Raw genomic sequence first — 112,395 nt, 5'->3', positions numbered from 1 at the left:
AACACGTGCCGCGCGTCCAGGCCGAACACGAACTGCGCGAGCAGCCAGGCCAGCAGCGGATGCACCACCAGCTTCACCGCCGAGGCGATCAGCACGTCCGCGCGTCGCCCGCCGGCCCGCTCGAGCGGCCGCGAGCCGACCAGCGACATGCCGAACGCCAGGAGCATCGCCGGGATGGACAGCCCGCCGATGAGCTCCACAGACTCCATGAGGGGGCCCGGCAACGACCAGCCGGTGAGGGAGAAGACCAGGCCGGCCACCGAGCCCAGGATCAGGGGGTTGGTGACCGTGTGGCGGACCTGGTCGGCCACGGCGCGCCCGGGGGAGCGGCGCACCGCACGGCGCCGGCCCGCCGTCGTGCGTCGTCGGGCCTCGCGGGCCGTGGCGGCGTCCATCGCGGCCACGTAGAGCGGCGTGTAGATCGCCAGCTGGAAGATGAGCGCCGGGGCGGCCAGGGCGGCGTCGCCGAGGACGTAGGCCGCGATGGGGATGCCGAGGTTCGCCGAGTTCACGAGCGAGGCGCTGAGCGCGGACATGATCCGCTCCGAGGCCGACCTGCCCTTCAGCAGCGGGACCGTCACCGCGAGGTACAGTGCGGCCGCGGTGAACGCGGACAGCGTGGCCACCCACAGCTGGGGGCCCAGCACGGCGCCCACGTCCGCGCGGGAGAGTGTGACGAACAGCAGCGCCGGGTTGCCGATGAAGAACGCCGCGCGGGAGAGCACGGTGCGGCCGTGCTCGCCGAGCACCCCCGTGCGCCCCACCAGGACGCCCACGAGGATGATCACCCACACGACCGCGAAGCCGGAGAGCACCTGGGTCACGGACGGGCCTCCACGGGTCGGGGTGGGGCGGTCCGCGGAGGGGTCAGGGGCATGGCGCGATCCTACGCCGCGGGCGTGGGCTAGCCTGGATCACGACGGCGGCGCCCACCGCCGAGCGCGCCACGCGGCCCGGCCCCGCGCGGCAGGGCCCTGCGGCCCGGCGCGAAGGGGAGCGGATCCTCGGGCCCACCCGCACGCGACGGACGTCGTCCCCGACCCGCGGCGCGGCATGGCCGGGAGCGCGCCGGCGAGGATGCACCATGACCCGTCAGTCCGACCTCAAGACCCTGATCCGCGCCCGCATGGCCGTCACCGGTGAGCGGTACACCGCCGCGGCGGCGGCCCTCGCCGACGAGTGGCAGTCCGCCGAGCGCTACCACGCGACCGTGCTCGCCCGCTTCTTCGACGGGGACCGGCTGCGCTCGATCCCTGCGCGTCGCAAGCCGCGGGTGGCCGTCCTTCTCGAGCTGCTGCGTCGCTTCGGAGCGGGCCGCGCCTACGCGGAGGCCGAGGTCAACGACCTGCTGCGCCCCGCCCACGAGGACGTGGCCACGCTGCGTCGCGAACTCGTGGACTACGGGTTCCTCGCCCGCGCCGACGGCGTCTACCGGCTGGCGGACGCCGGGCCCGACCTCGATCCGCGCTTCGCCGCAGACCTGCCGGTCGACCTGGAACGCCGGCTGCGCGAGATCCGCGCGGGCCGTTGAGGGGAGCGGGACCCCACGCGGCGACCTGGAACGCCAGCGGTCGGTATGACGCCGGAATGTGGCCGCATTCCGACGTCTTGCGTTCCCGGTGCGGCCGTGGCGGGACGGCGTGGAGCGACACGGCCGCGGGTCCCTCGCGTGAGGGGCCCGGGGCCGTCGTCGTGGCGTGGAGCGGGCGACGGGAATCGAACCCGCGTATCTTGCTTGGGAAGCAAGCGCTCTACCATTGAGCTACGCCCGCGCAACCGCTCGGCTTCCGCCTGCGGCGCGGGCACCACCATACACCAGCCCGGCCGTGCGACCGGCCCCGCGTCGTCATCGAGCCCCGCGGTCCCGTACGTCAGTGCACCGGGTCCGCTGCGGCGACCTCGCGCGCCCGCACCCGCCGCGTCGCCGCCCGGGCGCGCGAGCGACCGAACGCGTCCGCGTACCGCGTGAGCACCGGCCCGGCGATCACGAGGGAGAACTCCCCTCGGATGGTCAGGGCCGCACCCGCGCGCCAGCGGCCGGCCACGCCGTTTCCCGAACGAAAGCGCACCAGGGGCCGCCGTTTCCCGAACGAAAGCGCGCCGGGGGCCGCTGGTAGAGTCCGAACCGCGCCCGGCCGCGGCCGGACGCGTCCGGCAGCCCCTGTCCCGGAAGGACGTCCCATGCGCGACACCACGGCCGACGCGGCCCAGGTCCCCGCCCGCCCCGACGACGCGGCGGTGTACCGCTACCTCGCGTTCGGCGAGGCGGACCGCCCCTTCCTCGTCGGCGGTCCCCGGCCCGCGCCGCTGGCCCCCGCCGCGACGCCGTCCCCGGTCGCCGACCTCGAGTCGGTCCGCGCCGCGATCCGCGCCCACGGCGGCCCCCTGGCCTCGACCGCGCACGTGTGCGGCCGCCCCGTCCCGACGCCTCCGGCCGCCGACGCGTCCCGCGGCCTGCGCGGTGCCGCGCGCACCCTGACCGCGACCCGCCGCGACGTCGCCGCCCGCCTGGCCGACTCCCGCGAGCGCGCCGACGTGCCCGTCGAGGCGCTGCTGAACTCGGCCTTCGTCGACGCCCACGCGGACGAGCGCCCCGCCGATCGCGGCGTGCCGCGCGGGCGGCTCGCCGGCCTGGTGGACGCCGTCCTCCCGCCGGCCCGCCACGCGGACGACGACGCCGCGGCCGGCCTGCTGCTCGCCCTGCGCGAGCCGGCCCGCGAGGTGTTCGCCTCCGACTCGTTCGCCGCCCGCCCGTACGCCGACGCGCCCACCGTCCGCGCGCTCTTCGAGGACTTCCTCGCCCACCCGCGCCGGCACGATCCCGAGCGCTTCTGGCGCCTGCTCAACCTCGAGCTCTGGCTGCGCGACGCGGTGGACGCGGACGCCGGCCCCGCCACCGCGGTCGACGAGGCCCCCACCGCCCCGGCACCGGCCAAACCGGACCACGAGCCGAACCCGGGCAAGGAGCTCGACCTGGTCTCCGCCGAGGACGGCCGCCGCTACCGCCGCTTCCCGGTGCAGACTGGCCTGGTGGACCGGGACACGGACCTGCAGGCCTACCTGCGCGGCGAGATCGAGGACTTCTTCCGCGACCTGCCCGCGGACGCGATGCCGCAGGACGCCCCGTGGCACTTCTCCGTGTCCGAGAAGATCGTGGCCATCACCCAGGGTCGCTCCTACTACACGTGGGAGGTCCGCCCCTCCGTGGCCGCCCGCGCCCTCTCCCGCCTGGTCACCCGCACGCCCGCGGGCATCGGCCTGGGCGATCCCACCACCATGCAGCTGGCCATCCAGGAGGCCGGACTGCCGCGCATCGTGCTCTCCGCGGCCGCCGGCGCCGCCGGCAAGGTCGCCGGCAAGCGCGGTGTGTTCTACAACGTGGTGGGCGGCAACGTCCGCGCGATCGACGGGCCCACCACCTACTCCACGTTCCCGGCCAACGTCTCGGCCAAGCTGCCGCCGGCCGAGCCGGACCGGGTGGCCGCCGAGGTCTCGGCGATGATCCGGGCGGCGGACATCCCGGCCTGGGCGAAGGCCTCCTTCGCCGGCACCGTCGTGATGGACGCCAACGACATCGGCCGCAACGCCCTCGGCAAGGACACGGCCGCGTCGGCCGCCGTCCTCGAGGCCGCCTTCGCGGACAACCCGCTGGGCCAGGGCCGCGAGCGCACCCCGCTGGCCGTCGTCGTGCGGTTGGACTGAGCCGTGCTGCTCTCTGACCGCGACATCCGCGCCGAGCTCGACTCCGGCCGCGTGGGCCTGGACCCCCTCGACCCGGCGATGGTCCAGCCCGCGTCCGTGGACGTGCGCCTGGACCGGTTCTTCCGGCTCTTCGACAACCACCGGTACGCGCACATCGACCCGCGCCAGGAGCAGGACGAGCTGACCCGGCTGGTGGAGGTGGACCCGGACGAGGCGTTCATCCTGCACCCGGGGGAGTTCGTGCTCGGCTCCACCTATGAGCAGGTCACGCTGCCGGACGACCTCGCCGCCCGCCTCGAGGGCAAGTCCTCGCTGGGGCGGCTGGGCCTGCTGACGCACTCGACCGCCGGGTTCATCGACCCCGGGTTCTCCGGGCACGTCACGCTCGAGCTGTCCAACGTGGCCACGCTGCCCATCACGCTGTGGCCGGGGATGAAGATCGGTCAGCTGTGCTTCTTCCGGCTCTCCTCGGCGGCCCAGTCGCCGTACGGCACCGGGGCCAACCAGAACCGGTACCAGGGTCAGCGCGGGCCCACGGCCTCGCGGGCGCACCGCGACTTCCACCTCACCCGCATCGAGTGATGACCGACGTCGCGCTCCCGCCGGTCGCCTCCGCCGCCCCGCGCCGCCAGGTGGCCGCGTGGGCGCTGTGGGACTGGGGCTCGGCCGCGTTCAACGCGGTCATGGTCACCTTCGTGTTCGGCACCTACCTGGCCTCGGACGCGTTCGGGCCGGACGAGCGGGGCACGGCCTGGCTCTCGACGGCGATGGCGGTGGCCGGCGTCGTCATCGCAGTCACCGCGCCCGTGCTGGGGCGTCGGGCGGACGGCGCGGGACGGCGCCGACGGGGGCTGGGGCTGACCACCGGCGCCGTGATCGCGTGCACCGCGGCCTGCTTCTGGGTCACACCGGAGGAGTCCTCCCTGCTGCTGGGCGTCACCCTGATCGCCCTGGGCACGGTGTTCTTCGAGTTCGCGGAGGTGCAGGTCAACGCGATCCTCGTGCACATCTCGACGCCGGCCACGATCGGCCGGATCTCGGGCATCGGCTGGGGCGCGGGCTACCTCGGCGGCATCCTGCTGCTGCTGATCGTGTTCGTGGGCTTCGTCTCGGGGGACGCGCACTGGTTCGGCGTCACGGAGGACGCGGCGCTGAACATCCGGGTGGTCGCGCTCGTGGCCGCCGCGTGGTTCCTCGTGTTCGCGATCCCCGTGCTCGTGGCCGTGCCGGACCCGGCCCCCGCCCCGGCGGCGGACGGCGGGCCGCGCCGTGAGTCGCTGCTGGGCTCCTACCGCGAGCTGGGGGCCACGCTGGCCCGGATGTGGCGCGAGCACCGGAACACGCTCTGGTTCCTCGTGGCCTCGGCGGTGTTCCGGGACGGCGTGGGCGCGGTGTTCGTCTACGGCGCCATCCTGGGCACCACGGTCTACGGGCTGGCGGCCTCGGACGTGATCCTGTTCGCGATCGCGGCCAACGTGGTGGCCGCCCTGGGCGCCTTCGTGGGCGGGCGGCTCGACGACGCGGTCGGTCCGCGCCGGGTGATCCTCGGCTCGCTGGCCGCCATGGTCCTCGTGGCCGGGGCGCTGTTCTTCGCCTCGGGCACCCTCGCGTTCTGGGTCGGCGGGCTGGCGCTGTGCTTGTTCGTCGGCCCGGTGCAGTCGGCCTCGCGTGCGTTCCTGGGCCGACTCACCACGCCGCGGACGGCCGGCGAGGTGTTCGGGCTGTACGCCACCACGGGCCGCGTGGTCGGGTTCATCACGCCCACGCTCGTGACGCTCGCGCTCGCCCTGCACCCGGACAACCGGGTGGTCATCCCCGTGATCGTCGTCGTGCTCGTGGCCGGTGGGCTGCTGTTCGCCCGGGTCACGGAGCCGATCACGCGGAGCGCGGAATCGATTCGCTGACCCCGGGCGGGGCGCATCCCTCCGCTAGTCTGGACAGGACCCTCGCCCGTGCCTGACGAAGGGACCGCATGCTCGTCACCCTGACCGCGCTCTTCGTCGTCGCGCTCGCCGCCCCGGTGCTCTTCCGGTGGACGGGACGTCAGGGCTTCTACCTCCTCGCCGCGGTCCCCGCCGCCGGCTTCGTGTGGCTCCTGACCCAGCTGCCGCACGTGTTCGCCCTGCAGGAGGCGCTCGACGCGGGCCGGCCGATCCCGGCCTCCGCGGCCCACCTGGACCGCAGCGTGCCGTGGGTGCCGTACCTGGACATCGAGCTCGCCTTCCGCATGGACGTGCTGGCCGCGTTCATGTCCCTGATCGTGCTGGGCGTCGGCGCGCTGGTGCTGGCGTACTGCGCCCGCTACTTCCGCGAGCACGAGCCGCGCAACGCGGTGTTCGGCGGCCAGCTGCTGGCCTTCGCCGGCGCGATGTTCGGCCTGGTGACCACGGACGACCTCATGGTGCTCTACACCTTCTGGGAGATCACCTCGGTCCTGTCCTTCCTGCTGATCGGCTACTCGGGCCACCGCATCTTCGCCCGCCGCTCCGCCATCACCGCCCTGATCGTCACCACGTTCGGCGGCCTGGCCATGCTGGCGGGCCTGATCATGCTGGCCCACGCGGCCGGCTCCTGGCGGATCTCCGGCGTGCTGGCCGCGGCCCCCCGCCTCCTCGCGGACGACGGCGGGCGCGTCCTGCTCGAGGTCGCCGTCGGGCTCGTGCTGATCGGTGCGCTGACCAAGTCCGCCCAGGCGCCGTTCCACTTCTGGCTGCCGGGCGCGATGGCCGCCCCGACCCCGGTCTCGGCCTACCTGCACGCGGCCGCGATGGTGAAGGCCGGCGTGTTCCTCGTGGCCCGCCTGGCCCCCGCCTTCCACGAGCTGGCCACGTGGCAGGTGCTCGTGCTCGGCCTGGGCCTGTGGACCCTCATGCTGGGCGGCTGGCGGGCCCTGCGGCAGACCGACGTCAAGCTCGTGCTCGCCTACGGCACGGTCTCCCAGCTCGGCTTCCTCATGGTGGCCAACGGGCTGGGCGTCCGCGACGCAGCGCTGGCCGGCCTCGCGATGCTCCTGGCGCACGCCCTGTTCAAGGCCCCGCTGTTCATGGTGGTCGGCATCATCGACCACGAGGCCGGCACCCGCGACCTGCGCGAGCTCTCCGGCATCGGCCGCCGCCACCCCGTCCTCGCCGCCGTCGCCGTCCTGGCCGCCGCCTCCATGGCCGGCCTGCCCCCGTTCTTCGGGTTCGTGGCCAAGGAGGCGGTCCTGCAGAGCCTGACGGACCACGGCGCGGCCCACGGCGGCCCGCTCGCGTGGGCGCCACTCGTGCTGATGGCCGCGGGGTCCGTGCTCACCGTGGCCTACACGTGGCGCTTCCTCTGGGGCGCCTTCGCCACCAAGCGCACCCCCGAGGGCGCCCCCGTGCCCGCCACCCGATTCCACACGCGCGTGACCTTCCTCGAGCTCGCCCCCGCCGGGCTGCTGGCGCTCACCGGTCTGGTGCTCGCGGTCCTGCCCGGGCCCCTCGAGCGCCTGCTGGCCGCCCACACGGCCACGATCCCGGCCCTGGACCCGGCCGCCTCTCCGGCCCACCTGGCCCTCTGGCACGGCTGGACGCCCGCCCTCGCCGTCTCCGCCGCGGTGTGGCTGCTCGGTGCCCTGCTCGCCCTCGGCCGGCCGGGAGTCGAGGCGTTCCAGCGCCGCGTCGAGTTCCCGGTCGACGCCCTGCGCACGTACCGGAAGATCACCGGCGCCCTCGACGAGGTCGCCGTCTGGGTCACGGGCCGCACCCAGACCGGCTCCCTGCGCCGCTACCTGGCGATCATCCTCACGACGGCGGCCGGCCTGCCCGTCGCCTTCCTCCTGTTCCCCGCCGGGCGGGAGGACCGCCTCCTGGCCACCGCGTTCCTCGACGGGGACATCATCTGGGCAGAGAGCCCGGCGCAGCTGGTCATCGTCCTCATGATCGCCGTCGCCACCGTGTTCGCCGTCCGCGCCCGCCGCCGCTTCAAGGCGATCATGCTGGTGTCCGTGACCGGCTACGGCGCCGCCGCCCTGTTCGCCCTGCGCGGCGCCCCGGACCTCGCCATCACCCAGGTGCTCGTGGAGACCATCATCCTGGTCACCCTCATCCTGGGCCTGCGCGTGCTGCCGCCGGACTGGTACGACCGCCGCACCGGCTCACGGCGGCTGGGCCGCCTGGCCGTGGCCGTCGGGTTCGCGCTGACCATGATGTGGATCGCCGCCACCGCGCTGGCCGCCCGCACCGCCGAGCGCATCTCGCTGCCCATGCCGGAGCTCGCCTACACGGACGGCTACGGCGCCAACGCCGTGAACGTCACCCTCGTGGACATCCGCGCGTGGGACACGTGGGGCGAGATCACCGTGCTGGCCGCCGCCGCCACCGGCGTGGCCTCCCTGATCTTCCTGCAGCACCGCGACGGGCGCACCCGCAGCATCGACGACGTCGCCCCCGGCTCCGTCGGCGACTTCGGCGCCGACTCCTCGCTCGGGGCCCGCGAGCTGTCCGTCGTGCGCAGCTTCGCTGTGGACGATCGCAAGGGCCAGTGGCTCGTGGCCGGCCACACGATGGCCCCCGAGCGGCGCTCGATCATCCTCGAGGTCGTCACCCGCTTCATGTTCCCGATCATGATGCTGCTCTCCGTCTACCTGCTGCTGGCCGGGCACAACACCCCCGGCGGCGGCTTCGCCGGCGGCCTGCTCGCAGGCCTGGCCCTCACGCTGCGCTTCCTCGCCGGCGGCCGGTACGAGCTGCAGGAGGCCTCCGTGATCCCGGCCGGCGCCATGCTCGGCCTGGGCCTGGCGATCGCCACGCTCACCGGGATCGCCCCGCTCTTCTTCGGCGGGCAGATCCTGCAGTCCTATGTGGTGGAGTTCACCGACCTGCCGCTGTTCGGCGACGCCCTCAAGCTGGTCTCGGCCACGGCGTTCGACATCGGCGTGTACCTCGTGGTGGTCGGGCTCGTGATCGACGTGCTGCGCTCGCTCGGCGGTGAGGTGGACCGCCGGGGCGAGGAGGCCCGCCGCGCCCGCCTGCGCGCCGCGGCCCGCCGTCGTCATCCGCGCATGCCCACCCCGTCCACCCCCGACGCCCCGGAGGCCGCCCGATGATGACCGTCGACCTGGCCCTGCTCCTGGCGATGGGCGTGATGTTCGCCGGGGGGATCTACCTGGTGCTCGAGCGCAGCCTGACCCGCATCCTGCTGGGGATCATGCTGATCAACAACGGCGCCATCATGCTGCTGTTCCTCGCCTCCGGCGGCGTCGGCCTGGCCCCGCTGTTTGTGCGCGGCCGGGACCCGCACGAGTACGCGGACACCCTGCCGCAGGCGCTGATCCTCACCGCGATCGTGATCGGCTTCGCCGTGGTCGCTTTCCTGACCGCCATGATCTACCGCTCGTGGCTGCTCATCCGCGAGGACGAGGTCGAGGTGGACGCGGAGGACGTCAAGATCGCCCGGATGCCCGCCTGGGACGCGGAGGACGACGCGGAGCTCGTGGAGGAGTCCTCCGAGTTCCTGGACGACGCCGCGGACCCCAACGCCCACTACGAGCACGCCACGGAGTCCCGACCCCACGTGCGCCACGCCTCGCCTACGCCGCCCGCCCGTCCCGGCCCGGCGTCCGCCGTCCGTGCCCACCGCGCCGACGGGGGGCCGCGCCCGTGAGCATCGGCACCCTCCCCCTGACCGACCTGGCCCCGTTGGCCGTCATGCTGCCCGTGCTGGGCGCGGCCGTGACCTTCATGCTCGTGCGTCGCCCCCGCGCGCAGATCACCGTCACGGTCTCCGCGCTCGTGCTCACCCTCGTGCTGGACGCGCTGCTGCTGGCCGCGGTCTGGGACACCGGGATCGCGGCCGTCCACCTCGGCGGCTGGCCGGCCCCGCTGGGCATCACCCTCGTGGTGGACCGGCTCTCGGCCCTCATGCTCGTGGTGTCCGCGCTGGTCACCCTGGCGGTGCTGCTGTACGCCTCGGCGCAGGGGCTGATCAACCGGGACGAGGGTGGGCCGGTCTCGATCTTCCACCCCACGTTCCTGATCCTCGTGGCGGGCGTGTCCAACGCGTTCCTCGCCGGCGACCTGTTCAACCTCTACGTGGGCTTCGAGATCCTCCTGACGTCCTCCTACGTGCTGCTGACCATGGGGGGCACCGCCCAGCGCATCCGCGCGGGCATCACCTACGTGGTGGTCTCCGTGCTCTCCTCGGTGGTGTTCCTGATCGCGATCGCGATGATCTACGCGGCCACCGGCACCGTGAACATGGCGGACCTGGCCGTGAAGCTGGGCGAGCTGCCCACCGACGTGCAGATGGTCCTGCACGTGCTGCTCCTGGTGGGCTTCGGCATCAAGGCGGCCGTGTTCCCGCTGTCCTTCTGGCTGCCGGACTCGTACCCCACCGCGCCCGCCCCGGTGACCGCGGTGTTCGCGGGCCTGCTCACCAAGGTGGGCGTGTACGCGATGATCCGCACCGAGACGCTGCTCTTCCCGGGGGAGCACGTCAACGCGCTCCTGCTCGTGGTGGCCGCGCTGACCATGGTGGTGGGCATCCTCGGCGCGCTGGCCCAGACGGACATCAAGCGCATCCTGTCCTTCATCCTCGTCTCCCACATCGGCTACATGATCTTCGGCCTGGGCCTGGCCACGGAGGCAGGGCTGACGGCCACCGTGTACTACGTGGCCCATCACATCACCGTGCAGACCGCGCTCTTCCTCGTCACGGGCCTGATCGAGAACCGCGCCGGCACAGCGAACATCGACCGCCTCGGGTCCCTGGCGAAGGTCTCCCCGTTCGTGAGCGTCCTGTTCCTCGTGCCCGCGCTCAACCTCGGCGGCATCCCGCCGTTCTCCGGGTTCCTCGGCAAGGTCGGCCTGCTGCGCGGCGGTGTCGAGCAGGCCACGCCCCTGGCCTACACGCTGGTGGGCGTGTCCCTGCTCGTGTCCCTGCTGACCCTGCTCGTGGTGGTGCGCGTGTGGACCCGCGCGTTCTGGCGCCGCGTCGAGGACGTGGAGCACCCGCCCGCCCAGCTCGTGGCCGCCTACGAGCGGGCCGTCGCCCGTGGCGAGCGCCCCCGCCCGCTCGAGCCGGGCCTCGTGCTGCCCACCACGGCGCTCGTGGGCCTGACGCTGGTGTTCACGGTGGCCGCCGGTCCGCTGTTCGCCCTGGCCGACGAGGCCGCCACGGACATGCTCGACCGCTCGCCCTACATCGCGGCGGTGCTCGACGACGCCGCGGCCGAGCGGGCCGCGGCCACCCTCAGCGTCGACCCGACGGAGGTGCACGATGCCCGGAAGTGACTCCGCCCGCCGCGGCGTGGTGCGCCCCGACCGGATCCGGGGCATCGTGGCCCAGTGGCCGCTGATCCTCGTGATGGTGGCCGTGTGGTGCGCCCTGTGGCAGGACTTCGCTCCGCACGTGGCCCTGACCGGCCTCGCCTTCGCGCTGCTGATCATCGGGCTCTTCCCGATGCCGGACATCCCGTTCAGCGGCCGTCTGAACCCCTGGTGGTCCCTCGTGTTCACGGTGCGGTTCCTCGTCGACGTCGTGCGCGCCTCAGTCAACGTGACCGGGACGGTGCTGCTGCGTGGCCGCCGCGCCCGCGGCTCGATCGTGGGCGTCCCGCTGCGCAGCCACGACGACCTCATCATCACGCTCGTCAGCCACTCCCTGGCCCTGGTGCCGGGCTCGATCGTGCTGGACGTGGACCGGGTCCGCTCCGTCCTGTACCTGCACGTGCTCGACGCGACCACGGACGAGGACGTGGAGGGCTTCCGCGCCAAGGCCCTCGACGTGGAGGCGGGCATCATCCGCGCCGTCGGCACGCGTGAGGACCTCGAGCTGGTCCGCCGCTTCCCGAGTTCGGCGCCCCCCGCCGCCCGCCCCCCGAAGGAGGAGGCCTGATGGACCCCATGGACCTGGCCACGTGGGCCGGCGGGGCGCTGCTCGTGGTCGGCGCCGTCGGTGCGCTCTACCGGATCGTGCGCGGCCCCTCGCTGCTGGACCGGGCGGTCGCCACGGACGTGCTGCTCGTGGTGTTCGCCGGGATGCTCGTCCTGGAGATGGCCGTGCACCGCCACACCCACCACGTGGTCCTCGTGGTGCTGGCCGCCACCGTCGGCTTCGTCGGCTCGGTGACGGTGGCGCGCTTCGCGGAGGACCGGCGCCCGGACCACTCGCTCGAGGACCAGGCGCGCGTGCCCGGCACCACGGACGTGCCGGGCGGGGAGGAGGGCCGATGACCGACACCGCCACGCTCCTGGACTGGCTGGCCGCGTTCCTGCTCGTCAGCGGCGCCTTCTTCTCCCTGGTGGCCGGCGTGGGCCTGTTCGTGCTCCCGGACCTGCTGGCCCGCATGCACGCCGCCGCCAAGCCGCAGGTCCTCGGCCTGCTGCTCATGCTCGCCGGGCTGGGGATCGTGTGGCGGTCGTGGGTGTGGCTGCCCGTGCTGTTCCTGGCGTGGATCACCCAGATGGTCACGGCCCCGGTGGCCTCCCACCTGGTGGGCCGCACGGGCTACCGCACCAAGCACGCCCGCCGTGAGCTGCTGCACCGGGACGAGCTGGCCGCCGTCGGCCGTCGGGCCGAGCCCCCGGCGGACCCCGGGCCCCGCCGCGCCGGCGCCCGGCCGCGTGGGCGCCGCTGACGCCACCGCGCACAGCACGACGGCCGCCGTCCGGATCCCTCCGGACGGCGGCCGTCGTCGTGGTGGCGGGGCGGCTCAGACCTCGTGGTCCACGCGGTGCGCGGTGGACTCGGACACCTTGCGGATCGCGGCGCCGGCGCCGCGCTGGCCGGCGACCTTCAGCAGCGCCGCGACGCCCGCGGAGATGAACGCGAAGGACAGGGCCTCGACGAGGGGCAGCGTCTCGTCGGCCGCGTCGTCCGGGGCGCTGTGGCCGGTGACGAGCCGCCAGCCGCCCGCGACCACGCGGGAGCCGACGATGCCGCCGACCAGCGTGATGCCGGCGGACAGGGCCTTCTGGACGAGCGTGTTCATGGTGCGCCTTCCGTGGTCGGGGATATCACGTGCGGTTGCGGCCGCGGCCGACGACGCCGGACGGGCCGGTCTCCAGCCTAGCCCGCGGTGGGCACCGGGTCGCCGCTGACGTGCCGGCCGGGATCGCCGTCGGCGTCCAGATGGGTCTGCAGCATGCCGGTGAGCTCGTGGTCCACGGGGATCTCGACGCCGTCGACGGCGCGCACCGGCAGGACGCCGCGCACCGAGGAGACGAGCCAGACGCCCTCCGCGCCCTGGAGGTCCGCCGGGACGAGCGGGCCGTAGCCGAGCTCCCAGCCGTCCGCGTGGGCGGCCGCGAAGATCACGGCCTGCGACGTGCCGGCGAGGATGCCCTTCTGGCGCAGCGGGGTGAGGAGGCGGCGGACGCCGTCCTCCCCGGTGCGCACGATCAGCACCGTGGAGGTGGGGCCCTCGAGCAGGTAGCCGTCCGCGCTGGTGAAGACGACGTCGTCGGCGCCGTGGTCGCGGGCGTAGCGCAGGGCAGCCATGTTCACGGCGTAGGAGAGGGTCTTCGCGCCGGTGAGCAGCCACGGGGAGCGCTCGGGGGCCTGCGAGTCGATGCCGCGGTCCAGCAGCAGCACCCGCAGCCCCCGCCGCCGCTCCTCGTCCTGGATCGCCGGGGCCGGGCTCAGCAGCGCCCACGCGGTGGGCGCGGGCACGCCGCCCGCGGCCGCGTCCGGGCCGCGGGTGACGGTCAGGCGCACGGCGAGGCGGTCCCCGGGGGCGACGTCGTTGGCCTCGGAGAACGCCCGCAGGCCCAGCGCGACGGCGGCCTCCCACGCCGCCGCCTCGGGGGCGGCCAGCTGCAGGGCGGCGGCAGACGCGGCCAGCCGGCCGAGGTGGGCTCCGAGCTTGCGCATGCGCAGGGTCCCGAGCCCGTCGGCGACGGCGAGCGCCGTCTCGAAGATGCCGTCGCCGCGCGTGACCCCCTGGTCCGTGACGCTCAGGTGCGGGACGGCCGGGTCCGCGAGCCGCGGGGCGGGGGCGCCGTCCGCGTCCGTCTCGAGCAGGACGAGGACGGGCGAGCCGGCGGCGGGGGAGAAGGCGGTGGGACGCATCCGCCCAGGATAGACGCCCGCCCCCGGCCGATCGGGGCCGGGGGCGGGCGTCAGGGAGGCGGTCAGGCCCGGTGGGCGCCACCGTCCAGGGCGGGGCCGGAGGGGTGTGCCGGGGCGTGGGCGCGCTCGAGCTGGGCGCCCTCCACGTCCACGTCCGGCATGATGCGGTCCAGCCACCGGGGCAGCCACCACGCCGCGTCCCCGAGCAGGTGCATCAGGGCCGGCATCAGCAGCAGCCGGACGACGAACGCGTCCAGCAGCACGCCGAAGGCCAGACCGAAGCCGATCGGGCGGATCATCGCGTCCTCGGCGAAGACGAAGCCGCCGAACACGGAGATCATGATGATCGCCGCGGCCATCACCACCGCGCGGCCCGAGCGCAGGCCGGACAGCACCGCCTGGCGGGCCGGCAGGCCGTGCGCGTAGGCCTCGCGCATGCCGGAGGCGATGAACAGCTGGTAGTCCATGGCCAGGCCGAACAGCACGCCGACCATGATGGTCGGCAGGAAGCTGAGCACCGGCCCTGGGTTGTGGACGCCGAACAGGGCGTCCAGCCAGCCCCACTGGTAGATGGCCACCACCCCGCCCATCGCCGCGAACACCGAGAGCATGAAGCCGCCGGTGGCGATCAGGGGCACCATGATCGAACGGAACACCAGGATCATGATCAGCAGGGACAGGCCCACCACCACGCCGAGGTAGAGCGGCAGGGCATCCGCCAGGGTGTCCGAGACGTCGATGAAGCCGCTGGTCGCCCCCGCCACACCCAGGTTCGAGGCGTCGCCGGCCGGGTCCAGGGCCCGCAGCTCGCGCACGAGATCCTCCGTGGAGACCGCGTTCGGCCCCTCCTCGGGCAGCACCTGGTACATCGCGACCGTGCGGTCCTCGTTGAAGCCCGCCGGCACCACGGCGTGCGCGTGGTCGAGGGCGGCCAGCTGCTCGCCGACGTCGAGCTGGGCGTCCGTGGCGCGCCCCTCGTCCAGGCCGGCGGGCAGGTCCACGGTGACCACGAGCGGGCCGTTGTAGCCTTCGCCGAACTTCTCGGCCGTGAGCGCGTAGGCGAGCTGGGAGTCCGAGCCCTCGGGCTCGGAGCCGCCGTCCGGCAGGCCCAGGCGCATGGACCAGGACGGCACCGCCACGAGGACGAGCAGGGCCACGGAGGCGAGCGCCGTGGCGAGGGCGGTCGGCGTGGACAGCGTGGCGCGGCGGTGGGCGCGGCGCACGGCGTGGGCGCCCTCGCCGACGGCCGGGGAGGTGTCGGTGAGCCGGGCACGCTCCCGGCGGGAGAGCACGCGCGGGCCGGCCAGGGCCAGCAGGGCCGGGGTCAGGGTGACCGCCACGAGCACGGCGACGGCCACGCAGACCGCGCCCACCGTGCCCATCAGGCCCAGGAAGCCGATGCCGGTGACGTTCAGGGCCGCGAGGGCGATCACCACGGTCACGCCGGCGAACACCACGGCGTTGCCGGAGGTGCCCGTGGCCAGCGCGATCGACTCGTGCAGGTCCGTGCCGCGCCGCAGCTCCTGGCGGTGCCGGTTGACGATGAACAGCGCGTAGTCGATGCCCACGGCCAGGCCCAGCATCACCCCGAGCACCGGGGTCACGGAGATCATCTCCACGGCGGAGGAGAACGCGAGCGCCCCGGCGGCGCCCACGCCCACGCCCACCAGCGCGTTGACCAGCGGCAGACCCGCACCCACGAGGGTGCCGAGCATGACCACCAGCACGATCGCGGCGACCACGAGGCCCACGACCTCGCCCGGGCCGAGCAGGGAGGGCACGGTGGCGTTGAGCTCCTGGGACGGATGCACGGCGACGCCGTCGATGTCCGCGCCGGTGAGGGCGCCGGTGACCGCCTCCTTGTCCTCGGCGGTCACGTCCAGGGTCGGCGTCGTGAAGGTGACGATCCCGACGGCGGTGCTGCCGTCCTCGGACACGGTGCGGAAGTCCTCCGTGAGGGCCAGGGTGCGCTCGCCACGCTCGGCCTCCACGCGGCCGTCGTCCAGCTCGGCGCGGCCGTCGGCGAGGTCAGCCTCGGCCTGGTCCAGGCGCTCCGCGCCGGCGGCCAGCTGGGCCCGGCCGTCCTCGAGCTCGGCGACGCCGCGCTCGTACTCGGCCCGGCCCTCGTCGATCTTCTGCTGCTGCGCGTCGAGCTCGGCCTCGGCCGCGTCCAGGGCCTGCTGCCGTCCCGCGGCCACCTGCTCGCGGCCGGCCTGGAGCTCGGCCTCGGACTCCTGCAGCTGCTGCCGGCCGGCGGCGAGTCGGGCGGCGCCGTCGTCGGCCTCGGCCTGGGCCGCCGCGAGCTGTTCGGCGCCCGCGTCGGCCTCGGCCTGGGCGGCCTCCAGCTGGGCGCGGGCGGCGTCGGCCTGGTCCTGACCGGCCGCCAGCTGTGCCTCGCCGGCGGCGAGCTGCGCCTCCTGGTCGGCGAACTGCGCGGCGACCTGCTCCGCCGGGATGCCGGCGGCCTCGGCCTCGGCCAGCGCGGCGTCCCGGGCCTGCTCGAGCTCGGCGCGGCCCGCGGCCAGCTGCTCGGCCTGGGCGTCGAGCTCGGCCTGCCCGGCCTCGAGCTCGGTCCACCGGGCGTCGAGCTCGGCCTGCCCGGCCTCGAGCTCCTGACGCCGCGCGTCGATCTCGGCCTGGCCGGCCTCGAGACGCTCCGCCTGCTCCTCGAGCTCGGCACGGCCGGCGTCGAGCTGCTCCTGGCCGTCGGCCACCTGCTGCTCGGCCTCCCGGAGCGGGGCCAGGGCGTCGGCCGGCAGGGCCTCCAGGCCGCGCTCCTCGAGGTCGGCGCGCGCGGCGTCGAGCTGAGCCTGCCCCTCGTCCAGCTGGGCGGCGGCCTCGGCGAGGCGCTGCTCGCCCGCGTCGGCCTCGGCCGTGCGCCGCTCGAGCTCGGCCCGGCCGTCCTCGATCTCCTGGCGTCCGTCCGCGAGGCGCTGCTCGCCGTCGGCCAGCTCGGCGCGGCCCTCGTCGAGCCGGGTGCGGGCGTCGTCCTGCTGGGCCTGGGCCTCGAACGGGTCCACGACGCCCTCCACGGCCGGCTGCTCGGCGACGTCGTCCAGCAGGGCGGTGATCTGCTCGCGCTGGGCGTCGGTCAGGGGGGAGCCGTCCTGGGTGGTGAACACGACCTGGCCCCTGCCGCGGGAGGCCTCGGGGAACTCCTCCTTGAGGCGGTCCGTGACCTGGGCGGTGGGCGTGCCGGGGATGGTGACGGTGGAGGAGAGCGTGCCGCCGAAGACGAGGAACCCGCCGACGGCGAGAGCCAGGGCGAGCACCCAGGCGAGGATCACGAGAAGGGGGCGGCGGGCGGCGCCGAGGCCGAGACGGTAGAGCAGTGTCGCCATGGGAAGGGGAGGTCTCCGTGCGCTGGGGTGGGACGCGGCCGGACGCGGCGCGCCGCCTCCGATGCTACACCTAAGCGGAGCGCACCGCCCCGGTCCCGGTGCCCGGCCGGCCCGCACGCAGACCCCGACGCCCCGACCCCTGGCGGCGCCGCCGTCAGGCGGAGGGCAGGCGCAGGATCAGGTCCGCCGCGGCACGCGGGGCGTGCCGGGCCAGGTAGTCCTCTTCCTGTGCGGCCCAGCGGTCCCAGTGCGGGGCGAAGGTCTCACCGTCCCGGGCCAGCGCCCGCGTGCGTCGCGCGGGGGTCTCGAGCTCGAGCCACACCGCCAGGTCGAGCAGCGGTCGGGCGGCGGTGCTGAGCGCGCCCACGCCTTCGCACACCACGACGTCGGCCGGTGCGGTCCCCCGCGGCGGGCCGGGTGCGGCGCGCTGCCAGTCCCACGTGGTCCAGGTCGCCGTGCCGCCCTCCCGCAGTGCGCGCACGACGGCCGGGTAGGGGCCGTCGTCGCCCACCGCGGCGGCCAGCCCGTCCCAGCCCTGGTACATGGACTCGATCTCGATCACCTCGACGCGCGCGAACGGCGCGATCCGGGCCGCGAGCGCGGCGGCGAGGACGGTCTTGCCCGACCCCGAGCGGCCGTCCAGGCCGATGAGCGCCGGTCGGGTCACGGGTCCTCCGGGGTGGGGTCCGTCAGTGCGGCGGTGGCCGCCTCGAGCACCCGCACCGCAGCCCGCAGTTCCGCGGCGGAGAATCCCTCGAGGGCGGCGCTCAGCCGCTGGGACATCGGCTGAAACGCGCGCTGTCCGTCGCGGCGGGCCGTGTCCGTGTGCTCCACCAGCACGCGCCGCCGGTCGTCCTCGTCCCGGCGGCGGCGGACGTGGCCCGCGGCGGCCAGGCGGTCCACGAGGGCGGTGGCCGAGGCCCGGGTGAGGTGCAGGTGGGCGCCGAGGTCCGAGGCCGTGACGGGTTCACCGGCCGCCGCGCGGGCCATCAGGTACGCGAGGGCTCTGAGGTCCGTGCGGTGCAGGCCGACGCCGCGGCCGGCCTGGTCGACGGCGTGCTCCGCGCTCTCGCTGAAGACGCGCATCGCGTGGACCATGGCGAGGTGCTCCGCGGGGGCGGAGGGGGGCTGCGTGGTCATGGCCGGGAGTCTAGCCAGCCCCATGGTTGTTTGATCATCGAACCATCCCCTACGCTCGGGGGCATGCCCACCGCGCCCGACCTGTCCGCCTTCCGCACCCCCGCCGCCACGGGGCGTCCCTCTCGGGGGCTGCGGCTGGGCCTGGCCGCGGCGCTCGCCGTGGTCTGGCTCGCCGTGCTCGGCCTGGGCGGCCCCGTGTTCGGCGCGATCGGCGACGTCTCCTCGAACGACCAGGCCACCTTCCTGCTGGCGTCGGCCGAGTCCACCCGCGCGGGGGAGGAGGCGGCGGCGTTCCAGGACGGTGAGGCCGTGCCCGCCGTCGTCGTGGGCCCGGCGAGCACCGCGGACCCCGCGGCCGCCTTCCCCGCGCTCGCGGACCTCGCGGGCCTGTTGGGCGAGGTGCCGGGCGTGGTCGACGTCGCCGGTCCGATCCCCTCCGAAGACGGTGCGGCGGTGCAGTTCCTGGCCTTCGTCGACTCCTCGGCCGGGGCTGAGCGACCCGTGGCCGACGTGGTGGCCGACCTGCGGGAGGTCGTGGCGGACCCGGCGGCCGCCGACCCCGCACTCGCCGGCACCGTGGCCGCGGACAGCGAGTGGCACGTGGGCGGTCCGGCGGGCCTGGTCGCGGAGCTGGGCGGCGCGTTCGCGGGGATCGACGGGCTGCTGCTGCTCGTGGCGCTCGTCGTGGTGTTCGTGATCCTCGTGGCGGTGTACCGCTCCGTCCTGCTGCCGGTCCTCGTGCTGCTGACGGCCGTGGCCGCGCTCTGCGGCGCGATCGTGGCCGTCTACGGGATGGCCCTGGCGGGCTGGATCCAGCTCAACGGCCAGGCCCAGGGCATCCTCTCGATCCTCGTGATCGGCGCGGCCACGGACTACTGCCTCCTGCTCGTGGCCCGGCACCGCGAGGAGCTGCTGGTCCGGGCGGACGTCGGGGAGGCGCTGCGGGCCGCCGTGCGCGGGTCCTTCGGCGCGATCACCGCGTCCGCCTCGACCGTGGCCCTCGCCCTGCTGAGCCTGATGGCCTCGGACCTCAACTCGACGCGTTCCCTCGGCCCCGTGGCCGCCACGGGTGTGGCGTTCGCGTGGCTCGCCGCCCTGACCCTGCTGCCGGCGCTGCTGCGGCTGACCGGGCGCGCCGCCTTCTGGCCCACGATCCCGTCCCCCGAGCGCGCGCGCCGTCGCGCGGAGCGCCGCGCCGCCCGGGGCCGGGCCTTCACCCCGCCGCGCGACGGCGCGGGCCGACCCGTCGCCGGCCTCGAGGAGGACCACGGGGTGTGGACGCGGGTGGGCGCCGTCGTCGCGCGTCGGCCCCGTCTCGTCTGGGTCGCCACGACGGTCGTGCTCCTCGCCCTCTGCGGCGGTCTGCTGCAGCTGCGCGCGGACGGCGTCGCCCAGGAGGACGTGCTGCTCGGCGACTCCGACGCCCGGCAGGCCCAGGCCCTGCTGAGCGAGCACTTCGACGCCGGCGCGGGCGCCCCCGCCCAGATCCTCGCCCCGGCCGGGGACGCGGAGGCGGTGCTCGCCGCCGTCGCGGAGGACCCCGGCGTGGCCGAGGCCGAGGTCACCGCGGACGCCCCCGAGACCGCCGCGGGCCCGCCCCCGGGCGCGCTCGAGGCACAGGGCGGGACGGGTGCCGCGTCCGCGCCGGAGCCGCAGCCCCGCGTGGTGGACGGCCGCGTGCTGGTCTCGGCCACCCTGGCGGACCCGGGCGAGTCCCTCGCCGCGCAGCAGACCGTGGCCCGCCTGCGCGACCGGCTCGAGGACCTCTCGACCTCGGGCGAGATCCTCGTGGGCGGCCCGGCGGCCCAGGCGCTGGACACGAACGTCACCACGCAGCGCGACCTGCGGGTCGTCATCCCGCTGATCCTCGCGATGCTGCTGGTCATCCTCGCGGTGCTGCTGCGCTCGCTCCTGGCACCCGTGCTGCTCGTGGCGGCCACCGTGGTCAGCTTCGGTGCGGCCCTGGGCGTCTCGGCCCTCGTGTTCCGGCACGTGTTCGGCTTCGAGGACGCCGACCCCACCGTGCCGCTGTACGGCTTCGTCTTCCTCGTGGCGCTCGGGATCGACTACACGATCTTCCTGATGACCCGGGCGCGGGAGGAGACCCCGCGGCACGGCACGCGGGCGGGCGTGCTGCGCGCCCTCACCGTCACGGGCGGGGTCATCACCTCGGCCGGCGTCGTGCTGGCGGCCACCTTCGCCGCGCTCGCGGTGATCCCGCTGATGTTCATGGTGCAGTTGGCATTCATCGTCGCGTTCGGCGTGCTGCTGGACACACTGGTGGTGCGCACGCTGCTGATCCCCGCGCTCGTCCGGGACATCGGCCCGCGCGTCTGGTGGCCGGCGCGGGCCGCCTGAGCCCGGACGGCGACAGAGGGCCCGACCGGCGGTGCGGTCGGGCCCTCCGTGCACGCGGGCGCCTCAGGGGCGCGCGGTCACTTCTTCTTCGACTTCTTCGCGTTCGAGGCCGTGGCCTTCTTGGCAGCCGACTTCTTCGTGCGAGCGCCCTGCGGGGCGGGCGCGGCCTGGTCGTCCTTCACCCGGCCCGCGGCGGCGGCCTCCGTGGCCGCACCCGCGCTGCTCAGGCGGCCGTCGTCCGTGGTCAGGAAGGAGCGCATGAACCACTGGAACAGCTCGAGCTGGGCCACCTGGTCGATGAGGATGTCCTGGGTGACCGGGTCGAGGTCCTCGGTGGCGTCGATCGCGGCGCGGTGATCCGTCACGACGCCGTCGTAGACGAGGTCCAGCGCGGCCAGGTGCTCCAGGGTCGTCGCGCGGCCCAGCGTGTAGTCGTCCCACGTGCGGGCGGCCACGAGGGCGCCCGGGGTGCCGGCGGGGGAGACGCCGAGGGTGGCGATGCGCTCGGCGACGACGTCCACCATCGCGCGGACCAGCTCGATCTGTGGGTCGAGCATCTCGTGTACGCCGATGAAGCCCGGACCCACGACGTTCCAGTGGGCGTGCTTCAGGGTGAGCTGCAGGTCGTTGAGGGCGTGCAGGCGACCCTGGAGGATCTCGGCGGTGCGGCGGCCCGTGCTCAGGGACAGGCCCGGGACGGTGTACTCGGCGGCGTTCTTCTCGGCCATGGTGGTGCTCCTTCTCCGTCGGGACGGGCGCGCCGTCGGCGACGCCCCGTGTTCCGCCATTCAACCGCGCGAGACCCGCGCGCTTCCAGGGCCCGGCGCCTGCACCGGGACGGATCAGGGATGGACCCGGGCCCCGGGAATGGATCGCGGACGGCCCGCGTTGACCCTCGCAGAAGCAGAAGTGAGTGAAGTCGACTCAGGTTCACTTGACAGTCCACCGCCCCGGTGGCAACCTGAGTCATGAAGGCTCAAGTCCCTGCGGCGCCGGTGCCCCGGCCCGCGGGTCCGGCCCCCGCTTCACCGTCAGACAGGAAGGACCCCATCATGTCCCGTGCAGTCGGCATCGACCTCGGCACCACCAACTCCGTCGTCGCCGCCCTCGAGGGTGGCGACCCGGTCGTCATCGCGAACGCCGAGGGCGCCCGCACCACCCCGTCCGTCGTCGCGTTCTCCAAGGGCGGGGACGTCCTGGTCGGCGAGGTCGCCAAGCGCCAGGCCGTCAACAACCCCGAGCGCACCTTCGCGTCCGTCAAGCGCCACATGGGCACCGACTGGACCACCGAGGTGGACGGCAAGAAGTACACCCCGCAGGAGATCTCGGCCCGCACGCTGATGAAGCTCAAGCACGACGCCGAGGAGTACCTGGGTGAGAAGGTCACCGACGCGGTGATCACCGTGCCCGCCTACTTCAACGACGCCGAGCGCCAGGCCACCAAGGAGGCCGGCGAGATCGCGGGCCTGAACGTCACCCGTATCATCAACGAGCCCACCGCGGCCGCCCTGGCCTACGGCCTGGAGAAGGGCAAGGAGGACGAGCTCATCCTGGTCTTCGACCTGGGCGGCGGCACCTTCGACGTGTCCCTGCTCGAGGTCGCCAAGGACGAGGACGACTTCGCCACCATCCAGGTGCGCGCCACCGCCGGCGACAACCGCCTCGGCGGCGACGACTGGGACCAGCGGATCGTGGACTGGCTGCTCCAGCAGGCCAAGTCCAAGGGCGCGGACCTGTCCAAGGACAAGATCGCCCTGCAGCGTCTGAAGGAGGCAGCGGAGCAGGCCAAGAAGGAGCTCTCCTCGGCCACCTCCACCAACATCTCGCTGCAGTACCTGTCCGTGACCCCCGAGGGCCCGGTGCACCTGGACGAGCACCTCTCCCGCGCCAAGTTCCAGGACCTCACCAAGGACCTGCTCGAGCGCACCCGCAAGCCGTTCGAGGACGTCATCAAGGAGGCCGGCGTCAAGGTCTCCGACATCGACCACGTGGTCCTCGTCGGCGGCTCGACCCGCATGCCCGCCGTCTCCGACCTGGTGAAGGAGCTGACCGGCGGCAAGGAGCCCAACAAGAGCGTGAACCCGGACGAGGTCGTCGCCATCGGCGCCGCGGTGCAGGCCGGCGTGCTCGCCGGCGAGCGCAAGGACGTGCTCCTGATCGACGTGACCCCGCTGTCGCTGGGCATCGAGACCAAGGGCGGTGTGATGGCCAAGCTCATCGAGCGCAACACGGCCATCCCGACCAAGCGCTCCGAGACGTTCACCACGGCCGAGGACAACCAGCCCTCCGTGTCCATCCAGGTCTTCCAGGGCGAGCGCGAGTTCACCCGGGACAACAAGGCGCTGGGCACCTTCGAGCTGACCGGCATCGCCCCGGCCCCGCGCGGCATGCCCCAGATCGAGGTCACCTTCGACATCGACGCGAACGGCATCGTGCACGTCTCCGCGAAGGACAAGGGCACCGGCACCGAGCAGTCGATGACCATCACGGGCGGCTCCTCGCTGTCCAAGGAGGACATCGACCGCATGGTCAAGGACGCCGAGGCCCACGCGGACGAGGACAGGAAGCGCCGTGAGGCCGCCGACCGCCGCAACCAGGCGGAGCAGTCCGCGTACTCCGTGGACAAGCTCCTGCAGGACAACGCGGACAAGCTGCCCGAGGACGTCAAGACCGAGGTGCAGGCCGACGTCGACGCCCTGAAGGTCGCCCTGGAGAAGCAGGACAACGACGACGAGGTCGCCGCCGCGTTCGAGAAGCTCCAGGCCTCCCAGGTCAAGATCGGCGAGGCCCTCTACGCCCAGCAGGGCGCGGAGTCGGCCGACGCCGGCGCCGAGTCCGCCGCCCCGCAGGACGACGACGAGGACATCGTCGACGCCGAGGTGGTCGACGAGGACGACGAGAAGAAGGCCTGACACCCCGGTGCCGGGGCGGGCGTCCACGCCCGCCCCGCCCGGAGGCCCACGACGCCGGCGGGCCGGCCCGGCAGCGCCCCTGCCGGGCCGGCCCGCCGGCCTTCCCGCACCACCCCCCCGCGCGGCGGACCCGCCGCGCCCACCCGCTTCGAAAGGACACACCATGAGCGCCGACCAGCAGCGTCCGCACGGCTCCTCCGATGCCGAGCGCGGCTCCGAGGAGGAGCCCATCGTGTTCAACGACCGTCGCCGCATCGACCCCGAGACCGGTGAGCCCCGGGTCTCCGCCGAGAGCGCGGCCGAGCAGGCCGAGGACGGCGACGCCCTCGCCCAGGCCGAGCGCATCCTCGACGAGGCCGGCGCGCAGGCAGGGACCGAGGCGCCGCAGCCCGCGGCCTCGGACCGCGAGGCCGAGCTCGAGACCGACCTGCGCCGGCTGCAGGCCGAGTTCGTGAACTACAAGCGTCGCGTGGACCGCGACCGCGACCTGGCCAGGGACGCCGGTGTGGTCAAGGCCGTCACCGCGCTGCTGCCGGTGCTCGACGACATCGACGCCGCCCGCGCCGCCGGCGACCTGACGGACGGTCCGTTCGCCGCGATCGCGACCAAGCTCGACACCGCCCTGGCCGGCCTCGGCCTCGAGCGCCACGACCAGGAGGCGCTGGCCGGCGTCGAGTTCGACCCGGCCGTGCACGAGGCCGTGATGCGCCAGCCGCACGCAGAGGTGCCCGCGGACCACGTGGTCCAGGTCTTCCGCAACGGCTATCTCCGGGACGGCCGCGTGCTGCGCGCCGCCCAGGTGATGGTCTCCGCCGGAGACGAGTGACCCCGTCGGCCTGCGGCCCACCCCGCCGCCGGCCGACCCCCCCTGACCGATGCACACGAGAGGAGGCACCATGGCCTCGCAGGATTGGATGGACAAGGACTTCTACGCGACCCTGGGGGTGTCCAAGGACGCCTCCGAATCGGACGTGAAGAAGGCCTACCGCAAGCTCGCCCGCACCCACCACCCGGACCAGAACCCCGGGGACGAGGCGGCCGAGAAGAAGTTCAAGGAGATCTCGGAGGCGTACGCCGTCCTGAGTGACCCCCAGGAGCGCCAGGAGTACGACGCGATCCGTGCGATGGGCGGCGGCGCCCGGTTCTCCGCCCCGGGCGGTGCCGGCGGCGGCGGCTTCGAGGACGTCTTCGGCGGCATGTTCGGCGGCGGGGGCGGCCCCCGCACCACGCAGTCCGGGCCCGACCTGTCGGACCTGTTCAGCGGGATGTTCGGCGGCGCCGCCGGCCAGACCGGCGGCTTCGGCGACGCCGGCTACCCGCGGCCGCGCCCCACGAAGGGCGCGGACCGCACCGCCACCACCACGATCTCCTTCCGCGGTTCGATCCAGGGCACCACGGTGTCCCTGCGCGCCCCGGACGGCGAGACGATCGAGGTGAAGATCCCGAAGGGCATCCGCGACGGCCAGAAGGTCCGGGCCCGCGGCAAGGGCTCGCCCGGTGCGGCCGGCCGCGGCGACCTGCTGGTCACCGTGCACGTGCGCGAGCACGAGTTCTTCCACCGGGACGGGGACGACCTGCGCATCACCGTGCCCGTCACCTTCCCCGAGGCCGCCCTCGGCGCCACGATCGAGGTGCCCACGCTGGAGCGCCCCGTGAAGGTGAAGGTGCCGGCGGGCTCCCAGTCCGGCCGCGTGCTGCGCCTGAAGGGCCGCGGTGTCGAGCGCGGGACGACGACGGGTGACCTGCTCGTGGAGCTGCACGTCACCGTGCCCACCGAGCTCGACGACGACGCCCGCGCCGCCATCGAGGCCCTGCAGTCCGCCCTGGCCGGCGACGATCCGCGGCGGGAGCTGGCCCGGAAGGCCGCCTGGTGAGCGCCCGCGACGGCGCCGCCCGCGCGGACCGGGGCCGCGAGCCGGGTCTTGACCGGAACGCCCCCGTCTTCGTGATCTCCGTGGCCGCCGAGATGGCGGACATGCACCCGCAGACCCTGCGCCAGTACGACCGGCTCGGCCTCGTGGTCCCCGCCCGCCAGGGCGGACGGCAACGCCGCTACTCCCTGGCCGATGTCGAGCGGCTGCAGACCGTGCAGGCCCTGAGCCGCGAGGGCATCTCGCTGGAGGGCATCCGCCGCGTGATCGCGCTGCAGCGCGAGGTCGAGCAGCTGCAGGACACCGTGGTCGAGCTGGCGGCCCAGGTGGACCGCCTCCACCACGCCTCCCGCCTGGCCCGCGTCTTCACCGTGGGCTCCGGCGGCGACGTCTCGGCCCGGTACGCCGACCGGATGGCCGCCCGCCGCCAGGCCGCGGCACGGACCGAGGCCGACGCCGCGGGCCAGGCCTCCCCGGGTGTCCTGCGGACGCTGCCCTCCGGCGGTGCCCGCCCCCGACGGGTCCTCACGTGGCAGCCCGAGCAGGACTGAGCCGGGCGTCGTTCGGGGTGGCCGCACGGTCCCGCGTCCGGGAGCGGCTGCGCGCCGACATGGCCCGGCGCGACGGCCTGGGCCGGCGGGCCCGCAGCGCCCTGGACGGGATCGTCCACGCCCTCAAGCCGGAGGGCATGGACCCGCACCTGCCCGCCCGGCATCTGCTGGACTACGTCCTCGACGGCCCGGACGGTCCGCGCGCGGTGGTCGCCGCGGGAGACCCCGCGACCGCCACCCACCTGACCTGGCTCGTCTCCGGCATGGGCATCCGCCCCCAGACGGCCATGTGGGGGACGGCCCGGGAGGCCGCCCACCTCGCCGCCGCCCAGCGCGCCGCCGGCGCACCCCGCCCGGTCGTCATCGCGTGGCTCGGCTACCCCGCGCCCACACCCTGGCGGGTGGTGCTCGACGGCCCCGGCCGGCGCGGCGGCGCGATGCTCGCCGCGGATGTGCGGGCCTGGTGGGAGTTCATGCGCCACGGGCCGGGGGAGGACGACGCCGCCGCCCCGGCCCTGCGCGCCCGCGGGACCGCCGTGCACGGGGCCATGGAGGCCCACTCGTACGGCTCGCTGGTGGCCGCGCACGCCCTGCGCCTGCTCGCGGACCGGGGCCTGCAGCCCGACGACGCCGAGGCCCCGTGGCCGGCCGAGCGTCCCGTCGAGGCCCTCGTGGTCTCGGGCGCGGTCGGCCTGCCCGCCGCCCTGGCAGCCCGGGCCGCGCACCTCGGCCTGCGGTCCGGACGGGTGTTCCGCGCCCTGGCCCCGGGCGACCTCCTCGCCCGGGTCGGCCGTGCGGTGGGCCGTCGTCGGGACTGGACGGACGCCGCCGTGCTGCCGGTGGCCCCGCGGCCCGGCCTGGCGGGGGCCGGCGTCCGCGGCCACCACACGGCCCGCTGGTCGCCGACGGCCCCCGGGGACGCCCCGAGGGGCTACCGGGACGCCGGGTCCGTGACGCTCGCGGCGACCGCGCGGGTGACCGCCGGCCTGCCGCTGCCGCCCGTCCCGGACGGCGCCGACCCGGCCGGGCCGGTCGCCCCGGCCTGAGCGGCCCCGTCGGGCCCCGTGCTCAGCGGCGGCGGTACGCCAGGTCGAACACAAGGCGTCCGGCCCGCTGGGACTTCGCCTCGAAGCTCGTGATCGGCCGCCCCTCGAACCGGGGCGCCCAGCCGCCTTCGTGGTCCACGGGGTCCGCGGCCGCCGCGCCGGCCCGCGCCTCACCCAGGCCGGCCCGCAGCGGGCGCTCCTCCTCGGCCGCGCGCTCCCAGCCCGCGGGCAGCGGCTGGGCGCCCACCTCGGTCTCCCTGCCCTCGCGGCGCACCCGCGTGAGCGGGGAGTCCTCGCCGGCGGCGCGCCCGGGGAAGAGGTTCTCGAACTCCGGGTGCGCCTCGAGCACCTCGCGCATCTGCACGGCGTAGCCCGACCAGTCCGTCGCCAGCCGCAGCACCCCGCCGGGGGCGAGCACCCGCGCCACGCGGTCCGCGAAGGCGGGGGAGACCAGGCGGCGCTTGTGGTGCCGCTTCTTGTGCCACGGGTCCGGGAAGAACACCCACACCTCGGCGACGGAGCCGGGCGTGAGCAGGGCGTCCAGCAGCTCGGGGGCGTTGGCCTCCACGGCGCGGACGTTCTCCAGGCCCTGCTGCTCCATGCGCGTCATGAGCGCGGCCAGGCCGGGCACGTAGACCTCGACGGCGAGCACGTTCCAGTCCGGTCGGTCGGCGGCGGCCTGCGCCGTGGACTCGCCCAGCCCGGAGCCGATGTCCACGAGCAGGGGGGCCTCGCGTCCGAACACCCCCGCCCAGTCCAGTCGGGCCTGGGCGTCCACCGAGGTGGCTCCGCGGCCGCGGGGCACATCCACGAGGACCCGCTCCGCCTGGCGGTCCCACACCGCCTGCCGCCCCGCGTTCAGGCGCGCACCGCGCCGGACGAAGGAGACCGGCTCCCGTCGGACGAGGGCGGGGTCCTTGTCCCGATTGTGGTCGTGCGCGTGGACGCGCTCGGCGGGCGGCGGGACGGCGTCGGGGTCGGGTGCGTCCGGGCGGGGGCGGGGGAGGTGCTCAGTCATCGCCCCGATCCTGCCACGGCCGTGCGTCGACGGCGCCGACCGCGGTCGCCGCCGGCGCCCGGCGCCGGGGTCAGGGGGTGCCGCTGGAGCGGTCTCCCGACGTGGGCGGCGCGGGCGCCGAGGCCGTCGTGGCGGTCGGCTCGGGCGCGGACTCGGTCGGGTCCGGCGCGGGGTCCGTGGCCGGCGCGCTCGTGGACGGACCGGACGGGCTCGGGGACGTGGGGGTCGGCGTCGCGGAGGTCGGCGACGGGTCGGGGGTGCTCGGCGTCGGACTGCCGGATCCCGTGCCCGACGGCGAGGACGAGCTGGCGGGCGACGTCGGGGAGGACGGCGTGGCCGAGCCGGTGGACGTGGGGACCGAGGAGGACGGGGCCGTGCTGCTCGGCACCGTGCTGCTCGGCACCGGGGTGGTCGCGCTGGGCGTCGGGGCCGCCGTGTCGGCGGGTGCGGACGGGGGCGGCACGGGTGCGTCGGTGGCCTCCTGCGTCCGCGAGGACGTCTCGGGCTCCGGCTCGGGGGCGGGCTCCGGCTGCTGCTCCTCGAGGGTCGGGGTGGAGCGGTCCGGCAGACGCAGGTCGGCGGGGGCGGAGGCGGCGTCCGCGGCGACGTGGCCCAGGTCGGACAGCCAGGGGGCTGCCGTGTCCCGGGGGATCCGCACCGTCAGCACACCCGCTGCGGCCGGCGCCATGGACGCCTGGTCCGCCTCGAGCATCAGGCTGCCGTCCGGCAGGAAGACCACCGCGTCCCAGACGCGACGGTTCTCCACCTGCTCCGGCGCGTCGACCGCCGAGTCCAGGCGCGAGCGGATCACGTCCGGGTCGTTGGCCATGCGCTGGCGCACCTCGGCGCGGAACGCGTCCCAGCCGTCGGAGGTGAAGAGATCGGCGGTCTCGAGCACGCGGTCCTCGCGGGCCGAGTACCAGATCACGTGCGAGGTGGACACGGAGTCCGTGCCGCGCCGTTCCGTGGCGAGCAGGCGGGCCGCGGCGATGTCCTCCGCCACGACGGCGAGCTGCGGCTGGATCTCCAGGCGCGGGTCCGCGCTGGGGTCGGTGTCCCGGCGGTACTGGTCGATCTGGGCGCGCACGGCCCCGGCCATGGCCTCCGTCCAGGCCGGCGCCCCGGGCACCTGCAGCCACGCCCCGTGGTGGTCCGGGTCCTCGCCCTCGAGCACGGCAACGCTCGCATCCGGCACCCTCTCGAGGTCGTGCGAGGGGACCTCGACCGTGAACGGGGCCATGTCCATGGACGGCAGGGCGGAGGCCGCCGTCGTGGCGGGCGCAGGCTCGGGCTGCGGCTCGGTGCGAGCACAGGCGCTCAGCGCCACCAGGGCGACGGCGGCCAGGCCGAGGGCCGCGCGGCCACGGCGGGGGGAGGGCAGGACGGGACGCATGCGATTCACTTCCGGTGGTCGGAGGACTCCAGGATGGCCTCGACGCGGGCGGCCATCTCGTCCGCTGTCGGCGGGCGCCAGTCCGGGTCGTTCCGGCGGCGGGCGTCGCGGCGCAGGCGCAGGACCACCCAGATCGCGAGGAAGGCCAGGATCAGGACCAGGACGATGTTGGAGAAGACGTCCGCGTACTCGGAGATGACGTGGAACCGCTCCCCGAGCGCGTAGCCGCCGTAGACGAAGATCGCGTTCCAGATCAAGGAGCCCAGCGCCGTGAACAGGGTGAACTTCGCGAGGTTCATCCGCTCGATGCCCGCGGGGATGGAGATCAGGGAGCGGAACACGGGGACCATGCGGCCCAGGAACACGGTCCAGTAGCCGTAGCGGATGAACCAGCGCTCGGTCTTGGCCACGTCCTCCATGTCCACCAGCGGCATGCGGTCCACGATGCGGTACATGCGGCGGCGGCCGAGCCACGCGCCGATGCCGTAGAGGGCCAGTGCGCCGACGATCGAGCCGACCGTCGCCCAGACCAGCGCGGCATGCGGGCTGAAGGCGCCGCCGGCCGCGGTGAAGCCGGCCAGGGGCAGGATCACCTCGGACGGGATGGGCGGGAAGATGTTCTCCGCGAAGACGGCCAGGCCGACGCCGATCGGGCCGACCGCCTCCATGACGTCCACGACGATGTTGCCGAGCCAGCCGTAGTCGGTGGGCGCGGCGGCGGCCACGCTCAGGGGTGTGACGAGGGGGAGCATGCGCCCCATTGTCCATCATCGACCGCCTCCGCGACGTGGTGGAGGCGCCGACGTCGTCCGCTCTGCGCGCACAGTCGCGCCTCCGGGCGGGCGGGAGCGGGCTGCCGTTGGTAGTGTCAGAGGCGCTGACCGCTCACCGACCGTTCGCGCCACACCCCACTCCACGTGCGTGCCGCGGGCCCTACTGGAAGGAAGACTCCATGAGCATCGTCCAGATTCCGCTGCGCCTGGCCTCCGGCGCGTTCATCCTGAACTCCGGCCTGAACAAGCGCGGCATCTCCGCGGAGCAGGCCCAGGGCCTGCGCGACATGGGCGCCCGCGGCCTGCCCGCGCTGGCCAACCTGTCGCCGGAGCAGTTCAAGAAGTTCCTCGTGACCACGGAGATCGGCGTGGGCTCGGCCCTGCTGGCCCCGTTCGTCCCGGGCTGGCTCGCCGGCTCCGCCCTGACCGCGTTCTCCGGCGGCCTGTTCTCCATGTACCTGAACACCCCGGAGATGACCGAGGCCGACGGTGTGCGTCCGTCCCAGGAGGGCACCGGCGTCGCCAAGGACATCTTCCTGGTCGGCTCCGGCCTGGCCATCACCGCCGACTCCGTGGCCAACCGCCCCGGCAAACGCCGCAAGGCCGCCAAGAAGCGCGCCGCCCGCATCGAGGGCGCCCGCGACGCCAAGGTGCAGGCCATCCGCGACGCCCAGGACGAGAAGGTCGCCGCGATCCACGCCGCCCGTGAGGAGCAGGTCGCCGCGCTGCGCGAGGCCCGTGACGAGCTGAAGAAGCTGCGCAAGAAGGCCTGACGCCTCCGCCGCACGCGTGAGGGGCCCCGCCCGGACCATGGTCCGGGCGGGGCCCCTCACGCATGTGCCCGCCCACCGGGCGGGCAGGCTCAGAGGTCGATCTCGGTGGGGTGCAGCACGCGGCGCAGGAAGTCCTGGGTGCGCGGCTGCTGGGGGTCGGAGATCACCGCGGCGGCCGGGCCGGCCTCCACCACGACGCCGCCGTCCATGAACACGACCCGGTCGGCCACCTCACGGGCGAAGCCCATCTCGTGGGTGACCACGAGCATGGTCATGCCGTCGCGGGCCAGCTGACGCATGATCGCCAGGACGTCGCCGACGGTCTCGGGGTCGAGGGCCGAGGTGGGCTCGTCGAAGAGCATCAGCTGCGGGTCCATGGCCAGCGCACGGGCGATCGCCACGCGCTGCTGCTGGCCGCCGGAGAGCTGGTCCGGGTAGCGGTCCTCGAGCTCGGCCAGGCCCACGCGGGCCAGCTGCCGGCGGGCGATGTCCACCGCCTCGGCCTTGCCCCGCTTGAGCACCTTGAGCTGGGCCACGGTGCAGTTCTCCAGCACGGACAGGTGCGGGAACAGGTTGAACTGCTGGAACACCATGCCCACGTGGCGGCGCAGCACGTCCAGGTCCACGTCCTCGTCCGTGACCGCGAACTCACCGACCGTGACGACGCCCGAGTCGGGCTTCTCCAGCAGGTTCACGCAGCGCAGGAGGGTGGACTTGCCCGAGCCGGACGGGCCGATCAGGCACACGACCTCGCCGGGGGCGACGTCGAGGTCGATGCCGCGCAGCACGTGGTTGGCGCCGAAGGACTTGTGGAGGCCGGCCACGTGCACGCCGGCGGCGTCCGCGGCGGCCACCGCGCCGAAGGATCCGGTGATGGGGTTCTGCTGGGCCATCTCAGTGCCCCTTCTTGGTCGAACGGGCCTCGAACCGGCGGGCCAGCAGGGACAGCGGCACGGTGATCACGAGGTAGAACAGGCCGGCCACGAGGATCGGCGTCATGCCGGCGTCGAGGGCGGAGATGCCGTCGCGGCCGAACTTGGTGAGCTCGTACTCGTGCGCGGCCAGGCCGAGCACGTAGACCAGCGAGGAATCCTTGGTCAGGAGGATGACCTCATTGGTGAGCGGCGGCAGCACGATGCGGAACGCCTGGGGGATCACGATGGTGACCATGGCCCGCCACGTCGGCATGCCGAGGGACCGGGCCGCCTCCATCTGGCCGCGGGGCACGGCCTGCAGGCCGGCACGCAGGGTCTCGGCGATGTAGGCGGCCGAGACCATGCCCAGGGCCACCATCACGACGACGGGGATCGGCCAGGACACCCCGAACGCGAAGGGCACCCCGTAGCCGAAGGCGAGGAACACCAGCAGCGCGGGGACGCCGCGGAAGAACTCGACGTAGGCGGTGGCCAGCCACCGGTACGGGCCGAACGAGCTCAGGCGCATGAGCGCGAGCACGATGCCGCCCAGGAGGCCGACGACGAACGAGGTGACCGTGTAGAACAGCGTGTTGCCCAGGCCCACGAGGATCACGTTGGGGAACATCGGGGCCACGGCGGGGAAGTTCAGGACGTTCTCGGCGAGCGTGCCCCAGTCGATGAGGACGGCCAGGACGACGAGGGCGAGGACGAAGACGGCTGCCTGGATGATCAGGGACAGCCGACGACGGCGGCGCGCGCGGCCGGGCTTCAGGGCCGGGGCGGGCGAGACGGGGGTCTGCGTGCTCATCGGTAGTCCTCCTGTGCCTGACCGAACCAGCGCTCCTGGAGCTCGGCCACGGTGCCGTCGTTGCGCAGCTCCTGCAGCGCGCGGTTCACGGCGGAGCCGAGCTGCGCCTTCTGCGGGCCGACCGCCATGCCGAGCTGCTCGCCCGTGGGCAGCGACTCGACCACCTCGAAGCGATCGTCGTCCTTGAGCGAGTAGAGCAGCACGGACTGGTTGCCCAGGGCGGCGTCCACGGTGCCGGCCTGGAGGGCCTGGATCTGCATGCCGCCGTCCTCGAACTGCACGGGGCTCAGGCCGTTCTGCTGGGCGTACTCGTCGCCGGTGGTCGCGGCCTGCACGCCGATCCGGCGGCCCTTCGCGGACTCGACGTCGGTGATGCCGGAGCCCTTCTTCGCGACCAGGACGAGGTCGTCGTCGAGGTAGGGGAGGGTGAAGGCCATGACGCGCTGGCGGGCCTCGGTGATGGAGATCGACGAGGCGTTCACGTCGCAGCCGGTGAGCGAGGCACCCGACTCGATCGCCTCGAAGGAGGAGTCGATCACGTTCACCCCGAGACCCAGCTTCTCCGCCACCGCCTCGACCAGCTGGATGTCGTAGCCGGTCAGCTCACCCTTCTCCTCGAACTCGAAGGGCGGGTAGGGGATGTCGGAGCAGACCGTCAGGACGCCGGGCTGGACGAGGCCGTACGAGGTGCTCAGGTCGTCATCGGACACGATGCCGGCGGATCCGGCGTCGCCGCCGAGGACGGCGCAGCCGGTGAGCAGCGCCGCCGACGCGGTGAGCCCCACGGCGCCGAGGAGGCGGGAGTGGATGCGGGTCATGGAGTGCCTTCTGTGCCGCCGTCGGGAGGACGGGCGTGCGGGTCGGAGGGAGCCGGCAGAGTGACGTGTTCCGCCGTGATTGGTGGTCATCGTAGTGCGTCGGGCCCGTCGCGGGCGCCGGGAGACGACTCGTCGCCGCGGAGCGAGCCGATCGACCGGTGGCCCTGCCGCGGCCCGCCCCAGCAGACGAAGGCTGGCCTCGCGCTGTGGGGATTGCCAGGCTGGTCACATCGTCGTCACCCGGTCTGAGAGGTCTCTCATCCTCCGCACCGCCGCCCCCGCCCGCCCCGTCGCCACCCTGTCCCTGCTCGCGGTGGGCGCCCTCGCGCTCGTCGGCTGTGCCGGGGGCGGCGGCGAGGCCTCGTCCTCCGCGTCGGCCGACGCGTCCGAGTCCGGCCCGACGGGGGCCGGCTCGGACCTCACGGACGAGCAGGAGGAGCGCGTGGAGGCGCTCGAGGACGTCCTGCTCACGCCCCAGACCGCGCCCGACGGCGTGTTCACGGACATCGAGACCCAGGCCGGCGGCGGTGGCGAGCCGATCAGCACCAGCCTGAGCCTGACGGGCGTCACCCCCACGGGCGCCTGCGCGGACCTCATCGAGCAGATCAACACGCAGCAGGCGCCCGGGCTCGGCGGTGCGCTGGCCCAGTACGAGGTGGACCCGGCCGCGGTCACCGGCCTGGCCGGTTCCCAGGCCGGGGCGTTCGGCATGGTCGCGGTCACCGAGGACGGCACCGATCTGCTGGAGCCCTTCGGCGAGCTGGCCGACACGTGCGGCACGTTCGGCGACCCGGACGGCGTCGAGGCGGCCTTCACGACGGTGCCCGGCGTGCCGGACGCGGTCCACATCTCCCTGGGGAACTCGGGCATGGACACGGCCTTGTTCACCATGACCGTCGGCGGCGTCACGGACGGGGACGAGCTCGTGTACCTCGGCATGGTGGGCCTCGACGAGGAGATCGCGGCCGAGACGCTGCGTGCCCAGGTCGAGGCGTTCGAGAAGCGGGAGCGCTGACCTCTCAGTCGTCGGGCCGCGGCGTCGGCTCGAGGCGGGCGCCGTCGTCGGACACCGGGTCCGCGTGGAACGGGCTGCCCGAGCTGACGTCCTCCGGGCCTCGCCCTCCCGACTCGACCGCGAGGAGGCGCCCCTCCTCGGAGAGCAGGGGTGTGGCCTCGATCGTGAGGCTCTCGCCGGCGCGCACGGCCTCGGCCACGAGCCGGGCCAGGCGGCGGATGCGGGCCTCGTACCGTTCGAAGTCCTCGAGCACCGCGGTGTGCCGCGTCGCCAGCTGGATCTCGACGGAGGCGTCGATGCCGACGGCCAGCTGGCGGGCACGCAGCACCTCCGCGTCGAAGGCAGCCCCGGCCAACAGCACGATGCACGCCACCCACGCGAGGGCGAGCACGCCGATCGCGGAGTTGATCCGCCCGACCACGGCGAACTGGCCGAACCGGTCCGTGATCCAGCCCAGGGCCACGGTGGCGCCGAAGAGCAGGACCACCACGGCCACGGCGCCGAGCGAGAGCGGGCGGTAGCGGGGCTGCCGGACGTTGGGCCCCAGGCGGTAGGCGAGGGTCACGATGAGGGCGATCACCACGAGGATGACCGGCCACTTCACCACGTTCCACGTCTGGACCGTCTCCTCCGGCAGGCCGACGGCCTGGCCGAGGCGCTGGGAGAGGTCCCCGCCGACGACCACCAGGATCGTGATCAGCACGGCGCCGAGCATAAGGGCGAGCGTCTCGACGAAGACCACGAGGCGGAAGTGGAGGAAGGGCCGGCCCTCGCGGGTGTCGTGGATGCGGTGCATGGCCCGGTGGAACGCGCCGACGGCGCCCGAGGCGGACACCACGGTGCCGACGGCCCCGAGGACGACGGCGCCGGTGCCGGGCCCGGCCGAGCCGAGGGTCAGGATCCATTCGCGGACGACGTCGGGCGTCAGCGACGGCCAGATCTCGGCGGCCAGGTGGGCCGCGGCGTCCACGGTCTCCTCCTCGACGCCCAGCAGCGAGACCACGGAGAGCAGGGCGATGACGGTGGGCAGCAGGGACAGCGCCCCGAAGAAGGTCATGGCGGCGGCCACATCCCAGACCTGCAGCTCGAAGAGCCGGTGCAGGGTGCGGCGCAGGACGTACAGCAGGGACACCCGCGGTCGGGTGTACGTGCGGAGGCGCCGGGGCGCCGCTGTGGAGCCGGCCATGGCACCAACGTACCGGCGCGAGGGGGAATAGCCCTGGTGCGTGGAGGGTTGAGCTATATAGACTCAACTTCGTCTGCGGCGGGAACGGCCCGCGGTCGACGGTTGTCCGACACCCCGGGACACGGGAGAGAAGGAGCCAATAGTCCATGGATGCCAAGTTCACCACCAAGAGCCAGGAGGCGCTCTCGGCTGCGGCCATGAACGCCTCCACCGCCGGCAACCCCCAGGTCGAGCCGGCCCACCTGCTGAAGGCCCTGATGGACCAGCGGGAGTCCGTCGCCGTGGCCGTCCTGAAGGCCGCCGGGGCCGACCCCGACGCCGTCTCCACGGCGGCCTCCTCGGCCATCCGACGCCTGCCCTCCACCCAGGGCAGCACGGTGGCCCAGCCCCAGTTCTCGCGCGCCGCCCTGCAGGTCGTGCAGAACGCGCGCACCCAGGCCGAGCAGCGCTCGGACGAGTTCGTCTCCACCGAGCACCTGCTGCTCGGCGTGGCAGCGGACTCCGGCGAGGCCGGTGAGGCACTGCGCTCGAACGGGGCGAGCCTCGAGGCGCTCGCCGCCGCCCTGACCCTGGTGCGCGGCGACTCCCGCGTCACCACCCAGGACCCGGAGACCACCTTCCAGTCCCTGGAGAAGTACGGCACGGACCTCACCGAGATCGCCCGCTCCGGCAAGCTCGACCCGGTGATCGGCCGCGACGCCGAGATCCGCCGTGTGGTGCAGGTGCTCTCGCGCCGCACCAAGAACAACCCCGTGCTCATCGGCGAGCCCGGCGTCGGCAAGACCGCCGTCGTCGAGGGCCTGGCCCAGCGGATGGTGGCCGGGGACGTCCCCGAGTCCCTGCGCGGCAAGACGCTGATCAGCCTGGACCTGGGCGCCATGGTCGCCGGCGCCAAGTACCGCGGCGAGTTCGAGGAGCGCCTGAAGGCCGTCCTCGAGGAGATCAAGGCCGCCGAGGGGCAGGTCGTCACGTTCATCGACGAGATCCACACCGTCGTGGGCGCGGGCGCGTCCGAGGGCGCCATGGACGCCGGCAACATGCTCAAGCCCATGCTGGCCCGCGGCGAGCTGCGCCTGATCGGCGCGACCACCTTGGACGAGTACCGCGAGAACATCGAGAAGGACCCCGCCCTGGAGCGCCGCTTCCAGCAGGTCTTCGTGGGCGAGCCCAGCGTGGACGACACGATCGCCATCCTGCGCGGGCTCAAGGAGCGCTACGAGGCCCACCACAAGGTGGCCATCGCCGACTCCGCGCTCGTGGCCGCGGCCACGCTGTCCCACCGGTACATCACCGGCCGCCAGCTGCCGGACAAGGCCATCGACCTCGTGGACGAGGCCGCCTCACGCCTGCGCATGGAGATCGACTCCGCCCCGGAGGAGATCGACGTCCTGCGCCGCCAGGTGGACCGCCTGACCATGGAGGAGCTCGCCCTCGAAGGCGAGACGGACCCCGCGTCCATCGAGCGGCTCGACGCCCTGCGCGCGGAGAAGGCGGACCGCGAGGAGGAGCTCACCGCCCTCACCGCCCGCTGGGACGCGGAGAAGGCCACCCTCAACCAGGCCGGCGACCTGCGCGCCAAGGTGGACGAGCTGCGTTCGCTCGCCGAGAAGGCCCAACGCGACGGCGACCTCGCCGAGGCCTCCCGCCTGCTGTACGGCGAGATCCCCGCGCTGGAGAAGCAGCTCGAGGAGGCGGACCGCGCCGCCCGCGAGGCCGACCGCTCGGCCACCGAGCCGATGGTCTCCGAGGAGGTCACGGCGGACGACATCGCCGAGGTGGTCTCCGCCTGGACCGGCATCCCCGCCGGGCGCATGCTCACCGCCGAGTCCGAGAAGCTGCTCACCATGGAGGAGCACCTCGGCGAGCGGCTGATCGGGCAGCGGGACGCCGTCGTCGCCGTCGCGGACGCGGTGCGCCGCTCGCGGGCCGGCATCGCGGACCCGAACCGGCCCACGGGCTCGTTCCTGTTCCTGGGCCCCACGGGCGTGGGCAAGACCGAGCTGGCCAAGGCGCTCGCGGAGTTCCTCTTCGACGACGAGCGCGCCATGGTGCGGATCGACATGTCCGAGTACGCGGAGAAGCACTCCGTCTCCCGCCTGGTCGGCGCCCCTCCGGGCTACGTCGGCTACGACGAGGGCGGCCAGCTCACGGAGGCCGTGCGGCGTCGCCCGTACTCGGTGGTGCTGCTGGACGAGGTGGAGAAGGCCCACCCCGAGGTCTTCGACATCCTGCTCCAGGTGCTCGACGACGGCCGCCTCACCGACGGCCAGGGCCGCACCGTGGACTTCCGCAACGTGATCCTGATCCTCACCTCGAACCTGGGCTCGCAGTTCCTCGTGGACCCGACCCTGGACGAGGCCGCCAAGCGCGAGTCCGTGATGTCCGTGGTGCGCGGGGCGTTCAAGCCCGAGTTCCTCAACCGCCTGGACGAGATCGTGCAGTTCGACGCGCTCACCGTGGCCGAGCTGACGCGGATCGTGGACCTGCAGGTCGAGTCCCTGCAGGCGCGCCTGACGGACCGCCGCCTCACCCTCGAGGTGTCCGACGCCGCCAAGGCGTGGCTCGCCGCGACCGGGTTCGACCCGGCCTACGGCGCCCGGCCCCTGCGCCGCCTGGTGCAGCGCGAGATCGGCGACCGCCTGGCCCGCGGCATCCTCGCCGGGGAGATCGCGGACGGGGACACCGTGGTCGTGGACCGTGTCGAGGGCGAGAACGGCCTCACCGTGACCCGGAAGGGCTGACGCCGGGACCGACGGACCGTGTTCCTCCTCCCTCTGGCGCGTCGGGGGCGGTTTCGGGTGGCATCCGGCCTGGATACCACCCGAAACCGCCCCCGACGGCATCTGCGAGACGGGCGGACGCCTCGGGTCAGCGGGTGCCGAGGGCGTCGGCGTCCTGCTGGAGGGTGCCGATCAGGTTCGCCACCGCGCGGGCCGTGTGGGTCAGCGTGGTGATGGAGACGTTGTCGATGTCGTCCTGGGGCGTGTGGTAGTTGTCGTCGCGGATCGAGAGCAGGCCCGTCGAGGCGATGCCCGCGTCCACGAACGGCGCGTAGTCCGAGCGGCCGTTGCTGCCCTCGGGCTGGTGCGTGTGGCCGTCGCGGTCGAGCTGCGCGCCGAGCAGGGACTCAGCACCGATCGACCAGTCGGCCGTGAGCACGCCGAGCGTGTTCTGGTGGTCCAGCGAGGCCACCATGTCCAGGTTGGTGTAGAGGATGATGTCCTCACGCTCCGCGGCGGTCAGGGTGTCCACGTAGTGGTGCGAGCCCAGCAGGCCGATCTCCTCGGCGCCCCACAGGGCGAAGCGGACCTTGCTCTCGGCCTTGTTGGCCTTGGCGGCCTGGCGCGCGACCTCGAGGGTCGCCGCGACGCCCGAGGCGTTGTCGTGGATGCCCGGGCCCTCCGGCACGCCGTCCAGGTGGGCGCCGAGCATCACGACGTCGTCGTCGCTGCCCGTGCGCGTCTCCGCCAGCACGTTCCAGGTGGGCCGCTGCTCCACAAGCTGCTCGAGGTCCAGGGTGACGGTGGCGCCGCCGGCGCGGGTCTGGGCCAGCAGATCGGCGCCCAGCTCGCGGGTCACGCCCACGGTCCCGACGACGTCGCCCGGCGCGGCGCCCAGGGTGCCGTTCAGCGCGCCCTCGGCGTTGTTGTAGATGATGACGGCCTCGGCACCGGAGGCGGCCGCGACCTGGGACTTCTGGGCGAAGGTGCAGTCGCCCCGGGAGACCAGGGCGACGCTGCCGGTCAGGTCCGCGTCGGCCCAGTCCGCGTCGGCGCAGCCGGTGGCGGCGCCGGCGGGGGCGGCGAGCGGGGCGTCGGCGACCTGCGCTGACGGCGAGGACGTGAAGACGGTGTGCTCGAGGTCGCGCTGGACGGGTCCGGTTTGCTGAAGCCGGTCCCGCAGGGTCTCGGTGTAGGTGATCTCGAACTCCTGGAGCTCGACGTCGTAGCCGGCCTCCTCGAGCTCGCCCACGGCGTAGTCGAGCGAGGCCTGGAAGCCCGGCGTGCCCGCGGCGCGGTTGCCGTGCTCGTCCGCGATGGCCGCGAACGCCTCGATGTCCTGGCGGAGGTGGTCCGAGGAGATGGATCGGACCAGCTTCTCCGGTGAGTTCGGGTTGCCGCCGGCACGGTTCTGGCCGGGGCCCAGGCCCCGGTCGGCGGTCTGCGCGGTGGCTGCGGTGGCCTTCGCCGGGGCGGCCGGGGAGGACGGGGCGGCGATCGAGACGGGGGCGGCGGCGAGCGTGGCGGCCAGGGTGGCGGCGGCCAGCAGGGTGGGGGTGCGGCGCATGGGCATCCTCATCGTCGGGGCGGATGTGACGTACGCAACCTAGCCGCTCGTCCAGCGTCCGTACAGGGTGCGTGTCACGCCCGTCCAGCCGGATGCCGCGCGTGTCGCGGCCGCCCGCGCCGCACCCGGCGCCACTGCACGCCCCGCCGGACCGGGCCGGTCGTCGTCGTCCACAGGCCGTCCGGCGGGTCATGTATCCTTGTCCGCACGAACCATATTGACCAGTGAAGACCTCGGCGGGCCCCTGTGCGCCACAGATCCGAGGCGGCGAGAGATGCGAAGGGGGTCACGCTCATGGGGCGCGGCCGTCAGAAGGCGAAGGCCACGAAGCAGGCACGGGAGATGAAGTACTTCTCTCCCGGAACAGACCTCTCGGCACTGGAGCGAGAGCTCACGGGCGGACGCACGCGCGGCCCGGAGCAGGACCAGGAGCCCGAGTACGAGGATCCGTACGCGGACCTCTACGCGGAGGACGAGGACGACGACGCGCGGGCGCGATGACGCCCGCACGGCATCCGGCCCTGGACGGGCATCAGGCCGCCCTGCGGTCGATCGCCAGGGTGGTGGATGAGACAGCACCGCTGCAGGACCCCGAGACGGCGTCTCGGGGTCTGCTGCGTCTGATGGAGGAGTCCCGCCCGCTCGTGATCACCGGGGCCGGCGTGTCCACCGACTCCGGCATCCCGGACTACCGGGGGCCGAACGGGTCCCTGCACCGCCACCGGCCGATGACGTACCAGGAGTTCCGGGACGACCCGGCCGCCCGCCACCGCTACTGGGCACGCTCGTTCGTGGGCTGGCGTCGCATGGACCAGGCCCGGCCGAACGAGGCGCACCGCATCCTCGCGCGCTGGGCGGCCGAAGGGCGGATCGCCGGCGTCCTGACCCAGAACGTGGACGGGCTGCACGCCGAGGCCGGACGCGCGGCGGGGATGCCGGAGGACCGGCTGATCGAGCTCCACGGGGACCTGGCGCGCGTGGCCTGCCTGAACTGCGGGGCCACCGAGTCCCGCCGTGACCTGGACCTGCGGCTCGAGGCCGCCAATCCGGGCTACCTCGAGCGCGTGGCGATCGACCCGGACGCCGTGAACCCCGACGGGGACGTCTCCCTCGACCAGCACTGGGTGGAGGAGTTCACGATGGTCGGCTGCCGGGTGTGCGGCTCCGTGAAGCTCAAGCCGGACGTCGTGTACTTCGGCGAGTCCGTGCCCGCGGCGCGGCGCGCGGCCGCGGAGGCGATGGCCGACGACGGCGGCACGGTGCTCGCCGTCGGCACCTCGCTGGCCGTGATGAGCGGCTACCGGTTCGTGCTGCGGGCCGAGCGGGCCGGGCATGAGACGGGGCTGATCAACCTCGGCCCCACCCGCGCCGACGCCAAGGCCCGCTGGCGCTGGCGCGCCCCGGTCGCCGACGCGCTGGCCTGGCTCGACGCCCGCCTCTGACCCCCACCCACGTTTTCGTGCGGGAAACGGCGGACGCCGGGGCGTTTTCGTGCGGGAAATGGCGGGCGCCGGGGGTGTGGACACCGGGTGGCCCGGGGCCACGCACGACTCCTGCACAGGCGGCGCCGCCGACGTCCTCGTCCACGGTGGGTGCTCCCGCGCGGCCGGGGTCGGCCGGGTTGAGCCATCGTCACGGGCATGGTCACGTCTTCCCTGCCCCTATCGGACATCGCCGAGGCCGGCCGGCCGTTCACCCGTGGCGACCTGCGCGCGGCCGGGGTTTCGGAGCGACTGGTCCGCGGCGGTGACGTGCGGCGCGTGACGCATGGGGTCCATCGGCTCCGGTCTGACCACCTCGGCTCGTGGGCGGATCTCGGCTACGTCGAGGCCCCCGCTCCCTTCGCGCCGGAGGAGACGGCCGCGATCGTGGAGGCGAGCGGGGGAGTGGCCTCCCACCTCACGGCGCTGCTCCTGCACCGCGTGCCGCTGCCGCCGTTCCTGGCGGAGGACGGCACGGTGCACGTGTCCCGGCCGCACCCGCGCGGGGCGAGCGTCCGACCGGAGATCACCTCGCATGCCCGCCTCGTCCCGGCCGCGGACGTCACAGCCCTCCACGGGATCCGCCTGACGAGCCTGGAGCGATCCTGGGCGGATCTGGCCGCGCTGCTTCGTCCAGGCATGCTCGAGCCCGTCGTGGCGGCCGGGGACGCCCTCATCCATCGGCCGTGGTCGCCGGAGGGGCGTCGCTCACCACGGACCACGACGGCGGCCCTGCGGTCCGCGCTCCTGCGTGCCGGACGGTTCAAGGGAGTGCGCACCGCCCGTGCCGCACTCGAGCTGGTGCGGGTGGGCGCGGATTCCCCGCAGGAGACAGCCCTGCGACTGGCCCTGCTCCACGCCGGCCTGCCCGAGCCGGAGCTCCAGCTGGTGCTGCACCCGGGCCGGGCCCGGTCACCGGACGCGGATCTGGGGTGGCGGCAGTGGCGCTTGGTGGTCCACTACGACGGCGGTCACCACCTCGACCCGGCACAGCTCGCGGTGGACTCGTGGCGAGACGAGGGATGGGCGCGCGCGGGCTGGACGCAGATCTGGGCCACGGTGGACGACGCACGGGACGACTTCCGGCGCGTCGTCGCCGAGGTGCAGACGCACCGGGCCCGGCTCGGCGGGCGGGTGTTCGCGTCGTGAACCGCCGTTTCCCGAACGAAAACACCCCGGAGGCCGCCGTTTCCCGAACGAAAACGCTCCGGAGGCCGCCGTTTCCCGAACGAAAACGCTCCGGAGCCCGCCGTTTCCCGAACGAAAACGCCCCGTGGGGTCAGGCGGCGTACTGGCCGCGCATCAGCACGGCGCCGCCGTCGACGCCCTTGGCGCCCTGCACGAAGTCCAGGCCCGCGGCCGCCGCGTCGTCGGTGAGGGCGCCGATGGTGCCCATCTCCCACGCGTCGATGCCGGCGTCCACGAGCACGGAGATCGACTTCGCGGCCACCTCCGGGTCCACCACGGCCGCCATGCCCACGCCGAGGTTGAGGGTGCGCTCGAGGTCGGACTGCGGAACGCGGCCGAGCTCGCCCACCAGGCGGAACACGGGCGGCAGGGACCAGGTGTCGCGCTCGACGGTCGCCATGAGGCCCTGCGGGAGCACGCGCGCCAGGTTCGCGGCCAGGCCGCCGCCGGTCACGTGGCTGAACGCGCGCACCGGCAGGTCCGAGCCGCCGTCGTGGCCGTTGAGGCGCTGCACCAGGTCGAGGCAGGCGCGGGAGTAGATGCGGGTCGGCACGAGCAGCTCCTCGCCGAGGGTGCAGCCGAGCTCGGTGACCTCGCGGTCGAGGGACCAGCCCGCGGCGTTCACCACCCGGCGCACGAGCGAGTAGCCATTCGAGTGGATGCCGGAGGAGGCCATGCCGATCACGACGTCGCCGGACTGCACCCGCTCCGCGCCCAGGACCATGTCCGCCTCGACCACGCCGGTGGCCGCGCCCGCCACGTCGTACTCGTCCACGGCCAGCAGGCCCGGGTGCTCGGCGGTCTCGCCGCCCACGAGCGCGGTGTCGGCCAGGCGGCAGCCCTCGGCCACGCCGCGCACGATGTCCGCGATGCGCTCGGGCACGACCTTGCCGCACGCGATGTAGTCGGTCATGAACAGGGGCTGGGCGCCGACCACCACGATGTCGTCCACGACCATGCCCACGAGGTCCTGGCCGATGGTGTCGTGCTTGTCCATCGCCTGTGCGATCGCCACCTTGGTGCCGACGCCGTCCGTGGACGTGGTCAGCAGCGGCTTGCGGTACTGCAGCAGCGCGGAGGCGTCCCACATGCCGGCGAAGCCGCCGATGCCGCCCATGACCTCGGGGGTGTGGGTGGCCTTCACGGCGTCCTTCATCAGCTCGACGGCGCGGTCGCCGGCCTCCACGTCGACGCCGGCCGAGGCGTAGGTGATCGGGGCGGCGGAGGAGGGGGTCTGGTTCGGGGTCACAGCGGGGTCCTGTCCGTCTCGGTGAGCAGCTTCTCGTCGTCGGCGTCCGGGCCGGGCTCGCAGCCCGTGGCGGTCACGGTGGTGGTCTCGCCGCCCTCGTCCAGCACCACGGTGGACGCGGGCGACACGGCGACCGGCTCCAGCAGGCCCTTGCCGCGCTCGCCCTCGTCGGCCAGCGGGATCGGGTAGTCGCCGGTGAAGCAGGCGGTGCACAGGCGCTCGCGCGGCTGCCCGGTGGCCTCGATCATGCCGTCCTCGCTGATGTAGGCCAGCGAGTCGGCGCCGATGGACGCGGCGATCTGGTCCACCGCGGCGCCGTTGGCGATGAGCTCGGCGCGGGTGGCGAAGTCGATGCCGTAGAAGCAGGGCCACTTCACGGGCGGGGAGGAGATCTTCACGTGCACCTCGGCGGCGCCGGCCTCCTTGAGCATCCGCACGACGGCGCGCTGGGTGTTGCCCCGCACGATCGAGTCGTCCACCACCACGACGCGCTTGCCGGCCACCACGGTGGACTCGACGTTGAGCTTGAGGCGGATGCCGAGCTGGCGCAGCGTCTGGGACGGCTGGATGAAGGTGCGGCCCACGTACGCGTTCTTCACGAAGCCCTGGCGGAACGGCAGGCCCGAGGCGTCCGCGTAGCCCACGGCGGCGGGCGTGCCGGACTCGGGCACGGGGATCACGACGTCGGCGTCGACCGGCTGCTCGAGCGCGAGGCGGCGGCCCATCTCCACGCGGGACTCGTACACGGAGCGCCCGGCGATCGTGGCGTCCGGCCGGGCGAGGTACACGTACTCGAACACGCAGCCGGCCGGCTTGGACTCGGCGAAGCGGGTGGAGCGGATGCCCTCCTCGTCGATCGCGATCATCTCGCCGGGCTCGACCTCCCGGATGAACGAGGCGCCGACGGTGGCGAGGGCCGACTGCTCGGAGGCCACCACCCAGCCCCGCTCGAGGCGGCCGAGCACGAGCGGGCGCACGCCCTGCGGGTCGCGGGCGGCGTAGAGGGTGTGCTCGTCCATGAACACGAAGCAGTAGGCGCCGCGGATCTTCGGCAGCAGCTCGAGGGCGGTCTCCTCGAGGCGGTCCCCGGGGGCGCCGTGCAGCAGGGCCGTGACCAGGGCGGTGTCCGTGGTGTTGCCCTGCTTCATCTCACCGTGGGTGTGGCGGCCGTCCGCGGCGTGCACCATGCGCAGCAGCTCCGCGGAGTTCACGAGGTTGCCGTTGTGCGCCAGGGCGACCGTGCCGTCGTCGGCGGTGGCGCCCAGGGTGGGCTGGGCGTTGGCCCACTTGTTCACGCCGGTGGTGGAGTAGCGGCAGTGGCCAACGGCGATGTGGCCGCTCAGTGCGGTCAGCGTGGCCTCGTCGAACACCTGGGAGACCAGGCCGATGTCCTTGTAGACGGCGATGCGCCCGCCGTCCGAGACGGCGATGCCCGCGGACTCCTGGCCGCGGTGCTGGAGGGCGTACAGGCCGTAGTAGGCCAGTTTCGCGACCTCCTCGCCCGGCGCCCACACGCCGAACACGCCGCATTCGTCCTGCGGCCCCTGGTCCTGGGGGTCGAGGGCGGCGGTCAGGCGGCCGTCGCCTCGTCGGGTGCGCGGTGCGATCACTGCTCGGGGGTCCTTTCGGTGGGGGTGGTGCGGGCGGGCGGGGCACCCGCGTCCACACGGTCCAGGCGGACGTCCGCCACGGCCGGGTCGTCGGTGCGCTCGAGGACCACGGTGCGCGCGGTCGACCGGGAGCGGCGGTCCAGCAGCAGCCACACGAGCAGCCCGAGCACGCTCGTGCCGAGCATGCTCAGCAGCGATGCGAAGCCGAACGTCTCCGAGAAGGAGAGCGGGATGCCGGAGTACGGGTCCGCGGGCGGGGTGGGGGAGGCATGGACCGCGGTGGTAATCACGAGTGCGATCAGCAGGCCGAGCGCGAGCGCCACCGCGAGCACCGCGGTCAGCCGCGGGGCGCGACGGACGGTGTAGGCGCGCTGATCGGGGGTCGGCTCGGGGGCGGAGGTCATGCGCGCCAGTCTATCGAGTCGGCCGCTGGGGCCAGTCGCGCGTGCCCGCGGCGGTGGCGGCACTCCCGGAGCACGCTCTGGCCGGCGCGTTGCGTGACGTTGAGCTCGTCGACCGCGGCCTGATACTCCTCCAGCGGGAGCACGACCTGCCCGCAGGCACGGGCGAGCTGTGCCTTCGCCGCGGTGTCCGGGGCGGGATCGGCAGAGCTGCATCCCGCGACGAGGAACGGTGCCGACGTTCGAACGGTCGGTGTCGCCGAGAGGACTGCCGGACACCCCTCGCTCACGGCCGCACGAGCGGCAGGTGCGCGCCGAGGTCGGCCCGCACGCCCGAGGCGCGCACGCCGCCGGCCGCCGTCGCGTCCTCCCAGGTCGTCAGCCCCGTGGCCAGGGACAGCCATGTCACGGCGTCCATCTCCACGACGTTGGGCGGGGTGCCGCGTGTGTGCCGGGGCCCGGGGAGGCACTGGGCGACGCCGAAGGGCGGCACGCGCACCTCCACCGAGTTCCCGGGCACGCGGGTCGCCAGCTCCTCGAGCGCGAAGCGCACCGCCGTCGCCCGCGTGGGGCGCGGCAGCGCGGCGGCCGCCGCGGGGTCCTCCTCGTGGGCGCGTGCCCACGCCAGCAGCGCCGCGTGGCCCTCGACGACAGGCACCCGGCGGCGCGGGACGGAGCCGGTGGTCACGCCCGCGCCTCGAAGGCCGGCAGGACGTCCCCCACGAGGTCCCGCACCGGCCCGGCCAGGCGGATCTCGCCGACCGGCTCGCCCCGGCCGAGCACCGGGGGCACGACGGCGGCCAGCACGCCCGGCAGCGTCGCCCGGTCCACGTGGTCCGGGGCGAACCGGGCCAGCAGCGCGAGCGCGACCAGGTCGCCGGCCCGCGTGCCGCCGTCGAGCGCCTTGACGGCCACGGCCGTGCCGTCCGGCGCGGCCATGACGAGGACGCCGTCCGCGCCCACCTTGGCGAGCAGGCCGAGCTCGCGCATCACCACGGTGTTGGAGCTCGTCTCCCCGTGGACGGCCCACGGGTGCTCGAGCATCGCGGTGGCGACGGCGGCCGCGTGCGGGTCCGCGTCGGCGCGGCCGGGTGCCGCGGCGACCCGCCCGATGCCGCGGGCCAGGCCCGCCAGCGAGATGACGGCGGCGGGGGCGCCGCAGCCGTCCACACCGGTGTGGGCCACCGGCTCGCCGCAGTATTCGGCGATCACCGCGTCCACCTCGCGCTGCAGGGGGTGCGCCGGGTCGAGGTACGTGGCGACGTCGTGCCCGGATGCCGCGCAGGCCGCGAGGAAGCCGGCGTGCTTGCCGGAGCAGTTGAAGGCCAGCGGGGTGGCGGCGGCGGCCTCGCCGTCGCGGCGGACCTGGGCGACCACCTCGGAGGTGTCCGCGGGCCAGGCCGGCGGGCACTGCAGGGCGGACGCGTCGAGGCCGGCGTCCGCGAGCATGCGCTCGGCCAGCGCCTGGTGCCGGAGCGTGCCCCGGTGCGAGCCGCACGCGATGGACAGGGCCTCGCCCTCCAGCGCCGCCCCGTGGCGCAGCGACGCGATGGCCTGGAACGGCTTCAGCGTGGAGCGCGGGTAGATCAGCGCGTCTGCGGGGCCGAGGGCGGCCAGCACCCGCCCGTCGGGGCCGGTCACGACGGCGGCGCCCGCCGTGCGGGACTCGACGAAGCCGTTGCGGACGGTCTCCACGAGCTCGACGGCATCGGACAGGGCGAAGGTCTCGCCCGTGGGGGCGACGGTGGCGTGGGTCATGCGGTCCAGGGTAGCGAGGGCCCCGGACGCGCCGGGCGTCCGGGGCCGGTGGGCCGGGTCAGGTCCGGCGGCATCACCGGCTCACTCCGCGGAGAGCCGCCCGTCCACCATGGTCAGGGTGCGGTCCGTGGCGGAGAGGAACTCGTGGTCGTGCGTGACCATGAGCGTCGCCACCTGCTCCTCGCGGGTCAGCGTGCCCAGCAGGTCCACGACGGCGGCCGAGCGCTCGCGGTCCAGCGCGGAGGTGGGCTCGTCCACGAGCAGCAGCGTCGGCGAGGCCATCAGCGCGCGCACGATGTTCACGCGCTGCCGCTGACCGCCCGAGAGCTGGTGCGGGCGCTTGCCGGCCTGGTCGGCCAGGTCCACACGCTCGAGCAGCTCCAGGGCCCGCGCCTTGGCGGCCCTGCGGTCGGCGCGGGTGGCGTCACGGTCCAGGTGCACGGTCAGCTCCAGCTGCTCGGCCGCCGTGAGGGACGGGATGAGGTTGGGCTGCTGGAAGATCATGCCGATCTCCTGGCCGCGCAGCGCGGTGCGCTCCTTCCGGGACAGCCCGGCCATCTCGCGGCCGGCGACGGACACGCTGCCGGAGGTGGGCGTCACCAGGCCCGCGGCCACCGCCAGCAGGGAGGACTTGCCCGAGCCGGACGGGCCGACCATCGCGGTGAACGTGCCGGGGAGCAGGTCCAGGCTCACCTCGTCCAGGGCGCGCAGCACGCCGCGCTCGCCGTCCGGGTACTCCAGCACGAGGTCGCGCACGGACAGCGCGGGGGTGGCGTCGGCCGCGGCGGCGGGGCGCTCGCCGGCGACGCGGTGGGCGGCCGCGGCGGCCGGGGTGCGGAGGGCGTCGAGGTCGGCCTGCGGGGCGGTGAGGGTGGTCATGGGGAGGTCCTTTCTCCAGGCGGGGGCGAGGCGGAGCCGAGGGGGACGACGGCGCCGGGCGGCGCCGTCGTCGGGGCGGTCAGTTGCCGCCGAGGGCGACCAGCGGGTCGATCCGGGTGACGCGGTAGACCGCGACGACGGCGGCGAGCATGCCGAGCACGAGGACCCCGGCGGCGGGCACCGCGGTGGTGGCCCACGAGAGCTCGAACGGGACGGCCCGCCCCGCGAACGCGCCGACCACGGCGGCCAGCCCGGTGCCCACGGCCACGCCCCCGACGAGCACGAACGCGGCCTGCGCGAGCGAGTCCTTCAGCACCCAGCCGTTCGAGCCGCCGAGGGCCTTGAGCACCGCGATGTCGCGGGTGCGCTGCACCGTCCAGATGGACAGGAACGCGATCACCACGAGCGCCGAGATGCCGTACAGGAAGCCCTGCATGGTCATCAGGGAGCCGTTCTCGGACCGGTAGCTGGGCAGGGCGGCGTAGGAGCCCTTCACGGTCTCGGCGACGGTGCCCGCGGCGTCGTCACCGGCGGCGGCCACGGCGTCGACGTCGGCGCCGGCGTCGAAGCGCACCAGGCCGGCGGTGCCGAGCACCGCGTCGTCGGCGGTGTGCGAGATGGCGTTCCAGTCCTCGAGCGCCAGCCACGTCACGGGGGAGTGGGAGTAGTACTCGGTCGGCACGACGTCGGCCACGGTGTACACGAAGCCGGAGACCGCGACGGCGTCACCCTTCTGCGCGTGGAGGGAATCGGCCACGTCCTGGCTGAGCACGATCTGCCCGGGCTCGACGCCGGCCGGCGCGTCGGAACCGTCCGGGGCGAGACCGATGAACGCGGTGGTGGCCACGCCGGTGGTGGGCTCGCCGGACACGTCCGCGCGGCCCTGCGGGTCCGTGTCCACGGGGTGCTCGAGGCCGATGGCCCGGCCCTGGCTCACCCCGAGCGGCTCGACGGAGGCCACGCCGTCCGTGGCCGCCCACGCGTCGCGCTGGGCCACGGAGAACTCGGACTGGGTGAACGACGCGGTGGGCTCCTGGCCCGCCGCGCCGCCGAAGACCAGACGCTGCACGCCCTGCTCGCCGAGGCGGTCGATCGCGGCGGTGTTCTGCCCGCCCAGACCGGCCGTGAGGCCGGAGAGCATGACGAGCAGCAGGCTGATGAGGGCCACCACGGAGCCCATGAGGGCGAACCGTCCGGTGGCGAAGCGGAGGTCGCGGAGTGCGAGGAACACGGGGCGCGTCCTTTCCTGGAGAGGTCTGTCCTGAGGTTGCCTCCACGGTCTCGCGCGGGGAGGGGTCGCCACATCGCCCGCGGCGGCTGGACCCGGTCAACCGAATGGTTGATCCCGGCGGCGGAACGGCGCGGCCCCGGGGCCACGAGCCGTCGTCGCGTCCGGGGTGCGCCCTAGGGTGGAGCCATGTCCGTCGCACCCCGCGCCGCCGCGCCCACCGAGACCGGCACCACCGCCGTGCTCGCCGGCCTGCGCGTGGCCCTGCACGTCACGTTCGCCGCGCTGCTCACCGTGGGGCTGGCGCGCGCGCTCGCGGACCGGTCCCCGGAGGCGTCCTCCGGTCCGTTCCCGGCCACCACCCTGGTGCTGCTGACCGCCGCGCTGGCGGGCGTCTACCTGGCCGGGACCGTGCTGGAGCGGCGCCGGTGGGCCCGGGGCGACGACGTCGGCCGCGGTCCGGCGGTCGCCTGGCTGGCCCTGGTGCTGCTGCTGTGGGGCCTGCTCGTGGCCCACCACGGCGACTTCGCGTGGGTCGCCTTCCCCCTCTTCTTCGTCGTCCTGCACGTGGTCGACCGGGTGGCCCGGCAGGCCTGGGTGCGCCACGTGGTCGGGCCCGCGCTGGTGGTGGCGATGGCCGTCGTCGTGGTGGCCGGGATGGCGGCGGGCGCCGGCGGCGTGCGGGTGCCGGCCGTCATTGGTCCGCTGGTGGGCGCCGCCGTGGCCGTGGTGCTCTCCGGGGCGTACCGCGCCCTGCACGCCGAGTCCGAGCGCCAGCGTGCCGTGGCCGAGCAGCTGCGCGCCGCGCAGGCCGAGCTCGCGCGCACCGAGCACCGGGCGGGGGTGAGCGCCGAGCGGGAGCGGCTCGCCCGCGAGATCCACGACACCCTCACCCAGGGGCTGGCCTCGATCGTGCTGGTCTCGCGCGCGGCCCAGGACGCGCTCGACGCCGCCGACCCCGCCCTCGCCCGGCAGCGCATGGAGACCGTGCGCGCCACGGCCGCCGAGAACCTCGCCGAGTCCCGCCGCTTCGTCCGCGACCTGCGCGGCACCGGGGCACCGTCCCTCATCGAGGCGCTCGAACGAGCGGTCGCCGGGTTCGCCGACCGGCAGGCCGCCGCCGGGACGCCCGTGGCTGCGGACGTCGAGGTCGTGGGGGAGCCGGTCGCGGTCGCCGAGGCCGTGGAGACCGCGGTGCTGCGAGCCGTGCAGGCCTCCCTGGCGAACGTGGGCGCGCACGCGGGCGCTCGGCGCGCCCGGGTCACGCTGGGCTACCTCGGTGATGAGCTGACGGTGGACGTGGCCGACGACGGCGCGGGGTTCGACCCGGCCGTCGTCGCGGCCCGCCCCCGGGCCGGAGCCGCCGGTGCCGACCCGGGGGCGGGGACCGGCGTGGGGCTGGCGAGCGTGCGCGAGCGTCTCGCTGCGGTGGGCGGCGAGGCCACCGTCGAGTCGGCCCCCGGCGAGGGCACCGTGGTGGCGCTGCGGGTGCCGCTGGCCGCCGCCGGGGCCGGCCGGAGCGCTGATCCCGAGCAGACCGAGAGCGAGGAGACCGCATGAGCGTGCGGGTGATGCTGGTGGACGACCACCCCGTGGTCCGGGCGGGGGTGCGGGCCGTCGTCGAGGCGCACCCGGACCTGAGCGTGGTGGCCGAGGCCGCCGACGGGGCGGAGGCGATCGGCGTCCTGGAGGCGGGCGAGCCCGCGGTGGACGTCGTGCTGATGGACCTGCAGATGGGCGCGGGGATGGACGGCGTGACCGCCACCCGCGCGGTGCGGGAGCGGTGGCCGGGGGTGCAGGTGCTGATCCTGACGACCTTCGACACGGAGGCGGACATCCTCGCGGCCGTGAACGCGGGCGCTGCCGGCTACCTGCTCAAGGACGCCCCGAGCGAGGAGATCGCCTCGGCGGTGCGGCAGGCGGCGGCGGGGCGCAAGGCGCTGGCCCCGCAGGTCGCGGCCACGCTGATGGGGCGCATGTCCGGCGGCTCCGAGGTGCTGTCCGAGCGGGAGATCCAGCTGCTCGAGCTGATCGCGCGGGGCGCCACGAACAAGGTGGCCGCGAAGGAGCTGTTCATCTCCGAGGCCACCGTGAAGACGCACCTGGTGCACATCTTCCAGAAGCTCGGGGTGGACAACCGCACGCGCGCCGTCGACGAGGCCCGGCGACGGCGCATCATCCGCTGACGGGCAGGCCGAGGCGGCCGGCCCTGGAGGGCCCGGCCCTGCTCAGCGGCGCCGCACGTACCGGGTGATCACCGCCGCGGCGACGGCGGCCAGCGCCAGCACGCCGAGCGCGGCGGGCAGGCTGAGGTCGCCGCGCTGGACGCCGAACCCCCGCAGCGTCCAGAAGACGATCAGGGCGCACGTGAACATCACGCCGACGAACATCCAGACCGACCGGAGCCCGGGTCCCAGCCCCGCACCGGGCCGGTGGCGGGGGTCACGGGGGTCACCGTCGTCGCCGGGCTGACCGTGGTGGAGGGGAGGCATCGTCATGCGCTCCACCGTAGGGGCCACGGGCCGGGCCGGGCCAGGGCCACCGCGTAGGCTTCAGGCTCGTGAAGACCCTTGTGCTCGGCAACGGCGGCCGCGAACACGCGCTGCTCACCGCCCTCTCCCGTGATCCGCAGGTCAGCGCCCTCCACGCGGCGCCCGGCAACGCCGGCATGGCCGACCTCGCCACCCTCCACGCCGTCGAGGCCACCGACCCGGCCGCCGTCGTGGCGCTCGCGCGCGAGCTGGGGGCCGACCTCGTCGTCGTCGGACCCGAGGCCCCGCTGGCCGCCGGCGTCTCCGACGCCCTGCGCGAGGCCGGGTTCGCCGTGTTCGGCCCCTCGCAGGCCGCCGCGCAGCTCGAGGCGTCCAAGGCCTTCGCCAAGGAGGTCATGGCCGCCGCGGGCGTGCCCACCGCCGGCTCCCGCGTGTGCACCACCGCCGCGGAGGCCGCCGCCGCCCTCGACGAGTTCGGCGCCCCGCACGTCGTCAAGGACGACGGTCTGGCCGCGGGCAAGGGCGTCGTGGTCACCTCCGACCGCGCCGAGGCCCTCGCCCACGCCGAGGCCTGCTTCGCCGCCGGCGGCACCGTGGTGATCGAGGACTTCCTGGACGGCCCCGAGGTCTCCCTCTTCGTGATCTGCGACGGCGAGGCCGCCGTCGCCCTCACCCCCGCCCAGGACTTCAAGCGCATCCACGACGGCGACGCCGGCCCCAACACCGGCGGCATGGGCGCGTACACGCCGCTGCCGTGGCTGCCCGAGGGCTTCACGGACGAGGTCATGGACCGCGTGGCCCGCCCCGTGCTCGCCGAGATGGCCCGCCGCGGCACCCCGTTCACGGGCGTGCTGTTCTGCGGCCTGGCCGTGACCGCCGAGGGCGTGGAGGTCATCGAGTTCAACGTGCGCTTCGGCGACCCCGAGACCCAGGCCGTGCTCGCCCGCCTCGAGACGCCCCTGGGCGGGCTGCTCGCCGACGCCGCGGCCGGCCGGCTCGGCGCGGACCGTCGACTCGAGTGGAGCGACGACGTCGCCGTGGACGTGGTCATGGCCTCGGCCGGCTACCCGGCCTCCTCCTCGAAGGGCGACGTGATCACCGGGCTGGCCGACGCGGCTGGCCTCGAGGGCGTGCACGTGATCCACGCGGGCACCGCGGTGTCCGGTGAGGACGTGGTGACGGCGGGCGGCCGGGTGCTGGCCGTCGTCGGGCGCGGGGCGGACCTGGCCCAAGCGCGCGAGCGCGCCTACGCGGGCGTCGAGCGCATCCGGTTCGACGGCGCCCAGTGGCGCACGGACATCGGACTCAAGGCCGAGCGCGGCGAGATCACCGTGCCGGGGACGGAGGGAGCGAAGTGAGCGGGGAGCGCGTGGGGTTCACGGGGGCCGAGGCCCTCGAGCTGCCGGGCTGGCGGCACGTCTACTCGGGCAAGGTGCGGGACCTGTACGAGCCCGCTGACGCCGAGCCGGGGCGGTCCGCGACGCTGCTCGTGGTGGCCTCCGACCGGATCAGCGCCTACGACCACGTGCTGGAGCCGCCGATCCCGGACAAGGGCGCCATCCTCACCCGGCTGACCCTGTGGTGGTTCGAGAAGCTGGCCGAGGGCTACAACGGGGCCCACGCCGAGCCGGTCGAGCACCACGTGGTGAGCGCGGACGTGCCCGCGGCCGTGGCCGGGCGGGCGATGATCGTCAAGCGCCTGGACATGTTCCCCGTGGAGTGCATCGCCCGCGGCTACCTGACCGGCTCCGGCCTGGCCGAGTACCGCGCGTCGGGCACGGTGGCCGGCCTGCCGCTGCCCGCCGGGCTCGTGGACGGCTCGCGGGTCGACCCGCCGATCTTCACGCCGTCCGCGAAGGCCGAGGTCGGCGAGCACGACGAGAACATCACGTTCGAGCAGATGGTCGAGCGCGTGGGCACCGAGGCCGCCGAGCGCCTGCGGTTCCTCACCCTGGACCTGTACGCCCGCGCCGAGGCGATCGCCCGCGAGGCCGGCATCATCCTGGCGGACACGAAGGTCGAGTTCGGTGTGGACCCTGCCACCGGCCAGGTGGTGCTGGGCGACGAGGTCCTCACCCCGGACTCCTCCCGGTTCTGGGACGCCAGGGACTACGAGCCCGGCCGCCCCCAGGCGAGCTTCGACAAGCAGTTCGTCCGCGACTGGCTCACGGGCCCCGACTCCGGCTGGGACAAGACCAGCGGGGAGGCCCCGCCGGAGCTGCCCGCCGACGTCGTGGCCAAGACCCGCGACCGCTACGTGGAGGCGTACGAGCGCCTGACGGGCCGCCCCTTCGACGCCTGACCCGCACTTTCGAACGTGGGGTAGGCCCTCTGCCACGTTCGAAAGCGCGTCGGGCGCGCCACCCGTCAGGCGAGCGAGTCCTCCCAGGCCCGGTGCAGCGCCGCGAACCGCCCGTCGGCCGCCACCAGCTCGGCGGGGCTGCCGTCCTCGACGATCCGGCCGTCGTGCATCACGAGCACCCGGTCGGCGGTCTCGACGGTGCTGAGCCGGTGGGCGATGATCAGGGCCGTCCGGTTCCCCAACAGCCGCTCCAGCCCGGCCTGCACGAGTCGCTCGCTCGGCAGGTCCAGCGACGACGTCGCCTCGTCCAGGATCAGCACGGCGGGGTCCGCGAGGAACGCCCGCGCGAACGACACGAGCTGCCGCTGTCCCGCGCTCAGCCGCCCGCCGCGCTTGGCGACGTCGGTCGCGTAGCCCTCGGGCAGCCCCAGGATGAAGTCGTGCGCCCCCACCGCCCGGGCGGCCGCCTGGATCTCGGCCTCGGTGGCGTCGGGCCGGCCGAGGGCGATGTTCTCCGCGATCGACCCGGAGAACAGGAACGCCTCCTGGGTCACCATCACCACGTTGCGCCGCAGATCCGCCTGGCTGAGCTCGCGCAGCTCCACCCCGTCCAGCGTCAGCGAGCCGGCAGAGACGTCGTAGAACCGGGCGATGAGCTTGGCCAGCGTCGACTTGCCCGCACCCGTCTGGCCCACCACGGCCACGGTCTGCCCGGCCGGGATCACGAGGTCGAACTCCGGCAGCACCACCCGGTCCGGTCCGTAGCTGAACACCGCGTCCCGGAACTCCACCCGCCCGGACGCCACGCCCGTCCCCGGAGCGTCGGCCCCGGGCAGCGGCGTGGGCTCGGCGGCCTCCACCACGGTGGGCTCCTCCTCGAGCAGGCCGGAGACCTTCTCGAGCGCCGCCGTCGCGGACTGCAGCGACGAGTAGAACATCGCCACCATCTCCATGGGCTGGAACACGCGCCGTCCGGCCAGCAGGAGCGCCACGAGCACCCCCACCTCGAGGTCGCCGTCGAGGACGCGCAGGCCCCCGGTCACGAGCAGCGCCGCCACCGTCAGGTTGCCCGTCGCCACGAGCACCGGCTGCAGGATGCCGAACAGGTTGAGCGTGGCCACCATGTCGTCCCGGTAGGCCGTGGCCAAGTCGCGGTACCGCGCGTCGTTGTCCCGTTCCCGCCGGAAGGCCTGGACCGCGCGGATGCCGGTCATGGTCTCCACGAAGTGCACGATCGACCGCGCCGAGGACACCCGCGACCGCCGGTACGCCTCCTCGGACCGCACCTGGTACCAGCGCGTCACGATCGCCACCGGCACGGCCGCACCCAGCAGCACGAGGAACGACGGCGGGTCCAGCAGCAGGATGGACGCCGCGGTGAACGACATGAACATCAGCCCGGACACGAGCGAGGACACGCCCTGGTCCAGCAGCTCCCGCAGCGCCTCCAGGTCCGAGGTCTGCCGCGAGATCACCCGCCCGGACGTGTACCGCTCGTGGAAGCCGAGGCTCAGCCGCTGCGTGTGCCGGAACACGCGCAGCCGCAGGCTCAGCAGCATGGCCTGGCTCGCCCGCGCGGTGAGCCACGTGTACGCCCCCAGGAGGCCGCCGGAGATGAGGGCCGCCGCCACGTACGCCCCGCCCACGGGGACGAGGATGGGCCAGACGGATTCGTCGGCCCGCACGGCCTCGACGACGCGCGGCAGCTCCGCGTCGATCGCCCAGGCGATGATCAGCGGCCCGGCCGCCCGCGCCGCGTTGGACACGAGCACGAAGACCACGGTGAGCAGCAGCGTCCCCCGGACCGGCCGCGCGAGCTCGCCGAGCAGCCGGAAGGACCGGCGCCGGATGTGGCGGCGCTCCGCGCGGGTGTAGTCGAGGTCCTCTTCGGCCCCCACGCCGCGCACGCGGCTCACGTCGGCGGCGCTCATGCCTGCTCCTCCGGTCGGCTCGAGATGATGTGCCGGTACACGGCGCTGCGGGCCAGCAGTTCGGGGTGCGTCCCCACGTCCTCGATCCGCCCGTCCGCCAGCACCGCGACCCGGTCCGCCAGGGCCACGGTGGAGGGACGATGCGCCACGATCAGGGTGGTCGTCCCGTCGAGGACCTCGCGCAGGCGCGCGGTCACGGCCTCCTCGGTGCGCACGTCGAGGGCGGAGAGGGGGTCGTCCAGCACGAGCACGTCCGGGCGCGCCGCGATCGCGCGGGCGAGGGCGATCCGCTGGCGCTGTCCGCCGGAGAGGCTGAGGCCCTCCTCGCCGATCTCGGTCTCGACGCCGTCCGCCAGGTCCGCCACGAAGCCCGCCTGCGCGGTCTCGAGCGCGAGGTCGAGCAGGGCGTCCGCCGCGGGGGAGTGGAGGCCGTCCGCGAGCACGTCCGCCGGGGCGCCGAGCAGCACGTTCTGCCGGATGGTCGCGGAGAACAGCGTGGCGTCCTCGAACGCCACGGACACCCGCCGGCGCAGCTCCTCGAGCGGCATCCGGCGCACGTCCACCCCGTCCACGCAGACGGAGCCCGCCGTGACGTCGAGCAGCCGGGGGACCAGCTGCAGCAGCGTCGACTTGCCGGCGCCGGTCGCGCCGACCAGGGCCATCGTCTCGCCGGGCACCAGCTCGAGGTCGACGCCGTCGAGCAGGTCGCGCTCCCCGCGCCCCGGGTCCGCGTCCGGCCAGCGGAAGCGCACCCCGCGGAACGCGAGCGCGCCGGTGGCCGGGGGCACGACGGCGGCCTCCCCGGTGGGCGAGGCGATGTCCACGGGCGTGGCGAGGACGTCCACGTGGCGGTCGATCGCCGTGCGGGCCGAGAGCGTCATGCCCATCAGCTGGCCCACCGACTCGACCGGCCCGGCCAGCACGGCCGCGGTGGCGAAGTAGGCGGCGAGCGCGCCCACTGTCAGCTCCCCGGTCGCCACGAGCCACAGGCCCAGGGCGAGGCCCAGGCCCAGCACCGTCTCCGGCAGGGCCACGATGAGCGCGATGAACCGGGCCAGCACCGAGGCCTTGTGCACCTCGGTGCCCTGCAGCGTGCGGGCGCGCCCGCGGAAGCCGTCGAGGGCGTGCGCGCCGCGGCCGAACGCCTTGAGGACGCGGATGCCGTGCACCGACTCCTCGACGGACGTGGCGAGGTCCCCGGCCTGGTCCTGGGAGAGCCGGGACGCGGCGCGGAAGTCGTTGCGGAACCCGAACGACGCCCACATGATCGGCACGGCCGCGGCGAGGTAGAGCAGGGCCAGCTGCCAGGACAGCAGGAACAGCAGGACGAGGCCGACGGCGATGGCCACCACGTCCACCACGAGCATGACCGAGCCGAACGCGATCCACCGCCGCAGCAGCGAGAGGTCGCCCTGGGCCCGGGAGAGCAGCTGCCCCGAGGGCCACGCGTCGTGGAACGCCACCGGCAGGCGCTGGAGCCGTTCGAACAGGGCGATGCGCGCCCGGTTCTCCACCCCGGCGGCCGGCGGGAGGATGAAGTACCGGCGCAGGCCGATGAACGCGGCCTCGGCGAGGCCGAGCACGGTGAGCAGGCCGGCGGCCCGCCATACGTCCGCGCGGGAGTCGGGGGAGGAGGGCCCGGCGAGCACAGTCTGCGTGAACACGGTGTCCACGAGCAGGTGGATGACCTGCGGGATGGCCAGGGCCACGAGGCCCGCCGCCGTGGCCGAGGCGAGCCCGAGCACCCAGCGCGCCCGCACGCCCTCGAGGTACGGTGCGATCCCGCCCAGGGCGTCACGCAGGGACGAGGCGGCGGGAGAGGTGGCGCGGGTCACGGGGCTCCACTGTACCCGCGGCCGCGGACGGGACAGGCGGCTCAGCCCCGCGGGACCAGGTCCAGCACCACGGCCTCGGGCCGGCACGCGAACCGCACGGGCGCGGACGGCGCGGTCCCCAGGCCGGCCGACACCTCGAGGGGGACGGTCCGCCCCGCGGCCGTCCACGTCGAGACCCCGGAGGCCTGTCGGCGGGGCAGGTCGCAGTTGGTGACGAGCGCGCCGAGGAACGGCACGCACACCTGCCCGCCGTGGGTGTGGCCGGCGAGCAGCAGGTCGGCGCCGTCGGCGGTCATGGCGTCCAGCACGCGGCGGTACGGGGCGTGGGTGACGCCCAGCCGGAACCGCCCGTCGTCGCCGGGCCGCCCGGCGCCGTCGTCGGGCGCGGAGCCGGGGAAGCCGGCCCAGGCGTCCAGACCGAGGTGCGGGTCGTCGGTGCCGGCGGCGAGGACCTCGAGCGTGGTCCCGGCGCGGGTCGGCACGGCCAGAGCGGCGCCCCGGTTCGTCAGGTCGGCCCAGCCGGCGGCGCGGAACGCGCCGAACAGGACGTCGGAGGGAAGCCGGGGCCGGTCCGCGTCCATGCGCGAGGGGCCCGCGAAGTACCGGAGGGGGTTGGCCGCCTTGGGCGCGTAGTAGTCGTTGGAGCCGGGCACGAACACGCCGGGCCGCGCCAGCAGCGGCCCGAGCGCGTCGAGCACGAGCGGCACCGACGCCGCGGCGGACACGTTGTCACCCGTGTTGACCACGAGGTCCGGCTCGAGTGCATCCAATCCGCGCAGCCACGCCCGCTTGGCCCGGTGCCGGGGCAGCAGGTGGATGTCCGAGAGGTGCAGCACCCGCAGCGGCGCCGACCCGGCCGGCAGCACGGCCAGTCGGTGCGTGCGCACCGTCCGGGCCTCGGCCTCGGCGAGGCCCCAGGCCAGGCCGAGGCCCGCCGTCGCGGCCAGCCCGGCGGCGGCAGGCGCTGCGGCGCGGAACATGCGCCGGGCGGGGGAGGCGGCGGGGCGCATCGCGGTCAGAAGCCCGGGACCGCCTCGGGCAACGGCCCGCCCCGGTCCAGGTCGTCGATGGTGAACTGGCGTCCGTCCGGGTGCTCGCCGGCCTCGCCCGGGTCCTCCGACTGCGGGCCGTCCCACTCGGGCAGTTCACCCGGCGGGAACTTCTCCTTGGCCAACTGGTTGTACTCGAGCCAGGACGGGCCGTTGATGGAGGTCGAGTAGAACGGGTTGCGGACCTCGCCGTTGACGGTCTCGCCCGTCATGGACTTCAGGTTGTTGTAGCGGCCGGTCCACACGGCGGTGGCCAGCTTGCTGGTGAATCCGACGAACCACGTGGAGGACACGTTGTCGTTCGTGCCCGTCTTGCCGCCGAACTCGTAGCCGGCGCCCTCCTCGGCGATGTTGAAGCCGCCGATGTGGCGCAGGACCGGCATCAGCTCCCGGACGTGGTCCGGGTCGATGACCTGGTCGCACTGCGGGTCGGCGACGTCGTACTGGTTGCCGGCGGTGTCCGTGACCTCCAGGATGGCGCGCGGCTCGCAGTACAGGCCGTTCGCGGCGATGGCGGCGTACGCGCCGGCCAAGGACAGCGGGGCCACCGAGTCCTTGCCGAGCAGGAAGGACGGGTCGTCCGGCTGCAGCGGGGAGCTGTCCAGGGCGCGGGTGATGCCCAGCTGGGTGGTGAGGCTCGTGATGTCGCACAGGTCCAGCTGGTACGCGGTGGCGACGGTCGGGGTGTTCACGGACCAGAAGAGGCCCTCGTCCACGCGCACCTGCCGCAGCATGCCCGGGATCACGTTCTTGAACTGCCAGGTGCCGCCGATCGTGGTGTAGCCGCCCGGGCGGCACGAGGCCGCGAAGCGCGTGCCCGTGGGGTAGACGTTCCGGGAGGCGTCCACGGAGTCGACCAGGCGGTTGCCGTTGCGCAGCCACGTCAGGGCCACGAAGGGCTTGAGCGTGGAGCCGGCCTGGAAGCCCTGGCCGCCGCCCCACTGCTTGTCCACATTGAAGTTCAGCGAGGTGTGGCCGAGCTCGTCCTGGATGGCGTACTCGGTGTTCTGGGCCATGGTGCGGATGTTGCCGGTGCCGGCCTCCACCGAGGTGAGCGCGTGGCCGGCGCCCAGCGACTCGTTGTTGGGCACGGAGGCGCGCAGGTTCTTCTCGGTCTCCTTCTGGAGCGTCGAGTCGATCGTCGTGCGGATGGTGAGTCCGCCGCGGTCCAGCAGGGCCTGGCGGGACTGGACGTCCGGGCCGAACGTGGGGTCGGCGAGGATCTGCCGCTCCACGTAGTCGCAGAAGTAGGCGCCGAACTTGGCGTAGAGGCAGCCCGAGGGGCGGGACTCCATCACCACCTCCATCGGCTGGGCGACGGCGTGGTCGTACTCCTCCTGGGAGAGGTAGCCGTTGTCCTTCATCGCGTTCAGCACGAGGTTGCGCCGCTCCGTGGCCTCCTCCGGATTGCGGGCCGGGTTGAACCGGGTGGGGGACTGGACCATGCCGGCCAGCGTGGCGGCCTCCCAGCTCTCCAGGTCGGCGGCGGACTTGCCGAACACGTACTGCGAGGCGGCCTCGACGCCGTAGGCGCGGCCGGAGAACAGCACGATGTTGAGGTAGCCCTCGAGGATCTCGTCCTTCGACATCTGCTTCTCGACGGCGACGGCGAGCTTGATCTCCTTGACCTTGTCCGCGATGTTCTTGGAGCCGGAGAGGGTGAGGCGGGAGTCGCCGCGGATCTGCTGCACGTTCACCAGCATGTTGTTCACGAACTGCTGGGTGAGGGTGGAGGCGCCCTGCGTGGAGTCGGAGGTGGCGTTGTTCACGGTCGCGCGGATGAGGCCGCGCGCGTCCACGCCGTCGTGATCGTAGAAGCGCTCGTCCTCGATGGCCACGATCGCGTGCTGCATGTGCTCCGAGATCTCGTCCAGCGGGACCGGGGTGCGGTTCTCCTCGTAGAAGACGGCGATCTCCTCACCGTCCTCCGAGAGGATGCGCGACGGCACGGAGACCGGCTCCGTGGGCAGCTCGTCCGGCAGCTCGTCCAGCATCTCCCGGCCCGACGCGGCGGCGACACCGGCCAGGCCCGCGACGGGCAGCAGGAGGGCCGCCACGAGCAGGCCGGCCACCGCCGAGAGGCCCACGAAGGCGAGGAGGCGGCCGAGGGCGCTCGAGGGCGCGGGGAAGCGGGTCGTGCGGGAGGCCATGGGCGCGAGTGTAGCGCGGGCGCCTGGGACCTCTTCCGGGGTCCGCGCCGGTGGCTAGGGTGGGTCCCATGACTCAGCAGACGCAGTGGGAGTACGCCACGATCCCCCTCCTCATCCACGCGACCAAGCAGATCCTCGACCAGTGGGGCGAGGACGGCTGGGAGCTCGTCACGGTGATCCCGGGCCCCGAGGGGAACAACCCCGTGGCCTACCTCAAGCGTCCGAAGGCGGCGTGAACGTGACGGAGCAGTCCTCGGCCCCCACCTGGGGCGACGGCGCCGTCGCGGCCCGCCTCGCGGAGCTCGGCATCGACCGACCCGCCGTCGCGGCGCCGGTCGGCTCCTACGTCCCGGCGCTGCGGGACGGCGACCTCGTGCTGACCTCCGGCCAGCTCCCCTTCGTGGCCGGCGCCCTGCCCGCCACCGGCAAGGTGGGCGCGGAGGTCACCCCCGAACGCGCCCAGGAGCTCGCGCGGGCATGCGCCGTGAACGCGGTGGCCGCGGTGCACGAGCTGGTGGGCGACCTGGACCGGGTCGCCCAGGTCGTCAAGGTCGTCGGCTTCGTGGCCTCCGACCCCGCGTTCACCGGTCAGCCCGGCGTGGTGAACGGCGCCTCGGACGTGCTGGCCGAGATCTTCGGCGAGGCCGGCCGCCACGCGCGCTCCGCCGTCGGCGTGGCCGTGCTGCCCATGGACGCTCCCGTCGAGGTGGAGATCACCGTCCGTGTCCGCTGACCCGGCCGGCCTGCTGCTGCCGGTCCCGGGGCAGGAGGAGGACCTCACCCGCCAGTGGCTGGACCGGCGCTTCCGCCAGGTCCGCCCCGCCCGGCCCGGGTCGTCCGTCGTGCTCGTGCGGGACGGCGACGACGGCCCGGAGGTCTTCCTCCGTCACCGCGCGGGACGCACCCCGCTCGGCCGCGTGGGTCTGCCCGGCGGCGCGCTCATCGAGTCCGACGCCGACTCCTGCCCGTGGTACGGGCCCGAGCCCTCCCAGTGGGCCCGCACGTTCGGGACCACGGACCGGCGGCGTGCGCGGCAGCACGTGGTGGCCGCCGTCCGTGAGCTCCACGACGAGGCCGGAGTGCTCCTCGCCGGTCGCTCCGACACGGACGTCGTGTCCACGGCGCGCATCGAGACCTGGGGCGGGGGCCGCAGCTCCCTCGAGGAGGGCTCGGAGAGTCTGCCCCATCTGCTGGCCGCGCGTGGCCTCGGGGTGCGCGCCGACCTGCTGCGCCCCGTCATGCGCTGGCGATCCGCGCCCCACGTCCACCGACGCTTCGACACGGCCGTGTTCGCCACGATGACCCCACCGCTGCAGTCCGCGCCGGCATCCGAGGAACCCGGTCCCGAACTTCAGGCGTGGGTGTCCGCGCGTCGCGCGCTCGCCGGCCCGCTGCGGCTGCCCGGACCCGCCGGGGCGGAGGGCACGGCACCCTTCGACCAGGTGGCGACCCCGCTGACGCAGGTGATCGTGCGTCGGGTCGCGGCACACCGGACGGCCGCCGCCTTCCTGCTCTCCGTCACGCCCTGTGCCCGGCGCGGCCCCGTGCCGGAATACCACCTGGTCACCGAGGCCGGCGACGACGGCACCCCCCGGATGCGCGTGGAGCGGGCCACCCGGGTCTGACCGGGGTGGCCCGCTCCACGGCGGCGGGGGGCGTCAGCGCGAACGCTGGCGCAGACGCTGCAGGTCCAGGATGACCACGGCGCGGTTCTCCAGGCGGATCCAGCCGCGCTGAACGAACTCGGCCAGGGCCTTGTTCACGGTCTCGCGGGACGCGCCCACCAGCTGGGCGAGCTCCTCCTGCGTGAGGTCGTGCGCCACCAGCAGGCCGTCCGCGGCCGGGCGGCCGAAGCGGTCCGCGAGGTCCAGGAGCGCCTTGGCCACGCGGCCCGGCACGTCCGAGAACACCAGGTCCGCCAGGGATTCGTTGGTCTTGGACAGGCGCTGGGCCAGGGCCTGGAGCAGCTGGACCGACACGTCCGGCGACGAGGCGATGGCGCGGCGCAGGTTCTCATGGCGCAGACCGGCCAGGCGCGTGGCGGAGACCGCGGTGGCGGTGGCGTTGCGCGGGGCGGGGTTGAACAGGGCCATCTCGCCGAAGATCTCGCCGGGGCCGAGCACGGCCACGAGGTTCTCGCGGCCGTCCGAAGCGGTGCGGCCGAGCTTGATCTTGCCGGACATGATCACGTACAGCTGATCGCCCTGGTCGCCCTCGTGGAACGCGGACGCGCCGCGGGAGAGCTCCACCTCGGTCAGCTCCGAGGTGAGGATGGCGAACACCTCGTCGTCCAGGTTGGTGAACAGCGGAGCCTTCCGCAGAACCTCGAGATCCATGTGTGCGTGTCCTCTCTGTGGGCAGTTCCTCACACCGCGGCGGAGGAGCCGCCCGGTTCACTGGCGTCCATTGTGCCCCATACCCCCGTGCGGGCCGATACCCTGGATCCTCCACCGGGCGCGCGGGCGGTCCCCGTGCGTGGCCGGTGCCGTCGCATCCGAAGGAGGTCGCCCATGCCGCTGGGTCTGACGTGGCTGGACGTCCTGCTCATCGTCGCGCTGGCGATGCTCCTGGTCCAGGGCCACCGTCGCGGCCTGTGGGTGGTGCTGGGCAACCTCGTCGGCCTGGTCGGCGGTGCCGCGATCGCGTTCTACGCCCTGCCGGAGGTGGCGGAGTTCGTCACCGCGCCGCAGTGGCGGTGGGCCGCGCTGATCGCCACCCTCGTCCTGCTCGTGGCGGCGGGCCAGTACGTGGGCGCCGCCATCGGCGAGGCGATCCGGCTGCGCGTGAACCTGCCGGCCCTGCGACTCGTCGACCGCCTGCTCGGCGCGCTCGCCGCCGGTCTCGCGGGCGCCCTCGTCCTCTGGCTCGTGGCGTTCTCCATCGCGGCCTCCGGCTCCACCGCGGTCACCCGTGAGGTGAACCGCTCGCAGGTGATCACGGCGCTGGACACCGTGATGCCCGACTCGCTCCTGGCCTGGGCCGCCCGCTCGCGCTCCGCCGTCGCCGACCTGGACGTGCTGCCGGAGCTCGAGCTGCCCGCCCCCGTCCCGGAGTCCGACGACGGCGTCCGCGCCGCCCCGGCCCCGGCCGCGACGCCGGGTCTGCCCTCGGCCGCCTCCTCCCCGTCCGACACCGCGACGTCCGCCCCGTCCGCCTCGGCGACCCCCGAGGAGCCCGACGACGCCGCCGCGGCGTCGTCGTCCACGGCCGCCGCGCCGTCGGCCACGACGACCGCCCCCGCCTCGTCGACGTCGACGGCCGCCCCCTCGACTCCCGCCGCCTCCTCGGCGTCGGCCGCCGTCGTCCGGCTGACCGGCACGGCCGCGCAGTGCAACCAGGTGCAGAGCGGCTCGGGCGTGGCCGTGGCCCCGGACCGCGTGCTCACGAACGCGCACGTGGTCCTCGGCGTGGACGCCCCCACCGTGACGGACCGCGCCCGCGGCGTGCACGCGGCGCGGATCGTCCACCTGGACACGGCGCACGACCTCGCCGTCCTGGCGGTCGACGACGCGAACCTGCCCGTCATGCCGGTCGGCGCCGAGCTGACGGGCGGCGCGTCGGCCTCCGTCCTGGGCTATCCCGACGGCGGCCCGTTCGCCTCCACCCCCGCGACCGTGCAGGCCGTCGGCGAGGTGCCGCTCGGCGACGTCCTGACCGGTGCCGCGAGCATGGTGGACGTCTACACCCTCGCGGCGGACATCCGCCACGGCTACTCGGGCGGCCCGGTGGTGGACACGGCCGGGAACCTGGCCGGTCTGGTGTTCGCCCGGGCCCCGGGCTCGGACGCCGTCGGCTACGCCCTGACGGCGGACACCATCGCCCCCGTCGTCGCCGCGGCCCCGGGGATGACGGCCACGGTCCCCTCGGGGGACTGCGTCCCGGGCGGCTGAGCCGGCGCCGCGCCACGCGCCTGACGCCCGCATTCCGGACCGGACTGTCCGGCAACGGCCCGCGTCGACTATTGTGGCATCCGTCACACTCGAGTTTCCCCGACCCTCGGAGGTCCTGCATGTCCAGCACCGTCTCCGCGCCCGCCACGGCGCCGAAGCGCACCCGGGAGGAGTTCGCCGGCCGGTGGGCCTTCATCCTGGCGGCCATCGGCTCCGCCGTGGGCCTCGGCAACATCTGGCGCTTCCCCTACGTCGCCTATGAGAACGGCGGCGGCGCGTTCGTCATCCCCTACCTGATCGCGCTGCTCACCGCGGGCATCCCGCTCCTGTTCTTCGACTACGCGATCGGCCACCGCTTCCGCGGCTCCGCGCCGCTGGCGTTCCGGCGCCTGTCCCGGTGGACCGAGACCGTCGGCTGGTGGCAGGTGCTCATCTGCGTCGTCATCGGGATCTACTACGCTGCGATCATCGGCTGGGCGATCATGTACACCTGGTTCTCCGTGGACCAGCGGTGGGGCGACGACCCGGAGACCTTCCTCATGGGCGACTACCTGCAGGTCGCCGACGACCCGTCCCCGTCCTTCGACGTCGTCTCGGGCGTCTTCTGGCCCATGCTCGCCGTCTGGGTGATCACGCTGCTCATCATGGGCTTCGGCGTGCGCCGGGGCGTGGCCCTGGCCTCGATGGTCGGCATCCCGCTGCTCATCGTGATGTTCCTGGTCCTCGTCGGCATCGCCCTCACCCTGCCGGGCGCCGCCCAGGGCCTGGACGCGCTGTTCACGCCGAACTGGGCCGCGCTCGCGGACCCGGGCGTCTGGATCGCCGCCTACGGTCAGATCTTCTTCTCGCTGTCCGTCGGCTTCGGCATCATGATCACCTACGCCTCCTACCTCAACCGCCGCACGAACCTCACCGGCTCCGGCCTGGTCGTCGGCTTCTCCAACTCGGGCTTCGAGATCCTGGCCGGCATCGGCGTGTTCTCCGCCCTGGGCTTCATGGCGCAGGCCTCCGGCGTGTCCGTGTCCGAGGTGGCCGGCAGCGGCATCGGCCTGGCGTTCATCGCCTTCCCCACCCTGATCTCGCAGGCCCCGCTCGGCGCTCTGATCGGCGTGCTGTTCTTCGGCTCGCTCGTGGTCGCCGGCTTCACCTCGCTGATCTCGATCCTCGAGGTCGTCATCTCCGCCGTGAAGGACAAGCTCGGCTGGGGCCGCTGGACGGCCACGATCGTCGTGATCGGCCTGTCCGGGGTGGTCTCCCTCGCCCTGTTCTCCACCACCACGGGCCTGCAGATGCTCGACACCATGGACGCGTTCGCCAACAACTTCGGCATCGTGGGCGCGGCGCTCCTGTCGGTGCTCCTGGTCACCGGTGCGCTGGGCTCGGCCCGCCGCATCACGGCGCACCTCAACGCCGTCTCCTCCTTCAAGGTCGGCCGCGGGTACGTGCTGCTGATCGGCGTGCTCATGCCGATCGTGCTCGCCTACATCTGGCTCTCCTGGATCATGAAGGTGATCGCGGAGGGCTATGAGGGCTACCCGGGCGACTTCCTCGGCGTCTTCGGCTGGGGCATCGCGCTCGGCTCCGTCGCCCTGGCCGTCCTGCTCTCCCTGATCCCGTGGTCCCGCAAGTCCAACCTCTACGCGGAGGACCTGGACAGCGAGATCCACGGCGACCTCATCCCGCACAACGCCGTGCCCGAGGGCACCGTCCCCACCGGCGCCCTGCCGGTGGTGCCCGTGGCCACCACCCGGAAGGAGCTCTGACCGATGAGCACCGCAGCGATCGTCATGATGTCCCTGGCCATCCTCCTGGTGTGGGGCGGCCTCGCGGTCTCCGCCATCCACCTGCTCCGCCACCCGGACGACTCCTCGGGCGACCTCGCCATCGAGGACGACCTGGCCCCCGCCGTGTGGGAGCGCGAGGATGGCCTTCTCGACGCGCAGCACCGGTGAGACGATGAGGGCCACCGGTCCGTCCGCGGCGGCCCCGTCCGCAGCCCCGGTCGCCGGCGGGGCCGCGGGCGTGGTCTCCACCTCCCTGCCGGTCGTGGCGGTGGACGGGAGCCTGCCGACCCCGCCCTACCGGCAGATCGTGGACGCGGTCCTGGCCGGCGTCACCTCCGGATCCCTCGCCCGCGGGGACCGACTGCCGCCCGTGCGCGCGCTCGCCGCCGAGCTCGGCGTGGCACCGGGCACCGTGGCCCGGGCCTACAAGGAGCTCGAGGCGCACGGCACCATCCGCACCCGGGGGCGCGCGGGCACGTTCGTGGCCGCCTCGGCCGACGCCCGCGCGGACGCCGCGCACCAGGCGGTGCGCCGCTGTCTCGACACCCTGCTCGAGCGCCTCGGCTACACGCCCGACGAGGCCGTGGAGCTGGTCCGCCGGGACGCAGCCGCCCGCGCCTGAGCCGGGCCCGCCCACCGACGACGCCGCCCCGGACCGCACGCAGCGTGCGGTCCGGGGCGGCGTCGTCGTGCCGGCTCAGGCCTTCGGGGCGAGCGTCTCCACGATGCGCTGCATGACCGTGGGGTCGGCCAGCGTGGTGGAGTCGCCCGGGTCGCGGCCCTCGGCCACGTCCTTGAGCAGACGGCGCATGATCTTGCCGGAGCGCGTCTTGGGCAGCTCGGGGACCACGAGCACGCGCTTGGGCTTGGCGATGGGTCCGATGTCCTTGCCCACGTGCTGCCGCAGCTCCTCCTCGACCTCGGCGACGTCGCGGTCGGCCGCGACGGCGACCGCGGTGAGCAGGACGAACGCCACGACCGCCTCGCCCGTGGTCTCATCCTTCGCGCCGACCACCGCGGACTCGGCCACGGACGGGTGCGCCACGAGGGAGGACTCGATCTCGGTGGTGGACAGGCGGTGGCCGGAGACGTTCATGACGTCGTCCACGCGGCCCAGCAGCCAGATGTCGCCGTCCTCGTCGTAGCGGGCGCCGTCGCCGGCGAAGTACATGCCGGGGAAGCGGGACCAGTAGGTCTCCTTGAAGCGCTCCCGGTCGCCCCAGATGCCGCGCAGCATGGACGGCCACGGCTCGCGCACCACGAGGAAGCCCGCGCTCGTGTCCGTCATGGGCTCGCCGAGCTCGTCCACGACCTCCAGCACGACGCCGGGCACCGGCCTCTGGGCGGAACCGGGCTTGAGGGTGGTCACGCCGGGCAGCGGGGTGAGCATGTGGGCGCCTGTCTCGGTCTGCCACCAGGTGTCCACGATGGGGCAGCGGCCGGCGCCGATGACCTCGTGGTACCAGCGCCAGGCCTCCGGGTTGATGGCCTCGCCCACGGAGCCGAGCACGCGCAGGCTGGAGAGGTCGTACTCGTCCGGGATGTGCCGGCCCCACTTCATGAACGTGCGGATCGCCGTCGGCGCCGTGTAGAGGATGCTCACGCCGTACTTCTGCACGATCTCCCACCAGCGGCCCTGGTGCGGGGAGTCCGGGGTGCCCTCGTAGATCACCTGGGTGGCGCCGTTGACCAGCGGCGCATAGGCGACGTAGGAGTGCCCGGTGACCCAGCCGACGTCGGCGGTGCACCAGAAGACGTCCGACTCCGGGTGCAGGTCGAAGGTGTCGTGGTGGGTGGCCGCGGCCTGCACGAGGTAGCCGCCGGTGGTGTGCAGGATGCCCTTCGGCTTCCCGGTGGTACCGGAGGTGTAGAGGATGTAGAGCGGGTGCTCGGCGTCGTGCCACACGAGCTCGTGCTCGTCGGACTGGGCGTCCACGACGTCGTGCCACCACAGGTCGCGGCCCTCGGTCATCTCGACCTCGGCCTCGTTGCGGCGGACCACGAGCACGTGCTCGGCCGTGTGGCCGGGCGCGGAGAGGGCCTGGTCCACGGCGGGCTTGAGCATGGAGGGCTTGCCGCGGCGGAAGGAGCCGTCGGCCGTGACGACGAGCTTGGCCTCGGCGTCGTCCACGCGGGAGCGCAGGGCGTCGGAGGAGAAGCCGCCGAAGACCACGGAGTGGACCGCGCCGATGCGCGCGCACGCGAGCATCGTGATGACGGCCTCGGGGATCATCGGCAGGTAGACGGCCACGCGGTCGCCCTTGGTCACGCCGAGGGACTCGAACGCGTTGGCGGCGCGCCGGACCTCGGCGGCCAGGTCGGCGTAGGTGTAGGTGCGGGTGTCACCGGGCTCGCCCTCGAAGTGGATGGCCACGCGGTCGCCGTGGCCGGCCTCGACGTGGCGGTCCAGGGCGTTGTACGCGGCGTTGGTGGTGCCGCCGACGAACCACTTCGCGAAGGGTGCATCGGACCAGTCCAGGACGTCGGTGAAGTCCTGCTCCCAGTGCAGGACCTCGCGGGCGCGGCGGGCCCAATAGGCCAGGCGGTCCTCGGCGGCCTCCTCGTACAGGTCGGCTCCGGCCACCGCCTGGGCGGCGAACTCGGCCGGGGGCGGGAACGTGGGGATCTGCTCGTCCATCGACGGGGTCCTTTCGGGGTGGTGCGGTCGGTGCGAGACGCGGATGTGACGCGTCCCACACTAGTCTCCCGCCTCAGCATGCCGCGCGCGGCGTCGTCGCCACAAATCTTCGGGTCCTGTGTGTCGCATCGCGCCCGGAAGCGGGGGCCGACCCCGGTGTGGACGTCGGCACGCGCCCCGCTCCCTAGGATGGTCGGACCTGAGCGGATCGCACGAGGGCGGGAGGACGCGCGGATGGAGACGGAGCCGACGGACACGCCGACCGGGGAGACCCGGCTGGCCCTGGTGCGCCGGGCGCGGCGGATCGACCGGATCCTGGCCGAGACGTACCCGTACGCCGTCGCCGAGCTGGACTTCGAGACGCCGTTCGAGCTGCTCGTGGCCACGGTGCTGTCCGCCCAGACCACCGACGTGCGCGTCAACGCGGCCACGCCGGCGCTGTTCGCCCGCTTCCCGGACGCCCACGCGATGGCGGCGGCCACCGAGCCCGAGCTGCAGGAGCTCGTGCGCTCCACGGGGTTCTACCGGAACAAGGCCTCCGCGATCCTGCGGCTGTCCCAGGAGCTCGTGGCCCGGCACGACGGCGAGGTCCCCGCCCGTCTCGAGGACCTCGTGGCGCTGCCCGGGGTGGGGCGCAAGACCGCGTTCGTGGTGCTCGGCAACGCCTTCGGCCAGCCCGGGATCACGGTGGACACGCACGTCGGCCGGCTGGCCCGACGCCTGGGGTTCACGGACGAGACCGACCCGGTGAAGGTGGAGCACGCCGTGGGCGCCCTGTTCCCCCGCCGGGACTGGACGATGCTCTCCCACCGGCTGATCTTCCACGGCCGCCGCGTGTGCCACGCGCGCCGCCCGGCGTGCGGGGCGTGCCCGATCGCCCGCTGGTGCCCGTCCTACGGCGAGGGGGAGACCGACCCCGAGCGGGCGCGCGCCCTGCTCGCCTACGAGCTCAAGCCCGGCCGGGAGGAGCTGCTCGAGCTCCTGCGCGCGGGGCGGACGCGCCGCGAGCTGCGCGCGCTCGGCCACGGACTGGAGGCCTGACCGCCCGGCTGGTCCACCCGCTCAGCCCGCGGTGAGGCCCGCGAGGATCGCGTCGACGGCCCGGCGCGCGTGCACCCCCACGCCCGCGAGCGTGGCCGAGGCGGCCCCGCACCAGTCGTCGTAGCCGAGCAGGTGCAGCCCCGGCACGTCCACCGAGGCGGTCGGCAGCGCACGCTCCGTCGCCGGCGCCCCGGAGGGGCGGCGGGTCAGCTCGAGGCTCCGCAGGTGGCGCAGGTCCGCCCGGAAGCCCGTGCACCAGACGACGTCGTCCACCGGGTGCTCGGTGCCGCGCACCCGGGCCGCGGCGCGGCTGGCGGCGGGCCAGCCGTGGCTCGCGCCGGCGTCGTGGTCCCAGCGGACGCCGTCCGGCGTGAGCGCGGTGGGCGCGGGGACCGCGTGGAGCCCGGCCTCGTCGCGGGCGCGGATCACCGAGGGCACCATGACGATGTCCCCGAGGTCGCCCACGCGCGCCTCGGAGCGGCCCAGCACGCGCGCCGAGGCCCGATCGAAGAGCACCCGCCCGTCCACGTCGTCCGGCATGAACCGGGGCGGACGCCGGGTGGCCCACGTGGTGGCGACACCCGCCAGCAGCAGGTCAGCCGCGATCTGGGCGCCCGAGTTGCCGCCGCCCACCACGAGGACGCGCCGCCCGGCGAACGCGTCGGGGGAGCGGTACGCGGCGGAGTGCCGCTGCGTGCCGCCGAAGCGGTCGGCGCCCGGGAGAGCCGGCACGAACGGGCGGGTGAACGAGCCGGTCGCGGAGACCACGGCCCGGGCGCTCAGGGCCGTGCCGTCCTCGAGCCGCAGGGTGAACGGCGGGGACGCGGCGGCGTCGTGCGTCACCGCCGTGACGCGCACGCCGCGCCGCACCGGCAGCCCGTAGCGGTCCTCGTAGTCGGCCAGGTACGCGACGACGTGCCCGGCGTCCGGGGTGCCGGGGCCGGGCGACGGCGGCATGGGTCGGCCCGGCAGGGAGGAGTGCTCGGCGGGGGAGAACAGGCGCAGGGAGTCCCAGTGGTGCGGCCACGCGCCGCCGGGCTGGGCGGACGCGTCGAGCAGGACGAACGACGGCGCCGGGCCCGCCCGGCGTCCGCGGTCGACGTCCCGCGCGGCCCGCGCCAGGAAGTAGCCGGCCGCCAGTCCGGCCTGGCCGGCGCCGATCACCGCGACGTCCACCGGATCCGGGGACGCGGTGGCCGCCGGGGGCGAGGTCAGGGGAGCCGTCATGCCCCGAGGCTACGACCGGCGACTAGCGTGGGGGCCATGCCTGAGACCCCCGCGAGCCCCCGCCCGACCTCCCGCGACGCCGTCGGGACGTCCGACGCGTCCCTGGCGGGTGCGCGGGACCAGCTGGCGGACCTCGTGGCCCGGTGGGGCGCGGCCCCTGCGGACGCGCCCGGTCACCACGACCCGGTCTCGCTCACCACGGTCCCGCCCGAGGCCGTGCCGATGTGGGGCTTCGACTGGCCCCGGTCCGGCGATCCGCGCCCCTCCGCCGTGCTGATCCTGTTCGGCGCCCTCGACGACGTCCCCGCCCGTCACGACGCCGAGCGCGTGCACCCGCACGTGGACGTGCTGCTGACCCAGCGCGCCGCCACCCTGCGCCAGCACGCCGGGCAGATCGCGTTCCCCGGCGGTCGCGTCGACCCCGAGGACGGCGACGTCGTGGCCACGGCCCTGCGCGAGGCGCAGGAGGAGACCGGCCTGGACCCGGCCGGCGTGGAGGTCCTGGGCGTGCTGCCGGCGGTGCCGGTGGTGGTCTCCGGGCACGTGGTGCACCCGGTGCTCGGGTGGTGGCGGGACCCCAGTCGCGTGGCGGTGGTCGACCAGGCCGAGGCCGCGGCCGTGTTCCGGATGCCGGTCGCGGACCTGGTGGACCCCGCGAACCGGTGCCGCGTGGCCCGGCCCGGCGGCCGCCGCGGCGAGACGCCGGGCTTCCTCGTGGGCGAACGCCTGGTGTGGGGGTTCACGGCGGCGCTGCTCGACCGCGTGCTGGCGCTGCTGGGCTGGGACGTGCCGTGGGACGACTCCCGCGTGCGCGACGCGCGGACCCACCGGATCCTGCGCGACTGACGGCTGCGCGCCGCCGTCCGCTCCTGCACAGGCGCCGGAGGGCGGGCCCGTGTCCCCAGCGGCGGGGCCGGGGGCGCGGGCACCCGGGCGGGACGGTGGACTGGACGGGCCGGCGGCCGCGGACCGCGGCGGCCGCCCCGACCCGCAGGAGGCCCGCCATGCGCCCGTTCGTCCCCGCCGCCCCGGCCCGCCCGCCCCGGGGCCGACGACGCCGCCCCGCCCCGCCCGAGGGCGGCCGGCGGTTCCCGTGGCCCCGCACCGGCCCGGCCGAGCCGGGACGCACGCAGGTCGCCGCGCCGCCGCTCGCCGCACCCGCAGCGGGCCCCGACGGGCTGGACGCCGCCGTCGTGCGCCGGCGCGTGGCCGAGGCCCGTGCGTCGGCCGCGGACGGCGCGGAGCCGCCGCTGGCCCCGCTGATCGCCGAGGCCCTCGACGTGCCGATCGACGACCCGCGCGTGGCGGCGCTGGTCGATGAGCTCGACGGCTTCGGCCCGCTCGCACCCTGGGTGCGCACCCCGGGCGTGACCGACGTGCTCGTGGACGGCGCGGGCGCGGTGTGGACCGACGGGGACGGGGGCCTCGTCCGCCGCCCCGATCGGCTCGACCCCGAGACCGCCCGGGCGCTCGCGGTGCGGCTGCTGCACCGGGCCGGCCGCCGCCTCGACGCGGCGGTGCCGCTGGCCGACGCCCGCGTGGGCGGCGTGCGCGTCCACGCGGTCCTGCCCCCGGTCAGCGGCGGCGGCACCCTGCTGAGCCTGCGGATCCCGGCCGCGGCGACGCCGTCGCTGGCCGCGCTGGCCGACGGCTGGCCGGACGGCGCCCTCTGGGCCGACGCCCTCGAGGCGCTCGTGCGCGACCGCGCCACCGTCCTGGTCAGCGGCGCGACCGGGGCGGGCAAGACCACGCTGCTCTCCGCGGCCCTCGGCCGGGTGCCGGGGGACGAACGGATCGTCGTCGTGGAGGACACGGCCGAGGCCGCGCCCGATCACCCGCACGTGGTCGCCCTGCAGTGCCGCGCCGCCAACGCGGAGGGCGCCGGCGAGGTCGGACTGGCCGAGCTCGTCCGCCACGCCCTGCGGATGCGGCCGGACCGGCTCGTGGTCGGCGAGTGCCGCGGCGCCGAGGTGGCCGACGTCCTCACCGCCCTGAACACCGGCCACCAGGGCGCGTGGGGCACCCTGCACGCCAACGCCGCCGCCGAGGTGCCCGCCCGGTTGACGGCCATGGCCTCCCTGGCCGGCTGGCGGCCCGAGACGGTGGCCGCGCAGGCCCGCGCCGGCGTGGACGCCGTGCTGCACATCGCCCGCGACGGCCACGGGCGGCACCCCGTGGAGCTCGCCGTCCCGGACCTGCGCGCCGACGGGTTCGCCCTGCTGCCCGCCCTCACGTGGCGGCCCGGGACGGAGGCGACGGGCGGGCGGACCGTCGAAGGACCCGGCATGCCCGCGCTCGCGGCCCGGCTGGCGGGGCGGAGCGGCCGGTGAGCGCGACGACGGCGGCCGGGCAGGCACGACGGTCGCGCGCTGGGCGTGCCGAGCCGCTGCTGCCCTGGTGGGCGGGGCGGGCGAGGCCGGAGGAGGAGACGGAGGTGCTCGTCGGCGCGCTGCGCCGCTGGGCCGCCCTCGTCGCGGCCGGCCTGACCGAGGAGCAGGCCTGGCGGGAGACCGCGTGCACCCTGCCCGCCTGCGGGTCGGGCCCGGGCGAGGCGGGTGCCGCATGCTGTGCCCATCACCGCGCCCGACGCCGGGCCGAGGCGCTGGCCTGGGATGTGCCGGCGTCGCATGCGCCGACCGGGGAGGCGGCGCGCGGCGGCGGGACCCTGCCCTGGCGGACCCCCGCACGGGACCCGGGCTGGGCGCTGGTCGACGCGGCGCTCGCGGCCGGGGCCCGGGCGGGTGCCGCTCCCGCTGCCGTGGCCCGGCGGCTGGCCCACAGTCTCGAGGCGGACGTGGACGCGGCCCGGGCCCGCCGCTCGGCCGCGGCGGGGCCGGGCGCGACGTCCCGACTGCTGCAGTGGCTGCCCCTGGGCGGCCTCGGCCTCGCGTGGCTGCTCGGCACCTCCCCGTGGGACCTGGCCCGCTCGCCCTTCGGTGCCGTGGTCGCCGCGGTGGGGCTGCTGTTCTGGCTGGCCGGGCGGTCCTGGACGCGCCTGCTGCTGCGTGCTGCCGCGCGCGAACCGGCGGCGGTGGGCGCCGCCGTCGTGCTGGACGTGTTGGCGGCGCTGCTCAGCGCCGGCCGATCCCTGCCCGCCGCGCTGGACGACCTCGGCCGAACCCTGCCGGGCGCCCGCGGCCTGCGCGCCACGGCGGCGCTGCTGCTCTGGGGCCGGGACTGGGACGAGGCGTGGGCGGGGCTCGACACGGACCCGGTGTGGATCGAGACCGCCGCCCGGCTGCGGCCGCTGCACCGGTCCGGGATGGCCGGCGCCCGCACGCTGGCCGAGACCGCCGCCGCCGTCCGTCAGCAGACCCGGCGGGCCGATGAACGGGCGGCCGAGGAGCTCGCCGTGCGCCTGGTGATGCCGCTGGGGCTGTGCCTGCTGCCGGCCTTCGTGTGCTGGGGCGTGGTGCCCGTCGTCATGGCCCTGCTCGGGGCGGGACCGGGCTGAGGCGGCGGCGACGCCGGGGCGTCCGGTCCTGCACAGGGCCCCGATCGCCCCGGCCCATCCCCGGATCCGCGCCGCCCCCGGCGCGCGAGCCCCGGAGCGGGCCAGCCTGGGACCAGCGGCCCGGCCGGGCCGTCATCACCGCCCCGCACCGCGGGGCCCACTCCAGGAGGACCACCATGACCCACCGCTCCCACTCCGCCCAGCCCGCCGTCACCCGCCCGAGCGGCCGCAATCGCCTCGCGCGCGTCGTCGACGCCGCGGGCGAGGAGACCGGCGCGATCACGGCCGAGTACGGCATCCTCACGCTCGCCGCCGTGGGCTTCGCGGGCGTGCTGGCCGTCGTGCTCACCAGCCCGGACGTGCAGTCGCTGCTCGTGGACCTCGTCTCCGGGGCGCTCCAGCGTGACTGAGCACCCGACCTCCGCCTCGCCGTCCGGGCGCCGCACGGGCGCCCGGACGGCGGGGCGGCCCCGCGCGCTCCGGGGCGGCGAGACCGGGGCCGTCACGGCCGAGTACGCGGTGCTGCTGCCCGTGATCGCGTTCGTGCTCGTGTCCGTCCTGCTGGCCGGGGCCGCCGCGGTGCAGCAGGTGCGGGGTCAGGACGCGGCGGCGTCGGCCGCCCGCATCCTCGCCCGGGGCGACGACGAGGCGGCGGCCCGGGACGCCGTGGCGCGCATGGCCGGCGACGACGCCTCGCTCTCGCACACCGTCGAGGGCGGGTGGGTGACCGTCGAGGTCGTCCAGCCCGGCCCCGGGCCGCTCGCCTGGGCCGAGGTGCTCACCCTCACCGCGCACGCCGCCGCCCCCGACCAGCGGCCCGGAACGCCCGCCGCCGGGCCGGAGGACCGGTCATGACCCGTGGGAGGGCGCCCGCGCGGGGCGAACGCGGCTCGGGCACCGTGTCCGTCCTGGGCACGGCCGCTCTGGGGGCGGGGCTGCTGCTGGCTGTCGCGGCGCTGGGGCAGGCCTCGGCCACCGGCTCCCGGGCGGCCGGGGCTGCCGATCTGGCGGCGCTCGCCGCCTCCGACGCCCGGCGCGGGCTCTCCGACCACGAGCCGTGCGTGCTGGCCGGGCGGACCGCCGAACGCAACGGGGCCGCCGTCGTGGCGTGCGAGGTGCGCGAGGACGGGACCGTGCGCGTCGCGGTCGAGCTCGCCCGCGCCCCGCTGCCGGCGGCCACGGCCGATGCCGTCGCGGGTCCGCCGCGGTCTCAGGCCCCGGGCGCCGCGTCCGTGGCCCCGCCGGAGGACCCGCCGGAGGCGCCGCCGCCCGAGCCGTCGGTCGAGGCGTCCGCCGGGACGAGGTGATCGGCGTGGTCCATCAGGAACCGCAGGACGGTCAGCGCGCCGGCCTTGTCCAGTGGGCTGTTGCGGTTGCCGCACTTGGGGGACTGCACGCAGGACGGGCAGCCCTCCGCGCACTCGCAGGCCGCGATGGCCCCCGCCGTCGCCTCGACCCAGCGTCGCGCCTGCTCGAAGCCGCGTTCGGCGAAGCCCGCCCCGCCGGGCCGGCCGTCGTAGACGAACACGGCGGGGGAGCCGGTGTCCGGGTGCAGGACCATCGAGACGCCTCCGATGTCCCAGCGGTCGTTCGAGGCGACGAGCGGCATCATGCCGATCATCGCGTGCTCGGCCGCGTGCAGGGCGCCGGGAAGGCGATCCGTGGTCAGTCCCGCGGCGATGAGCTCGTCCGAGGCCGCCTGGAACCACACCGCCGAGGTGAACAGGTCCCGCGCCGGCAGGTCGAGGGGCTCCTCGCCGAGCACCTCCCCGGAGGCCAGGGCCTTGCGCTGGAAGGACACCACCTGGGTGCGGACCTGCACATCCCCGAGGCACCAGCGCAGGGTGCCCTCCCGCGCGTCCAGGCGGCGGTGCACCGCCACGATCTCGACCTCCGTGACGTCCCGGGCCTGCGTGGTGAAGTCCGGCCAGGCGCGCGTGACCACCACCGCGTGCGCGTCCTCGTCCAGCTCCTCCACGAGGTACGTGCGGTCCTGGTGCACGTACACCGCGCCGGGATGCGCCTGGTAGTGGGTCTGGGGCGAGTCCATCGTGCCCAGCAGGGCACCGGACTCGGCGTCGATGATGTCCATGGGCCCGCCGCCGTCGTCCCGCAGGGAGACCATGCCGGCGGCGTGCTCGGGGTGCGTCCAGAACCAGCCGGCCGGCCGGCGGCGCAGCAGCCCCTGCTCGACCAGCACGTCCAGCAGGGCGCGCACCCGCTCCGGCTCCCCGAACCAGCCGAACGCCTCGGGCGTGATCGGCAGCTCCGCGGCGGCCGCGCACAGCTGGGGGCCGAGCAGGTGCGGGTTCTCCGGGTCCACCACGGTGTCCTCCACGCCCAGGTCGAACACGGCCTCCGGGTGGTCCACCACGAACGTGTCCAGGGGGTCGTCCGAGGCCACGAAGAACGCGAGCGCGTCCTGGCCGCCGCGCCCGGCGCGGCCGATCTGCTGGAAGAACGACGCGCGGGTGCCCGGCCAGCCGGCCACCACCACCGCGTCCAGCCCCGCGACGTCGATGCCCATCTCCAGCGCCGGCGTCGAGGCCATGCCCAGCAGCCGACCCGAGCGCAGGTCCGCCTCCAGCTCCCGCCGCTCCTCGGGCAGATAGCCCGAGCGGTAGGCCGCGATCCGCGTGCCGAGCCCCGGCTCGACCTCCTCGAGCTGCCGCTTGGCCGCGCTGGCGATGGCCTCGGCCCCGCGCCGCGAGCGGATGAACGCCAGCGTGCGCACCTGCTGCAGGGCCAGGTCCGTGACCAGGTCGGCGGCGGCGGCCATCGCCGAGCGGCGGACGGGCGCGCCGTTCTCGCCCCGACGGTCCGTCAGCTCCGGCTCCCAGAACGCCACCGTGACCGCCCCGTGCGGGGACGCGTCCTCGGTGACGGCCGTGGCCGGCGCCCCGATCAGTCGGGCGAAGTGCCCGGCCGGATCCGCCGACGTCGCCGACGCCCCGATGAACACGGTCTCCGGACGGTCCCCGCGGTAGTGGGCGGCGATGCGCCGCAGCCGGCGCAGCAGGATGCCCACCTGCGAGCCGAAGACGCCCCGGTAGGTGTGCGACTCGTCCACCACCACGAACGCGAGGTTCCGGAAGAACGCGGCCCACCGCTCGTGGTGCGGCAGGATCCCCACGTGGAGCATGTCCGGGTTGGTCATGAGCACGGTGGCGTGCTCGCGGGCCCAGATCCGGTCCTGCGGTGCGGTGTCGCCGTCGTAGGGGGCCGCGCGCAGCCCCGGGGCGCCGTCCCGCTCGAGGGCGCGCCAGGAGGTCAGCTGGTCCGCCGCGAGGGCCTTGGTGGGGGCGAGGTAGAGCGCGGTGGCCCGGGGGTCGGCGGCCAGCCGGGTGCCGACCGCCAGCTGGTAGCCCAGCGACTTGCCCGACGCCGTGCCCGTGGCGAGCACGGTGTGCGTCCCCGCGCCGGCCAGGGCCGCGGCGCGCACCTGGTGCAGCCACGGCCGCTCGACGCCGCGCGCCGCGAACGCCCCGACCAGGCCCTCCGGAGCGTCCGCGGGCCAGTCCGTGTGCCGGGCCTGCCGTGCGGGCAGCTCGGTGACGTGGCGGATCTGCTCGGGCAGCCCGGTCCGGCCCAGCGCCGCACGGAGTCCGGCCCCCGCCGGGATGTCCGGGCGCAGGTCACCGGGTGCCGTGACGGACAGCCCGGCCACGACGTCGGCCACCATCTCACCGACGGGCTGCGGCTCCGGTCCGGAGGAGTCCGGGGCGGCGTCGTCGACGGGCGGCGCGGCGTCCGCCGTGCCGGGCGGCCCCCAGCCGCCCGCGGGATCCGCCCAGGGATCGTGCTCCGGGAGGTGGCCGGTCACGCCCCCATGGTGCCGGTGTGCTCGGCGGTGGGGTTGTCCTCGGCCAGGCCGCGACCCCAGATGGACACGGGGCCGAGGTCGGTCCAGGCCAGGTGGCGGTACAGCTTCTGCCCGTCCGGGGAGGCGACGAGCAGGCCGCGGCTGATCTCACCCTCGCTCATGACCTCGGAGGTGAGATAGCGCATCACGAGGGAGCCGAGGCCGCGACGACGGTGGTTCGGGGACGTCCAGATCCGGTCGTAGACGGCGGTGCCGTCCTCCTCGGTGACCCAGCCGAGGGCGGCGAGCTCCTCCTCGCCCTCCGGCGCGGTCGAGGCGCCGACGGCCAGGATGCGCAGGCGACGACTGCCCTCCATCGGCTGGTCCACGCGGGCCTCATAGCCCTCGGGCAGCAGCGGGGGCTCCACGTCCTGCAGCTCGGGGTCCATGTCCATGGTCATGAAGCGCTCCGGCTCGGCCTGGGCCTTCAGACCCATGGCCTTGGGGTCCTCGCCGGCGTCGCCGAACACGGTGAGCAGGATCTGCTCCTGGTCCCGCACCGCCTCGCGCAGGTCCTCCAGCTCCGCGCGGGAGGGGTTCACCACCACGTGCTCCCACGTGGCCGGCACATCCACCGTGGCGCGACCGGAGCCGCCGGGGATCATGTGGGCGGGGCGGGGGGTGCGCAGGGCCGCGCGTCGCCCCGCCTCCTGGCTGACGCGGTAGCCGCGCGATCGCGACCAGGCCGCGAACCAGATGTCGACCAGTGCCGGATCCAGATGCTCAGTCATGTCTGAAGGGTAAGGCGTGAGGCCGGTGCGGGCCAGGCCCCGCCCGTCCCTCACGGCCGTCACGTCCGGGGTCGCGCACTAGCCTGGACCTCGATGAGCACCGCCGCCCTCTCCCGCATCGCGCTGTACTACCGGTTCACCCCGCTCGCCGACCCCGAGGCGGTGCGGCTGTGGCAGCGCACGCTCGCCGCGTCCCTCGGCCTGACCGGCCGGATCATCGTGTCGCCGCAGGGGATCAACGGGACCGTCGGCGGGCCGGTCGACGCGGTCAAGCGCTACGTGCGCGGCACGCGGGAGCATCCGGCGTTCCGGGATCTCGAGGTGAAGTGGTCGGACGGCTCGGCGGCGGACTTCCCCCGCCTCTCCGTCAAGCTCAAGCCCGAGCTCGTCGCGTTCGGGGCCCCCGAGCGCGTCACCGTGGACGCGGGCGGCGTCGTCGGCACGGGGGAGCGGCTCACCCCCGCCCAGGTGGACGCGCTCGTCGCCGAGCGCGCCGGCACCGCCAACCCCGTGCGCTTCCTCGACGGCCGCAACACGGTCGAGGCGGCCATCGGCCGCTTCGACGGGGCCGTGGTCCCGGACGCGCACACCACCCGCGACCTGCTCGCCGCCGTCGACTCCGGGGCCCTGGACCACCTCAAGGACGCGCCGCTGATCACCTACTGCACGGGCGGCGTGCGCTGCGAGGTCCTCTCGGCCCTGCTCAAGGACCGCGGCTTCGCCGAGGTCTACCAGCTCGACGGCGGCATCGTCCGCTACGGCGAGGCCCGTGGCGACGCCGGACTGTGGCGGGGCGAGCTGGCCGTGTTCGACCGGCGCCTGTCCACCCGCTTCACCGCCGACGCCGAGACCATCGGCCGGTGCGTCGCGTGCGAGGCACCGACCTCGGCGCTGCGCAACTGCGCCGACCCGGCCTGCACCACGCTCGAGGTCCGCTGTGCGGCCTGCGCCGCCGACGACCCCGAGCACCGCTGTCCTGTCTGCGCCCACCGCCCCCACCCCGCCGAGAGGACCGAGGCATGAGTCCCGTCCCGACACCCCCGTCGCCCCCCGCCCCGCGGCTGACCCCGGCCACGGCCGTGGCCCTCGCCGCGGATCTGGCGGCCCTGCCGTTCACCACCGCCGCCGTCGAGGGGCTGCTCGGACCCGTGGCCACGCTCGCCCTGGACCGCGAGCACGCCGAGGCCGCCCGCCGCGTCGTCGCCGGTCACCTGGCGGGCCCCGGCCGGCCCGACGACGCAGCCGGCCCCGGCGACCGGTATGGCACGCGGGGCCTCGCCGCCGCCGTCGGGGCCTGGCTGCTCGGCGACCCCGTCCCCGCCGCCGACCTCGACGCCGCGCTGCCCCGCCTCGGCCTGGCCGGGGCCGTGGCGGCCGGGCTCGTCGTCGAGGGGCCGGACGGGCGCGTGCGCGGCGCGGTGGACCTCTCGCCGTACGAGGCGGACGAGCCGGGCCGGATGTGGATCGCCTCGGACCTGACGGCCCTGCAGCGGCGCGGCCCGCTGCCTCCCGAGCACGTGCTCGGCGTCGGCCGGGCCTCCCTCACGCTCGCCGGCGCCACGCAGCGCCGTCCCGTGGCCCGCGCCCTCGACGTGGGGGTGGGCTGCGGGATCCAGACCCTGCACCTGCTCGCCCACGCCGACCATGTCACCGCCACGGACCTGTCCGAGCGGGCCCTGGCATTCACCCGGTTCAACCTGCTGCTCAACGCGGACGTGCTCGGCCTCGACCGGGACCGGCTCGAGGACCGGGTCCGGCTGGCGGCCGGCGATCTGCTGGCGCCGGTGACGGGGGAGCGGTTCGACCTCGTGGTCTCGAACCCGCCGTTCGTGATCACCCCGCGCACGGACCCGGACGCGCCCATGCTGACCTACCGCGACGGCGGCCGCGAAGGCGACCGGATCGTCGCGGAGCTGATCGCGGCCCTGCCGGACGTGCTCGCCGAGGGCGGCACCGCGCAGCTGCTCGCCAACTGGGAGATCCCGGCGGGGGACACCGCCGACGCCGACACCGCACCGTGGGACGCGCGCCCGCGCTCGTGGGTGGCGCCGGGGATGCAGGCCTGGTTCCTCCAGCGCGACCGGCAGGACCCCGCGGGCTACGCGGAGACATGGCTGCAGGACTCCTCGCTCGAGCTCGACCCGCCCGCCTATGAGGCCGCCTACCGCGGCTACCTGGACGACTTCGCCGCGCGCGGGGTCGCGGGCGTGGGCTTCGGCCACGTGTGGCTGCGTCGGCCCGCCGCGGACGGCTCCCAGGGCCGGGGGTGGGTGGTCGCCGAGGAGCTGACCCAGGCCGTGGACGAGGCCCTCGGCACCGCGTGGGCCGCCGCCGTCGCCCGCCGGGACCGGCTCACCGCCGGCGCCGGGGCGGGGGACGCCGTCGGGGACCCGGCCCTGGCCGCGCTGCGCGGCCTGCACCTGCGCGTGGCCGCGGACGTCACGGAGGAGCGCCACCAGCGGTTCGGGGCGGAGCACCCCGAGGTGATCCTGGTCCGGCAGGGCTCCGGGTTCCGGCGCGTGGCGCGCCTGGACACCGCGACGGCGGGCGTGCTGTCCGCCTCCGACGGTGAGCTGTCCGTGGGGCAGCTGGTGGGCGCGGTCGCCGCGCTGCTGGAGCTGGACGACGTCGGGCGGGCCGGCCTGCTGGCCGCGCTGCGGGAGCTGTACGAGGACGGGTTCCTGGTGGAGGGCTGACGATCGGGCGGTGGCGGGCGCGGGGACGCCGGGCGTTATCGTGGGCACCGCGCCCCCTACGATGTGGGGACGTCCGCCCGACGCCGGCGTGCACCGCGCACCGGCCCGGAACCACCGCCTTCCCCGTCCGAGGAGGACCCCCTTGTCCACGTCATCCGCTTCCGTGACCGCTCCCGTGCCCGAGGGCAAGAAGCTGGTCATCGTGGAGTCCCCGGCCAAGAGCAAGTCCATCGCGAAGTACCTCAACGCGGTGGGCTCCGGCTGGGTGGTGGACTCCTCCGTGGGGCACATCCGCGACCTGCCCAAGCCCTCGGACCTGCCGGCGGACATGAAGAAGGGCCCGTTCGGGAAGTTCGCCGTGGACACGGAGCACGGCTTCACCCCGTACTACGTGGTGCACCCGGACAAGAAGAAGAAGGTCGCGGAGCTCAAGCGCGAGCTCAAGGACGCCGAGGCCCTCTACCTCGCCACGGATGCGGACCGGGAGGGCGAGGCCATCGCCTGGCACCTGCTGGACACCCTCAAGCCCACGGTGCCGGTGTACCGGATGACCTTCGGGGAGATCACCCAGGAGGGCGTGCGCCGAGGCCTGGAGAACATCCGCGAGCTGGACACGGCCCTCGTGGACGCCCAGGAGACGCGCCGCATCCTCGACCGCCTGTTCGGCTACGAGCTCTCGCCGGTGCTGTGGCGCAAGGTCTCCCGCGGGCTCTCGGCGGGCCGCGTGCAGTCGGTGGCCACCCGCCTCGTCGTCGAGCGCGAGCGGGAGCGCATGGCCTTCGTCTCCGCCCACTACTGGGGCGTGGAGGGCACCTTCACGGTGGCCGAGGGCGCGCAGGCCGCGGACGCCGTGGGCAGCTCGTTCACGGCCCGCCTCAGCACGGTGGACGGCGAGCGCGTGGCCACGGGCCGCGACTTCGACGACGCCGGGCGGCTCAAGGCCTCCGCCGGCAAGAAGGTGACCCACCTGGACGAGGCCGGCGCCCGCTCGCTGGCCGAGGGTCTGCGCGGGGCGGACTTCACGGTCGACTCGGTGGAGGACAAGCCGTACACCCGCCGCCCGGCCGCCCCCTTCACCACCTCCACGCTGCAACAGGAGGCCGCCCGCAAGCTCCGCATGAGCTCCCGCGTCTCCATGCAGGTGGCCCAGCGCCTGTACGAGAACGGCTACATCACGTACATGCGCACGGACTCGGTGAACCTCTCGCAGGAAGCCGTGCAGGCCGCCCGGCGCCAGGCCACCGAGCTCTACGGGGCGGACGCCGTGCCGGCCCAGCCGCGCGTCTACGCCAAGCGCAACGAGACCGCGCAGGAGGCCCACGAGGCCATCCGGCCCGCGGGGGACTCCTTCCGGACCCCGGCCCAGGTCAAGGCCGAGCTGCGCCCGGACGAGTTCCGCCTGTACGAGCTGATCTGGAAGCGCACCGTGGCCTCGCAGATGGCCGATGCCAAGGGCTACACCGCCACGCTGCGGCTCTCGGCCACCGCGCAGGACGGCCGCCTCGCGCAGTTCAGCGCCTCGGGCACCGTCATCACGTTCAAGGGCTTCCTCGACGCGTACGAGGAGGGCCGGGACGCCGAGGTCGACGGCGAGAACGCGGAGGCCAAGGACCGCCGCCTGCCGCAGGTGGCCCAGGGCGAGCGCCTCACCGGTGACCCGATCGAGGCCACCGGGCACGAGACCTCCCCGCCGGCCCGCTACACCGAGGCGTCGATCGTCGCCGAGCTGGAGCGCCGCGAGATCGGGCGGCCCTCCACGTACGCCCCGACGATCTCCACGATCATGGACCGCGGTTACGTGTCCAAGCGCGGCACCGCGCTCGTCCCGTCGTGGACCGCGTTCGCGGTGATCGGACTGCTCGAGGACTACTTCGCGAAGTACGTGGACTACGACTTCACGGCCCGCATGGAGGACGACCTCGACCGGATCGCCGCGGGCGAGCTCGGCCGCGAGGCCTGGCTGCAGACCTTCTACTTCGGGGCCCCCGCCGCGGAGACGGAGAAGGGCGTCGAGGGCCTCAAGCACGTGGTGGACAACCTCGGCGAGATCGACGCGCGAGCCGTGAACTCGCTGCCGATCACCGAGGACATCACCCTGCGGGTGGGCCAGTACGGCCCGTACCTGGAGCGGTCGCTGCCGGCCGACGCGGAGGCGGGCGCCACCCCGCCGCGCGCCAACGTCCCCGAGGACCTGGCCCCGGACGAGCTCACCCCGGCCAAGGCCGAGGAGCTGTTCGCCACCGCCCAGCCCTCCGAGCGCGAGCTCGGCACGGACCCGGAGACGGGCCGGACCGTCGTCGCCAGGGACGGGCGCTACGGGCCCTACGTCACCGAGGTCATCCCGGAGATGACCGAGGAGGAGCTGCAGGCCTGGCTCGACGCCCAGCCCACCGAGTACTACAAGAACGGCAAGCCCAAGCCGAAGAAGAAGCCGGCCAAGGAGAAGCCCCGCACCGGCTCCCTCTTCACGAGCATGTCCGTGGACACCGTGACCCTCGAGCAGGCGCTGCAGCTGATGTCCCTGCCGCGCGTCGTGGGCGCGGACGCCGAGGGCGAGGTCATCACCGCCCAGAACGGCCGCTTCGGGCCCTACCTGAAGAAGGGCTCGGACTCGCGCTCGCTCGAGTCCGAGGACCAGATCTTCAGCATCACGCAGGAGCAGGCCCTCGAGATCTACGCCCAGCCGAAGCAGCGTGGCCGCGGGGCCGCCAAGCCGCCGCTGGCCGAGTTCGGCGAGGACCCGGTCTCCGGCAAGAAGGTCACCGTGAAGGAGGGCCGCTTCGGCCCGTACGTCACGGACGGGGTCACCAACATCACCGTCCCGCGCGGCCGTCAGCCCGAGGAGCTCACGGCGGAGGAGGCCTACCAGCTGCTCGCGGACAAGCGTGCCAAGGGCCCGGCCACCCGCGGCGGTGCCAAGAAGCCGGCGGCCCGCAAGGCCCCGGCCAAGAAGACCACCGCGCGGAAGAAGGCCTGAGCGCCATGCGCCTCGGCGTCCTGGACATCGGGTCCAACACCGTCCACCTGCTGCTCGTGGACGCCCACCCGGGGGCCCGCCCCGTCGCCTACGCGGAGCACAAGCGCTCCCTTCCGCTGATCCGCTACCAGGACGCCGACGGGGCGATCACGGAGGAGGGACAGCGGGAGCTCGTGGACTTCGTCCGTGAGGCCGCCGCGTTCGCGGAGGAGCATCGGGCGGAGGACATGATCTCGTTCTGCACCTCGGCGATCCGCGAGTCCGCGAACGGCGCCGCCGTGCTGGCCCGCGTGCAGGCCGAGACCGGTGTGCACCTCTCCGAGCTCACGGGGGACCAGGAGTCGGCCATGACGTACTTCGCCGTGCGCCGCTGGCAGGGCTGGGGCGCCGGCTCCATCCTGAACTTCGACATCGGCGGCGGCTCCTTCGAGATCGCCTACGGCCAGGACGAGCTGCCCTCGCACGCCCTGTCCCTGCCGCTGGGCGCCGGCCGCCTCACCCGCGACTGGGTGCTCGAGGACCCGCCCAGCCCCAAGGCGGTGAAGAAGCTCCGCAAGCACGTGGAGAAGCGACTCGAGGAGGCGTATACGGCCTTCCCGCGCATCGAGTCGCCCGTGGTGGTCACCGCCACCTCGAAGACGTTCCGCTCCCTCGCCCGGATCACCGGGGCGGCGCCGTCGGCGGCGGGCCCCTTCGTGAAGCGGCACCTGCGCGCGGACGACCTGCACCTGTGGGTGAACCGCCTCGCGGCGATGACCGTCGCGGAGCGGGCGGAGCTGCCCGGCGTCTCGGACGTGCGCGCGCACCAGGTGTTCGCGGGGGCGATCGTCGCGCTGACGGCCATGCGCACGTTCGGCATCGCCCAGCTCGAGATCTGCCCGTGGGCGCTGCGCGAGGGCCTGATCCTCAACCGCCTCGACGCGCTCATGCTCGAGGGCCACCTCACCCGGGACGGCCGGCCCGGCGTCGGCCACGTGAACCTCAACCCGGACACCCTCCTGCCGGGACTGAGCCTGGGGGTGCGCTGACCATGCCGGACTCCACCGCGCACCTGGCCCCCGCGGCGCGCTTCGGAGCGGACATCCCCGTGACCCTGTCCTCCTCGTCCGTGTTCCCCCTGGGCACCCAGGACGTGTTCGCCACCGCCGAGGACCTCGGCTACGACGGCGTGGAGGTCATGGTCACGCACAACGCGTGGAGCCAGGACGCGCGGCGGCTGACGCGGCTGTCCGAGCGGCACGGGATGCCCATCGACTCCATCCACGCGCCCACCCTGCTGTTCACGCAGCAGGTCTGGGGCTCCGCGTGGTCCAAGATCCGCCGCTCCGTGGAGCTGGCGCAGGCCGTGGGCGCGGCCACCGTGGTGGCCCATCCGCCGTTCCGCTGGCAGGGCACGTACGCGGTGCGCTTCGCCGAGGGCATCCACGAGCTCATGGCGGAGACCGGCGTCGTGATCGCCGTGGAGAACATGTACCCGTGGCGGGCCTACGGCCGCGAGGCCAAGATGTACCTGCCGCACTGGAACCCGCTGCCCGAGCCGTACGAGCACATCTGCTGGGACTTCTCCCACGCGGCCATCGCGCGGGCGGACTCCCTGGCGGCCGTCCGCGAGCTCGGCCCGCGGCTGCGGCACGTCCACCTCACCGACGGCAACGACTCCGGCAAGGACGACCACCTGGCCCCCGGCGAGGGCACGCAGCGCGTGGCCGAGACCCTGCGCCACCTGGCGACCGCGGGCCTGGCCGGCACGGTGTGCGTGGAGGTGGGCACCCGCGGCGTGGAGTACGCGGGCCAGCGCGAGGAGAAGCTCGCCGCCTCGCTCGCCTTCGCGCGCGAGCACCTGGCCGCCGGTGGCACCGACCACCACGACGACGACGGCGTTCCGCGCCCGACCACGAAGGAGACGGACCGACCATGAAGCTGACCATCCTGGGCCTGGGCACCATGACCGGGGCCATCCTGGCCGGGGCCCTCGACGCCGGCGCCGTGCGCGCCGAGGACGTCACCGCCACCACCCGCTCCACCGCCTCCGCCGAGCGGGCCGCCGCGCAGCACGGCGTCACCGTGACCTCCCGGGAGCGGGACGAACGCGCCAACCATGCCGCGGTCGCCGAGGCGGACATCGTCCTGGTGGGCGTGAAGCCGAAGGACATGGTCGCCACCCTCACGGACCTGGCGCCGTCGCTGCGCCCCGAGACCGTGGTGGTGTCCGTGGCAGCCGGCGTCACCTCCGCCACCATGGCCGCCGTGCTGCCGGCGGGGCAGCCGATCGTGCGGACCATGCCGAACACGCCCCTGACGGTGGGCTCCGGCGTCGTCGGCATGGCCCCCGGGCCGGGCGTCACCGAGGAGCAGACCACCGCCGTGCGCGCCCTCTTCGAGGGCTCCGGCCTGGTGGTGCCGGTGGCCGAGGAGCAGCTCTCCGCCGTGGTGGCCACCGCCGGCTCCGCCCCGGCCTACGTGTTCCTGCTGGCCGAGCTGATCGCCGCCCACGGTGCGGAGATGGGACTGGACGCCGCCGCCGCCGAGGCCATGGCCGCGGCCACCGTCAAGGGCGCCGGCATCATGCTCCAGCAGGAGGGGGCCAGGGCCGAGGCTCTGCGCAAGGCCGTGATGAGCCCGAACGGCACCACCGAGAAGGCCGTGGAGGCGTTCCTGGACGGGGGCATGGGCGACCTCGTGAACCGTGCCATGGACGCGGCCGCGCAGCGCGACAAGGAGATGGCCGAGGAGTTCGGGGCCTGACGGTTCCGGCGTGCCTCAGGGCCGGGCCGCGAACCGGTCGATGAGGTCCGTGTGACCCGAGACGATGAGGGTGTCGCGCGGGCCCACCCGGGTGTCCGGCTGGGCGTAGGTGAAGTCCTCGCCCGGAGTCTTCACGCCCACCACGGTCACGCCGTACTTGGAGCGCACGTGGGACTCGCCGAGCGTGAAGCCCACGCACTCGGCCGGCGGGTACATCTTCACGATCGCGAAGTCGTCGTCGAACTCGATGAAGTCGAGCATGCGCCCGTTCACGAGGTGGGCGGCCCGCACGCCGGCGTCGTGCTCGGGGAAGATCACGTGGTTCGCCCCGATCCGCTTGAGGATCGTGCCGTGCGCCTCGCTGATCGCCTTCACCCAGATGTGGGGGATCTCCAGGTCCACGAGGTTCACGGTGATCAGCACCGATGCCTCGATGGAGGTGCCCACGCCGACCACCGCCGTCGAGAAGTCCTGCGCGCCGAGCTGGCGCAGGGCCTCGGGGTCGGTGGCGTCCGCCTCCACCACGTGGGTGAGCGAGGGGGCGAAGCGCTGCACGAGGACGGGGTCCCGCTCGACGGCGAGCACCTCGCGGCCCTGTGCGACGAGCTCCTCGGCCGTGGCGGCGCCGAAGCGGCCCAGCCCCACGACGAGCACGGGGGCGTTGGGATCGGTGCGCTGCGGGGTGTCAGCCAATGACCGGCCTCTCGACGGGGTAGCGGTAGAGCACGCGCCGCTGGCGCAGGGCCAGGGCGGCGGCGAACGTGATCGTACCAACGCGGCCCGCGAACATCATGGCCGTCAGGACGTACTTGCCGGCCGGTGGGCTCTCCGCGGAGACGCCCACGGAGAGCCCGCACGTGCCGAACGCGGAGATCACCTCGAACAGGGGCCGCTGGAGGGACTCGTCGGTGATGTGCACCAGCGCCAGAGTGGCCACGAGCACGAGGGTGGCCCCGAGTGCGAGCACCGCGATGGCCACGCGCAGGGACTCGGGGGCGATCGTGCGGCCGTGCGCCGTCACCTCGCGGTCGCCGCGCGCCTCCGCCACGATCGCGAGGAACATGATCGCCAGCGTGGTCACCTTGATGCCGCCCGCGGTGGAGGCGGACCCACCGCCCACGAACATCAGCGCGTCCATGAGCAGCAGGGACTCGGGCTGGTGCGCGTTCGTGTCGTCGATCGCGAAGCCTCCGGAGCGGGTCATCATGGAGCCGAACAGGGAGTGCCCGACCCGCTGCCAGAAGCCCATGCCGGCCTGGGTCGCCGGGTTGCCCGCCTCGAAGAAGAAGAGGGCGACGGCGCCGAGCACCAGCAGGGCCAGCGTCACCTCGACCGTGAGCTTGGTGTGCAGGTTCCACTCCCGGAATCGCCACCCCTTCTCCAGCAGCACCATGACCACGGGGAAGCCGAGCGCACCCAGGAACACGCCGACGCCGAGCACCGTGATGATCACCGGGTCGTGCATGATCTCCGGCAGGCCGTCCACGTGGAGGGTGAACCCGGCGTTGTTGAAGGCGCTGACCGAGTAGAAGACCCCGTGCCACAGGCCGGTGAGCCACGAGCCGGAGATGGCCGCGAACCGCGGCACGAGGAAGAACGCCAGCGCGGCCTCGGCGGTCAGCACCGTCACGACGACGACGCGCAGCAGCCGGCCGACCTCGCCGAGATTCCCGGAGGTCATGCCCGCCTGCTGCGTCGCCAGCTTCGACCTCAGACCCAGATGCCGGGAGACGGCCAGCGTGAGCAGCGAGGCCATCGAGAGGATGCCCAGGCCGCCGATCTGGATGGCCACGAGGATGATCACCTGGCCCGCGGGGGACCAGTGCACGGCCGTGTTGACGGTGGTCAGACCGGTCACGGAGAAGGCGGAGACCGCGGTGAACATGGCGTCGTGCAGGGGGGTGGCGTGGCCGTCCGCCGCGGCCCACGGCAGGGCGAGGAGCCCGGTGAACACCAGGGCCATGAGGGCGAAGGCGGAGAGGGCGGCGCGGGCCGGGGAGCCGCCCACCACCGAGCTGACGGCGCGGCCCGAGCGCCGCAGCACCGTGCGCAGGTCGGTCGAGGACTCCAGCGTGGAGGCCTGGCCGGGCCGGGGGAGGCCGCCGGGCCGGCGCACGCCGCCGTGGCGGCGGGCGCGCGGAGTCGGACGGAGACCTGCCACGGGGCACCTCCTGCGCGGGGGGACGGGGAACGGACCGGCTCCCAGTATCGCGCGCCCCGTGGCCCGCGCGTCACGCGGGCAGGACATCCGAGGCGATCGTCGCCACCGTGTCGCCCGGAGCCCTAGGCTGGACCGTGATGAGCACCACGTCCACCCCTCCCGCTCCCACCCCCGCCGCTGTGGTGTGGGACTCCAGCCTGCTCCGCTACCGGTTCAGCGCGGAGCACCCGATGGCGCCCCTGCGGCTGGACCTCACGCACCGGCTCGTGGAGGCGTTCGGCCTGCTGGACGCCCCCCACGTGCGGATCATGGAGCCGCCCGTGGCCACGGACGAGCAGCTCGCCCTCGTCCACGACCCCGAGTATGTCGCCGCCGTGCGCCGGGCCGCGGCGACGTCGTCGGCCGAGGACGGCCGCTTCGGCCTGGGCACCGAGGACTGTCCCGTGTTCCCGGACCTGCACGAGTCCGCCGCCCGGATCGCGGGCGGCTCCCTCGTCGCCGCGGAGGCGATCTGGTCCGGCGAGGTGGACCGCGCCGTGAACTTCGCCGGTGGCATGCACCATGCCGCCCGGTCCTCGGCGTCCGGGTTCTGCATCTACAACGACTGCGCCGTGGCCATCCAGCGCCTGCTGGACCTCGGCGCGGAGCGCGTGGCCTACGTCGACGTGGACGCGCACCACGGCGACGGCACGCAGTCGATCTTCTACGACGACCCCCGCGTGCTCACCATCTCCCTGCACGAGACGGGCATCAGCCTGTTCCCGGGCACGGGCTTCGCCAACGAGATCGGCGGCTCGGCCGCCCAGGGCACGGCGGTGAACGTCGCGCTGCCCCCGCGCACCGGCGACGCCGGCTTCCTGCGCGCCGCCCACGCCGTGGTCCCGCCCCTGCTGGAGGCGTTCGCCCCGGACGTGCTGGTCAGCCAGCACGGCTGCGACGGTCACCGCACGGACCCGCTCGCCGACCTGCGGCTGAGCGTGGACGGCCAGCGCCAGCTCGCGTTCGACGTCGGCGACTGGGCCGACCGGTTCGCGCACGGCCGGTGGCTGGCCACCGGGGGCGGCGGCTACAACCCGCTGCGGGTGGTGCCGCGCGCGTGGGCCCACCTGACCGCCGCCGTCCTGCAGACCCCGATCCCCGTGAGGAGCGAGATCCCCGCCGCCTGGATCGAGCACGTCCGGGCCCTCACCGCGGACGAGCTGACCGGGGACATGTCCGTGCACGAGGGGGACGACGCCGAGCGGATCCCCACCGTGATGGGCGAGGACGCGGACGTGTGGTGGCGCTCGTGGGAGGTGGGCTACGACCCGGCCGACCCGGTGGACCAGTCGATCATGGCCACGCGCCGCGAGGTGTTCCCGCTGCACGGGCTCGACCCCTGGTTCGACTGAGCCGGTCCCCGTCCCGGTTCGACCGGGGCCCGTGCGGCCGGTATTGTGGCCGAGAACGTTTCCAGGCGTTCCACATCCGGTGGAATGCGGGTCGGCGTGTCCGGCGCCCCGGATGCCTGCGGTCCCACGACCGCCGACCCTCGCCCCGATTCAAGGAGTCCCCATGGGATCTGTGATCAAGAAGCGCCGCAAGCGCATGTCGAAGAAGAAGCACCGCAAGCTGCTTCGCAAGACCCGTCACCAGCGTCGCAACAAGAAGTGACGCCCGCGCCCTCCGGGCGCTGACGAGACGAAGCCGCCGTCCCCTTCCGGGGGGACGGCGGCTTCGTCGTGGACGGCGATCCGTAGAGTGGGGGCCATGACCGCCGACCTGCCCGCCGCCACCGCCCGCGTCCAGCTGCTCGTGAAGCCCGGCTGTCACCTGTGCGCCGAGGCCGAGGCCACGGTGGTGCAGGTGTGCGACGCGCGGGGCGAGGCCTGGGAGGCCGTGGACGGGGCCGCGCACCCGGACCTGCTCGAGCGCTTCGTGGACGAGGTGCCCGTGCTCTTCGTGGACGGCGTCCAGCGCGACTTCTGGCGCGTGGACCCGGCCCGCCTGGGCCGGCTCCTGGACGCCCCGCGGGCCTGAGCGGGCTCAGCGGCGCGCGAAGCGCTGCCAGGTCTTCAGCCGCATGTACTCCGTGGCGTCCGGGCGGTAGGCGAGCACGATGCCGGCGACGCCGAGGCCCACCCACACGAGGTCCAGCGGGCTGAACGCCCCCATCACGGCGTTGGAGACCAGCACCAGCACGGACAGGGACGCCAGCACCGTTCCGACGATGCGCGCGGCGCGCGAGCCGCCGCGGATCGCGAACGCCACCCACAGGTAGACGAGGAACGCGAGCACGCCGAACACGGCCGCCGTCGTGGCGAGGGCCGGGAGCATCCCGTCCATCATGGTGCGCATCTGCTCCGCCTGGTCGGCGGGCAGATTCATCTGTTCGACGGACCGGTCCAGCTCCTGCTGGATCGCGACCTGGCCCTCCGGCTGGGTGATGGCGAAGGCCGCCAGCAGGGTCGTCGCCAGCAGCAGGAGGCCGCCCGAGACGATCAGCCAGAACGCGGCCGTCAGGGAGCGCGGCCGCGGGGGCAGCTCGACCGGGCCGGGAGACTGCCAGCCGGCGGGGCCGTGGGGGGAGGGGGCCTGGGGCATCCCCGCCTGGCCCGGGGCGCCGTACGGAGCCGCCGGCGGTGCGCCGTAGGGGTTCTGGCCGTACGGGCTCGCGCCCGCCGGGTCAGGGGAGCCCGGGGTCGGCCCCTGCGGGGCGGCGCCGTAGGGGTCGGTGCCGTACGGGTTCTGGCTGCCGTGGGGATCGGTGGGCGAGGTGCCGGACATGGGGCCTCCTAGCGACGCCGACGCTCGCGGCGTCTCGGTGCGGACGGGGGTGGCGGCGCGGTCGCGCCGAGCTGTGCCCCACGCTACCGCCGGAGCCACCGGCCCGCCTCTGCCAGACTGGCCCCATGCAGACGCTCGCCACCGTCCACCTGGTCCGCCACGGAGAAGTCCACAACCCCGACCGTGTCCTCTACGGCCGCCTGCCGGAGTTCGGGCTCTCGGAGCTCGGCCACGAGATGGCCCGGGGCGTGGCCGCGTGGTTCGCGGAGCGCGCCGCGCAGACCGGCCGGGCGCCCGCCGTCGTCGCCGCCTCCCCGCTGACCCGCGCGCAGCAGACCGCCGCGCCCCTCGCGGCCGCGTTCGACCTGCCGCTGGTCACCGAGCCCGACCTGATCGAGGCGGAGAACGCCTTCGAGGGCATGTCCCAGGTGGCGGCGTCGCTGAAGCGGAACCCGCGGCTGTGGCCCCGGCTGCGCAATCCCCTGCGCCCGTCCTGGGGCGAGCCGTACCGCGCGCAGGCCGCCCGGATGCTGGCCGTCGTCGACCGGCTCCGCGGCGAGGCCGTGGCCGCCGACGGGCCCGGCGCCGAGTCCGTGCTCGTCTCGCACCAGCTGCCGATCTGGGTGACGCGCCTGGCCGTCGAGGGCCGTCCGCTGTGGCACGACCCGCGCCGCCGCGAGTGCTCGCTGACCTCCGTGACCTCGCTCGTGTACGAGGAGGGGCGCGGGGTGCCGCGCGTCGAGTACCACGAGCCGAACCAGGCCCTGCTCAAGGACGCCTCCTCCCTGCCGGGCGCCTGAGACGGCCGGCGTCGACGACGCCGGCCGCAGCCTCCCACGGGGTGGGGGTGTGACGTCCAGGGTTCAGTCAGAATGCGGGGCGGACAGTAGACTCCCCAGGTACCCGGAATCCAGCCCCGCGCGTCCCCTGGAGGGCAGCCCGCCATGCAGACCCCCCGTCCGTCCCGTCGCACCGTGCTGACCGGCCTCTCGCTGCTCGGCCTCGCGCCCGTCCTCGCGGCGTGCTCGGGGGACGACTCGCTGACGCGGCAGGCCGGCAACGCGGACGGCAAGAACTACATCGCCGGCGACGGCTCCGTCCTGGAGATCGCCCCCGCCGAGCGCGGCGCCCCCGTGGAGTTCGCCGCCGAGCTCTTCGACGGCACCCCCGTGACCGGCGCGAGCCTGCGCGGCACCCCCGCCCTGCTGAACTTCTGGTACGCCGCCTGCGCGCCGTGCCGCGTCGAGGCCCCCCACCTCGTCTCCCTGCACGAGCAGTTCGCCCCGCAGGGGGTGCGGTTCCTCGGTGTGAACGTCCGGGACACCGTCACCACCGCGCAGGCCTTCGAGCGCACCTTCGAGATCCCCTACCCGTCCATCGAGGACGCCCGCGGGGAGGTGCTCCTGAACATGACCGACTACGTGCCCCCGCAGGCCGTGCCCTCCACCCTCGTCCTGGACGTCGAGGGCCGCGTGGCCGCCCGCGTGCTCGGCGCCGTGGAGGAGTCCACCCTGCGCGCCCTGCTCACCACCGTGGTGGACGAGGCCGCGGCCTGACCCGGCCGCCGTGTCCATGCAGAGCAACCCCTTCGCCGAGATCGCCCTCGACGGCTCCCTGCTGCTGGCCGCGCCGATCGCCGTGCTGGCCGGCCTGATCTCCTTCCTCTCCCCGTGCGTGCTGCCGCTCGTGCCCGGCTACCTCGGGTACGTCACCGGCCTCGGCGGGGACGTGCTCACCAGCCGCCGCCGCGGGCGCCTCGTGCTCGGCTCCGTGCTGTTCGTGCTCGGGTTCGCCGTGGTGTTCGTGGGCATCACCGTGGTGTTCACCCAGGCCATGGTCTGGCTGCGGCGCGACGGCGCCTGGGTCACCCCCGTGCTCGGCGTGCTCGTGATGCTCATGGGCCTCGTGTTCCTCGGCGGCGGCGGCCGGCTTCAGCAGGAGCGCCGCGTCCACTTCAAGCCCGCCGCCGGCCTGGTCGGCGCGCCCCTGCTGGGCATGACCTTCGGCCTGGGCTGGGCGCCGTGCATCGGCCCCACCATGGCCGCCGTCCTGGCCATGTCCACGGCCAGCTCCGGCTCCGTGGGCCGCGGCGCCCTGCTCGCCTTCCTCTACTGCCTCGGCCTGGGCCTGCCGTTCGTGCTCATGGCCCTCGGCATGGAGCGCGGCATGCGGGCCCTCGGGTTCTTCCTCCGGCACCGCGTGCTGATCATGCGCCTCGGCGGCGCCCTGCTGATCGCGCTGGGCCTGCTCATGGTCACCGGCGTCTGGACCGCCTGGACCACGCAGCTGCAGCTGTGGTTCGCCAACGAATGGGAGATGCCCCTGTGAGCTCCAAGGCCGCCCGGACGCGCTCCGAGCCCGTCACCCTGCCGCGCCTCGGCCTGGCGGGCACCCTGCGCTGGATCTGGACCCAGCTGACCAGCATGAGCACCGCGCTCATGCTGCTGCTCCTGCTCGCCGTCGCCGCCGTGCCCGGCTCCCTCGTGCCCCAGCGCCGTGCCGGCCCCGAGATCGTGGACCAGTGGATCGAGGACAACCCCGTGTGGGGCCCCGTCCTGGACGCCCTGCAGTTCTTCGACGTCTACAACTCCGTCTGGTTCTCGGCCATCTACCTGCTGCTGTTCGTCTCCCTCGTGGGCTGCGTGTGGCCGCGCGCCATCCAGCACGCCAAGGCCCTGCGCCAGCCCCCGGCCCGCACCCCCCGCAACCTGACGCGCCTGCCGGCTTCCGGCGTCGTGGTCCTGGAGGACGGCGGCCCCGGCCCCGAGGAGGCCGTGGCCAGAGCCCAGGCGTGGCTGCGCAAGCGCCGCTACCGCGTGGAGCACCGCCCCGAGGCCGGCGGCGCGTCCGTGGGCGCCGAGCGCGGATACCTGCGCGAGATCGGCAACATCCTGTTCCACGTCTCGCTGATCGGCGTGCTCGTGTTCATGGCCTACGGCGGCATGACCAAGTACGGCGGGCAGAAGATCATCGTGGAGGGCGAGGGCTTCGCCAACAACCTCGTGGCCTACGACTCCTTCACCCCCGGCACCTACTTCAGCGCGGACGACCTCCAGCCGTTCTCCCTCACCCTCGACTCGTTCGACGCCGTGTTCGAGCGGCAGTCGGAGACCACCTACGGCCAGCCGCTGGACTACACCGCCGTCATGGACGTCCGCGAGGGCACCGGCGGCGAGCTCCAGCGCCAGATCCTCAAGGTCAACCAGCCGCTGGACATCGACGGCGTGCGCGTCTACCTCGTGGGCAACGGCTACGCGCCCGTGGTGACCATCCGCGACGGCGCCGGGGACGTGGCCTTCCAGGGCCCCGTGGTCACCCGCGTGTTCGACCAGAACTACGGCTCGCAGGCCACCATCAAGGTCCCCGACGCGCGGCCGGACCAGCTGGGCTTCGTCGGCTTCTTCCTGCCCTCGGCGGTGGAGGACGAGGAAGGCGCCGCGTTCTCCGCGGACCCCGAGCTGCTCAACCCGGAGCTGCAGCTGAACTCGTACTACGGGGACCTCGGCCTGGACACCGGCCGCCCGCAGAACGTGTACGTGCTGGACACCGCATCCCTCACCGAGCTCAACAGCCGCACCAACGAGAACGGCGGCATCGTGCTCAGCCCGGGCCAGACGTACGAGCTGCCCGAGGGCAAGGGCTCCATCAGCTTCGACGGCGTCCGCCGCTACGTCGGCCTGGACATCCACTACGACCCGGGCAAGTGGGGCGTCGGCGTGTTCGCCGGCACCGCCCTGCTCGGGCTGGTCATCAGCCTGTTCGTCCGCCGCCGCCGCGTGTGGGTCCGCGCCCGCACCGACGAGGCCGGCCGCACCCGCGTGGAGTACGCGCTGCTCGCCCGCGGCGAGGAGTTCGGCTTGCACGAGGAGCACGTGGCCCTGCGCTCGGCCATGGAGCGCTGGTGGCCCGTCGCCGCCCCCGAGTCCGAGGAGGAGGCCGTCGCATCGGCCGCCGCCGTCGGCCACACTGGAACCACCCCCGAGACCCTCGCCGGTCCCCGCACCCCCCGATCAGGAGACTGACAGTGTTCAACCCCACGGCCCCCGTGAACGAGCAACTGGCGCTGTACAGCGACCTCTTCATGCTCATCGCCGCGCTCGTGTACGCGGCGGCGTTCATCCTGTTCACCATCGACATGGCCACCGCCTCGGCCACCATCCGCCGCCTCGAGGCCGACCTCGCGGCCCAGCGCGGGCAGGTGCGCACCGCTCCGGCCCGCGAGACCGTGGGGGTCGCCGTCGGCGGGTCCACGGCGGTCGGCGCGAGCGACTCCGACACGGCCCGGCCGGCCGCCGCCGAGCCCGGCGTCGACGCGGACGACGACCTCGTGGACGAGGACATGGACTACACGGGCGGCGGCCGCCGCCCGGTCGCCAACGTGGCCGTGGCCGTGCTGGCCGTCGGCTGGGCGCTGCACGCGTTCGCCGTCGTCGCCCGCGGCCTCGCCGCCTACCGCGTGCCGTGGGGCAACCTGTACGAGTTCATGACCACGGGCGCGCTCGTGATCACGACCGTCTACCTGCTGTTCCTCTTGCGCAAGGATCTGCGCTTCGTGGGCACGTTCGTCACCGGCATCGTCGTGGCGATGATGTGCGCGGCCACCATGGGCTTCCCGACGCCGGTGGGCCACCTCCAGCCGCCGCTGCAGACGCCGTGGCTCGTCATCCACGTGTCCATCGCCGTGCTGGCCAGCTCGCTGTTCGCGCTGACCGCCGCCATGTCCATGCTGCAGCTGCTCCAGGACCGCGCCGAGAAGCGCGCCGCAGCGGGCGAGCCCACCTGGTCGTTCCTGCGCCTCGTGCCCTCCTCCGACTCCCTGGAGAACTGGTCCTTCCGCATCAACGCGGTGGGCTTCGTGATGTGGACCTTCACGCTGATCGCCGGCGCCATCTGGGCCGAGGCCGCGTGGGGCCGCTACTGGAACTGGGACACGAAGGAGGTCTGGACCTTCGTGATCTGGGTGGTCTACGCGGCGTACCTGCACGCCCGCGCCACCCGCGGCTGGACCGGCGCGCGCGCCGCCTGGCTCAGCATCGTGGGCTTCCTCTGCATCGTGTTCAACTACACGATCGTGAACACGTACTTCCCGGGCCTGCACTCCTACGCGGGGCTGCCCAGCTGACCCGAGGCCTCACGCTTCCACCCCCCAGCGCTTTCGCTCGTGAAAACGTCGCTACCGCCCCGGATTTCCGGGATGGTAGCGACGTTTTCACGAGCGAAAGTGTTCCTGGGAGAGGTCAGGGGGTGGGGGCGTCCGGATCGTCGGCGTCGGGCTCCTCGCCCCGCTCACGACGACGGCGCAACTCCTCCTCGCGGGCCTTCAGCTCGGCGTCACGCCGGTCCAGCTCCTGCTCACGCTCGGCCTGGCGCCGCTGGACGCGGAGGCTGCGCAGGAACGCCTCGTCGTCGTCGGGGGCGCCGGGGCCGCGGGGCGCCGGACGCGCCGTGCCGCGGGCCACGCGGGCGCGGCCCAGCACGAGCCACAGCAGCGGGCCCACGAGGGGGAGCAGGACCACGACGGCCACCCAGCCCCACTTCGGCAGGCTGCGCACCTCGTGGGCGGGGGTCATGAGGGCCTCGAATAGCGCGTACAGCGTGAGGCCCACGAGGACGATCGCGGCGGGGATGATGTAACGGCCCATCCTTCCAGTCTAGGCGGGGGCGGAGCCGGTCTCGGCTCCGCCCCGGGCGAAGGCCCGCGGAACCGGCGGGCGTCCAGGGGGCGACGGCGGCCCTCGGCGGGCGTCCAGGCACCGCTCGTAGAATGGGCCGGTGCGCATTCTCTACTACGGGCTGCTCCGCGTGGCCCTTTTCTTCGTCCTCTGGTGGGTCGGCCTGCAGCTCGGCCTCGGCATGGTCATGGCCACCCTGGCCGCCGCGATCCTGACGTTCGCCGTCAGCTACCTGTTCCTCGGCCGCCTGCGTCGGGGCGCCACCCAGGACCTGTCCGCCGCGTGGGAGGGCCGCCCCGGCCGCCGCGGCCGCACCGAGGCCGCCGACGCCGAGGCCGAGGACGCCTACACGCAGGGCCGCTTCCGCGAGTGAGCCCCGGGGCCCGCGGTGCGGGCGCTCAGAGCAGGACGCCGAGGGTGAAGGTCAGCGCGTAGACGATCCCGATCACGCCGGTCGCGCGCAGCACCGGGATCAGTGCCCGGCGGTCCTGGGCGCGCAGCACGGTGCGGACGGGCCGGATCGCCAGCAGGCCGCCGAGCGGCACCAGCAGCAGCCACGGGTGCACGGCCACCCAGAACAGCGGCAGCAGCAGGGCGACGGCGAGCATGACGCCGTAGGAGGCCCGCGCGGGGCCGTCGCCGAGGCGGGCCGCCAGGGTCATCTTGCCCACGGCCCGGTCCGTGGGGATGTCCCGGATGTTGTTGGCCATCAGCAGGGCCGTGGAGATGAGGCCGCAGCCGATCGCGCCGGCCCACGCCAGGCCGCTGACCTGGCCGGCCTGCGTGTAGGTGGTGCCGAGCACGGCCACCAGGCCGAAGAACACGAACACGAACACCTCGCCCAGGCCCAGGTAGCCGTAGGGCTTCTTGCCGCCCGTGTAGTACCAGGCGGCCACCACGCAGGCGACGCCGACCAGCAGGAACCACCAGTGCCCCGAGAGCAGGATGAGCCCCAGGCCGGCCAGCCCGGCGAGACCGAAGGACGCGAAGGCCGCCTGCTTCACCTGGGCCGCGGGCACGAGCCCGGAGACGGTGAGCCGGAAGGGGCCGACGCGCTCGTCGTCGGTGCCGCGGATCCCGTCCGAGTAGTCGTTGGCGTAGTTCACGCCCACCTGCAGGGCGAGCGAGACCACGAGGGCCAGCAGGGCCGCGCCGAGGTGGAAGCGGCCGAGCTCCGCGGCGGCGGCCGAACCGACGATCACGGGGGCGATCGCCATGGGCAGCGTGCGCGGGCGCGCGGCGGCGACCCACTGAGAGAGCGTGGCGGCCATGGGCGGGGGTTCCTCCTGGGGAGCGGGGTGGGCAGCGGCGCGCGGCGGGCCGGGTCGACGGCGGCGCGCGGCCGGGGCCCGACGTCGGCCGGGCCCGGGTCATTCTCCCACGCGGGCGGGGCGACGCTCAGCCGGTGGTGAACCGGGCGGCCAGGGCCTGCCGGTCGGTCTTGCCGGTGGAGAGCAGGGGCAGGGCGTCGAGGACGAGCCACGTCTTGGGCGCCGCGGCCGCACCCAGCGCCTCGCGCACGTGGGCGCGCAGGACGGCCTCGTCGGGGGCCGCGGCCGGGTGGGCGGGCACGACGGCGGCGCACAGCCGGGCGCCCCACTCGGGATCCGGCACGCCGGCCACGTGGGCCGCCGCGACGCCCGGGTGCGCCTCGAGCACCGCGGTCACCGCCGCCGCGGACACCTTCACCCCGCCCGTGATGACGACGTCGTCCAGGCGACCGGTCACGGCCAGCCGCACGCCGCCGTCGTCGGTGGGGGAGAGCACGCCCGTGTCCTCGGTCAGGAAGGCGCGGGCGCCGTCCGCGGCGGTGACGAAGTGGGCGGCGGTGCGGGCGGGGTCGTCGAGGTAGCCGGCCGCCACCATGGGCCCGGCCAGGCGCACGCGCGGCGGGGCGTCGGGGTCGTCCGGGGCCACCGCGGCGGTGACGCCGGGCAACGGGACGCCGTCGTAGACGCAGCCGCCGCACGTCTCGGCCATGCCGTAGGTGGCGGTGAGGCGCACCCCCGCCGCCTCGGCCGCGGCCCGCAGCGCGGGATCGAGCCGGGCGCCGCCCACGAGCACGCGGTCGAAGGAGCGCAGGGCCGCCCGCCCGGCCGGGTCGGCGTCGGCGGCGAGGAGGCGGGCGAGCTGGGTGGGGACGAGGGAGACGAGCCGGGGGCCGGCGTTGTCGGGCAGGGCGGCCGCCCCGGTGGCGAACGCCGCGGGCGTGAACGGGCCCGGGGGCAGGGCCACGGGTGCGGTCCCGGCCGCGATCGAGCGGGAGAGCACGGCGAGCCCGGCCACGTAGTGCACGCCGAGGGCCAGCAGCCACGCCCCCTCGCCGCCGAGCCGCCGGGCCGTGGCCGCGGCCGAGGCGCGCAGGGCCGCGCCGGTCAGGACGATCTGCTTCGGCGTGCCCGTGGACCCGGAGGTGCGCACCACGGCGACGGCGTCCGGGTCGCCGCAGCGGCGCGGGTCGCGGGCCTCGGGTCGGGGGAGCGCGGCGCCGTCGGCGGTCAGCTCGACGGGGGCGCCGCCGTCGAAGGCCGCGGCGAGGGCGTCCGTGGCGCGGGCGAGGGCATCGGCGGTGGCGGGCATGGCCCCGAGTGTAGGAGGCCCGACGGTCGGACGGATCCGCCCGGCCGGTCAGAGCATGAACGGCACGGTGGCGATCTTGACCACCATGATCAGCGCGAACAGCTGGGCGTACCCCTCGGTCACGCGGGCGTCGGTGGACCGGGAGAGCGCGTAGTCCAGGATCGCCGGCTGGCCCGTGATGCCCGCCAGCGCCCCGTAGGTGCGATCCACGGACTGCCCCAGCAGCCGTGCCGCGGCGATGAGCAGGGCCGCGGTCAGCGCGGTGAGCACGGCGGACATCAGGATGGCCAGCCCGCCGACCCGGGTGAACACCGTCTCGATGAACGCCGGGCCGGCGGCCAGGCCCACCACGCCCAGGAAGAGCATGAGGCCGAACTGCCGCAGCGTCAGCGCGATCTCCGTGGACGGCTCCCACACCGTGGGTCCCGTTCGGCCGATCGCACCGAGGGCGAGGCCGACGAGGATGCACCCGGCCGCCGGGCCGAGGGAGAAGGAGGCCCCGCCCGGAAGCGGGATCGTCACCATGCCCAGCAGGTAGCCCAGCGCCATGCCCGTGCCCAGGGAGATCCAGTCCAGGTTCGAGAGCCCGCGGGTCGAGTTGCCGAAGAAGTCGCGCACCGCCTCCATCCGCGGCGCGGTGGTCACGATGAGCACCCGGTCGCCGACCTTGAGCTCGGTCTGCGGGGTGGCCAGCGACTCGACGTCGTCGCGCCGCAGCCGGGCGACGTCGGTGCCGAAGCGCTCGCGCAGGGACAGCGTGCCCAGGCGGAGATCGGCCAGGGCGCGGGCCGTGACGATGACCATGGAGGTCTGCAGCGGGTTCATCACCCGCGCCGGGTCGGCGCCGGTGCGGCGGCCGAAGGCCTCCACGGCCGCGTCGATGTTCTGCTCCGTGCCGTCCAGGACGACCTCGTCCCCGGGTTCGATCCGGTCGGCGGAGCCGGCGATCCGGGCCACGCCGCCGTGGCGCAGCGCCACCACGCGCACCAGCCCCTCGGAGATCCCGGGGATCTCCCGCACGGCGATCGCGGAGGTGGCGACCGCAGCGGTGAAGCGCAGCTTGCCGTCGGTCACCGGCGCCGGATCGCGTGGGGAACTGCTCCACGGGCGGGCGGCGAGCAGGGTGATCGCGATGATGGTGCCGACCACGCCCACCAGGTAGGACAGCCCGTAGCCCACGGCCGGGGCCTGCCCGCCGGTGAGCTGGTTCGCCAGCGCCATCGCCGGCGTCGCGGTGAGCGAACCCGTCCACACGCCGATCGCCGTCGGCAGGTCCAGGTTGAGCAGCGCGGCCAGCGGGTGCACCGTGAAGGCGGTGAGGATCACCACGACGACGGCGGCCAGCATCAGGGGCAGGTTGCGGCGCAGGTCCCGGAAGAACACCTTGCCGGCGCCGAGCCCGATCAGGTAGGCGAACAGGGCCAGGCCGAAGCTCTGGAACAGGGCCAGCCGGTCGCCGACGTCGGGCAGCACCGCCCCGACGAGCAGGCCCACGAACAGTGCTCCCGAGGCGCCGAGGCGGATCTTGCCCAGGGGGATGGTGCCGACGGCGGCGCCCAGGGCGACGGTGGCCATGAGGACGAGGATGGGCTGGTCGTTGAGCAGTGCGAGCATGGGCGGGTCCCCGTCCTGCCGTGGTGGTCGGTCAGAAGTGGTACGGGAAGGCGGACCAGTCCGGGTCGCGCTTCTGCAGGAACGCGTCCCGGCCCTCCACGGCCTCGTCCGTCATGTAGGCCATGCGCGTGGCCTCGCCGGCGAAGACCTGCTGGCCGGCCATGCCGTCGTCGGGAAGGTTGAACGCGAACTTGAGCATGCGCAGGGCCTGCGGGGACTGACGGTTGATGTCCGCGGCGTACTCGAGGGCGACCTCCTCGAGGCGCTCGTGGTCCACGGCCTCGTTGACGGCGCCCATGGCCACCATCTCCTCGGCCGAGTACTCGCGCGCCGTGAAGAAGATCTCGCGGGCGCGCTTCTGGCCCACCTGCCGGGCGAGCAGGGCCGAGCCGTAGCCGGCGTCGAAGGAGCCCACGGTGGCGTCCGTCTGCTTGAACTTCCCGTGCTCGCGGGAGGCGAGGGTGAGGTCCGCGACCACGTGCAGCGAGTGGCCGCCGCCGGCCGCCCAGCCGTTCACGACGGCGATGATCGCCTTGGGGGAGGTGCGCATCAGGCGCTGGACCTCGAGGATGTGGAGGCGTCCGGCGCGGGCCGGGTCGATGGTCTCGGCCGTCTCCCCCTCGGCGTAGCGGTAGCCGTCGCGGCCGCGGATGCGCTGGTCCCCGCCGGAGCAGAACGCGTGGCCGCCGTCCTTGGGGGAGGGGCTGTTGCCGGTGAGGAGCACCGTGCCCACGTCCGGGGTCATGCGGGCGTGGTCGAGAGCGCGGTAGAGCTCGTCCACGGTACCGGGGCGGAACGCGTTGCGGACCTCGGGGCGGTCGAAGGCGATGCGCACCGTCGGCAGGTCGCGCACCCAGCGGCCGTCGGCGTCGCGCTCCACCTGGCGGTGGTAGGTCAGGTCCTCGAAGTCGAAGCCCTCGACCACGCGCCAGCGCACGGGGTCGAAGAGGTCGGAGACCTGCTCGGGGAGGCGGTCACGGTCCAGGCGGTGCTGCTCGCTCATGCCCAGAACAGTACCGGCGGCCCGCCACCCCGCGCCTTCGTTCGGGAAACGGGAGCCCCCAGCGGCGCTCTCGTTCGAGGAACGGGAGCTCAGCCGCGCAGCATCCTCGGCACCGGAACGGCCCTTCTCAGGGACTGAAGAGCGCTGAGAAGGGTCATATTGGTGCCACGGCGCCTCTCGGCCCCGCCCCTCACCCCCAGCCCGCCGGCCCCGCCGACCCGGCCGGGTACTCGTCCAGCGGCACCTCCTCGGCCTCCCACGCGGCGAGCACCGGCGCCAGGATCCGCCAGCACTCCTCGGCGGCGTCGCCGCGCACGCTCAGCAGCGTCTGCCCGGTGAGGATGCCGCGCAGCACCTCCCCGTAGGCGTCCACCTGCTCCTCGCCCAGGTCGGCGGCGAGGGTGCGCCGCTCGGCGTCGAACGGGGTGTCGGCCCCGTCCACGGCGAGCTCGATCCGCACCTCGCGCGGGTCCAGGCCCACCACGATCCGGTCCCGGCCCTCCGCGGGCGAGAGGCCCTCCGGCACGTCCTCGGGCGCCCGCAGGGTCAGCGCCACCTCCCACCGCTTCCGGCCCAGCGCCTTGCCGGAGCGCAGCCGGAACGGCACGCCGCGCCACCGCTCGGTGTCCACGGCGAGGGTGACCTCGGCCAGCGTCTCGGTCCGCAGCCCGGGGTCCACGCCCTCCTCCTCCGCGTAGGCGGGGATCCGCTCGCCGTCCACCTCGCCGGCGGTGTAGCGGGCGCGGCGGGAGGCGGCCACGGGGTCGTCCTGCCACACCCGGGTGGCGCGCAGGACCTCGACGACGGCGTCGTGCAGTTCCTGCGGACGCAGCCGCTCCGGCGGCTCGAGCGCCGCCATGGCCAGCACCTGCAGCAGGTGCGACTGGACCATGTCCTTTAGCGCGCCGGTGCCGTCGTAGAACTCGGCGCGCCCCTCGAGCGCGATCGTCTCGTCCACCACCACGTCGACCCGCTCCACGTCACGCCCGCCCCACACGCGCCCCAGCAGCCGGTTCGCGGTGCGCAGCCCGAGCAGCGCGGTGACCATGGACTCGCCCAGGAAGTGGTCCACGCGGAACACGCGGTCCTCCTCGACGACGTCGGCCAGCACCGCGTTGAGCTCGCGGGCGCTCTCCTCGTCCTCGCCGAACGGCTTCTCCAGGGCCAGGCGCAGCCCGTCCGGCAGGTCTTCCAAGCCGGCGAGCGCGCCCACGGCCTCCCGCGTGATGCCGGGGCCGAGGGCGAAGTACAGCACGGGCGCGGCGTCCGGGCCGGCGGCCTCGCGGGCCGTCTCGAACAGGGCGCGCAGGTCGTCGGCGTCCGTGGCGTCGGCGGTGTGCCACGCGGCGCGCGCGACGAGGTCCTCGACCTCGTCCTCGTCCAGGGCGGCGCCCGCGAGGCCCTCGCGCACGATCGAGCGCCACTCGTCCGTGCTGTGCTCGCTGTGGGAGGAGCCCACGAGCGTCACCCGCGGCAGGTCGTGGGCGGCCAGCGCACCGGCCAGGCCGGGCAGCAGCAGGCGCGAGGTGAGGTCACCGGTGGCGCCCAGGATGATCAGGGCGACATCGTCGCGGTCGGCGGGGGAGGTCATGGGTGTCCTTCGGCGTCGGCGGCGGGCGGTCCCGGCCAGTCTCCCGTCGGCCCGCCGATCCAGTCCATGCGTGCCCGTCCATGCGTGCCCGTCCATGCCCGCCGGGCCGGGCGCGGCCTCAGCCCTGGCCCGCCGCGCGTCGCGGATGATGGACTGGAGGGCATGACCACGACGACCCCCCGCCGCCCGCCGCTCATCGAGGACCACGCGTACCTGTCCAACCAGCACTCGGGGGCGCTCGTCACCCGCGAGGGGGACGTGACGTGGCTGTGCCTGCCCCGGTTCGACGCCCCGTCCGTATTCACCTCCCTGCTGGGCGAGCCGGAGCACGGGCAGTGGAGCCTGCGGATCGCCGACGGCGAGGTCGTGGAGCGCGCCTACCTGCCCGGCACGCTCGTGCTGCGCACGCGCTGGCGCGGCCCCGAGGGGGAGGCGGAGGTCCTCGAGTTCATGCCGCTGACCAGCCATCGCGGCTCCGGCGTGGCGGTGGACGACGACGGCGGCGCGCTCGCCTCGACGGGCGAGGGCGAACAGGCCCGGGCGGACCTGGTGCGGCTCGTGCGCTGCACCGCCGGCCGCGTGAGCGTGGAGCAGCGGCTCCACGTCCGGCTGGACTACGGCGAGGTGACCCCGTGGGTGTCCCGGCAGACCGACCCGGCGGGGGAGTCCTTCCTCGCGGTGGTCGCCGGCGGCGACGCCCTGGCCGTGCACGGGCCGGACCTGAGCCCGGACGGGCTGAGCCACCGCGGCAGCACCCCGCTGGAGGAGGGCGGGTCCGCCGCATGGACGCTCGCCTGGTACCCCTCGTGGTTCATGGCGCCGGCCGCCCCGAACGCGGAGCGGGCCCTCGAGGCCACCGTGGCCGGCTGGGTGGAGTGGCTGGGCGAGCTGGAGGCCACCGGCCCGCGCGCCGACCGGGTGGCCCGCTCCCTGCTGGTGCTCAAGGGCCTGACCCACCGGGACACGGGCGGCATCGTGGCCGCCCCCACCGCGAGCCTGCCGGAGGACATCGGGGGCGTGCGCAACTGGGACTACCGCTACGTGTGGCTGCGGGACACCGCCCTCACCCTCGAGGCGCTCATGGCCCACAACCACACGGAGGACGCCAAGGCCTGGCGGGACTGGCTGCTGCGCGCGATCGCCGGCGACCCGCAGGACGTGCAGATCATGTACACGCTCTCCGGCGGGCGCCGCATGCCCGAGCGGGACCTCGAGCACCTGCCCGGCTACGAGGGCTCGCGCCCCGTGCACGTGGGCAACGGGGCCGCGGACCAGTGGCAGGCGGACGTGATCGGCACGGTGATGCTCGCCCTCGGGAAGCTGCGGGACGCGGGCGTGGGGGAGGACCCGTGGTCCTGGACGCTGCAGAAGCGGCTCGTGGAGCGCCTGCTGGCGCACCGGGACACGAAGGAGCACGGCCTGTGGGAGATGCGGGGCGAGCCCGCGTTCTTCACGCACGGCCGCGTGATGATGTGGGCCGCCCTGGACCAGGCCCTGCACGCCGCCCGGGACCACGGGCTGCCGGCCCGCGACGACGAGCTCGAGGCCTGGGAGCGGGCGCGGGAGGAGCTGCGGGAGGAGATCCTCACCGAGGGCGTGGACGAGGACGGCGCCTTCCGGCAGACCTACGGCTCCACGGAGACGGACGCCTCCCTGCTGCAGATCCCCCACACCGGCTTCGTGCCCCACGACGATCCGCACATGCTCGCCACGGTGGCCCGCGTGGAGGAGGACCTCGTCACCCAGACCGGCCTGGTGATGCGGTACCGCGCCACCGGCATGGACGGGCTGCCGGGCGAGGAGGCGCCGTTCATCATGTGCGCCTTCTGGCTCGTGGAGCAGTACGCCCGATCCGGCCGCGTCGAGGACGCGGAGCGCCTCATGGCCCGCCTGGACGACTGTGCCAACGACCTGCTGCTCATGGCCGAGGAGTACGACGACGAGCTGGACCGGATGGCGGGCAACTTCCCGCAGGCGTTCTCCCACCTGGGCCTGATCCGCGCCGTGGACGCCCTGGAGGACGCCCGCGGCGCGGCCGAGGCTTGACCGTCCGCCCCGTCAGTCCAGCCGCTCGACGGCCCCCAGCGCCGTGAGCAGGAACGCGTACTCCCACGCGGTGTCCTCCCAGCCCTGGTACCGGCCGGAGGCGCCCCCGTGCCCACCGTCCATCTCGGTGCGCAGCAGCACGGGCGCGCCGCCGTCGGCCAGCGGCCTCGCCTGGTCCGAGGTGACGGTGCGGCGCAGCTGCGCCACCCACTTGGCGGGCTCCACGTAGAGCACGCGGGTGTCGTGCAGGCTGGTGACCGCGGCGATCGCCGGGTAGTCCACCGCCCGCACGTTCTCGTACGGGGTGTAGGCGCGCATGGCCTCGTACACGGCCGCGTCCTCGATCGGGTTGCCCCACTCCTCCCACTCGAGCGCGGACAGCGGCAGCTCCGGGTCGAGGATGGTGGTGAGCGCATCCACGAACGGCACCACCGCCAGGCACGCCCGGTACAGCTCCGGCGCGAGGTTCAGTACCGCGCCCATGAGCAGGCCGCCGGCCGAGCCGCCCATGCAGGCCACACGCGCCGGGTCCGCCCAGCCGAGGTCCACGAGGTGCCGGGTGGCGTCCACGAAGTCCGTGAAGGAGTGCCGCTTGGCCAGCTTCTTGCCGTCCTCGTACCAGCGCCGGCCCAGTTCGCCGCCGCCGCGCACGTGCGCGACCGCGAACACCACGCCCCGGTCCAGCAGGGACAGCCGGGCCACACCCAGCACGGGGTCCATGGACATCTCGTAGGAGCCGTAGCCGTACACCACGCACGGGGCCGTCCCGTCCGGCTTCACGTCGCGGCGCCGGATCACGGTGACGGGGATCCGCACGTCCTCCCCGGTCACCGACGACGGCTCGGACGCCGGCGCCCACACGCGCTCGGCCACGTAGTCGGCCGGGTCGTAGCCGGGCACCTCCGTCTCGCGGCGCAGGTGCACCTCGCCTGTCGCCGCCGAGACGTCCAGCACGCGCGCGGGCGTGATCCAGGACGTGTAGGCCAGCCGCAGGAACGGGGACTCGGCCGCCGTCGCGGACAGATGGCACGCGTAGAGCTCCTCGTCGAACGCGGGCTCGCGCCAGTGCGCGGCCTGCCCGGCCAGCACGGCGTCCAGTTCGGTGACGACGACGCGCGGGGTCGTCTCCCGGCGCACGGCCAGGGCGGCGTGGGTCAGGGTGACCATGACACCGTCGACCTTCACGTCCTCGCGGTGCGGGACGACCGTGCGCCAGGCGCCGCGGTCGGCGACGTCCGCCTCGGCGACCACCGAGAGCATCCCGTTGGGCGCGGCGACGGGGGCGCCGTCGTCGTCCAGGGCGCGGTCGTGGACCACGAGCAGCCGGCGGACGCCGTCGGCGTCGGTGACGGGCTCGACGTCGGCGAGCATCCGCCACGCGCGGGGGATCAGCACGCGCGGGGCGGGCAGGGGTGCGGCGGGGTCCTCCGGCAGGTCGACCACGAGGGTCTCGGAGACCTCCGAGTTGCCGACGCCGATCAGCAGCTGGGTGCGGTCGGCCACGCCCTCGAAGCCGGTCCACATGCCCGGGTCGGCCTCCTCGTGCAGGATCACGTCCTCGGCCGGGTCGGTGCCGAGCACGTGGGCCTTGACCTGGTACGGCCGCCACGAGTCGTCCCACACGGTGTAGAACACGCGGGTGCCCGAGCGGTCGAAGCGGACGCCGTGGGCCACGTTCTCGACCGCGTCCGGCAGGTCCTCGCCCGTGGCGATCTCGCGCACGCGCAGGGTGAAGCGCTCGTCGCCGGTGTGGTCCACGGCGTAGGCCACCCGGGTGGCGTCCGGGCTGATGTGCAGGCCGCCGAGCGCGAAGAACGGGTGGCCCTCGGCCTCGGCGTTGCCGTCCAGGATCACCTGCTCGCCCGGCAGGGCGGCGTCCGGGGTGATGACGGGCGGGGTCCAGTCGGCCTCGAGGTCGCCGGTGTCGCGTGCGGGCACGCGGCAGTGGATCGGGTACTCGGCGCCCTCGCGGGTGCGCACGAAGTACCACCACCCGTCCCGGCGGGCGGGCACGGAGCGGTCCGTCTCCACCGTGCGGGCCTTGATCTCGCCGACGATCGCCTCGCGCAGCGGCGCCTGGTCCGCGGTCACGGCCTCGGTGTACGCGTTCTCGGCGGCCAGGTGCTCGAGCACGCGGGGCTCCGCCTTGCCGCGCAGCCACTCGAAGTCGTCCTGGAACGTGTGGCCGTGGTGGCGGCGGGTCACGGGCTCGGCGCAGGCGGACGGCGGGACGGGGGCGTGCGACGTGGTCTGGGGCATGCGGCCCATCCCATCACGCCGCGCGGGGCGGGGCCGACACCCCGCGCCGCACACGACGACGGCGGCGCACCGGTCCGGTGCGCCGCCGTCGGGGGTGGCGGGTCAGTTCAGGCCGAGCGCCGCCCGGACCACGCCGAGCCCGAAGTACGCGACGAACGCGAGCGCCACGAACCACAGCAGCGGGTGCACCTCGCGGCCGCGGCCCTGGCCCGTGCGGATCACCGCGTAGGCCACCACGCCGGCGCCGATGCCGTTGACGATCGAGTAGGTGAACGGCATGAGGATGAACGTGAGGAACGCCGGGAAGGCCGCGCCCGGGTCGGACCAGTCGATCTGCACCACGTGCTGGCACATCATGAACCCGACCACCACGAGCGCGGGGGCCACGGCCTCGAACGGCACGAGGTGGATGAGCGGGGAGAGGAACACGGCCGCGAGGAAGAACAGGCCGGTGAACACGGAGGCCAGGCCGGTCCGGGCGCCCTCGCCGATGCCGGTGCCGGACTCCACGAAGATCTGGTGCGCCGAGCCGGAGGCGCCACCGCCCACCGTGACCGCGAGCGCGTCCGCGGCGAGCACCCGGTTCAGGTCGGGGATGGAGCCGTCCGGGTTCACGGTGCCGGCCTCGCGGGCCAGGCCCACGGAGACGCCCATCGCGTCGAAGAACACGGAGAGCAGGATCGCGAACACGAGCAGGGAGGCCATCAGCCCGCCCACGGAGGTGAAGGCGCCGAACAGGTCCACGCTGCCGAGCAGGTGCAGGTCCGGGGCGGTCCACTCGGGCAGGGAGGGGGCGATCAGGGACCAGCCGGTGGGCACGGCGTTCCCGTCGGCGTCCACGGAGGGGCCGATGTGGAACACGGCCTCCAGCACGTTGGCGAGGATCGTCGCCGCGACGATGCCGATCAGGATGGCGCCGCGCACCTTGCGGATCACGAGGACCGCGGTCAGCAGCAGCCCGACGACGAAGACCAGCACGGGCCAGCCCTCGAGCTCGCCGCCCGTGCCCAGGCCCACCGGGACCGTGGTGTCGGCGGCGTCCGGCAGTCGCCGCACGAACCCGGCGTTGACGAGGCCGATCAGTGCGATGAACAGGCCGATGCCCACCACGATGCCGGACTTCAGCGCCTCCGGGACCGCGTCGAACACGGCGCGGCGGAAGCCGGTCACCACGAGCAGCAGCATCACGAGACCGGCGAGGGTGACGAGGCCCATCAGCTGGGGCCAGGTGAGTCCCGGCGTCGTGGCGATGGTGATGGAGACGAACGCGGAGACGCCCAGGCCCGCGGCCACCGCGAACGGGTGCCGCGCCCACACGCCCATGACGATGGTCATGACGCCCGCCACGAGCGCGGTGACGGCGGCCACGGCGGGGATGCCCAGGGTGTTCCCGGCCGAGTCGGGCCCGGACAGGATCAGCGGGTTCAGCACCACGATGTAGCTCATCGCCAGGAACGTGGCGAGGCCGCCGCGGAACTCCTGGCCCACCGACGAGCCGCGCTCGGTGATGCGGAAGTACCGGTCCAGGGCGCCGCGGGGAGCGGCGGTGGACGGGGCGGGCGAGGGCGGTGGAGAGGCGGTGCGGGAGGCCATGGCACCAGCGTAGTGACCCGGTCCCACGACGATGGCGCGCGTGCCGTCCCGCTACGCTCGCGGGCATGCGTCCCCGCTCCGCCTCCGCCGCCCGCACCCGGGAGGCGCTGCGCGACGCCGTGCAGATCTACGCCCCCTCCACCGTCTACGCCGTCGGCCTGGGCGCCATGACGCCCGCGCTCGCGGTGGCGGCGCTGGCCCTCGGCCTGGACGCGGCGCGGGCGGCCGCCGTCGTGCTGCTGGTGGGGCTCGGCTCGCTCGTGGCCAACGGGCCGGCCTCGGCGCTCGCGGCCCGGGCGGGGGAGCGGGTCACCATGGTCGTCTCCGCCGTGCTCGGCACGGCCGGCGCAGGCCTGGCCTGGGCGACGACGGCCGGGGTGTCCTCCGGGCCGTCGGCGGCGGGGGTGGCCGAGCCGGGGCGGCTGGCGCTGTTCCTGGCCGCGGTGCTCGCCGTGGGCATGGCCGGGGCCGGGTTCAACCTGGCCCGCCAGGCGTACCTGGCGGTGGCGGTGCCGGCCACGCACCGGGCCCGCGCGATGTCCACGCTCGGCGGGACCGTGCGGATCGG

General features: G+C 74.5%; 101 protein-coding genes, 1 tRNA gene and 1 pseudogene (2 of these 103 running past the window's edge). 58 read left to right on the top strand and 45 right to left on the bottom strand.

Annotated features, from left to right (window positions below):
- Positions 1 to 824, bottom strand: the 5' portion of a protein-coding gene (locus DE149_RS01850) for an AEC family transporter (protein WP_113913847.1). Its footprint begins 157 nt before the window's first position; 824 of the gene's 981 nt are visible here — the first part of the coding sequence; it begins with the start codon at positions 822 to 824; its stop codon lies off the left edge, out of view.
- A 260-nt stretch (positions 825 to 1,084) separates the two neighbouring features.
- On the opposite strand from DE149_RS01850, the gene DE149_RS01845 reads away from it, so the two are divergent.
- Positions 1,085 to 1,531, top strand: coding sequence for a DUF2087 domain-containing protein (locus DE149_RS01845; protein ID WP_100059254.1), 447 nt, complete (start codon positions 1,085 to 1,087; stop codon positions 1,529 to 1,531).
- Positions 1,532 to 1,698: 167 nt separating this feature from the next.
- Here the strand turns inward: DE149_RS01845 and DE149_RS01840 are convergent.
- A tRNA-Gly gene (locus DE149_RS01840) sits at positions 1,699 to 1,772 on the bottom strand.
- A gap of 99 nt (positions 1,773 to 1,871) precedes the next feature.
- Positions 1,872 to 2,045, bottom strand: a complete 174-nt coding sequence (locus tag DE149_RS01835; RefSeq protein ID WP_233490685.1) for a hypothetical protein — start codon at positions 2,043 to 2,045, stop codon at positions 1,872 to 1,874.
- A 136-nt stretch (positions 2,046 to 2,181) separates the two neighbouring features.
- Here DE149_RS01835 and DE149_RS01830 point away from each other — a divergent pair, with 136 nt between their 5' ends.
- From DE149_RS01830 to mnhG, 10 genes and pseudogenes are all read left to right on the top strand, one after another.
- Entirely contained in the window at positions 2,182 to 3,702 is a 1,521-nt protein-coding gene (locus DE149_RS01830) for a hypothetical protein (protein WP_049146190.1), read from the top strand.
- Positions 3,703 to 3,705: 3 nt separating this feature from the next.
- Positions 3,706 to 4,284, top strand: coding sequence for a dCTP deaminase (gene dcd, locus DE149_RS01825; RefSeq protein WP_113913846.1), 579 nt, complete (start codon positions 3,706 to 3,708; stop codon positions 4,282 to 4,284).
- A pseudogene (locus DE149_RS11740) lies at positions 4,206 to 4,721 on the top strand (MFS transporter); the annotation flags it as partial. The gene dcd and the pseudogene DE149_RS11740, both read left to right, overlap by 79 nt.
- Positions 4,704 to 5,606 carry an MFS transporter gene (locus DE149_RS01820; protein ID WP_233490690.1) on the top strand — a complete coding sequence of 301 codons (903 nt, stop codon included), beginning with the start codon at positions 4,704 to 4,706 and terminating at the stop codon, positions 5,604 to 5,606. The pseudogene DE149_RS11740 and the gene DE149_RS01820, both read left to right, overlap by 18 nt.
- 68 nt (positions 5,607 to 5,674) lie before the next feature.
- Entirely contained in the window at positions 5,675 to 8,773 is a 3,099-nt protein-coding gene (locus tag DE149_RS01815; RefSeq protein ID WP_049146199.1) for a Na+/H+ antiporter subunit A, read from the top strand.
- Entirely contained in the window at positions 8,770 to 9,330 is a 561-nt protein-coding gene (locus DE149_RS01810) for an NADH-quinone oxidoreductase subunit K (RefSeq protein ID WP_010080214.1), read from the top strand. Before DE149_RS01815 ends, DE149_RS01810 begins: the two co-directional genes overlap by 4 nt.
- Positions 9,327 to 10,958, top strand: a complete 1,632-nt coding sequence (locus DE149_RS01805; protein ID WP_049146202.1) for a Na+/H+ antiporter subunit D — start codon at positions 9,327 to 9,329, stop codon at positions 10,956 to 10,958. Before DE149_RS01810 ends, DE149_RS01805 begins: the two co-directional genes overlap by 4 nt.
- Positions 10,945 to 11,562: a Na+/H+ antiporter subunit E gene (locus DE149_RS01800; RefSeq protein ID WP_113913844.1), complete on the top strand. Its 618-nt coding sequence runs from the start codon at positions 10,945 to 10,947 to the stop codon at positions 11,560 to 11,562. The genes DE149_RS01805 and DE149_RS01800 overlap by 14 nt, the downstream gene beginning before the upstream one ends.
- On the top strand, positions 11,562 to 11,900 hold the full coding sequence (locus DE149_RS01795; RefSeq protein WP_041104523.1) for a monovalent cation/H+ antiporter complex subunit F: 339 nt from the start codon (positions 11,562 to 11,564) through the stop codon (positions 11,898 to 11,900). The genes DE149_RS01800 and DE149_RS01795 overlap by 1 nt, the downstream gene beginning before the upstream one ends.
- The gene (mnhG, locus tag DE149_RS01790) at positions 11,897 to 12,304 is read left to right on the top strand and encodes a monovalent cation/H(+) antiporter subunit G (RefSeq protein WP_041104525.1); all 408 of its coding nucleotides are present in this window, start codon (positions 11,897 to 11,899) and stop codon (positions 12,302 to 12,304) included. Before DE149_RS01795 ends, mnhG begins: the two co-directional genes overlap by 4 nt.
- A 75-nt stretch (positions 12,305 to 12,379) precedes the next feature.
- Here the strand turns inward: mnhG and DE149_RS01785 are convergent, their stop codons facing one another.
- From DE149_RS01785 to DE149_RS01765, 5 genes are all read right to left on the bottom strand, one after another.
- Positions 12,380 to 12,658, bottom strand: coding sequence for a DUF4235 domain-containing protein (locus DE149_RS01785; RefSeq protein WP_036317169.1), 279 nt, complete (start codon positions 12,656 to 12,658; stop codon positions 12,380 to 12,382).
- A 77-nt stretch (positions 12,659 to 12,735) separates the two neighbouring features.
- On the bottom strand, positions 12,736 to 13,737 hold the full coding sequence (locus DE149_RS01780) for an aminotransferase class IV (RefSeq protein ID WP_113913843.1): 1,002 nt from the start codon (positions 13,735 to 13,737) through the stop codon (positions 12,736 to 12,738).
- A gap of 62 nt (positions 13,738 to 13,799) precedes the next feature.
- Positions 13,800 to 17,078 (bottom strand): MMPL family transporter, encoded by a 3,279-nt coding sequence (locus tag DE149_RS01775; RefSeq protein ID WP_113913842.1) that lies wholly within the window; start codon positions 17,076 to 17,078, stop codon positions 13,800 to 13,802.
- Between the two features lie 154 nt (positions 17,079 to 17,232).
- Positions 17,233 to 17,745: a hypothetical protein gene (locus DE149_RS01770; protein ID WP_113913841.1), complete on the bottom strand. Its 513-nt coding sequence runs from the start codon at positions 17,743 to 17,745 to the stop codon at positions 17,233 to 17,235.
- Positions 17,742 to 18,218, bottom strand: coding sequence for a MarR family winged helix-turn-helix transcriptional regulator (locus tag DE149_RS01765; RefSeq protein WP_113913840.1), 477 nt, complete (start codon positions 18,216 to 18,218; stop codon positions 17,742 to 17,744). The genes DE149_RS01770 and DE149_RS01765 overlap by 4 nt, the downstream gene beginning before the upstream one ends.
- A gap of 63 nt (positions 18,219 to 18,281) precedes the next feature.
- Between DE149_RS01765 and DE149_RS01760 the strand changes: the two genes are divergently transcribed.
- Entirely contained in the window at positions 18,282 to 20,576 is a 2,295-nt protein-coding gene (locus DE149_RS01760) for an MMPL family transporter (protein WP_113913839.1), read from the top strand.
- A 77-nt stretch (positions 20,577 to 20,653) separates the two neighbouring features.
- Here the strand turns inward: DE149_RS01760 and DE149_RS01755 are convergent, their stop codons facing one another.
- Positions 20,654 to 21,304, bottom strand: a complete 651-nt coding sequence (locus DE149_RS01755; RefSeq protein ID WP_049146221.1) for a Dps family protein — start codon at positions 21,302 to 21,304, stop codon at positions 20,654 to 20,656.
- A gap of 324 nt (positions 21,305 to 21,628) precedes the next feature.
- Here DE149_RS01755 and dnaK point away from each other — a divergent pair, with 324 nt between their 5' ends.
- The 5 genes from dnaK (at position 21,629) to DE149_RS01730 (ending at position 26,956) form a co-directional block, all read left to right on the top strand.
- Positions 21,629 to 23,488, top strand: coding sequence for a molecular chaperone DnaK (gene dnaK / locus DE149_RS01750; RefSeq protein ID WP_113913838.1), 1,860 nt, complete (start codon positions 21,629 to 21,631; stop codon positions 23,486 to 23,488).
- Positions 23,489 to 23,651: 163 nt separating this feature from the next.
- Positions 23,652 to 24,314 (top strand): nucleotide exchange factor GrpE, encoded by a 663-nt coding sequence (locus DE149_RS01745; protein ID WP_010080231.1) that lies wholly within the window; start codon positions 23,652 to 23,654, stop codon positions 24,312 to 24,314.
- Between the two features lie 70 nt (positions 24,315 to 24,384).
- Positions 24,385 to 25,362 carry a J domain-containing protein gene (locus tag DE149_RS01740; protein ID WP_036337106.1) on the top strand — a complete coding sequence of 326 codons (978 nt, stop codon included), beginning with the start codon at positions 24,385 to 24,387 and terminating at the stop codon, positions 25,360 to 25,362.
- Positions 25,359 to 25,910 carry a heat shock protein transcriptional repressor HspR gene (locus DE149_RS01735; protein WP_036337108.1) on the top strand — a complete coding sequence of 184 codons (552 nt, stop codon included), beginning with the start codon at positions 25,359 to 25,361 and terminating at the stop codon, positions 25,908 to 25,910. Before DE149_RS01740 ends, DE149_RS01735 begins: the two co-directional genes overlap by 4 nt.
- Positions 25,889 to 26,956, top strand: coding sequence for an alpha/beta hydrolase (locus tag DE149_RS01730; protein ID WP_233263206.1), 1,068 nt, complete (start codon positions 25,889 to 25,891; stop codon positions 26,954 to 26,956). The genes DE149_RS01735 and DE149_RS01730 overlap by 22 nt, the downstream gene beginning before the upstream one ends.
- A gap of 22 nt (positions 26,957 to 26,978) precedes the next feature.
- Here the strand turns inward: DE149_RS01730 and trmB are convergent, their stop codons facing one another.
- The 3 genes from trmB to DE149_RS01715 all read right to left on the bottom strand — a co-directional run bounded on the left by trmB (position 26,979) and on the right by DE149_RS01715 (position 30,119).
- Positions 26,979 to 27,974 carry a tRNA (guanosine(46)-N7)-methyltransferase TrmB gene (trmB, locus tag DE149_RS01725; RefSeq protein ID WP_113913837.1) on the bottom strand — a complete coding sequence of 332 codons (996 nt, stop codon included), beginning with the start codon at positions 27,972 to 27,974 and terminating at the stop codon, positions 26,979 to 26,981.
- A gap of 70 nt (positions 27,975 to 28,044) precedes the next feature.
- Positions 28,045 to 29,367 (bottom strand): hypothetical protein, encoded by a 1,323-nt coding sequence (locus DE149_RS01720; RefSeq protein ID WP_113913836.1) that lies wholly within the window; start codon positions 29,365 to 29,367, stop codon positions 28,045 to 28,047.
- Between the two features lie 5 nt (positions 29,368 to 29,372).
- On the bottom strand, positions 29,373 to 30,119 hold the full coding sequence (locus DE149_RS01715; RefSeq protein ID WP_113913869.1) for a DedA family protein: 747 nt from the start codon (positions 30,117 to 30,119) through the stop codon (positions 29,373 to 29,375).
- 200 nt (positions 30,120 to 30,319) lie between these two features.
- Between DE149_RS01715 and DE149_RS01710 the strand changes: the two genes are divergently transcribed.
- On the top strand, positions 30,320 to 30,913 hold the full coding sequence (locus DE149_RS01710; protein WP_113913835.1) for a hypothetical protein: 594 nt from the start codon (positions 30,320 to 30,322) through the stop codon (positions 30,911 to 30,913).
- Between the two features lie 89 nt (positions 30,914 to 31,002).
- On the opposite strand, the gene DE149_RS01705 is transcribed toward DE149_RS01710, so the two are convergent.
- The 3 genes from DE149_RS01705 to DE149_RS01695 are packed head-to-tail and all read right to left on the bottom strand — an operon-like array spanning position 31,003 to position 33,456.
- Positions 31,003 to 31,806 carry an amino acid ABC transporter ATP-binding protein gene (locus tag DE149_RS01705; protein WP_113913834.1) on the bottom strand — a complete coding sequence of 268 codons (804 nt, stop codon included), beginning with the start codon at positions 31,804 to 31,806 and terminating at the stop codon, positions 31,003 to 31,005.
- 1 nt (position 31,807) lies between these two features.
- Positions 31,808 to 32,638, bottom strand: a complete 831-nt coding sequence (locus DE149_RS01700) for an amino acid ABC transporter permease (RefSeq protein ID WP_113913833.1) — start codon at positions 32,636 to 32,638, stop codon at positions 31,808 to 31,810.
- Entirely contained in the window at positions 32,635 to 33,456 is an 822-nt protein-coding gene (locus DE149_RS01695) for an ABC transporter substrate-binding protein (RefSeq protein ID WP_010080238.1), read from the bottom strand. Before DE149_RS01695 ends, DE149_RS01700 begins: the two co-directional genes overlap by 4 nt.
- Before the next feature lie 313 nt (positions 33,457 to 33,769).
- Between DE149_RS01695 and DE149_RS01690 the strand changes: the two genes are divergently transcribed.
- A complete protein-coding gene (locus tag DE149_RS01690; RefSeq protein ID WP_233490684.1) occupies positions 33,770 to 34,471 on the top strand; it encodes a hypothetical protein in 702 nt (233 codons plus the stop codon).
- A 4-nt stretch (positions 34,472 to 34,475) separates the two neighbouring features.
- Here the strand turns inward: DE149_RS01690 and DE149_RS01685 are convergent, their stop codons facing one another.
- Positions 34,476 to 35,657: a YihY/virulence factor BrkB family protein gene (locus DE149_RS01685; RefSeq protein WP_113913832.1), complete on the bottom strand. Its 1,182-nt coding sequence runs from the start codon at positions 35,655 to 35,657 to the stop codon at positions 34,476 to 34,478.
- Positions 35,658 to 35,803: 146 nt separating this feature from the next.
- Here DE149_RS01685 and clpB point away from each other — a divergent pair, with 146 nt between their 5' ends.
- On the top strand, positions 35,804 to 38,398 hold the full coding sequence (gene clpB / locus DE149_RS01680; RefSeq protein WP_070709419.1) for an ATP-dependent chaperone ClpB: 2,595 nt from the start codon (positions 35,804 to 35,806) through the stop codon (positions 38,396 to 38,398).
- Positions 38,399 to 38,525: 127 nt separating this feature from the next.
- Here clpB and DE149_RS01675 read toward each other — a convergent pair whose 3' ends face one another.
- On the bottom strand, positions 38,526 to 39,944 hold the full coding sequence (locus DE149_RS01675; RefSeq protein WP_233437081.1) for a M20/M25/M40 family metallo-hydrolase: 1,419 nt from the start codon (positions 39,942 to 39,944) through the stop codon (positions 38,526 to 38,528).
- A 294-nt stretch (positions 39,945 to 40,238) separates the two neighbouring features.
- On the opposite strand from DE149_RS01675, the gene DE149_RS01670 reads away from it, so the two are divergent.
- From DE149_RS01670 to DE149_RS01660, 3 genes are all read left to right on the top strand, one after another.
- Positions 40,239 to 40,445, top strand: a complete 207-nt coding sequence (locus tag DE149_RS01670; RefSeq protein ID WP_036314242.1) for a DUF3073 domain-containing protein — start codon at positions 40,239 to 40,241, stop codon at positions 40,443 to 40,445.
- A complete protein-coding gene (locus DE149_RS01665; protein WP_044658859.1) occupies positions 40,442 to 41,386 on the top strand; it encodes a Sir2 family NAD-dependent protein deacetylase in 945 nt (314 codons plus the stop codon). Before DE149_RS01670 ends, DE149_RS01665 begins: the two co-directional genes overlap by 4 nt.
- 198 nt (positions 41,387 to 41,584) lie before the next feature.
- Positions 41,585 to 42,574: a hypothetical protein gene (locus tag DE149_RS01660; protein ID WP_073116715.1), complete on the top strand. Its 990-nt coding sequence runs from the start codon at positions 41,585 to 41,587 to the stop codon at positions 42,572 to 42,574.
- A gap of 130 nt (positions 42,575 to 42,704) precedes the next feature.
- On the opposite strand, the gene purM is transcribed toward DE149_RS01660, so the two are convergent.
- The 7 genes from purM to DE149_RS01625 all read right to left on the bottom strand — a co-directional run bounded on the left by purM (position 42,705) and on the right by DE149_RS01625 (position 49,741).
- The gene (purM, locus tag DE149_RS01655) at positions 42,705 to 43,862 is read right to left on the bottom strand and encodes a phosphoribosylformylglycinamidine cyclo-ligase (protein WP_102708556.1); all 1,158 of its coding nucleotides are present in this window, start codon (positions 43,860 to 43,862) and stop codon (positions 42,705 to 42,707) included.
- A complete protein-coding gene (gene purF / locus DE149_RS01650; RefSeq protein WP_102708557.1) occupies positions 43,859 to 45,472 on the bottom strand; it encodes an amidophosphoribosyltransferase in 1,614 nt (537 codons plus the stop codon). The genes purM and purF overlap by 4 nt, the downstream gene beginning before the upstream one ends.
- A complete protein-coding gene (locus DE149_RS01645) occupies positions 45,469 to 45,876 on the bottom strand; it encodes a hypothetical protein (protein ID WP_044658862.1) in 408 nt (135 codons plus the stop codon). The genes purF and DE149_RS01645 overlap by 4 nt, the downstream gene beginning before the upstream one ends.
- Before the next feature lie 283 nt (positions 45,877 to 46,159).
- Positions 46,160 to 46,561 (bottom strand): sterol carrier family protein, encoded by a 402-nt coding sequence (locus tag DE149_RS01640; protein WP_036314253.1) that lies wholly within the window; start codon positions 46,559 to 46,561, stop codon positions 46,160 to 46,162.
- On the bottom strand, positions 46,558 to 47,631 hold the full coding sequence (locus tag DE149_RS01635; protein WP_113913831.1) for an asparaginase: 1,074 nt from the start codon (positions 47,629 to 47,631) through the stop codon (positions 46,558 to 46,560). The genes DE149_RS01640 and DE149_RS01635 overlap by 4 nt, the downstream gene beginning before the upstream one ends.
- An 81-nt stretch (positions 47,632 to 47,712) precedes the next feature.
- Positions 47,713 to 48,510, bottom strand: a complete 798-nt coding sequence (locus DE149_RS01630) for an ABC transporter ATP-binding protein (protein WP_020624420.1) — start codon at positions 48,508 to 48,510, stop codon at positions 47,713 to 47,715.
- Positions 48,511 to 48,589: 79 nt separating this feature from the next.
- Entirely contained in the window at positions 48,590 to 49,741 is a 1,152-nt protein-coding gene (locus DE149_RS01625; RefSeq protein ID WP_113913830.1) for an ABC transporter permease, read from the bottom strand.
- Between the two features lie 186 nt (positions 49,742 to 49,927).
- Between DE149_RS01625 and DE149_RS01620 the strand changes: the two genes are divergently transcribed.
- Both DE149_RS01620 and DE149_RS01615 read left to right on the top strand, forming a co-directional pair.
- A complete protein-coding gene (locus DE149_RS01620; protein ID WP_049146827.1) occupies positions 49,928 to 51,298 on the top strand; it encodes a sensor histidine kinase in 1,371 nt (456 codons plus the stop codon).
- Positions 51,295 to 51,924 carry a response regulator transcription factor gene (locus DE149_RS01615; protein WP_020624423.1) on the top strand — a complete coding sequence of 210 codons (630 nt, stop codon included), beginning with the start codon at positions 51,295 to 51,297 and terminating at the stop codon, positions 51,922 to 51,924. Before DE149_RS01620 ends, DE149_RS01615 begins: the two co-directional genes overlap by 4 nt.
- A gap of 42 nt (positions 51,925 to 51,966) precedes the next feature.
- On the opposite strand, the gene DE149_RS01610 is transcribed toward DE149_RS01615, so the two are convergent.
- A complete protein-coding gene (locus tag DE149_RS01610; protein ID WP_036314260.1) occupies positions 51,967 to 52,236 on the bottom strand; it encodes a hypothetical protein in 270 nt (89 codons plus the stop codon).
- Positions 52,237 to 52,298: 62 nt separating this feature from the next.
- Between DE149_RS01610 and purD the strand changes: the two genes are divergently transcribed.
- Both purD and DE149_RS01600 read left to right on the top strand, forming a co-directional pair.
- Positions 52,299 to 53,588 carry a phosphoribosylamine--glycine ligase gene (gene purD, locus DE149_RS01605; protein WP_036314263.1) on the top strand — a complete coding sequence of 430 codons (1,290 nt, stop codon included), beginning with the start codon at positions 52,299 to 52,301 and terminating at the stop codon, positions 53,586 to 53,588.
- On the top strand, positions 53,585 to 54,532 hold the full coding sequence (locus DE149_RS01600; RefSeq protein WP_036314265.1) for a phosphoribosylaminoimidazolesuccinocarboxamide synthase: 948 nt from the start codon (positions 53,585 to 53,587) through the stop codon (positions 54,530 to 54,532). The genes purD and DE149_RS01600 overlap by 4 nt, the downstream gene beginning before the upstream one ends.
- 65 nt (positions 54,533 to 54,597) lie before the next feature.
- On the opposite strand, the gene DE149_RS01595 is transcribed toward DE149_RS01600, so the two are convergent.
- The 4 genes from DE149_RS01595 to DE149_RS01580 are packed head-to-tail and all read right to left on the bottom strand — an operon-like array spanning position 54,598 to position 61,497.
- Positions 54,598 to 56,463 (bottom strand): ABC transporter ATP-binding protein, encoded by a 1,866-nt coding sequence (locus tag DE149_RS01595; protein WP_036314267.1) that lies wholly within the window; start codon positions 56,461 to 56,463, stop codon positions 54,598 to 54,600.
- On the bottom strand, positions 56,460 to 58,298 hold the full coding sequence (locus DE149_RS01590) for an ABC transporter ATP-binding protein (RefSeq protein ID WP_113913829.1): 1,839 nt from the start codon (positions 58,296 to 58,298) through the stop codon (positions 56,460 to 56,462). The genes DE149_RS01595 and DE149_RS01590 overlap by 4 nt, the downstream gene beginning before the upstream one ends.
- Positions 58,299 to 58,339: 41 nt before the next feature.
- The gene (locus DE149_RS01585) at positions 58,340 to 59,308 is read right to left on the bottom strand and encodes a metallophosphoesterase (protein WP_036314271.1); all 969 of its coding nucleotides are present in this window, start codon (positions 59,306 to 59,308) and stop codon (positions 58,340 to 58,342) included.
- Between the two features lie 5 nt (positions 59,309 to 59,313).
- Positions 59,314 to 61,497, bottom strand: coding sequence for a transglycosylase domain-containing protein (locus DE149_RS01580; protein ID WP_101967374.1), 2,184 nt, complete (start codon positions 61,495 to 61,497; stop codon positions 59,314 to 59,316).
- 68 nt (positions 61,498 to 61,565) lie between these two features.
- On the opposite strand from DE149_RS01580, the gene DE149_RS01575 reads away from it, so the two are divergent.
- From DE149_RS01575 to DE149_RS01565, 3 genes are read left to right on the top strand one after another with little or no spacing between them, the layout of a single operon-like run.
- Positions 61,566 to 61,733, top strand: coding sequence for a DUF4177 domain-containing protein (locus DE149_RS01575; protein WP_010080276.1), 168 nt, complete (start codon positions 61,566 to 61,568; stop codon positions 61,731 to 61,733).
- Positions 61,730 to 62,230 carry a RidA family protein gene (locus DE149_RS01570; RefSeq protein WP_020628330.1) on the top strand — a complete coding sequence of 167 codons (501 nt, stop codon included), beginning with the start codon at positions 61,730 to 61,732 and terminating at the stop codon, positions 62,228 to 62,230. The genes DE149_RS01575 and DE149_RS01570 overlap by 4 nt, the downstream gene beginning before the upstream one ends.
- A complete protein-coding gene (locus tag DE149_RS01565) occupies positions 62,220 to 63,122 on the top strand; it encodes a hypothetical protein (protein WP_049144836.1) in 903 nt (300 codons plus the stop codon). The genes DE149_RS01570 and DE149_RS01565 overlap by 11 nt, the downstream gene beginning before the upstream one ends.
- A 33-nt stretch (positions 63,123 to 63,155) precedes the next feature.
- On the opposite strand, the gene DE149_RS01560 is transcribed toward DE149_RS01565, so the two are convergent.
- The gene (locus tag DE149_RS01560; protein ID WP_002854021.1) at positions 63,156 to 63,833 is read right to left on the bottom strand and encodes a Crp/Fnr family transcriptional regulator; all 678 of its coding nucleotides are present in this window, start codon (positions 63,831 to 63,833) and stop codon (positions 63,156 to 63,158) included.
- A 174-nt stretch (positions 63,834 to 64,007) separates the two neighbouring features.
- On the opposite strand from DE149_RS01560, the gene DE149_RS01555 reads away from it, so the two are divergent.
- The 4 genes from DE149_RS01555 to DE149_RS01540 all read left to right on the top strand — a co-directional run bounded on the left by DE149_RS01555 (position 64,008) and on the right by DE149_RS01540 (position 67,793).
- The gene (locus DE149_RS01555) at positions 64,008 to 65,387 is read left to right on the top strand and encodes a MarP family serine protease (protein ID WP_044658872.1); all 1,380 of its coding nucleotides are present in this window, start codon (positions 64,008 to 64,010) and stop codon (positions 65,385 to 65,387) included.
- A 119-nt stretch (positions 65,388 to 65,506) separates the two neighbouring features.
- Positions 65,507 to 67,150, top strand: a complete 1,644-nt coding sequence (locus DE149_RS01550) for a sodium-dependent transporter (RefSeq protein ID WP_044658873.1) — start codon at positions 65,507 to 65,509, stop codon at positions 67,148 to 67,150.
- Positions 67,151 to 67,153: 3 nt separating this feature from the next.
- Positions 67,154 to 67,339 carry a methionine/alanine import family NSS transporter small subunit gene (locus tag DE149_RS01545; RefSeq protein WP_044658874.1) on the top strand — a complete coding sequence of 62 codons (186 nt, stop codon included), beginning with the start codon at positions 67,154 to 67,156 and terminating at the stop codon, positions 67,337 to 67,339.
- Entirely contained in the window at positions 67,311 to 67,793 is a 483-nt protein-coding gene (locus DE149_RS01540; protein WP_044658875.1) for a GntR family transcriptional regulator, read from the top strand. The genes DE149_RS01545 and DE149_RS01540 overlap by 29 nt, the downstream gene beginning before the upstream one ends.
- 75 nt (positions 67,794 to 67,868) lie before the next feature.
- Here DE149_RS01540 and acs read toward each other — a convergent pair whose 3' ends face one another.
- Complete coding sequence (acs, locus tag DE149_RS01535) at positions 67,869 to 69,809, bottom strand: acetate--CoA ligase (RefSeq protein ID WP_044658877.1); 1,941 nt, start codon at positions 69,807 to 69,809, stop codon at positions 67,869 to 67,871.
- Between the two features lie 234 nt (positions 69,810 to 70,043).
- Between acs and nth the strand changes: the two genes are divergently transcribed.
- Positions 70,044 to 70,850: an endonuclease III gene (nth, locus tag DE149_RS01530; RefSeq protein ID WP_036314290.1), complete on the top strand. Its 807-nt coding sequence runs from the start codon at positions 70,044 to 70,046 to the stop codon at positions 70,848 to 70,850.
- 21 nt (positions 70,851 to 70,871) lie between these two features.
- On the opposite strand, the gene DE149_RS01525 is transcribed toward nth, so the two are convergent.
- Positions 70,872 to 72,077: an NAD(P)-binding domain-containing protein gene (locus DE149_RS01525; RefSeq protein WP_078026141.1), complete on the bottom strand. Its 1,206-nt coding sequence runs from the start codon at positions 72,075 to 72,077 to the stop codon at positions 70,872 to 70,874.
- Positions 72,078 to 72,113: 36 nt separating this feature from the next.
- On the opposite strand from DE149_RS01525, the gene DE149_RS01520 reads away from it, so the two are divergent.
- The 6 genes from DE149_RS01520 (at position 72,114) to DE149_RS01495 (ending at position 76,838) form a co-directional block, all read left to right on the top strand.
- The gene (locus DE149_RS01520) at positions 72,114 to 72,923 is read left to right on the top strand and encodes a CoA pyrophosphatase (RefSeq protein ID WP_113913828.1); all 810 of its coding nucleotides are present in this window, start codon (positions 72,114 to 72,116) and stop codon (positions 72,921 to 72,923) included.
- 158 nt (positions 72,924 to 73,081) lie between these two features.
- Positions 73,082 to 74,407, top strand: coding sequence for a CpaF family protein (locus DE149_RS01515; RefSeq protein WP_113913827.1), 1,326 nt, complete (start codon positions 73,082 to 73,084; stop codon positions 74,405 to 74,407).
- Positions 74,404 to 75,531, top strand: a complete 1,128-nt coding sequence (locus DE149_RS01510; protein ID WP_233490683.1) for a type II secretion system F family protein — start codon at positions 74,404 to 74,406, stop codon at positions 75,529 to 75,531. The genes DE149_RS01515 and DE149_RS01510 overlap by 4 nt, the downstream gene beginning before the upstream one ends.
- A 176-nt stretch (positions 75,532 to 75,707) precedes the next feature.
- Entirely contained in the window at positions 75,708 to 75,941 is a 234-nt protein-coding gene (locus tag DE149_RS01505) for a DUF4244 domain-containing protein (RefSeq protein WP_049147913.1), read from the top strand.
- Positions 75,934 to 76,386 (top strand): TadE family type IV pilus minor pilin, encoded by a 453-nt coding sequence (locus tag DE149_RS01500; RefSeq protein WP_049147914.1) that lies wholly within the window; start codon positions 75,934 to 75,936, stop codon positions 76,384 to 76,386. The genes DE149_RS01505 and DE149_RS01500 overlap by 8 nt, the downstream gene beginning before the upstream one ends.
- A complete protein-coding gene (locus DE149_RS01495) occupies positions 76,383 to 76,838 on the top strand; it encodes an Rv3654c family TadE-like protein (protein ID WP_049147915.1) in 456 nt (151 codons plus the stop codon). The genes DE149_RS01500 and DE149_RS01495 overlap by 4 nt, the downstream gene beginning before the upstream one ends.
- Here DE149_RS01495 and DE149_RS01490 read toward each other — a convergent pair.
- The gene (locus DE149_RS01490) at positions 76,742 to 79,354 is read right to left on the bottom strand and encodes a DEAD/DEAH box helicase (RefSeq protein ID WP_113913826.1); all 2,613 of its coding nucleotides are present in this window, start codon (positions 79,352 to 79,354) and stop codon (positions 76,742 to 76,744) included. The genes DE149_RS01495 and DE149_RS01490 overlap by 97 nt on opposite strands.
- Positions 79,351 to 80,124, bottom strand: coding sequence for a GNAT family N-acetyltransferase (locus tag DE149_RS01485; protein WP_101967387.1), 774 nt, complete (start codon positions 80,122 to 80,124; stop codon positions 79,351 to 79,353). Before DE149_RS01485 ends, DE149_RS01490 begins: the two co-directional genes overlap by 4 nt.
- A 93-nt stretch (positions 80,125 to 80,217) precedes the next feature.
- Here DE149_RS01485 and DE149_RS01480 point away from each other — a divergent pair, with 93 nt between their 5' ends.
- From DE149_RS01480 to proC, 6 genes are all read left to right on the top strand, one after another.
- Positions 80,218 to 81,147: a rhodanese-related sulfurtransferase gene (locus tag DE149_RS01480; protein ID WP_101967388.1), complete on the top strand. Its 930-nt coding sequence runs from the start codon at positions 80,218 to 80,220 to the stop codon at positions 81,145 to 81,147.
- Positions 81,144 to 82,820 (top strand): methyltransferase, encoded by a 1,677-nt coding sequence (locus DE149_RS01475; RefSeq protein ID WP_113913825.1) that lies wholly within the window; start codon positions 81,144 to 81,146, stop codon positions 82,818 to 82,820. The genes DE149_RS01480 and DE149_RS01475 overlap by 4 nt, the downstream gene beginning before the upstream one ends.
- Before the next feature lie 142 nt (positions 82,821 to 82,962).
- Positions 82,963 to 85,797 (top strand): type I DNA topoisomerase, encoded by a 2,835-nt coding sequence (gene topA, locus DE149_RS01470; RefSeq protein WP_061867164.1) that lies wholly within the window; start codon positions 82,963 to 82,965, stop codon positions 85,795 to 85,797.
- A 5-nt stretch (positions 85,798 to 85,802) separates the two neighbouring features.
- Positions 85,803 to 86,825, top strand: a complete 1,023-nt coding sequence (locus DE149_RS01465) for an exopolyphosphatase (protein ID WP_036341216.1) — start codon at positions 85,803 to 85,805, stop codon at positions 86,823 to 86,825.
- 2 nt (positions 86,826 to 86,827) lie between these two features.
- Positions 86,828 to 87,715, top strand: coding sequence for a sugar phosphate isomerase/epimerase (locus DE149_RS01460; RefSeq protein ID WP_101967391.1), 888 nt, complete (start codon positions 86,828 to 86,830; stop codon positions 87,713 to 87,715).
- Positions 87,712 to 88,542: a pyrroline-5-carboxylate reductase gene (proC, locus tag DE149_RS01455; RefSeq protein WP_073116732.1), complete on the top strand. Its 831-nt coding sequence runs from the start codon at positions 87,712 to 87,714 to the stop codon at positions 88,540 to 88,542. Before DE149_RS01460 ends, proC begins: the two co-directional genes overlap by 4 nt.
- A 15-nt stretch (positions 88,543 to 88,557) precedes the next feature.
- On the opposite strand, the gene DE149_RS01450 is transcribed toward proC, so the two are convergent.
- Together DE149_RS01450 and DE149_RS01445 are read right to left on the bottom strand one after the other, a co-directional pair.
- Positions 88,558 to 89,235, bottom strand: coding sequence for a TrkA family potassium uptake protein (locus tag DE149_RS01450; RefSeq protein ID WP_178329098.1), 678 nt, complete (start codon positions 89,233 to 89,235; stop codon positions 88,558 to 88,560).
- Positions 89,228 to 90,703 (bottom strand): TrkH family potassium uptake protein, encoded by a 1,476-nt coding sequence (locus tag DE149_RS01445; protein ID WP_073116733.1) that lies wholly within the window; start codon positions 90,701 to 90,703, stop codon positions 89,228 to 89,230. Before DE149_RS01445 ends, DE149_RS01450 begins: the two co-directional genes overlap by 8 nt.
- A gap of 137 nt (positions 90,704 to 90,840) precedes the next feature.
- Between DE149_RS01445 and DE149_RS01440 the strand changes: the two genes are divergently transcribed.
- The 3 genes from DE149_RS01440 to DE149_RS01430 all read left to right on the top strand — a co-directional run bounded on the left by DE149_RS01440 (position 90,841) and on the right by DE149_RS01430 (position 92,722).
- Positions 90,841 to 92,094: an acetoin utilization protein AcuC gene (locus DE149_RS01440; RefSeq protein ID WP_073116734.1), complete on the top strand. Its 1,254-nt coding sequence runs from the start codon at positions 90,841 to 90,843 to the stop codon at positions 92,092 to 92,094.
- Between the two features lie 163 nt (positions 92,095 to 92,257).
- Complete coding sequence (locus DE149_RS01435) at positions 92,258 to 92,356, top strand: 30S ribosomal protein bS22 (RefSeq protein WP_005504750.1); 99 nt, start codon at positions 92,258 to 92,260, stop codon at positions 92,354 to 92,356.
- 96 nt (positions 92,357 to 92,452) lie between these two features.
- Complete coding sequence (locus DE149_RS01430; RefSeq protein WP_063189784.1) at positions 92,453 to 92,722, top strand: glutaredoxin family protein; 270 nt, start codon at positions 92,453 to 92,455, stop codon at positions 92,720 to 92,722.
- A gap of 6 nt (positions 92,723 to 92,728) precedes the next feature.
- On the opposite strand, the gene DE149_RS01425 is transcribed toward DE149_RS01430, so the two are convergent.
- Positions 92,729 to 93,469 (bottom strand): hypothetical protein, encoded by a 741-nt coding sequence (locus tag DE149_RS01425; protein ID WP_063189782.1) that lies wholly within the window; start codon positions 93,467 to 93,469, stop codon positions 92,729 to 92,731.
- Between the two features lie 125 nt (positions 93,470 to 93,594).
- Here DE149_RS01425 and DE149_RS01420 point away from each other — a divergent pair, with 125 nt between their 5' ends.
- The 5 genes from DE149_RS01420 to ccsB all read left to right on the top strand — a co-directional run bounded on the left by DE149_RS01420 (position 93,595) and on the right by ccsB (position 98,591).
- The gene (locus DE149_RS01420) at positions 93,595 to 94,269 is read left to right on the top strand and encodes a histidine phosphatase family protein (RefSeq protein WP_036336891.1); all 675 of its coding nucleotides are present in this window, start codon (positions 93,595 to 93,597) and stop codon (positions 94,267 to 94,269) included.
- A 144-nt stretch (positions 94,270 to 94,413) separates the two neighbouring features.
- Positions 94,414 to 95,025 carry a TlpA disulfide reductase family protein gene (locus DE149_RS01415; RefSeq protein WP_036336892.1) on the top strand — a complete coding sequence of 204 codons (612 nt, stop codon included), beginning with the start codon at positions 94,414 to 94,416 and terminating at the stop codon, positions 95,023 to 95,025.
- A gap of 16 nt (positions 95,026 to 95,041) precedes the next feature.
- On the top strand, positions 95,042 to 95,797 hold the full coding sequence (locus tag DE149_RS01410; RefSeq protein ID WP_069941757.1) for a cytochrome c biogenesis CcdA family protein: 756 nt from the start codon (positions 95,042 to 95,044) through the stop codon (positions 95,795 to 95,797).
- Positions 95,794 to 97,491 carry a cytochrome c biogenesis protein ResB gene (locus DE149_RS01405; RefSeq protein ID WP_036336895.1) on the top strand — a complete coding sequence of 566 codons (1,698 nt, stop codon included), beginning with the start codon at positions 95,794 to 95,796 and terminating at the stop codon, positions 97,489 to 97,491. The genes DE149_RS01410 and DE149_RS01405 overlap by 4 nt, the downstream gene beginning before the upstream one ends.
- A gap of 2 nt (positions 97,492 to 97,493) precedes the next feature.
- On the top strand, positions 97,494 to 98,591 hold the full coding sequence (gene ccsB / locus DE149_RS01400) for a c-type cytochrome biogenesis protein CcsB (RefSeq protein WP_113913824.1): 1,098 nt from the start codon (positions 97,494 to 97,496) through the stop codon (positions 98,589 to 98,591).
- A 115-nt stretch (positions 98,592 to 98,706) separates the two neighbouring features.
- On the opposite strand, the gene DE149_RS01395 is transcribed toward ccsB, so the two are convergent.
- Positions 98,707 to 99,111, bottom strand: a complete 405-nt coding sequence (locus tag DE149_RS01395) for a PLDc N-terminal domain-containing protein (RefSeq protein ID WP_113913823.1) — start codon at positions 99,109 to 99,111, stop codon at positions 98,707 to 98,709.
- A gap of 130 nt (positions 99,112 to 99,241) precedes the next feature.
- On the opposite strand from DE149_RS01395, the gene DE149_RS01390 reads away from it, so the two are divergent.
- A complete protein-coding gene (locus DE149_RS01390) occupies positions 99,242 to 99,514 on the top strand; it encodes a DUF4229 domain-containing protein (RefSeq protein ID WP_113913822.1) in 273 nt (90 codons plus the stop codon).
- 25 nt (positions 99,515 to 99,539) lie between these two features.
- Here DE149_RS01390 and DE149_RS01385 read toward each other — a convergent pair whose 3' ends face one another.
- The 5 genes from DE149_RS01385 to DE149_RS01365 form a co-directional block, all read right to left on the bottom strand.
- A complete protein-coding gene (locus DE149_RS01385) occupies positions 99,540 to 100,412 on the bottom strand; it encodes a 1,4-dihydroxy-2-naphthoate polyprenyltransferase (protein ID WP_113913821.1) in 873 nt (290 codons plus the stop codon).
- A gap of 127 nt (positions 100,413 to 100,539) precedes the next feature.
- Complete coding sequence (locus DE149_RS01380; RefSeq protein ID WP_113913820.1) at positions 100,540 to 101,721, bottom strand: AMP-binding protein; 1,182 nt, start codon at positions 101,719 to 101,721, stop codon at positions 100,540 to 100,542.
- Between the two features lie 48 nt (positions 101,722 to 101,769).
- On the bottom strand, positions 101,770 to 103,335 hold the full coding sequence (locus tag DE149_RS01375; RefSeq protein WP_113913819.1) for a TrkA C-terminal domain-containing protein: 1,566 nt from the start codon (positions 103,333 to 103,335) through the stop codon (positions 101,770 to 101,772).
- A 31-nt stretch (positions 103,336 to 103,366) separates the two neighbouring features.
- A complete protein-coding gene (locus DE149_RS01370; protein WP_113913818.1) occupies positions 103,367 to 104,338 on the bottom strand; it encodes a 1,4-dihydroxy-2-naphthoyl-CoA synthase in 972 nt (323 codons plus the stop codon).
- Between the two features lie 190 nt (positions 104,339 to 104,528).
- On the bottom strand, positions 104,529 to 105,929 hold the full coding sequence (locus tag DE149_RS01365) for a glucose-6-phosphate dehydrogenase (RefSeq protein ID WP_010080320.1): 1,401 nt from the start codon (positions 105,927 to 105,929) through the stop codon (positions 104,529 to 104,531).
- 162 nt (positions 105,930 to 106,091) lie between these two features.
- Between DE149_RS01365 and DE149_RS01360 the strand changes: the two genes are divergently transcribed.
- Positions 106,092 to 107,975: a glycoside hydrolase family 15 protein gene (locus tag DE149_RS01360; RefSeq protein ID WP_010080321.1), complete on the top strand. Its 1,884-nt coding sequence runs from the start codon at positions 106,092 to 106,094 to the stop codon at positions 107,973 to 107,975.
- 12 nt (positions 107,976 to 107,987) lie between these two features.
- Here DE149_RS01360 and DE149_RS01355 read toward each other — a convergent pair whose 3' ends face one another.
- Both DE149_RS01355 and DE149_RS01350 read right to left on the bottom strand, forming a co-directional pair.
- The gene (locus DE149_RS01355) at positions 107,988 to 110,234 is read right to left on the bottom strand and encodes a S9 family peptidase (protein WP_113913867.1); all 2,247 of its coding nucleotides are present in this window, start codon (positions 110,232 to 110,234) and stop codon (positions 107,988 to 107,990) included.
- Between the two features lie 102 nt (positions 110,235 to 110,336).
- On the bottom strand, positions 110,337 to 111,827 hold the full coding sequence (locus DE149_RS01350) for an NCS2 family permease (protein WP_036382947.1): 1,491 nt from the start codon (positions 111,825 to 111,827) through the stop codon (positions 110,337 to 110,339).
- 65 nt (positions 111,828 to 111,892) lie between these two features.
- Between DE149_RS01350 and DE149_RS01345 the strand changes: the two genes are divergently transcribed.
- Positions 111,893 to 112,395, top strand: the start of a protein-coding gene (locus DE149_RS01345; RefSeq protein ID WP_113913817.1) for an MFS transporter. Its footprint extends 796 nt past the window's final position; only the first 503 of its 1,299 coding nucleotides appear in the window; it begins with the start codon at positions 111,893 to 111,895; its stop codon lies off the right edge, out of view.

The sequence above is a fragment of the Micrococcus sp. KT16 genome (genome assembly GCF_003315015.1).
GTDB lineage: Bacteria > Actinomycetota > Actinomycetes > Actinomycetales > Micrococcaceae > Micrococcus > Micrococcus luteus.
Note: the sequence above shows the minus strand (reverse complement) of the source record. Positions and strands in the feature narration are given on the sequence as shown.

Excerpts from the sequence above, each read along its gene's own strand:
- DE149_RS01845 (WP_100059254.1), top strand. The coding sequence starts at position 1,085 with ATGACCCGTCAGTCCGACCTCAAGACCCTGATCCGCGCCCGCATGGCC.
- DE149_RS01830 (WP_049146190.1), top strand. The coding sequence starts at position 2,182 with ATGCGCGACACCACGGCCGACGCGGCCCAGGTCCCCGCCCGCCCCGAC.
- DE149_RS01815 (WP_049146199.1), top strand. The coding sequence starts at position 5,675 with ATGCTCGTCACCCTGACCGCGCTCTTCGTCGTCGCGCTCGCCGCCCCG.
- DE149_RS01810 (WP_010080214.1), top strand. The coding sequence starts at position 8,770 with ATGATGACCGTCGACCTGGCCCTGCTCCTGGCGATGGGCGTGATGTTC.
- DE149_RS01800 (WP_113913844.1), top strand. The coding sequence starts at position 10,945 with ATGCCCGGAAGTGACTCCGCCCGCCGCGGCGTGGTGCGCCCCGACCGG.
- DE149_RS01795 (WP_041104523.1), top strand. The coding sequence starts at position 11,562 with ATGGACCCCATGGACCTGGCCACGTGGGCCGGCGGGGCGCTGCTCGTG.
- mnhG (WP_041104525.1), top strand. The coding sequence starts at position 11,897 with ATGACCGACACCGCCACGCTCCTGGACTGGCTGGCCGCGTTCCTGCTC.
- DE149_RS01785 (WP_036317169.1), bottom strand. The coding sequence starts at position 12,658 with ATGAACACGCTCGTCCAGAAGGCCCTGTCCGCCGGCATCACGCTGGTC.
- DE149_RS01780 (WP_113913843.1), bottom strand. The coding sequence starts at position 13,737 with ATGCGTCCCACCGCCTTCTCCCCCGCCGCCGGCTCGCCCGTCCTCGTC.
- DE149_RS01775 (WP_113913842.1), bottom strand. The coding sequence starts at position 17,078 with ATGGCGACACTGCTCTACCGTCTCGGCCTCGGCGCCGCCCGCCGCCCC.
- DE149_RS01765 (WP_113913840.1), bottom strand. The coding sequence starts at position 18,218 with ATGACCACGCAGCCCCCCTCCGCCCCCGCGGAGCACCTCGCCATGGTC.
- DE149_RS01760 (WP_113913839.1), top strand. The coding sequence starts at position 18,282 with ATGCCCACCGCGCCCGACCTGTCCGCCTTCCGCACCCCCGCCGCCACG.
- DE149_RS01755 (WP_049146221.1), bottom strand. The coding sequence starts at position 21,304 with ATGGCCGAGAAGAACGCCGCCGAGTACACCGTCCCGGGCCTGTCCCTG.
- dnaK (WP_113913838.1), top strand. The coding sequence starts at position 21,629 with ATGTCCCGTGCAGTCGGCATCGACCTCGGCACCACCAACTCCGTCGTC.
- DE149_RS01745 (WP_010080231.1), top strand. The coding sequence starts at position 23,652 with ATGAGCGCCGACCAGCAGCGTCCGCACGGCTCCTCCGATGCCGAGCGC.
- DE149_RS01740 (WP_036337106.1), top strand. The coding sequence starts at position 24,385 with ATGGCCTCGCAGGATTGGATGGACAAGGACTTCTACGCGACCCTGGGG.
- trmB (WP_113913837.1), bottom strand. The coding sequence starts at position 27,974 with ATGACTGAGCACCTCCCCCGCCCCCGCCCGGACGCACCCGACCCCGAC.
- DE149_RS01720 (WP_113913836.1), bottom strand. The coding sequence starts at position 29,367 with ATGCGTCCCGTCCTGCCCTCCCCCCGCCGTGGCCGCGCGGCCCTCGGC.
- DE149_RS01715 (WP_113913869.1), bottom strand. The coding sequence starts at position 30,119 with ATGCTCCCCCTCGTCACACCCCTGAGCGTGGCCGCCGCCGCGCCCACC.
- DE149_RS01710 (WP_113913835.1), top strand. The coding sequence starts at position 30,320 with ATGAGCATCGTCCAGATTCCGCTGCGCCTGGCCTCCGGCGCGTTCATC.
- DE149_RS01705 (WP_113913834.1), bottom strand. The coding sequence starts at position 31,806 with ATGGCCCAGCAGAACCCCATCACCGGATCCTTCGGCGCGGTGGCCGCC.
- DE149_RS01700 (WP_113913833.1), bottom strand. The coding sequence starts at position 32,638 with ATGAGCACGCAGACCCCCGTCTCGCCCGCCCCGGCCCTGAAGCCCGGC.
- DE149_RS01695 (WP_010080238.1), bottom strand. The coding sequence starts at position 33,456 with ATGACCCGCATCCACTCCCGCCTCCTCGGCGCCGTGGGGCTCACCGCG.
- DE149_RS01685 (WP_113913832.1), bottom strand. The coding sequence starts at position 35,657 with ATGGCCGGCTCCACAGCGGCGCCCCGGCGCCTCCGCACGTACACCCGA.
- clpB (WP_070709419.1), top strand. The coding sequence starts at position 35,804 with ATGGATGCCAAGTTCACCACCAAGAGCCAGGAGGCGCTCTCGGCTGCG.
- DE149_RS01675 (WP_233437081.1), bottom strand. The coding sequence starts at position 39,944 with ATGCGCCGCACCCCCACCCTGCTGGCCGCCGCCACCCTGGCCGCCACG.
- DE149_RS01670 (WP_036314242.1), top strand. The coding sequence starts at position 40,239 with ATGGGGCGCGGCCGTCAGAAGGCGAAGGCCACGAAGCAGGCACGGGAG.
- DE149_RS01665 (WP_044658859.1), top strand. The coding sequence starts at position 40,442 with ATGACGCCCGCACGGCATCCGGCCCTGGACGGGCATCAGGCCGCCCTG.
- DE149_RS01660 (WP_073116715.1), top strand. The coding sequence starts at position 41,585 with ATGGTCACGTCTTCCCTGCCCCTATCGGACATCGCCGAGGCCGGCCGG.
- DE149_RS01645 (WP_044658862.1), bottom strand. The coding sequence starts at position 45,876 with ATGACCTCCGCCCCCGAGCCGACCCCCGATCAGCGCGCCTACACCGTC.
- DE149_RS01635 (WP_113913831.1), bottom strand. The coding sequence starts at position 47,631 with ATGACCCACGCCACCGTCGCCCCCACGGGCGAGACCTTCGCCCTGTCC.
- DE149_RS01630 (WP_020624420.1), bottom strand. The coding sequence starts at position 48,510 with ATGACCACCCTCACCGCCCCGCAGGCCGACCTCGACGCCCTCCGCACC.
- DE149_RS01620 (WP_049146827.1), top strand. The coding sequence starts at position 49,928 with ATGTCCGTCGCACCCCGCGCCGCCGCGCCCACCGAGACCGGCACCACC.
- DE149_RS01615 (WP_020624423.1), top strand. The coding sequence starts at position 51,295 with ATGAGCGTGCGGGTGATGCTGGTGGACGACCACCCCGTGGTCCGGGCG.
- DE149_RS01610 (WP_036314260.1), bottom strand. The coding sequence starts at position 52,236 with ATGACGATGCCTCCCCTCCACCACGGTCAGCCCGGCGACGACGGTGAC.
- DE149_RS01595 (WP_036314267.1), bottom strand. The coding sequence starts at position 56,463 with ATGAGCGCCGCCGACGTGAGCCGCGTGCGCGGCGTGGGGGCCGAAGAG.
- DE149_RS01585 (WP_036314271.1), bottom strand. The coding sequence starts at position 59,308 with ATGCGCCCCGCCGCCTCCCCCGCCCGGCGCATGTTCCGCGCCGCAGCG.
- DE149_RS01580 (WP_101967374.1), bottom strand. The coding sequence starts at position 61,497 with ATGGCCTCCCGCACGACCCGCTTCCCCGCGCCCTCGAGCGCCCTCGGC.
- DE149_RS01575 (WP_010080276.1), top strand. The coding sequence starts at position 61,566 with ATGACTCAGCAGACGCAGTGGGAGTACGCCACGATCCCCCTCCTCATC.
- DE149_RS01560 (WP_002854021.1), bottom strand. The coding sequence starts at position 63,833 with ATGGATCTCGAGGTTCTGCGGAAGGCTCCGCTGTTCACCAACCTGGAC.
- DE149_RS01555 (WP_044658872.1), top strand. The coding sequence starts at position 64,008 with ATGCCGCTGGGTCTGACGTGGCTGGACGTCCTGCTCATCGTCGCGCTG.
- DE149_RS01550 (WP_044658873.1), top strand. The coding sequence starts at position 65,507 with ATGTCCAGCACCGTCTCCGCGCCCGCCACGGCGCCGAAGCGCACCCGG.
- DE149_RS01545 (WP_044658874.1), top strand. The coding sequence starts at position 67,154 with ATGAGCACCGCAGCGATCGTCATGATGTCCCTGGCCATCCTCCTGGTG.
- DE149_RS01540 (WP_044658875.1), top strand. The coding sequence starts at position 67,311 with ATGGCCTTCTCGACGCGCAGCACCGGTGAGACGATGAGGGCCACCGGT.
- acs (WP_044658877.1), bottom strand. The coding sequence starts at position 69,809 with ATGGACGAGCAGATCCCCACGTTCCCGCCCCCGGCCGAGTTCGCCGCC.
- nth (WP_036314290.1), top strand. The coding sequence starts at position 70,044 with ATGGAGACGGAGCCGACGGACACGCCGACCGGGGAGACCCGGCTGGCC.
- DE149_RS01525 (WP_078026141.1), bottom strand. The coding sequence starts at position 72,077 with ATGACGGCTCCCCTGACCTCGCCCCCGGCGGCCACCGCGTCCCCGGAT.
- DE149_RS01520 (WP_113913828.1), top strand. The coding sequence starts at position 72,114 with ATGCCTGAGACCCCCGCGAGCCCCCGCCCGACCTCCCGCGACGCCGTC.
- DE149_RS01515 (WP_113913827.1), top strand. The coding sequence starts at position 73,082 with ATGCGCCCGTTCGTCCCCGCCGCCCCGGCCCGCCCGCCCCGGGGCCGA.
- DE149_RS01505 (WP_049147913.1), top strand. The coding sequence starts at position 75,708 with ATGACCCACCGCTCCCACTCCGCCCAGCCCGCCGTCACCCGCCCGAGC.
- DE149_RS01495 (WP_049147915.1), top strand. The coding sequence starts at position 76,383 with ATGACCCGTGGGAGGGCGCCCGCGCGGGGCGAACGCGGCTCGGGCACC.
- DE149_RS01485 (WP_101967387.1), bottom strand. The coding sequence starts at position 80,124 with ATGACTGAGCATCTGGATCCGGCACTGGTCGACATCTGGTTCGCGGCC.
- DE149_RS01480 (WP_101967388.1), top strand. The coding sequence starts at position 80,218 with ATGAGCACCGCCGCCCTCTCCCGCATCGCGCTGTACTACCGGTTCACC.
- DE149_RS01475 (WP_113913825.1), top strand. The coding sequence starts at position 81,144 with ATGAGTCCCGTCCCGACACCCCCGTCGCCCCCCGCCCCGCGGCTGACC.
- DE149_RS01465 (WP_036341216.1), top strand. The coding sequence starts at position 85,803 with ATGCGCCTCGGCGTCCTGGACATCGGGTCCAACACCGTCCACCTGCTG.
- DE149_RS01460 (WP_101967391.1), top strand. The coding sequence starts at position 86,828 with ATGCCGGACTCCACCGCGCACCTGGCCCCCGCGGCGCGCTTCGGAGCG.
- proC (WP_073116732.1), top strand. The coding sequence starts at position 87,712 with ATGAAGCTGACCATCCTGGGCCTGGGCACCATGACCGGGGCCATCCTG.
- DE149_RS01440 (WP_073116734.1), top strand. The coding sequence starts at position 90,841 with ATGAGCACCACGTCCACCCCTCCCGCTCCCACCCCCGCCGCTGTGGTG.
- DE149_RS01435 (WP_005504750.1), top strand. The coding sequence starts at position 92,258 with ATGGGATCTGTGATCAAGAAGCGCCGCAAGCGCATGTCGAAGAAGAAG.
- DE149_RS01430 (WP_063189784.1), top strand. The coding sequence starts at position 92,453 with ATGACCGCCGACCTGCCCGCCGCCACCGCCCGCGTCCAGCTGCTCGTG.
- DE149_RS01425 (WP_063189782.1), bottom strand. The coding sequence starts at position 93,469 with ATGTCCGGCACCTCGCCCACCGATCCCCACGGCAGCCAGAACCCGTAC.
- DE149_RS01420 (WP_036336891.1), top strand. The coding sequence starts at position 93,595 with ATGCAGACGCTCGCCACCGTCCACCTGGTCCGCCACGGAGAAGTCCAC.
- DE149_RS01415 (WP_036336892.1), top strand. The coding sequence starts at position 94,414 with ATGCAGACCCCCCGTCCGTCCCGTCGCACCGTGCTGACCGGCCTCTCG.
- DE149_RS01410 (WP_069941757.1), top strand. The coding sequence starts at position 95,042 with ATGCAGAGCAACCCCTTCGCCGAGATCGCCCTCGACGGCTCCCTGCTG.
- DE149_RS01395 (WP_113913823.1), bottom strand. The coding sequence starts at position 99,111 with ATGGGCCGTTACATCATCCCCGCCGCGATCGTCCTCGTGGGCCTCACG.
- DE149_RS01385 (WP_113913821.1), bottom strand. The coding sequence starts at position 100,412 with ATGGCCGCCACGCTCTCTCAGTGGGTCGCCGCCGCGCGCCCGCGCACG.
- DE149_RS01380 (WP_113913820.1), bottom strand. The coding sequence starts at position 101,721 with ATGCCCGCCACCGCCGATGCCCTCGCCCGCGCCACGGACGCCCTCGCC.
- DE149_RS01375 (WP_113913819.1), bottom strand. The coding sequence starts at position 103,335 with ATGCTCGCACTGCTCAACGACCAGCCCATCCTCGTCCTCATGGCCACC.
- DE149_RS01370 (WP_113913818.1), bottom strand. The coding sequence starts at position 104,338 with ATGAGCGAGCAGCACCGCCTGGACCGTGACCGCCTCCCCGAGCAGGTC.
- DE149_RS01365 (WP_010080320.1), bottom strand. The coding sequence starts at position 105,929 with ATGACCTCCCCCGCCGACCGCGACGATGTCGCCCTGATCATCCTGGGC.
- DE149_RS01360 (WP_010080321.1), top strand. The coding sequence starts at position 106,092 with ATGACCACGACGACCCCCCGCCGCCCGCCGCTCATCGAGGACCACGCG.
- DE149_RS01355 (WP_113913867.1), bottom strand. The coding sequence starts at position 110,234 with ATGCCCCAGACCACGTCGCACGCCCCCGTCCCGCCGTCCGCCTGCGCC.
- DE149_RS01350 (WP_036382947.1), bottom strand. The coding sequence starts at position 111,827 with ATGGCCTCCCGCACCGCCTCTCCACCGCCCTCGCCCGCCCCGTCCACC.